This is a genomic window from Rhodococcus oxybenzonivorans (assembly GCF_003130705.1).
Taxonomy (GTDB): Bacteria; Actinomycetota; Actinomycetes; order Mycobacteriales; family Mycobacteriaceae; genus Rhodococcus_F; species Rhodococcus_F oxybenzonivorans.
Genome location: NZ_CP021354.1, coordinates 6,253,558 through 6,366,102, shown reverse-complemented (window position 1 = coordinate 6,366,102; position 112,545 = coordinate 6,253,558). Strand labels below are relative to the sequence as shown.

112 protein-coding genes and 7 pseudogenes (2 of these 119 cut by a window edge) are annotated in these 112,545 nt (G+C 64.2%); 62 read left to right on the top strand and 57 right to left on the bottom strand.

The features are described 5' to 3' along the window. Together CBI38_RS29540 and CBI38_RS29535 are read left to right on the top strand one after the other, a co-directional pair. Positions 1-213, top strand: partial view of a tyrosine-type recombinase/integrase gene (locus CBI38_RS29540; protein ID WP_230990009.1) — the 3' portion only. Its footprint begins 1,896 nt before the window's first position; only the last 213 of its 2,109 coding nucleotides appear in the window; its start codon lies off the left edge, out of view; the stop codon is at positions 211-213. A gap of 83 nt (positions 214-296) precedes the next feature. Further along, positions 297-548, top strand: a pseudogene (locus CBI38_RS29535) (helix-turn-helix domain-containing protein); the annotation flags it as partial. A gap of 109 nt (positions 549-657) precedes the next feature. Here the strand turns inward: CBI38_RS29535 and CBI38_RS29530 are convergent. Then, on the bottom strand, positions 658-1,572 hold the full coding sequence (locus tag CBI38_RS29530) for a hypothetical protein (protein ID WP_109334544.1): 915 nt from the start codon (positions 1,570-1,572) through the stop codon (positions 658-660). A gap of 173 nt (positions 1,573-1,745) precedes the next feature. Here CBI38_RS29530 and CBI38_RS39440 point away from each other — a divergent pair, with 173 nt between their 5' ends. Then, a complete protein-coding gene (locus CBI38_RS39440) occupies positions 1,746-3,041 on the top strand; it encodes a hypothetical protein (RefSeq protein WP_230990008.1) in 1,296 nt (431 codons plus the stop codon). Between the two features lie 38 nt (positions 3,042-3,079). On the opposite strand, the gene CBI38_RS39435 is transcribed toward CBI38_RS39440, so the two are convergent. Beyond that, positions 3,080-4,219: a hypothetical protein gene (locus tag CBI38_RS39435; protein ID WP_230990007.1), complete on the bottom strand. Its 1,140-nt coding sequence runs from the start codon at positions 4,217-4,219 to the stop codon at positions 3,080-3,082. A 253-nt stretch (positions 4,220-4,472) separates the two neighbouring features. On the opposite strand from CBI38_RS39435, the gene CBI38_RS29515 reads away from it, so the two are divergent. After that, entirely contained in the window at positions 4,473-4,925 is a 453-nt protein-coding gene (locus CBI38_RS29515; RefSeq protein ID WP_335743607.1) for a hypothetical protein, read from the top strand. Positions 4,926-4,984: 59 nt separating this feature from the next. Here CBI38_RS29515 and CBI38_RS29510 read toward each other — a convergent pair whose 3' ends face one another. Both CBI38_RS29510 and CBI38_RS29505 read right to left on the bottom strand, forming a co-directional pair. Continuing rightward, complete coding sequence (locus CBI38_RS29510) at positions 4,985-5,599, bottom strand: hypothetical protein (RefSeq protein ID WP_109334540.1); 615 nt, start codon at positions 5,597-5,599, stop codon at positions 4,985-4,987. A 160-nt stretch (positions 5,600-5,759) separates the two neighbouring features. Continuing rightward, on the bottom strand, positions 5,760-6,101 hold the full coding sequence (locus CBI38_RS29505) for a hypothetical protein (RefSeq protein ID WP_109334538.1): 342 nt from the start codon (positions 6,099-6,101) through the stop codon (positions 5,760-5,762). A gap of 302 nt (positions 6,102-6,403) precedes the next feature. Here CBI38_RS29505 and CBI38_RS40675 point away from each other — a divergent pair, with 302 nt between their 5' ends. Beyond that, the gene (locus CBI38_RS40675; RefSeq protein ID WP_109334537.1) at positions 6,404-7,045 is read left to right on the top strand and encodes an AMIN-like domain-containing (lipo)protein; all 642 of its coding nucleotides are present in this window, start codon (positions 6,404-6,406) and stop codon (positions 7,043-7,045) included. A gap of 35 nt (positions 7,046-7,080) precedes the next feature. On the opposite strand, the gene CBI38_RS29495 is transcribed toward CBI38_RS40675, so the two are convergent. The 6 genes from CBI38_RS29495 to CBI38_RS29470 form a co-directional block, all read right to left on the bottom strand. After that, the gene (locus CBI38_RS29495) at positions 7,081-7,431 is read right to left on the bottom strand and encodes a hypothetical protein (protein WP_109334536.1); all 351 of its coding nucleotides are present in this window, start codon (positions 7,429-7,431) and stop codon (positions 7,081-7,083) included. 302 nt (positions 7,432-7,733) lie between these two features. After that, positions 7,734-8,126, bottom strand: coding sequence for a barstar family protein (locus tag CBI38_RS29490; protein ID WP_109334534.1), 393 nt, complete (start codon positions 8,124-8,126; stop codon positions 7,734-7,736). 179 nt (positions 8,127-8,305) lie between these two features. Further along, positions 8,306-8,782, bottom strand: coding sequence for an MTB12 C-terminal domain-containing protein (locus CBI38_RS29485; protein WP_109334532.1), 477 nt, complete (start codon positions 8,780-8,782; stop codon positions 8,306-8,308). A 127-nt stretch (positions 8,783-8,909) separates the two neighbouring features. Continuing rightward, the gene (locus CBI38_RS29480) at positions 8,910-9,170 is read right to left on the bottom strand and encodes a hypothetical protein (protein ID WP_109334530.1); all 261 of its coding nucleotides are present in this window, start codon (positions 9,168-9,170) and stop codon (positions 8,910-8,912) included. Positions 9,171-9,403: 233 nt separating this feature from the next. Further along, positions 9,404-9,874, bottom strand: a complete 471-nt coding sequence (locus CBI38_RS29475; RefSeq protein WP_230990005.1) for a hypothetical protein — start codon at positions 9,872-9,874, stop codon at positions 9,404-9,406. Between the two features lie 204 nt (positions 9,875-10,078). Continuing rightward, positions 10,079-10,786 carry a class I SAM-dependent methyltransferase gene (locus CBI38_RS29470; protein ID WP_109334526.1) on the bottom strand — a complete coding sequence of 236 codons (708 nt, stop codon included), beginning with the start codon at positions 10,784-10,786 and terminating at the stop codon, positions 10,079-10,081. 117 nt (positions 10,787-10,903) lie between these two features. Between CBI38_RS29470 and CBI38_RS29465 the strand changes: the two genes are divergently transcribed. Then, on the top strand, positions 10,904-11,509 hold the full coding sequence (locus CBI38_RS29465; RefSeq protein ID WP_204164846.1) for a hypothetical protein: 606 nt from the start codon (positions 10,904-10,906) through the stop codon (positions 11,507-11,509). Positions 11,510-11,580: 71 nt separating this feature from the next. Here the strand turns inward: CBI38_RS29465 and CBI38_RS29460 are convergent, their stop codons facing one another. The 3 genes from CBI38_RS29460 to CBI38_RS29450 all read right to left on the bottom strand — a co-directional run bounded on the left by CBI38_RS29460 (position 11,581) and on the right by CBI38_RS29450 (position 13,557). After that, positions 11,581-11,940, bottom strand: a complete 360-nt coding sequence (locus CBI38_RS29460; protein WP_109334522.1) for an inorganic pyrophosphatase — start codon at positions 11,938-11,940, stop codon at positions 11,581-11,583. 59 nt (positions 11,941-11,999) lie between these two features. After that, on the bottom strand, positions 12,000-12,554 hold the full coding sequence (locus CBI38_RS29455) for a hypothetical protein (RefSeq protein WP_109334520.1): 555 nt from the start codon (positions 12,552-12,554) through the stop codon (positions 12,000-12,002). 601 nt (positions 12,555-13,155) lie between these two features. After that, positions 13,156-13,557 (bottom strand): hypothetical protein, encoded by a 402-nt coding sequence (locus tag CBI38_RS29450; protein WP_109334518.1) that lies wholly within the window; start codon positions 13,555-13,557, stop codon positions 13,156-13,158. A 170-nt stretch (positions 13,558-13,727) separates the two neighbouring features. Between CBI38_RS29450 and CBI38_RS29445 the strand changes: the two genes are divergently transcribed. From CBI38_RS29445 to CBI38_RS29410, 8 genes and pseudogenes are all read left to right on the top strand, one after another. Then, complete coding sequence (locus tag CBI38_RS29445; RefSeq protein ID WP_230990004.1) at positions 13,728-14,924, top strand: sensor histidine kinase; 1,197 nt, start codon at positions 13,728-13,730, stop codon at positions 14,922-14,924. After that, a complete protein-coding gene (locus CBI38_RS29440; protein WP_230990003.1) occupies positions 14,921-15,595 on the top strand; it encodes a response regulator transcription factor in 675 nt (224 codons plus the stop codon). Before CBI38_RS29445 ends, CBI38_RS29440 begins: the two co-directional genes overlap by 4 nt. Positions 15,596-15,786: 191 nt before the next feature. Continuing rightward, positions 15,787-15,981 (top strand): hypothetical protein, encoded by a 195-nt coding sequence (locus CBI38_RS29435; protein WP_109334516.1) that lies wholly within the window; start codon positions 15,787-15,789, stop codon positions 15,979-15,981. Between the two features lie 215 nt (positions 15,982-16,196). Continuing rightward, complete coding sequence (locus CBI38_RS40160) at positions 16,197-16,325, top strand: hypothetical protein (RefSeq protein ID WP_257792463.1); 129 nt, start codon at positions 16,197-16,199, stop codon at positions 16,323-16,325. 302 nt (positions 16,326-16,627) lie between these two features. Next, entirely contained in the window at positions 16,628-16,849 is a 222-nt protein-coding gene (gene vapB, locus CBI38_RS29425; RefSeq protein WP_109334514.1) for a type II toxin-antitoxin system VapB family antitoxin, read from the top strand. After that, a pseudogene (locus CBI38_RS39425) lies at positions 16,846-17,256 on the top strand (PIN domain-containing protein). Before vapB ends, CBI38_RS39425 begins: the two are co-directional and overlap by 4 nt. Before the next feature lie 232 nt (positions 17,257-17,488). Further along, positions 17,489-17,965 carry an Lrp/AsnC family transcriptional regulator gene (locus tag CBI38_RS29415; protein WP_109335459.1) on the top strand — a complete coding sequence of 159 codons (477 nt, stop codon included), beginning with the start codon at positions 17,489-17,491 and terminating at the stop codon, positions 17,963-17,965. Positions 17,966-18,198: 233 nt separating this feature from the next. Next, a complete protein-coding gene (locus CBI38_RS29410) occupies positions 18,199-19,314 on the top strand; it encodes a GAF domain-containing protein (RefSeq protein ID WP_109335458.1) in 1,116 nt (371 codons plus the stop codon). Here the strand turns inward: CBI38_RS29410 and CBI38_RS29405 are convergent. The 8 genes from CBI38_RS29405 to CBI38_RS29370 all read right to left on the bottom strand — a co-directional run bounded on the left by CBI38_RS29405 (position 19,293) and on the right by CBI38_RS29370 (position 27,819). After that, on the bottom strand, positions 19,293-19,553 hold the full coding sequence (locus CBI38_RS29405) for a DUF3263 domain-containing protein (RefSeq protein WP_109334512.1): 261 nt from the start codon (positions 19,551-19,553) through the stop codon (positions 19,293-19,295). The two genes, CBI38_RS29410 and CBI38_RS29405, sit on opposite strands and share 22 nt — an antisense overlap. After that, complete coding sequence (lipA, locus tag CBI38_RS29400; RefSeq protein ID WP_109334510.1) at positions 19,550-20,569, bottom strand: lipoyl synthase; 1,020 nt, start codon at positions 20,567-20,569, stop codon at positions 19,550-19,552. Before lipA ends, CBI38_RS29405 begins: the two co-directional genes overlap by 4 nt. A gap of 62 nt (positions 20,570-20,631) precedes the next feature. Continuing rightward, positions 20,632-22,041, bottom strand: coding sequence for a dihydrolipoyl dehydrogenase (gene lpdA, locus CBI38_RS29395; protein WP_109334508.1), 1,410 nt, complete (start codon positions 22,039-22,041; stop codon positions 20,632-20,634). A 9-nt stretch (positions 22,042-22,050) separates the two neighbouring features. Next, a complete protein-coding gene (locus tag CBI38_RS29390) occupies positions 22,051-23,610 on the bottom strand; it encodes a 2-oxo acid dehydrogenase subunit E2 (RefSeq protein ID WP_109334506.1) in 1,560 nt (519 codons plus the stop codon). Between the two features lies 1 nt (position 23,611). Next, positions 23,612-24,643: an alpha-ketoacid dehydrogenase subunit beta gene (locus CBI38_RS29385; protein ID WP_109334504.1), complete on the bottom strand. Its 1,032-nt coding sequence runs from the start codon at positions 24,641-24,643 to the stop codon at positions 23,612-23,614. Positions 24,644-24,657: 14 nt separating this feature from the next. Continuing rightward, positions 24,658-25,623 (bottom strand): thiamine pyrophosphate-dependent dehydrogenase E1 component subunit alpha, encoded by a 966-nt coding sequence (locus tag CBI38_RS29380; RefSeq protein WP_109334502.1) that lies wholly within the window; start codon positions 25,621-25,623, stop codon positions 24,658-24,660. Positions 25,624-25,894: 271 nt separating this feature from the next. Then, a complete protein-coding gene (locus CBI38_RS29375) occupies positions 25,895-27,286 on the bottom strand; it encodes a cytochrome P450 (RefSeq protein WP_109334500.1) in 1,392 nt (463 codons plus the stop codon). 89 nt (positions 27,287-27,375) lie between these two features. Then, on the bottom strand, positions 27,376-27,819 hold the full coding sequence (locus CBI38_RS29370; RefSeq protein WP_109335457.1) for a hypothetical protein: 444 nt from the start codon (positions 27,817-27,819) through the stop codon (positions 27,376-27,378). 209 nt (positions 27,820-28,028) lie between these two features. Between CBI38_RS29370 and CBI38_RS29365 the strand changes: the two genes are divergently transcribed. From CBI38_RS29365 to nuoN, 15 genes are all read left to right on the top strand, one after another. After that, positions 28,029-28,451, top strand: a complete 423-nt coding sequence (locus tag CBI38_RS29365) for an Rv3143 family two-component system response regulator (protein ID WP_109334499.1) — start codon at positions 28,029-28,031, stop codon at positions 28,449-28,451. Between the two features lie 288 nt (positions 28,452-28,739). Continuing rightward, positions 28,740-29,099, top strand: coding sequence for an NADH-quinone oxidoreductase subunit A (locus CBI38_RS29360; RefSeq protein ID WP_109335456.1), 360 nt, complete (start codon positions 28,740-28,742; stop codon positions 29,097-29,099). An 85-nt stretch (positions 29,100-29,184) separates the two neighbouring features. Next, positions 29,185-29,739 (top strand): NuoB/complex I 20 kDa subunit family protein, encoded by a 555-nt coding sequence (locus CBI38_RS29355; protein WP_109334497.1) that lies wholly within the window; start codon positions 29,185-29,187, stop codon positions 29,737-29,739. Between the two features lie 81 nt (positions 29,740-29,820). Beyond that, positions 29,821-30,537: an NADH-quinone oxidoreductase subunit C gene (locus tag CBI38_RS29350; RefSeq protein ID WP_109334495.1), complete on the top strand. Its 717-nt coding sequence runs from the start codon at positions 29,821-29,823 to the stop codon at positions 30,535-30,537. Next, on the top strand, positions 30,537-31,877 hold the full coding sequence (nuoD, locus tag CBI38_RS29345; protein ID WP_109334493.1) for an NADH dehydrogenase (quinone) subunit D: 1,341 nt from the start codon (positions 30,537-30,539) through the stop codon (positions 31,875-31,877). The genes CBI38_RS29350 and nuoD overlap by 1 nt, the downstream gene beginning before the upstream one ends. Then, positions 31,874-32,848, top strand: coding sequence for an NADH-quinone oxidoreductase subunit NuoE (nuoE, locus tag CBI38_RS29340; RefSeq protein ID WP_109334491.1), 975 nt, complete (start codon positions 31,874-31,876; stop codon positions 32,846-32,848). The genes nuoD and nuoE overlap by 4 nt, the downstream gene beginning before the upstream one ends. Position 32,849: 1 nt before the next feature. Further along, positions 32,850-34,148 (top strand): NADH-quinone oxidoreductase subunit NuoF, encoded by a 1,299-nt coding sequence (gene nuoF, locus CBI38_RS29335; protein WP_109334489.1) that lies wholly within the window; start codon positions 32,850-32,852, stop codon positions 34,146-34,148. An 8-nt stretch (positions 34,149-34,156) separates the two neighbouring features. Further along, a complete protein-coding gene (locus tag CBI38_RS29330; protein ID WP_109335455.1) occupies positions 34,157-36,643 on the top strand; it encodes an NADH-quinone oxidoreductase subunit G in 2,487 nt (828 codons plus the stop codon). A gap of 5 nt (positions 36,644-36,648) precedes the next feature. Further along, entirely contained in the window at positions 36,649-37,992 is a 1,344-nt protein-coding gene (gene nuoH / locus CBI38_RS29325; protein ID WP_109335454.1) for an NADH-quinone oxidoreductase subunit NuoH, read from the top strand. Continuing rightward, the gene (gene nuoI / locus CBI38_RS29320; RefSeq protein WP_109334487.1) at positions 37,985-38,581 is read left to right on the top strand and encodes an NADH-quinone oxidoreductase subunit NuoI; all 597 of its coding nucleotides are present in this window, start codon (positions 37,985-37,987) and stop codon (positions 38,579-38,581) included. Before nuoH ends, nuoI begins: the two co-directional genes overlap by 8 nt. Then, on the top strand, positions 38,575-39,459 hold the full coding sequence (locus CBI38_RS29315; RefSeq protein WP_109334485.1) for an NADH-quinone oxidoreductase subunit J: 885 nt from the start codon (positions 38,575-38,577) through the stop codon (positions 39,457-39,459). Before nuoI ends, CBI38_RS29315 begins: the two co-directional genes overlap by 7 nt. Then, complete coding sequence (nuoK, locus tag CBI38_RS29310) at positions 39,456-39,755, top strand: NADH-quinone oxidoreductase subunit NuoK (protein WP_109334483.1); 300 nt, start codon at positions 39,456-39,458, stop codon at positions 39,753-39,755. Before CBI38_RS29315 ends, nuoK begins: the two co-directional genes overlap by 4 nt. A 1-nt stretch (position 39,756) precedes the next feature. Beyond that, a complete protein-coding gene (gene nuoL / locus CBI38_RS29305) occupies positions 39,757-41,850 on the top strand; it encodes an NADH-quinone oxidoreductase subunit L (protein ID WP_109334481.1) in 2,094 nt (697 codons plus the stop codon). Continuing rightward, a complete protein-coding gene (locus CBI38_RS29300; protein WP_204164845.1) occupies positions 41,847-43,448 on the top strand; it encodes an NADH-quinone oxidoreductase subunit M in 1,602 nt (533 codons plus the stop codon). The genes nuoL and CBI38_RS29300 overlap by 4 nt, the downstream gene beginning before the upstream one ends. Next, positions 43,445-45,091, top strand: coding sequence for an NADH-quinone oxidoreductase subunit NuoN (gene nuoN / locus CBI38_RS29295; RefSeq protein ID WP_109334477.1), 1,647 nt, complete (start codon positions 43,445-43,447; stop codon positions 45,089-45,091). Before CBI38_RS29300 ends, nuoN begins: the two co-directional genes overlap by 4 nt. 331 nt (positions 45,092-45,422) lie before the next feature. On the opposite strand, the gene CBI38_RS29290 is transcribed toward nuoN, so the two are convergent. The 6 genes from CBI38_RS29290 to CBI38_RS29265 all read right to left on the bottom strand — a co-directional run bounded on the left by CBI38_RS29290 (position 45,423) and on the right by CBI38_RS29265 (position 51,505). Further along, the gene (locus CBI38_RS29290) at positions 45,423-45,626 is read right to left on the bottom strand and encodes a cold-shock protein (protein ID WP_109334475.1); all 204 of its coding nucleotides are present in this window, start codon (positions 45,624-45,626) and stop codon (positions 45,423-45,425) included. Positions 45,627-45,774: 148 nt separating this feature from the next. Beyond that, complete coding sequence (locus CBI38_RS29285) at positions 45,775-46,185, bottom strand: VOC family protein (RefSeq protein WP_109334474.1); 411 nt, start codon at positions 46,183-46,185, stop codon at positions 45,775-45,777. Positions 46,186-46,304: 119 nt separating this feature from the next. Next, complete coding sequence (locus tag CBI38_RS29280; RefSeq protein WP_109335453.1) at positions 46,305-47,585, bottom strand: CHAT domain-containing protein; 1,281 nt, start codon at positions 47,583-47,585, stop codon at positions 46,305-46,307. After that, positions 47,585-49,102, bottom strand: a complete 1,518-nt coding sequence (locus CBI38_RS29275) for a tetratricopeptide repeat protein (protein WP_109334472.1) — start codon at positions 49,100-49,102, stop codon at positions 47,585-47,587. The genes CBI38_RS29280 and CBI38_RS29275 overlap by 1 nt, the downstream gene beginning before the upstream one ends. A 1-nt stretch (position 49,103) precedes the next feature. Then, entirely contained in the window at positions 49,104-50,174 is a 1,071-nt protein-coding gene (locus CBI38_RS29270) for a hypothetical protein (protein WP_109334470.1), read from the bottom strand. Beyond that, on the bottom strand, positions 50,174-51,505 hold the full coding sequence (locus CBI38_RS29265; RefSeq protein WP_109334469.1) for a hypothetical protein: 1,332 nt from the start codon (positions 51,503-51,505) through the stop codon (positions 50,174-50,176). The genes CBI38_RS29270 and CBI38_RS29265 overlap by 1 nt, the downstream gene beginning before the upstream one ends. A 208-nt stretch (positions 51,506-51,713) precedes the next feature. Here CBI38_RS29265 and CBI38_RS29260 point away from each other — a divergent pair, with 208 nt between their 5' ends. The 3 genes and pseudogenes from CBI38_RS29260 to CBI38_RS29250 all read left to right on the top strand — a co-directional run. Next, entirely contained in the window at positions 51,714-52,268 is a 555-nt protein-coding gene (locus CBI38_RS29260; RefSeq protein ID WP_109334467.1) for a lipoprotein LpqH, read from the top strand. 115 nt (positions 52,269-52,383) lie between these two features. Beyond that, positions 52,384-53,187 (top strand): hypothetical protein, encoded by an 804-nt coding sequence (locus CBI38_RS29255; RefSeq protein WP_109334465.1) that lies wholly within the window; start codon positions 52,384-52,386, stop codon positions 53,185-53,187. 23 nt (positions 53,188-53,210) lie between these two features. Next, positions 53,211-53,465: pseudogene (locus CBI38_RS29250) on the top strand (Fic family protein); the annotation flags it as partial. A 127-nt stretch (positions 53,466-53,592) separates the two neighbouring features. Here the strand turns inward: CBI38_RS29250 and CBI38_RS29245 are convergent. Together CBI38_RS29245 and CBI38_RS29240 are read right to left on the bottom strand one after the other, a co-directional pair. After that, complete coding sequence (locus CBI38_RS29245; protein WP_109334463.1) at positions 53,593-53,793, bottom strand: DUF4177 domain-containing protein; 201 nt, start codon at positions 53,791-53,793, stop codon at positions 53,593-53,595. Positions 53,794-53,939: 146 nt separating this feature from the next. Beyond that, positions 53,940-54,413, bottom strand: a complete 474-nt coding sequence (locus CBI38_RS29240; protein ID WP_418328297.1) for a DUF7144 family membrane protein — start codon at positions 54,411-54,413, stop codon at positions 53,940-53,942. 476 nt (positions 54,414-54,889) lie between these two features. Here CBI38_RS29240 and CBI38_RS29235 point away from each other — a divergent pair, with 476 nt between their 5' ends. The 4 genes and pseudogenes from CBI38_RS29235 (at position 54,890) to CBI38_RS29225 (ending at position 58,895) form a co-directional block, all read left to right on the top strand. Beyond that, entirely contained in the window at positions 54,890-55,798 is a 909-nt protein-coding gene (locus CBI38_RS29235; RefSeq protein ID WP_109334461.1) for a hypothetical protein, read from the top strand. 762 nt (positions 55,799-56,560) lie between these two features. Then, positions 56,561-57,757 (top strand): annotated as a pseudogene (locus CBI38_RS29230) (Lsr2 family DNA-binding protein); the annotation flags it as partial. Positions 57,758-57,892: 135 nt separating this feature from the next. Further along, positions 57,893-58,072, top strand: coding sequence for an Lsr2 family DNA-binding protein (locus CBI38_RS40970; protein WP_472515507.1), 180 nt, complete (start codon positions 57,893-57,895; stop codon positions 58,070-58,072). Positions 58,073-58,388: 316 nt separating this feature from the next. Beyond that, complete coding sequence (locus CBI38_RS29225) at positions 58,389-58,895, top strand: mycothiol transferase (RefSeq protein WP_109334459.1); 507 nt, start codon at positions 58,389-58,391, stop codon at positions 58,893-58,895. Here the strand turns inward: CBI38_RS29225 and CBI38_RS29220 are convergent. Beyond that, complete coding sequence (locus CBI38_RS29220) at positions 58,880-60,106, bottom strand: oxygenase MpaB family protein (RefSeq protein ID WP_109334457.1); 1,227 nt, start codon at positions 60,104-60,106, stop codon at positions 58,880-58,882. The two genes, CBI38_RS29225 and CBI38_RS29220, sit on opposite strands and share 16 nt — an antisense overlap. A gap of 178 nt (positions 60,107-60,284) precedes the next feature. Between CBI38_RS29220 and CBI38_RS29215 the strand changes: the two genes are divergently transcribed. Further along, a complete protein-coding gene (locus tag CBI38_RS29215) occupies positions 60,285-60,857 on the top strand; it encodes a TetR/AcrR family transcriptional regulator (protein WP_230990001.1) in 573 nt (190 codons plus the stop codon). A gap of 125 nt (positions 60,858-60,982) precedes the next feature. Here the strand turns inward: CBI38_RS29215 and CBI38_RS29210 are convergent, their stop codons facing one another. Continuing rightward, complete coding sequence (locus tag CBI38_RS29210; RefSeq protein WP_109334453.1) at positions 60,983-63,286, bottom strand: serine/threonine-protein kinase; 2,304 nt, start codon at positions 63,284-63,286, stop codon at positions 60,983-60,985. Between the two features lie 91 nt (positions 63,287-63,377). Next, a complete protein-coding gene (locus CBI38_RS29205) occupies positions 63,378-64,673 on the bottom strand; it encodes a glycosyltransferase 87 family protein (protein ID WP_109334451.1) in 1,296 nt (431 codons plus the stop codon). Positions 64,674-64,857: 184 nt separating this feature from the next. Between CBI38_RS29205 and CBI38_RS29200 the strand changes: the two genes are divergently transcribed. Further along, positions 64,858-65,190: an ArsR/SmtB family transcription factor gene (locus tag CBI38_RS29200; protein ID WP_109334449.1), complete on the top strand. Its 333-nt coding sequence runs from the start codon at positions 64,858-64,860 to the stop codon at positions 65,188-65,190. Beyond that, positions 65,187-65,675, top strand: coding sequence for an SRPBCC family protein (locus CBI38_RS29195; protein WP_109334447.1), 489 nt, complete (start codon positions 65,187-65,189; stop codon positions 65,673-65,675). The genes CBI38_RS29200 and CBI38_RS29195 overlap by 4 nt, the downstream gene beginning before the upstream one ends. 50 nt (positions 65,676-65,725) lie before the next feature. Here CBI38_RS29195 and CBI38_RS29190 read toward each other — a convergent pair whose 3' ends face one another. The 3 genes and pseudogenes from CBI38_RS29190 to CBI38_RS29180 form a co-directional block, all read right to left on the bottom strand. Continuing rightward, positions 65,726-67,171, bottom strand: coding sequence for an amino acid permease (locus tag CBI38_RS29190; RefSeq protein WP_418328296.1), 1,446 nt, complete (start codon positions 67,169-67,171; stop codon positions 65,726-65,728). A gap of 16 nt (positions 67,172-67,187) precedes the next feature. Continuing rightward, positions 67,188-68,413, bottom strand: a pseudogene (locus tag CBI38_RS40355) (Glu/Leu/Phe/Val dehydrogenase dimerization domain-containing protein). Positions 68,414-68,603: 190 nt separating this feature from the next. Then, positions 68,604-69,134, bottom strand: coding sequence for an Lrp/AsnC family transcriptional regulator (locus CBI38_RS29180; protein ID WP_109334445.1), 531 nt, complete (start codon positions 69,132-69,134; stop codon positions 68,604-68,606). Positions 69,135-69,316: 182 nt separating this feature from the next. On the opposite strand from CBI38_RS29180, the gene hppD reads away from it, so the two are divergent. Both hppD and CBI38_RS29170 read left to right on the top strand, forming a co-directional pair. Beyond that, positions 69,317-70,522, top strand: coding sequence for a 4-hydroxyphenylpyruvate dioxygenase (hppD, locus tag CBI38_RS29175; protein ID WP_109334443.1), 1,206 nt, complete (start codon positions 69,317-69,319; stop codon positions 70,520-70,522). Between the two features lie 92 nt (positions 70,523-70,614). Next, positions 70,615-70,827: a helix-hairpin-helix domain-containing protein gene (locus tag CBI38_RS29170; protein ID WP_109334441.1), complete on the top strand. Its 213-nt coding sequence runs from the start codon at positions 70,615-70,617 to the stop codon at positions 70,825-70,827. A 53-nt stretch (positions 70,828-70,880) separates the two neighbouring features. Here CBI38_RS29170 and CBI38_RS29165 read toward each other — a convergent pair whose 3' ends face one another. Continuing rightward, entirely contained in the window at positions 70,881-71,579 is a 699-nt protein-coding gene (locus tag CBI38_RS29165; RefSeq protein ID WP_109334439.1) for a Clp protease N-terminal domain-containing protein, read from the bottom strand. Then, positions 71,576-71,776 (bottom strand): hypothetical protein, encoded by a 201-nt coding sequence (locus CBI38_RS38025; RefSeq protein ID WP_162603157.1) that lies wholly within the window; start codon positions 71,774-71,776, stop codon positions 71,576-71,578. The genes CBI38_RS29165 and CBI38_RS38025 overlap by 4 nt, the downstream gene beginning before the upstream one ends. On the opposite strand from CBI38_RS38025, the gene CBI38_RS29160 reads away from it, so the two are divergent. Continuing rightward, complete coding sequence (locus tag CBI38_RS29160; protein ID WP_109334437.1) at positions 71,708-74,077, top strand: FdhF/YdeP family oxidoreductase; 2,370 nt, start codon at positions 71,708-71,710, stop codon at positions 74,075-74,077. The two genes, CBI38_RS38025 and CBI38_RS29160, sit on opposite strands and share 69 nt — an antisense overlap. A 166-nt stretch (positions 74,078-74,243) precedes the next feature. Next, positions 74,244-74,480, top strand: a complete 237-nt coding sequence (locus tag CBI38_RS29155; RefSeq protein ID WP_109335449.1) for a sigma factor-like helix-turn-helix DNA-binding protein — start codon at positions 74,244-74,246, stop codon at positions 74,478-74,480. A 46-nt stretch (positions 74,481-74,526) separates the two neighbouring features. On the opposite strand, the gene CBI38_RS29150 is transcribed toward CBI38_RS29155, so the two are convergent. Then, entirely contained in the window at positions 74,527-75,309 is a 783-nt protein-coding gene (locus CBI38_RS29150; RefSeq protein WP_109334435.1) for a winged helix-turn-helix transcriptional regulator, read from the bottom strand. A 446-nt stretch (positions 75,310-75,755) separates the two neighbouring features. Here CBI38_RS29150 and CBI38_RS39405 point away from each other — a divergent pair, with 446 nt between their 5' ends. Then, positions 75,756-76,067 carry a sortase domain-containing protein gene (locus CBI38_RS39405; RefSeq protein ID WP_230989998.1) on the top strand — a complete coding sequence of 104 codons (312 nt, stop codon included), beginning with the start codon at positions 75,756-75,758 and terminating at the stop codon, positions 76,065-76,067. Positions 76,068-76,404: 337 nt separating this feature from the next. Here the strand turns inward: CBI38_RS39405 and CBI38_RS29140 are convergent, their stop codons facing one another. After that, entirely contained in the window at positions 76,405-76,854 is a 450-nt protein-coding gene (locus CBI38_RS29140; protein WP_109334433.1) for an ANTAR domain-containing protein, read from the bottom strand. Positions 76,855-77,261: 407 nt separating this feature from the next. On the opposite strand from CBI38_RS29140, the gene CBI38_RS29135 reads away from it, so the two are divergent. Next, positions 77,262-77,906, top strand: a complete 645-nt coding sequence (locus CBI38_RS29135; RefSeq protein ID WP_204164844.1) for a PAS and ANTAR domain-containing protein — start codon at positions 77,262-77,264, stop codon at positions 77,904-77,906. 152 nt (positions 77,907-78,058) lie between these two features. On the opposite strand, the pseudogene CBI38_RS29130 reads toward CBI38_RS29135, so the two are convergent. Next, a pseudogene (locus CBI38_RS29130) lies at positions 78,059-78,416 on the bottom strand (AMP-binding protein); the annotation flags it as partial. Positions 78,417-79,193: 777 nt separating this feature from the next. Beyond that, positions 79,194-79,808 carry a TetR/AcrR family transcriptional regulator gene (locus CBI38_RS29125; RefSeq protein ID WP_109334431.1) on the bottom strand — a complete coding sequence of 205 codons (615 nt, stop codon included), beginning with the start codon at positions 79,806-79,808 and terminating at the stop codon, positions 79,194-79,196. Positions 79,809-80,105: 297 nt separating this feature from the next. Here CBI38_RS29125 and CBI38_RS29120 point away from each other — a divergent pair, with 297 nt between their 5' ends. Further along, complete coding sequence (locus CBI38_RS29120) at positions 80,106-80,930, top strand: SDR family NAD(P)-dependent oxidoreductase (RefSeq protein ID WP_109334429.1); 825 nt, start codon at positions 80,106-80,108, stop codon at positions 80,928-80,930. Positions 80,931-81,016: 86 nt separating this feature from the next. Here CBI38_RS29120 and CBI38_RS38570 read toward each other — a convergent pair whose 3' ends face one another. The 6 genes from CBI38_RS38570 to CBI38_RS38015 all read right to left on the bottom strand — a co-directional run bounded on the left by CBI38_RS38570 (position 81,017) and on the right by CBI38_RS38015 (position 86,192). After that, positions 81,017-81,322, bottom strand: a complete 306-nt coding sequence (locus CBI38_RS38570; protein ID WP_109334427.1) for a hypothetical protein — start codon at positions 81,320-81,322, stop codon at positions 81,017-81,019. Positions 81,323-81,725: 403 nt separating this feature from the next. Next, positions 81,726-81,905 carry a hypothetical protein gene (locus CBI38_RS29105; protein WP_109334423.1) on the bottom strand — a complete coding sequence of 60 codons (180 nt, stop codon included), beginning with the start codon at positions 81,903-81,905 and terminating at the stop codon, positions 81,726-81,728. A 324-nt stretch (positions 81,906-82,229) separates the two neighbouring features. Then, positions 82,230-83,000 (bottom strand): SDR family NAD(P)-dependent oxidoreductase, encoded by a 771-nt coding sequence (locus tag CBI38_RS29100; protein WP_109334421.1) that lies wholly within the window; start codon positions 82,998-83,000, stop codon positions 82,230-82,232. A 37-nt stretch (positions 83,001-83,037) separates the two neighbouring features. Beyond that, positions 83,038-84,489, bottom strand: a complete 1,452-nt coding sequence (locus CBI38_RS29095; protein WP_109334419.1) for an APC family permease — start codon at positions 84,487-84,489, stop codon at positions 83,038-83,040. Positions 84,490-84,561: 72 nt separating this feature from the next. Then, positions 84,562-85,404: a MoaF C-terminal domain-containing protein gene (locus CBI38_RS29090; RefSeq protein ID WP_109334418.1), complete on the bottom strand. Its 843-nt coding sequence runs from the start codon at positions 85,402-85,404 to the stop codon at positions 84,562-84,564. Positions 85,405-85,823: 419 nt separating this feature from the next. Beyond that, the gene (locus CBI38_RS38015) at positions 85,824-86,192 is read right to left on the bottom strand and encodes a hypothetical protein (RefSeq protein WP_204164843.1); all 369 of its coding nucleotides are present in this window, start codon (positions 86,190-86,192) and stop codon (positions 85,824-85,826) included. Here CBI38_RS38015 and CBI38_RS40965 point away from each other — a divergent pair. Then, entirely contained in the window at positions 86,157-86,309 is a 153-nt protein-coding gene (locus tag CBI38_RS40965) for a VapC50 family PIN domain-containing toxin (protein ID WP_472515501.1), read from the top strand. The two genes, CBI38_RS38015 and CBI38_RS40965, sit on opposite strands and share 36 nt — an antisense overlap. An 814-nt stretch (positions 86,310-87,123) precedes the next feature. On the opposite strand, the gene CBI38_RS29075 is transcribed toward CBI38_RS40965, so the two are convergent. The 6 genes from CBI38_RS29075 to CBI38_RS29050 all read right to left on the bottom strand — a co-directional run bounded on the left by CBI38_RS29075 (position 87,124) and on the right by CBI38_RS29050 (position 95,706). After that, positions 87,124-87,870, bottom strand: coding sequence for a DUF6182 family protein (locus CBI38_RS29075; RefSeq protein ID WP_162603301.1), 747 nt, complete (start codon positions 87,868-87,870; stop codon positions 87,124-87,126). After that, positions 87,842-88,687, bottom strand: a complete 846-nt coding sequence (locus tag CBI38_RS29070) for a nucleoside/nucleotide kinase family protein (protein ID WP_109334412.1) — start codon at positions 88,685-88,687, stop codon at positions 87,842-87,844. The genes CBI38_RS29075 and CBI38_RS29070 overlap by 29 nt, the downstream gene beginning before the upstream one ends. Then, positions 88,684-91,050, bottom strand: a complete 2,367-nt coding sequence (locus CBI38_RS29065; protein ID WP_109334410.1) for a phosphotransferase — start codon at positions 91,048-91,050, stop codon at positions 88,684-88,686. The genes CBI38_RS29070 and CBI38_RS29065 overlap by 4 nt, the downstream gene beginning before the upstream one ends. Beyond that, on the bottom strand, positions 91,047-92,702 hold the full coding sequence (locus CBI38_RS29060) for a GH3 family acyl-acid amido synthetase (protein WP_109334408.1): 1,656 nt from the start codon (positions 92,700-92,702) through the stop codon (positions 91,047-91,049). Before CBI38_RS29060 ends, CBI38_RS29065 begins: the two co-directional genes overlap by 4 nt. A 30-nt stretch (positions 92,703-92,732) precedes the next feature. After that, on the bottom strand, positions 92,733-93,725 hold the full coding sequence (locus CBI38_RS29055; protein WP_162603300.1) for a hypothetical protein: 993 nt from the start codon (positions 93,723-93,725) through the stop codon (positions 92,733-92,735). 502 nt (positions 93,726-94,227) lie between these two features. Next, positions 94,228-95,706, bottom strand: a complete 1,479-nt coding sequence (locus CBI38_RS29050; RefSeq protein ID WP_109334405.1) for a DHA2 family efflux MFS transporter permease subunit — start codon at positions 95,704-95,706, stop codon at positions 94,228-94,230. Positions 95,707-96,399: 693 nt separating this feature from the next. Between CBI38_RS29050 and CBI38_RS29045 the strand changes: the two genes are divergently transcribed. From CBI38_RS29045 to CBI38_RS29035, 3 genes are all read left to right on the top strand, one after another. Continuing rightward, entirely contained in the window at positions 96,400-97,716 is a 1,317-nt protein-coding gene (locus CBI38_RS29045; protein ID WP_204164842.1) for an aromatic ring-hydroxylating oxygenase subunit alpha, read from the top strand. Then, positions 97,716-98,228, top strand: coding sequence for an aromatic-ring-hydroxylating dioxygenase subunit beta (locus CBI38_RS29040; RefSeq protein WP_109334403.1), 513 nt, complete (start codon positions 97,716-97,718; stop codon positions 98,226-98,228). Before CBI38_RS29045 ends, CBI38_RS29040 begins: the two co-directional genes overlap by 1 nt. A gap of 101 nt (positions 98,229-98,329) precedes the next feature. Further along, positions 98,330-99,138, top strand: a protein-coding gene (locus tag CBI38_RS29035) for an IS5 family transposase (RefSeq protein WP_230989911.1) whose coding sequence is annotated in 2 segments (ribosomal slippage) — positions 98,330-98,687 and positions 98,687-99,138 — 810 coding nt in all. Because the reading frame shifts where the segments join, the coding sequence is not laid out codon by codon here. 36 nt (positions 99,139-99,174) lie between these two features. On the opposite strand, the gene CBI38_RS29030 is transcribed toward CBI38_RS29035, so the two are convergent. Then, positions 99,175-99,954: an acetoin reductase gene (locus tag CBI38_RS29030; protein WP_109334401.1), complete on the bottom strand. Its 780-nt coding sequence runs from the start codon at positions 99,952-99,954 to the stop codon at positions 99,175-99,177. 106 nt (positions 99,955-100,060) lie between these two features. After that, positions 100,061-100,360: a hypothetical protein gene (locus CBI38_RS29025; RefSeq protein WP_109334399.1), complete on the bottom strand. Its 300-nt coding sequence runs from the start codon at positions 100,358-100,360 to the stop codon at positions 100,061-100,063. 160 nt (positions 100,361-100,520) lie between these two features. Here CBI38_RS29025 and CBI38_RS29020 point away from each other — a divergent pair, with 160 nt between their 5' ends. The 3 genes and pseudogenes from CBI38_RS29020 to CBI38_RS38565 all read left to right on the top strand — a co-directional run bounded on the left by CBI38_RS29020 (position 100,521) and on the right by CBI38_RS38565 (position 102,173). Next, the gene (locus CBI38_RS29020) at positions 100,521-100,973 is read left to right on the top strand and encodes a nitroreductase family deazaflavin-dependent oxidoreductase (RefSeq protein WP_109334397.1); all 453 of its coding nucleotides are present in this window, start codon (positions 100,521-100,523) and stop codon (positions 100,971-100,973) included. A 99-nt stretch (positions 100,974-101,072) separates the two neighbouring features. Next, positions 101,073-101,383: pseudogene (locus tag CBI38_RS29015) on the top strand (DNA-binding protein); the annotation flags it as partial. Positions 101,384-101,744: 361 nt separating this feature from the next. Then, entirely contained in the window at positions 101,745-102,173 is a 429-nt protein-coding gene (locus CBI38_RS38565) for a hypothetical protein (protein WP_204164841.1), read from the top strand. On the opposite strand, the gene CBI38_RS29005 is transcribed toward CBI38_RS38565, so the two are convergent. Next, positions 102,143-103,366, bottom strand: coding sequence for a L,D-transpeptidase (locus CBI38_RS29005; RefSeq protein ID WP_109334395.1), 1,224 nt, complete (start codon positions 103,364-103,366; stop codon positions 102,143-102,145). The two genes, CBI38_RS38565 and CBI38_RS29005, sit on opposite strands and share 31 nt — an antisense overlap. 111 nt (positions 103,367-103,477) lie before the next feature. Here CBI38_RS29005 and CBI38_RS29000 point away from each other — a divergent pair, with 111 nt between their 5' ends. The 6 genes from CBI38_RS29000 to hadA all read left to right on the top strand — a co-directional run bounded on the left by CBI38_RS29000 (position 103,478) and on the right by hadA (position 109,521). Next, positions 103,478-104,233: an IclR family transcriptional regulator gene (locus CBI38_RS29000; RefSeq protein ID WP_109334393.1), complete on the top strand. Its 756-nt coding sequence runs from the start codon at positions 103,478-103,480 to the stop codon at positions 104,231-104,233. Between the two features lie 101 nt (positions 104,234-104,334). Beyond that, positions 104,335-105,309 (top strand): PDR/VanB family oxidoreductase, encoded by a 975-nt coding sequence (locus CBI38_RS28995; protein ID WP_109334391.1) that lies wholly within the window; start codon positions 104,335-104,337, stop codon positions 105,307-105,309. Positions 105,310-105,337: 28 nt separating this feature from the next. Continuing rightward, positions 105,338-106,543 (top strand): cytochrome P450, encoded by a 1,206-nt coding sequence (locus tag CBI38_RS28990; RefSeq protein WP_109335446.1) that lies wholly within the window; start codon positions 105,338-105,340, stop codon positions 106,541-106,543. Between the two features lie 25 nt (positions 106,544-106,568). Then, positions 106,569-107,921 (top strand): MFS transporter, encoded by a 1,353-nt coding sequence (locus CBI38_RS28985; RefSeq protein WP_109334389.1) that lies wholly within the window; start codon positions 106,569-106,571, stop codon positions 107,919-107,921. 206 nt (positions 107,922-108,127) lie between these two features. Next, entirely contained in the window at positions 108,128-108,991 is an 864-nt protein-coding gene (locus CBI38_RS28980) for a cyclopropane mycolic acid synthase family methyltransferase (RefSeq protein WP_109334387.1), read from the top strand. 14 nt (positions 108,992-109,005) lie between these two features. Then, positions 109,006-109,521, top strand: a complete 516-nt coding sequence (gene hadA / locus CBI38_RS28975) for a (3R)-hydroxyacyl-ACP dehydratase subunit HadA (protein ID WP_230989997.1) — start codon at positions 109,006-109,008, stop codon at positions 109,519-109,521. Between the two features lie 32 nt (positions 109,522-109,553). Here the strand turns inward: hadA and CBI38_RS28970 are convergent, their stop codons facing one another. Further along, positions 109,554-110,501 carry a helix-turn-helix transcriptional regulator gene (locus CBI38_RS28970; protein ID WP_109334384.1) on the bottom strand — a complete coding sequence of 316 codons (948 nt, stop codon included), beginning with the start codon at positions 110,499-110,501 and terminating at the stop codon, positions 109,554-109,556. Positions 110,502-110,590: 89 nt separating this feature from the next. Between CBI38_RS28970 and CBI38_RS28965 the strand changes: the two genes are divergently transcribed. From CBI38_RS28965 to CBI38_RS28955, 3 genes are all read left to right on the top strand, one after another. After that, positions 110,591-111,007 (top strand): VOC family protein, encoded by a 417-nt coding sequence (locus CBI38_RS28965; protein WP_109334382.1) that lies wholly within the window; start codon positions 110,591-110,593, stop codon positions 111,005-111,007. Position 111,008: 1 nt separating this feature from the next. After that, a complete protein-coding gene (locus CBI38_RS28960; RefSeq protein WP_109334380.1) occupies positions 111,009-111,575 on the top strand; it encodes a YdeI/OmpD-associated family protein in 567 nt (188 codons plus the stop codon). A gap of 108 nt (positions 111,576-111,683) precedes the next feature. Then, on the top strand, positions 111,684-112,545 hold the 5' portion of the coding sequence (locus CBI38_RS28955) for a YihY/virulence factor BrkB family protein (protein WP_109334378.1). Its footprint extends 110 nt past the window's final position; only the first 862 of its 972 coding nucleotides appear in the window; the start codon lies at positions 111,684-111,686; its stop codon lies off the right edge, out of view.

Genomic DNA, 112,545 nt, shown 5'->3' with positions numbered 1-112,545 from the left:
GGACCGTGCGAATGCGATCTCGTGTTGACTTGCTCAAAATTCCTGACAACCAGCGACTACGCGCCCCGGCTTCGCCAGCGGCTGACCACCGAACAAACCCTAATCGGCGACGCCGTCGAACGGGGATGGGACCACGAGGTCGAACGGCACCAACGCACCGCCGACCGCATCAAGGCACTCCTGTCCGACCTCGGCGAGGAACGGCAGCACTGAAAACGCATCGGTGAGGATCCTCCACTGAAGGGGTACTGGCATTCCTTCGAGGCGCTTGACTTCCGGAAGTTGTCCACATAATCGAGGGCGACCTGATTCGGGCACGAACGAGGGAGGGGATGCGGATCGCGAAGGCGAAGGGACACCTGAAGGGTAAGAAGCCGAAGCTCAACCCACGCCAGGAACGGCACCTGGTCGAGCTTCACGCGTCAGGCGAGTACTCGACCGCTGAACTGGCCGACTTGTTCTCGGTGGGCCGGTCGACGGTATACCGAGCGATCAAACGCGCCCACCGATCTCACCACGACGGTTACTCAGATTCCAGTACCCAGTGATTTCCGCACTCTCGAACGTCCGCCGGCGCCGGCCGCACCGGCGGACGTTCGGCTTTCGGTCGGCGATGTGAGTCAGCCCGCACACCCTGAACGTTGACCCATCAATCCGTCATCCCTGGATGGAGTTACGAATCTGCTCCAGGTCACCTTGTGTAATGGGCGTCGCGGTCATGAGACGCCACTGCCAGTGGTCGTCCGACCACTCGACGCTGTGGCGGTACCGGCGGGCTAATTCAGGAGCGATCAGGGTGGGCTGAGCCTGCCGGGGCCACCGAGCCAGGGTCGGGTGACCTTCGACGGTGAGCGAGGCGACGACTTCACCGGTGTGTGGATCACCGACAACGGGTTGGACGTCGACCCCGGTGGGCCAGTACCTGGGTGCGATCTCCTGTGCCAGAAAATGCACTTTTCGCAGGTGATCAGGGTGCCGGTGTCGTTCGTTCTCTGACTGTGGAGCGATCTCACCGTCCCAGTCGAACGTGGTGTCCGGCAGGTGCTCATAGATCTCAACGTCAATGACCTCTGCGGTGAGCTTGCCATTGCTGGACCTGACGCGCAGCAGGAGACCGGTCACGTCGTCGATCGCGAATTCCATCGTGTCAGCGGTCGACGGATCACTCATGCGCAGCGACCACGCACGGCGGCCGCCGACTGCGGTTTCGGTGACCGGTCCTGTGGGGGCAACCTTCTTACTGAGGGTGTTCGGCGACAAGAATGAGTCGGGGCCGACAAACAGGGTCGGGCTGATGGGCTTGAGGATGTGCAGGTGAATCTGCGCTTTTTGGCGGTGCATCTCGTCGTCGCGCCAACTGAACGCTACGTCGCCTTTGCGGATCAGTATGGGCTGGCCGGCCTTCTCGATTCGCCAGCGATCGCCCGGTCCATGCAGGAATTCCCAGGCGCCGTCTTCAACGGTCCCCGTACGGGACACGTACCGGTAGGTCAGTGAACCCGACAGGTAGAGCAGCGTGCTCGCCGCGTGTCGACCCATCAGTTCGATCCACGACGGAGGCGCAGTAGTCATGTCAGCAACCGTACGGCGTCATTTCGAAGCACCGGCAGAAGCTGTTCAAACGGATGTCGGAGTTTGCGTTTCGCATGCGCTGCCGGTGCGTTTTACAAGTGGATCGCTGATCGGAACGGCGCCACCATTCCGACGTTCCGGGTTCTGACGATGTCGCGGGTTACGGTCGGCCGGTGAATCTCGTTGACCGGTATGGCCCAGTCCTTGCCGCCATGATCGGCGGCGTGCTTGCTGCCTTCGCTCTCCGCGAATCGGAGGTACTCGACCACACCATCGCCACGAAGGACGGCCTGAGCGGGGTGCTGGTCACACCGCAGTGGGCCGGAACCGTCGCAGCAGTCGTTGCCGTCGTCGTGCTGACGGTGCTGCTGCGGTTGCGTTCCGGGATCGGGGCAGCGGCAACCGCGCTCGTGGGCGCCGCAGCGATCGGCCTGCCCGCTGTTGTGGCGGTGGCGACCGAACCGGCCCTGACCCTGAACGCGGTAGGTGCCGGCCTGATGCTCAGTGCGGCGGCATACTCGGCTGCGGGGCGGCGGGCACCACTGATTGCGCTGGCTATCGGGGTGCTGGCGGCGACCGTGTTCTTCACCGTGGCCCGCTTGTGGCGGGTTCCGGCGCAACGCTGGTCGGTCACCTTGCCCGGCGATCCGTTCTACGTTCCGGCGACCGTGCCGTTGCGCATCCTGGCCGTCGCCGTGATCGTTCTCGGCGGGATTGCGCTCATCACCCATCCCCCCGAGTCTGGTGCCGGGATTCGGCCGGCGATCGTAGGTGTTGTTCTGCCAGTGGCGTTCCTGCCGCTCTATGCCGTGCTGGGAACGACCGAGTCCGGTCCGCTGTCGTGGACTGTCGCGGTCGGGCTCGCCGTCGCGGCGACCCTTGCAGGGACATGGTTGCTGCCCGCCCTCGAGGGGCGCGTGCTGTTGGTGGGGTTGGCCGCGGCCGCCGTATCGGTCGGATACGTGCACTACGCCGCAGACGCGTGGTGGTGGGTCCTGGCCGGTGCCATCGCGTTGGTCGCCGGGGTGATGCTCGGGTGGGAGTATCCGATGGCGGCGGTGGGGATGGTTCTCCTCGTCCTGGTCACGGCCACCGGGCTGCTTCCGGACGGTGGCATCTTCGGCGCCGTGACGATCACGGCGTACACGCTGGTGTTACCCGGTGCGCTGGGGTTGTCCGTCGCGTCCGTCCTGTCGACCACCCCCGCGGATCCACCGATTCTGGTCAGCGCCGCGATGTTGCCGTTGACCATGACGTTCTTCGCGGTCTCGGCGCCACTGGCCGTCGCCGACTACGGGTGGTCGAACGGCTACCCGACCTCCGAGTCGGGACCAGTGGTCACCGTCGACTCGCCGCTGCCCCTCGGTATCGTCGTCGCGACCGTCACCGCCATCCTCGCCACGCTCGCCCTTGCCCGGCGCTCGGATCCCGGCCGCGTCCGCGTACTCGCGCGGCGCGGACGCCGATAAGTTTCGGGCGATGACCTGGATTTTCCGGCCCTCGGTGTCTATCCGGGGATGCCGAACTCGGTGCGGGTCGCGCCAAGCAGTGTGTCCACATGCTCGGCGTAGGTGGCGCAGGCGTGCGACAACGCCTGAAAGGCGGCGACGATCGGCCGTGGGTCTGCCGCGCTGAACAGCGCCGGCATCGCGTAATACGGGCGGTGAATCGGCCCGTGGTCGAACATCTTCCCTGTCGGTGACTTCTCCCCACCCGGCGCCGCACTCGAGCGGTAGGGGCCGCCCTTACCCTGGGGCGGTAGATTTTCCGCCGCGAGGCGGGTGGACGCGGACTGCGGATCGTCGAACGGTGCCGGGAGTGGATCACCGTTACGCAAGGACTCCAGTGCCGGTGTGACCCAGGGGCAGTCGGCGAGTCCGGCGAACTCAAATGCGCGGATCGCGGCCCATTGCGCCAGTCGCCGTTGTGTCTGCGGGTTCATCGCCACAATCGCGGCTGCGACGTCCGGTGCACAGTCGTCGAAATCGCGTAAAGCCAGGACCTTTTGCAGTTCGGGATGAGCCGCGAAGTCGATCGCCGTGGTCCGGGTTGTCGCGGTGGCGGTCGTCGTGCCCGTGGCCGACGAGCTGCCGTGAGCTGGCTCCTCCTCGCCTGCGGGTACCGGGGCTGGCATGTTCTCCGGTACGCCGAAACCGGGCATGTCCCACATCTGAGCCGCGGACTTCGTGATCCCGTCGTACGGCCACAGCCGGATCCGCCACACGTCGCCGGGTGTCGTCGATCCCGGCCACCCGTAGTTGACGAATCCTCGGCCGGAGATTTCCACGGTGTACCGGCCGGCTGGAACCGTGACGTCCACCGGGTCGGTCGTCGGTGATGACAAGGTCAGCACCCCGCGGTCGTCGACTTCCAGTCGCCCTTCGCTGACCTGTTGCCATTGATCCCGGTCCGCGGGTGGTCGTGACTGCCACACCTGCACGGTTACCGACATCTGGAAGTTGTTCTGGTGGGGGCACAGCACCAGCAGCATGGCCCCGTTGCCGGCGCTGGGTTGATCGGCCTGGGCTCGCTCCAGGAGTGCGAGTTCGACGTCCGGATCTCCGAGGCCGCCGTCGAGACAGAACTGGCCGTAGTCCATCGCCACGGTCATCTGTGTTTCGCTGACCGGCAGGGTGCGCTCCTCCATGCCCGTGATCCTGTCACGACGGCCGGACACAGCAGTCTCAACTCAAGCGAGAAGGTCGCTGGTGATCCCGGCTACGGATCCCTGTCCGACCAGCGGTCGGTAATGCAGAGCTGGATGGTGCGCACGACACCCCGCTTCATCACCGAGGTAACAGCGTTGAGACGGGCAATCAGGCTAATGACACGGGCGGGGAGCTCGGACGCGCGAAGATGGCGTTATGCCGATCCAGGACTTGTGGAATCAGGACAGTTTGGTGTGGCACTTCGGCTTGTTCGACGGAGGCCCGGCGATCGGGTCTGATCACGACGTCGAGGCGCCGCAGGTATGGGTGCGTGCACTCGAAGCCGTCGCCCGCGATCTGCGGTGCCTGCGGTACGGGCGCGACGTGCGGTTGGGCGGATTGGTGTGGGAGCTTGCCGTTAACGGCAACTACGCCGTCACCATCGGCTGGCAGGGCGTACACGGCATCAGTGGATTCAGCCGCTGCGACGGCTTGTCGATGGATGCTCCGTTCACTGAGGCCGCGGTCTGGGTGGCAGATACCGTTCAGTCAGACCTCGCTGGCTACGACTTCGTGCAGTGGCCCTCACAGGGACAACGCATGCTGCAGCCGCGCAAGCGCGACGATGGTCCGGTTTGGATCGATACCCATACCGACGCCACGGTTGCCGCCATTGGCGAGCTATGTCAGCACATCGAGCGGTAGGGCAAGACCCTGGTCCGTGAGTCTCTGAGGGATCCCGCCACGGAGTATCGGGCGGCGGCTCATCCCGCGCACGTTAGATCGACAACGAGGAGCTCTTCGCGGTAATCCCCGTCGTAACCTTCAGCCGTTGGATAGGTGTACACGCCCGTTGGACTGCGGCGGAGTTCGTACTCGCGCGCAGTTCCCGGTAGATACTGGCTCGCAATCCACCCGTCGGGAGCGTCGGCAGGAATTCCAGTCGCGACGGAAATCATCCGGATGCGGTCCACCCTGCCAATGGTCGGAAGCACGCGAGCCTGGATACGTCGGCCGTCGGTCCGATCCTCAGGTTCCAATACATTGAGAGCTCCGGAAAGCTCGATACGACGCGAGGCTGGCAGCGGCAGATCAACATTCGTCGCAACGTTAACGCCCGCCAGCTCCGCCACCACGTCAACGGCAACAGGTGTCCCGCCCTGCGTGATGTACGTATCGCGGGCACCGGCTGAGATTTCCGAGTGCAACCGAATCGGCATGGTGAGGTGCCATCCCTCCGCAAGATTGCGCCACCACCGTCCCAGCGTGGGTGTCCAGGACAGGTGGACCCCGATCTGGCTATCCAGGTGGAACGGCGCGGTGTAAGGCAGCACGTCGGACTTGAGCACAATCGGCACCGTCAGCGGACGTTGTGTCATAACTCCATCACACGATTGAGCACGGGTTGATCATATCGCCAGGTTCCGAGACTCCGATTGAGGAACCACCAGCGGGACGAGAACGGCGCCGAGCGCATGTCCGGCTGCCGGCGACGCTCGTCCCGGAACGGGATCCATGACCGGACACCGCTAGAGCGGGTCACGGCAGAGGGCGCTGGCCGCTCTCAATTCGTTGCTTCCGCACCCTGAACTCGTCCTCCGAAATCTCTGCCAACCCCGGCACCGTAGGGCCGGCCCATCCACCGTCGACGGTGGTCGGGCAGAATCCGACGGCGAAGCTCGCTGGCTCATCCTCAAGACCCACCCAATCCACCTGGACGTGTTGCAGCGTCGGGTCGGTGATTCGTCCTGGATGTCCATGAAATAGCAGGGCAGGTTGCGACGCCGGATTGAGAATGTCGCGGTCGGTGTCCTGCCCCCTATAGGCCACCGGAGTACCGCGCTGTATCCGATTCGTCGCGATCGCCTCGTCCCGCTCCACTCAGTCAGTATCCGTGCCACTTGAGCGACCGGGCGAAGGAATCGCCCACGGAATGGACGGGGGTGGCCGACCGCCCGGACTGGAGCGATAGACGGTCACCGATAGTGGATCCCCCTGCGGGACGAGGGTCGTCCGCTGCCAAACATGCGCCGCGGCGCACATCTCGTGCCGGTGAACGTTCCGCTAACGGCAACAGGCCTCACCCATGGGGATAAGGGTCCTGGTGGAACGGAACGAAATTCTCTGACGATAGACCTGGTGAGCGATATCCCTTGCGAACGCCGACCACGAAGGATTGCAACATGCTTGCAGCCAGGCGAAACAACGTAAGCGTGGCAGCCCTCGCCCTTTGTCTTCCGGTTCTGACCCTATCGACCGCATGTGGCGGAGGGCCGGCCGAGAACCCCCCGAGCACCGCCGCCGTTGAGACGACACGGGATGGGCAGTGTCAGCAGTTCGAGTCGTTCTCCGGGCAACTCCTCGTCGGCAATCCTCCGCCGGTTCGTACCGGGTTGGTGCCGGTGCAACCTGGCGAACTTTTGCCCGGTCCGGCTCGACCCAGGCTGGATTCGGTCGATCTCGAACCGACCTTGGACGGTGAGACCGTTACCTTCAGCCTCGGGGGCGACGGGTCGATGGGCTGGTCAGTCCGCTTCGTCCAGACGCCGTTTCTTCGAGGAACGGATGGCGCCGTGCCGATTTTGGGTTCGTGCATTCTGCAGATCGATCTGACCTCCGTGGACTCCAATAAAGCCGGAGACGGCCCCGGACTGCCGATGCGCCTCACCCCCGACGGCGACGCAGCGGCAGTGGTCGAGGTTCTCACTTACTCGAGCAGCGGCACTGTGACGCAATCCTTCGTCGGAACCCGAAGCAGCACACCCGAGGTCACAGTCGACACATCAACCGACAACCGCGCGATCACGGTCGCAGTTGCTCACTGAGCGATCCATCACCGGTTACCCGTCGATGTGCGCAATCAGAACGACGACTTGATGCGCTCGAGATCCTCAGCGGTGAGGGCCTCGCGCGTGAGAAGCATCCACCGCCACTCGCCGTCTGACCATTCGTGCTGGTAGTGCCCGCGTTGTATTTCTGCCAGGGTGGCGGCAACACCCTCCGGCGGGTCCTGATCTCTTGGCAAGCGCGCAAGATACGTATGACCTGAAACGGGAAGGTGGCTGATAACAGCCCCGCATTCGAGGTCACCACCAACTACATCGACGATCATCTCGCCCGGCCACCAGTGTGGTGTTGCGGCCCCAAGCGCCCGCAACTGCCGCTTGTACTGACTATTCGCGGGCTGATCCAACCAACTCGGCATCGGCATCTCTCAAGGCTGTCACACAGCGCGCACGGTAGCGCCAGATCGCCAACCGGTGAGGGATCCACAGCCGGGACGAGCGCCAACCGCTGCGGGCACGTGCTGGGCGCCGATCTCGTCCCGGTGAGGGGAGCGCTATCGCTGTTTCCGGACTCTCACTCGCACTGATATGCGCTCTGGGTACTTGGACTTGGATCTGGGAGGTCGGCGAGAACGGTCAAAATGCCGCAGACGTAGGCGCGGGACAGCTTCCATTCGTTGTTCACTCTCCCATCCGACATCTGTCAAGCTGCACTGAGTTGGGTGCCCTACTGAAGTTCGAGTTCGACCTCGCGGACTTGGAATATGTCAACGAGCCAGTCGAAGACCGTCGGACCCTCCGCGGCAATCGCACGTTCCAGTTGTTCGTGCATCTTCGACTTGTGATCGGGATGGCAGTGTTCGAGCTGGTCCTCCAGCTGGCGCACAGTTTCTGCGTACCCGAGTGCGGAGCGTGACTCACCGCTGTATTGCCAGACGAAGCGGAATCTTCCATCCGCGGGTGTGCCGTATCCACCGATTAAGCAGTCGGAGAACGCATCTAGACTGCGACCAAAGTATCCCCCGGGCCCCGATACTGCTTCACCCACGATCGTGTAGAAGTCCGTAAGTGAATGAACGAGGCGGCCATCTATGACGTACACGGCATCTGTCTTCGACATCCCAGCTCCATCAATTGGGAATCACGACTGGTGGTCCAACTTAGTAAACGGCATCCTGTCGGCATCCCGGCAGCGTTGTCGTCTAGCAGCCCGAGTTGGTGGGACGCGATCACCCTTCCCGCCTACCGGCCGGCGCCTTTCAGCACACACAGAAATCTCAGACGAGAGCAACTTGACGGCTAGAGTGGGCTGCGAGTTTCGACACCGTTGTCGGGCAGTGAAGCGGCGTTGGAACGCACGAAAGGGATTGGTCCCACTGGGTACGGCTCCATGCCTTCGACGCGGCCCTGCCCAGTCGTGTTGATCATGTCTGGGCCGACGGGTTCCACGGTGGTGAACTGGATGTATTGGGATGAGGGTTGCGCACCCCAGGCCCGCGCGATTCGCAAGGTCGTCTGGTCGCTGGGGCCCTCCAAGAGTCGCGCACGGTCCTCCTCGCGTATGGAGTAGTTGGTGGTGGCGTTGTACAGGGCGGTCAGTTGCTCGGCGGTGGGGACGAGATCGGTGATCGGCGCCGGCGGCGGTGCGAACTGGGTGGATTGGACGATGATGGCCGGTTCGCGCGGTTCGGTGTCATCGCCGGGCGAGCAGGCGCAGGTCGCGGTTGCGATCGCGACAAGAGCGCTGGCACCTATCGCGGCTTTTCTCACCCTCATGGTCTACGTATCGCCCCAAGTTGACGCAGCGTGACAAGCCCGTGTCACCCCAGCTTCCTGGATGCATCTCCATCAGCGATCGACTCCTGGTGACGTAATGGAACTGTCACAGCAAGATGGAGTCTCCCTAGTCGCGCAGGTCTTTCAGCGCTTCTTCGCGCTCCGCCGCGATCTTGTTCCGATACTGCTGAGTCAGAACTCTGGCAGACGAGGTGACGACGAAGCCACACTGTTCGTCAGTGAAACCATGGAGGCGCTGTAGTTCAGCGACTAGCTCCGCCTCGTTCGCTGATGCAAGAGCGAGGTCATCCAGCTCGTGACGGTTGTCTATCGCCCACAGAACTGCGTCCAATGCGGCGAGACGGCTCGTGACCTCTGGGTTTTGCACGTCAACTCCTTCGTGTCGCCAAGTCCTCAGGCGGTTTCGATCGAGCACTGCGATCGTCGCATGCCTTGGGACTCCCGGTTGGGGAACCTGCACCGGGACGAGATCGACGCCCAGCGCGCACCGGAAGGGTCAGGCGCTCGTCCCGAAAGCGGATCCTCAAACGGTGGCGGGCCCGAAACCACGCAGCGCGGGTTACCAACATCTCGCCGTAGCGCAGCGCCGCGGTGCCGTGACTAGCCCCAGTACGGTGGCTCCTGCTCTGGGTCGTCGAGCATGGCGTCGATTCGTTGGTCGGCCACGATCTGATCTATTGCTTCCACGTCGGCGCCGATGGTTGCGAAGTGCGGATCGACATCGTTGGTCACGCACCAGGCGCGATCTGCTGGCCAAATGAATGCGGGGTCAGGTGAGGAACCGTACGGCCACCGCGCAGGGTCACTGCTGTTCCAGTCTGCATAGTCCGCGAGTGTGCCGCGGAACAGCCAATAGTCGCGGTTAGGGATCACGAAGTTGGGCGCGACGTGGATGGCAGTATCTTCCCATCCGTCCCACATGCAGAAGTAGCACTCATTCGGTGTAGTTGTGTATTGCGACAGGAGGTCCAGTGCGACGCCGACCTGCTCTTTCTCGGTCAGTTCCTTCTGGTCGAACTCGACCTCGTTCGTCTTCTGGCCGGGGAAACTCGGATCGGGTATGAACCTCACCCGCGCATACTTCGGAAATCCGAGCGGACCTCGCCCCGCTAGTCGATACCACGGAAGACCCTGCTTGATTAGCCAATCCGCGGCAGAGGACTCTTTGCACAGTTCAAAGCTCACCTGACCATTGTCTACCGCGACCCCCGATTCGACGTTCCAACAGGGGATCCCTTTCCGGGACGAGCACGGACCGACACCGACTCAGCCAGGTCAGCCCACCTCAGACAACCGGAGAAGATCGAGCATTAAGAATCCGGGACGCTGCATCAGCTGGACGTAATCCTCCGGCCACGCCTGACGCATACTCTCCGCGGGGCGAGGCTCGATGACCTGGCGGATCACGAAGCCGGCATCAGTGGCTGCCGCGCATAGTTCGCTGAGCGGTTCGCGCCAATACTGAACTTCCTGCTCGCGCCCACCGACGCGCCAGATGTCTGCTTCTAGCACCACATCGAAATACGAACCGCCCTTACGCAGCCAATCCGTCGTGGCGTGCTGCGTCGAGATCACACACCGACCACCCGGCCGCAGCACTCGAAAGAACTCGCGGAATGTTGCGCGACGATCAGCGGCGTAGTGAATCGCCAGGGCACACAGGACGCTGTCGAATGATCCGTCGTCATACGGCAACGGCTGGTCGAGGCTGGCCTGCCGGATCTCCACACCCTCGCCCACGCGTTGCCGGGCGAGCCGGATCATTTCCTCGCTGCCATCGAATCCCCGCACCCGAGCTCCACCCTCGATCAACTCCTGGAGGTAGAGACCTGGGCCGCACGCCGCATCCAGAACGTCTTGGTCTGCGACGTTCCCTAGAGCGGCGAGCATCGCGGGCCGGTCATAGTGCGCGTTGGCCGCCCCACCAGCTGCATGATCTGCGAAGTCCTGCCCCATCGCGTCGTACGCCGCCCAAGAATCCATGCCGAGGAACGATACTTTGTCCGCGGAGTTGCTTAGTCACGGGAAGCTTCATCGGGGCGTGCACTTGGACGGTGCAGCTCAATGATCGCGAGGCCCTGGAATGTGTAGGGTTTGCAGGTGATTGTCGTCGTCGAAGGGCCCAGTGCCGCCGGTAAAACGACGTGGTGCCGGGCCACCGGTGGCCCGTTCGTCGCCGAATACAGCCCGACAGGCCAGGAACCGGATGGGTCCGATCCGGTCGAGCAGGCGACCTATTGGGCGCAGGTCAACGCACAGCGGTGGACACAGGCGCTGGCATTGGAGAACGCCACCGGGATGGCGGTGTGCGACAGCGATCCGCTGAAACTGCATTACAGCTGGTGCCTGGCTGCAGTGGGTGCGGCACCGGTCACGCGATTCGAGCACGAACTCGCCGCGGTCCGGCGCATGTTCGCTCAGCGTCGGGTCGGATTCGCCGATGTGGTGCTGTTGTCGATCCCCGGTCCGCAGCAGCTAGTGCGGCAACGAGCTGCGGACCCCACTCGACGGCGCCGTCATTTCGACCTACACGCCGCTCTCGCCGAACCGCTGGCCGAATGGTACGGCGCCCTGGATCGACTCGCCCCGGGCCGCGTCCTCCGCGGTTTCCCGACTGGGGTCGAGGTCGCGATGCGGCCGCCGCGCCCGGCCCGCCACGACACAGAACTGCTGGATAGGTTGATCGACGAGCTGCCCGCAATCTGATGCACTCACGCATCGACGGACACCGATTCGAGCCGCTCAGGGGTGCTTGGTTGAGCCCTGATCGGCGGGAACTACCGGTGGACGATCGTGGCACCGAGACGAAGACTGCCGGTGAGGAACTCGGCGACTCGGTCGATCTCGGTGGGCGTGCAGTTCACCAGTATTTTGACCTCAACGTCGCGTTTCATCGTGTCAACTGTGAGCGCGACCGCGGTGATGCCGGTGGTCGAGTTGGTACCACGGAACAGGTCGACGCCTTCGCCGTCGACTGCTGTGGTGTCAATCAGATAGCCATAGTCCAGCGGGTAAATCACGGAGGGATACCTCGGGTGGGCAGTTCCTTTCGGTCGATCTATCCGCATCTCGGCCGAGGAGACGAGCCTATCGAGGGCATCGAAGAAGGACATCTGCATCAACACAGTCTGTGACATCTACGAAGCTCCGATATGTCCGGTCGGGCATCGTCCACCGGTGCGGCCGGCCCGTGGAGTCATTTTTGGTGGCGAAGTTTCCACCCGCTGAGGGCAACCAGTCCAGCTACTCCAGCCCCTATCGCTGCACTCACGAGCGGTAGAAGCCACCAGATCACATCTGCTGTTCGGAACTGGACGGAGGAGATTTCGGTCAGACTCTCGGGAAGGAAGCTCGCCGGAAATCCAAAGGGCAGGGCAAGTATCGCGACGGCAGCAAGCAAGCCGAGCACCAATCCGAGAACAGCAAACAGCACCATGAGTGCGCCAGGACCCGTGTCCTTGTCGCGAGAGATGCTCCATCCCCACCATGCGAGAACAGCTCCGACCAATGCCCCTAGCACGGCGCCGACAACACAGAAGAAGCCGCCCACAGTAGTGAGGGACGGTACCCAGGGATCCTGTAGACGCCCGGTGGAATAGATCGCGATCCCTGCATCGAACGTACTGAAACTAGGCGGATCCATCCACCTCCACGCGACGGTAGACATAAGCCCCGCTAGTACACCGAAGCCGCTCGTGAGCACGATCACTGACCAGCGCGACAGGAGTTTGTCCGGCTTGATTGTTGCCATCTCCGAAAGTTTGTCAGACGCGCTGCAGACTTCTGGCCTTCGCGCCGTAAAGCTGCCGCGGCTCAGCCGACGATCATCGACGTCCGGTAGCGGAGCGCTGGGCGGCACGGATCGTCCGAATATTGAGTGCCCAGCCCATCCCACAAGCGGAACGTTGATCGGCACATCTCCGGAAGCGGGGCGTTGACCGAGACTCCCTGAGCTGCGCGTTCCCGTTCGACCCGTCCGGTGAGGATTTTGCTTCCGGGGCGTCAATCGGGACACCCCGAACGATCTAGAGCCGGGCATTCGAGGCGTTCATTGGCGGTCCGTTGACCCCTGAATTCCTGGGCGCGTCTCACAACGAACGCAACTCCTTGACGGCACCGATTCCCGGACTCGACACCGTCCCGGCGGAGGACCGCTTGCCGGTTCGGTAATTGATCCCGACGATTCGGCAGGGTTCTTGACTGCTCACGCCCTTGTTTACGAGATCAAAATAGGCGCGCCGTTCCCGATGCAGGGTCTCGCCACGCAGGGACCCGGTTGCTTCCGTATCTCGAATTCCATCCTCACCCTGAACTGTCGGGTGTTGCGACGACCGATAGAACCCAAGCGATGGCTAGCAGGGCGCAGGCACCCGGTGTCGAGTTGTGGCCGGACCGGCGAGACGGCCCGTCGAGTGGGCGTCGATCATCCGCTGTTCGCCTCGTTGAGCGAAACGCAGTGACGGGGACACGGCGGCACCCGCGTCGAGGAGCGCGCGAAGCGCCGGTTGTTCGGCGGCCAAGTGGAACCACTCGTCCTCCAGCGGAGTGCCGTCCTCGAGGGCCTGATCGAGTTTCGCGGCGAGGTGATTGCTCCATCGATGCTGCAATGCAAGGAGAAGGTTGTCAGCGCGTCCGAAAAGCCTTAACACGTCGGTACTTTCGCTGGCCTCAAGGGCTGCGTGCACGTCGAACTCTGCTACCGACAGCACATCCTCCAGCACAGCCCGCCGTTCGTGGAAATTCCTCCAGGACATTTCGCCACCTCCGTCGAATCTTGTGATGCGGGAAACGCTACGGGGATGTGGAGGCGATTTCGCCGTGCCAGGGTCGCGATTACTTCTCCTACTACGGGCGGAGAAACGACTCCGCTCTCGGAACGATGTTCCGGGGAACCTCATCCGGCTACGCTGGTGAGGTGCAGGTCATGGAGTACTTCCGCCGTCGCATGACGATGAGCGAGTACGACTACCCGCCCGGTGTCCCGATCTTCGGGCACGTCGCCATCGTTGCCGTGGCCGGTGTCGCCGTCGCGCAGCGAGATGCGTTCGTGCCCCCCGGATGGGCGTTGCCGGTCGCGCTGGTGGCCGCGGGAACATCCTTGGCAGGAGATCTGGTGAGACCTGGATCCATGATTCCCCGGCCTCTCCTGGCGGTCGTGGTCACCGCAGCGACGGCACTGCTGTTGGTGCAACAAGTGATCGGTCAGTTCGACGTGGCCCCGTTCATTCTCGTGTTCATGGTCGGCGAAGTCGCGGCGACGGCGAAGCTGGCCGTGAGCCTTACCACCGCGGCGGGTGCCGTCGCGGTGCTGTCCGGATTCGCCGTCGCCGACCGGCTGGGTGACGTGCCCTGGTACATCGCCGGTGTCGCGGTGGGGTGGATCATCGGACATCTGCTGCAGACCCAGCTCCGCCTCCTTCACCAGGAGCGCGCATCCCATGTCATCCAGACCGAGCAGGCCGCCACTCGCGAACGCCAACGCATCGCCCGGGAAATCCACGACGTGGTTGCCCACTCGTTGAGCATCACCATGCTCCATCTCACCGGCGCCCGCCGCGCCCTCGAAGAGGATCGCGACGTCGACGACGCCGTGGAGGCCCTCGCCGACGCCGAGCGCCTGGGCCGTCAGGCAATGGCAGACATCCGGCGCACGGTCGGGCTGCTCGAGGTGAAACCGGCCGGAACCCGGCCCGAACCCGCCATCGGTGACATACCGAATCTGATCGACGACTTCCGCCGCGCAGGACTCGAGGTGTCTTTCGAGATGCGCGGAGACCCGAGCGCGGTGAGCAGCGCGACCGGTCTCGGTCTCTATCGGATATCGCAGGAGTCACTGGCCAACATCATCAAACATGCGCCGGGCGCCGGCGCCGAGGTGACCCTCTCGATCGCGCCGGAGTCGATCACGCTGGTGGTGCGCAATCCGACCGCTGCTCCCGCAGCGCTACCCATGGACTCGAGTGGTTCGGGGATGCGTGGAATGCGCGAGCGCGCCGAACTCCTCGGTGGCACGTTGCAGGCCGGCCCGGATGAACAGGGGTGGTCGGTGCGCGCCGAGATTCCCCTCCCCACCGACTCCTGCCCGCTGTCGCTCCGGCGTCGTGCCCCGGAGCAGTCGTGACCGCCCCCGAGATCAAAGTGTTGCTCGTCGACGACCAAGAATTGGTGCGCTCGGGGCTCCGGCGGATTCTGCGACGCAAGGACGGTTTCGTCATCGTTGCCGAATGCGCCGACGGCTCGGAAGTGCCCGACGCCGTGGCTCGCCACGCACCCGACGTCGTGCTGATGGACCTACGCATGAAGGGGGTAGACGGGATTACGGCCACCCGTGAGCTGCAGGCCGGTGATCGACCCCCGCCGGTATTGGTTCTCACCACCTTCGACGACGACGAACTGCTGTCCGGCTCACTGCGCGCAGGCGCCGCCGGTTTCCTTCTCAAGGATTCACCCGCCGAGGAATTGATTCGTGCCGTGCGAACGGTCGCAGAGGGAGGAGCCTGCCTCGATCCGGCGGTGACCGGCCGAGTGCTGACCACCTATCGCACCGCCGCCGGGCCCACCAACGGCGCGGGTCGCAGCGTCGACGAGCTGACGGCGCGGGAACTCGATGTGCTCGCGCTCATCGGCCGGGGATACAGCAACAGTGAGATCGGCCGCGCGCTGGGTATCTCGGGAGTAACCGTGAAGAGCCACATCGGGCACATCTTCGTCAAACTCGATCTTCGTGACCGCGCCGCCGCCATCGTCTACGCATTCGACCACGGCATCGTCACGCCCGGCCACGCAACTTGAACCGATGTCCAGTTGTGCCAGCCGAGGGGCGCACGGCTCTGTTGGGCTCGATCACAAGTGGCATTCGTCTTTTTGATGATGTACAACTAACGCCATGACCGAATGTGATCCAGCGCACACTTAACCGTGACCGCGGAAAACGTCTACCTCCACGTCATTGCAGTCGACCCTGATCCGGAAAGGACCCCGGCGTGCACACCACCCACCACACCCCGCTTCCTGACGAGTCGACGACCTCGGTGGTGCGGTCGGGCGCTTCGATAGCGCTCGGTGCCGCGGCAGCAGTAGCGGCACCCGCCGTGGTAGTGACCGGGTCCGCGCTTCTGGCCGGCGTCGCAGCGGTCGCGACCCTTGCCTGCGTCGCCGCCGCATCGGTAATGATCTGACCTTTCTTCCACCATCAACATCGCATCGACAGGACACCTACATTCGTGAGCCTTCCCGTTTCAGGATCATCAACGACCCATGCACGCTCCTCCCGCCGGGCGGGGTCGATCAGTACCGAGGAAATCAAGATGCGTATCGAGGCGATGTTCGCCGGTGAACGCTCCGATCCCCGACCGCTCCGGGGTGATCACACCGCACCGGAGAGGATGGCGGTATGACCAACGTGGCACTGCTACTGGGCCTGTTGGCCAGCGCAATCGGCGGCCGCACGGTACTCCAGCGCGTCCTCACCAAGCCCAGCGCACGCCGGGCGCCCGGTGCACTGTACTACCCGAACGGGTGACGTCGGCCGCGGCGTTGTAAGCGTCCAGCGGGTGTTGCGATCGTCGTGCAATCCCCGCGGGCGGCCGTGGCTAGATTCCCTCGCACGAATTCCGCGTTCCAATCGACCCGCTCGAGGTTGCTCGACACGACGTACTACTTTGCCGCGTTAATCGTTCGGGCGAAGGGTTCCATCCAGTCGGGTCCTGTTCGTGGGAGGTGTCACGATTCCCGCTTCGGCGAGTCGGCTACGCCGCTGACAGGCGGTTGCTCCCACGCTCGTCGAGAAGCGGTGTGATATCTCTGATATCGAGGGAGGCTGTCATGCCCGATGTTTTGATCCGCAACTTTCCCGCCGAGGATTTGGCGCTGCTCGACGAGCACGCTGCCCGTCTCGGTATCTCGCGAACTGAATTCCTGCGCCGTCAGCTGCAGCAGGAGGCGCGTCGCACCGCCACCTCGGTGTCGACCGCCGACCTGATGCGGTTCTCGCAGGACTTCCCCGACCTGAACGACGATGAGGTCATGCGCGGCGCCTGGTCATGAGTGGCTCCACGTGGCTCATCGACAAGTCCGCGATGGTGCGCCCGGGCACCAGTCCGGACGCCGAATAGTGGGCCAATCGAAGCCAGCGCGGTCTCGTCCACATCTGCACCGTGACGCTGCTCGAGGTCGGCTGCTCGGCCCGTACCGCCCACGACCTGTCGCGGGGTCGACGCACCCCACCGCTATCGGCCATGCCCCTGGAGTATTCGACACCCGCGGTCGAAGACCGCGCCCTTGATGTGCAACGGTAACTGGCTGAACGTGGCCAACATCGCGCACCATCGATTCCGGATCTGCTCATCGCGGCGACCGCGGAAATCAAAAACCGAGTCGTTCTGCATCTGGACAAAGACTTCGATCTGATCGCGGCGATAACCAGCCAACCACTCGAACGACTGGTGGCATAGCGGTCTGGCCACGCGTCCCGCGCGGTCTCCACCACACGTGGACGCCGACGGGTCAGGTCGCGTCGCTGTGGTCGGTGCCGATCACGGTCCGGGCGATGGTGGCAACGACGAGATCCAGTGCCGTTGTATCGGTGCACCACCGCGGCGCGATGAGCCGTATGCGCAAGATTGCTGACAAAAATCAGGCAAAATGCGCAGCATGGTTGAGTCGCCCGGTGGCATACTCCGCGACATGACGAGACTCGATCGGACCGACGCCCGCCTGCTTCTCGCGCTTTGCGACGTCCCGCGCGCGACCGGCGTGCAGTTGGCGTCTCTGTTGGGAATGGCGCGTAATACTGTGCAGGCGCGGATGTCTCGGTGGGACGAACAGAAGGTACTGGCGCCGGTCGACCGATGCGTGTCGCCCCGGGATCTCGGCTATCCCTTGCAGGCCTTCGTCACTGCGGTGGTCGATCAGCATCGTCTCGAGGAGGTCATCGACCACCTCAGAGACATAGCGGAGGTCACCGAGGTCGTCGGCATCTCCGGGGCTGCGGACCTCCACATCGGCGTAGTCGCCGTCGATGCCGACGATCTGTACCGGGTGGCCGGGCTCATTCTTGCCGTTCCGGGGGTCGAACGCACGACGGTGTCTGTCGCAATGCGCGACGCCATTCCCTACCGAACCCGTCCGCTGCTCGAACGTATCGCCGGGGAGGCCGGGTAAGCGCCGACGAGGGAGGCCCGATCCTCACCGGCCTGGAATCGGCGGGTGCGAAGCCGCTTTCAAGGAATGGCCTCCCCGAATCGTGCCATTGGTGTGAGCTCCGACCGCCCGTGTCCCGGCTCACAACACGACGGTAAGCTCGGTGTGTGAGTGCAACCAGTTCGACGCCTGAGAGGCTCCTGGCTGTCGGTTCCGGTGTGAATCTCTCCCGGCACGCACAAGTGTTGAGCGAGGTGCACGACGCGGTACTGTCCGGGCAGAAGCCGCCCATGCCGCCGCGTGACGTCGTCGCCCGGTCGTGGTCGCGACTTCAGGCCGAGGGTGTCAGCCCCGCCCGGTGCGAAGATGTCGTATTCGCGGACTGCTCCGAACTCGAGTCTCGCCGTACCCGAACTGCCCTCCGTTCGGTTCTTCCGGAGCTCCGGAGCACGTTGACCGAGGTGGCCGACGATGCGAAGTTCATCGTGGTGATCGCAGACACCGATGGGGTGGTGCTGTGGCGAGACGGTTCCCGCGCCGTGCGCAAGGCTGCTGATGCGCTCGGTTTCATGGAGGGTGCACGCTGGTCCGAGGACTTGGTCGGTACCAATTCCGTCGGCACCGCACTGGTCGAAGGCGCTCCGGTGCAGTTATTTTCGGCCGAGCACTATGCGCGGTCGCATTCCGGTTGGTCGTGTACCGGGTCGCCGGTCCGCGATCCGCGGACGGGCGAGGTGCTCGGCGTGGTCGATATCAGCGGGTCGGCGATGTCGGTCCATCCGGCCACCATGGCGCTCGTGCGGACTGCGGTGCGCTTGGCCGAGTCGACGTTGTGGCGGGAGCGCACCGTCCAACTCGACAAGCTCCGTGCGCAAGCGGCGCCGGTGCTCGCCGCCGCCGGTGGACCCGCACTCGTCGTGGACCGGCACGGCTGGGTTGTGGAAGCCGGCGGAATCGCTGTACCTGAACGGTTGGCGCCTCCGTGCGCCGAAAAGCCGCTACTCGTACCGGGTCTGGGTTGGTGCGTGCCTGAGCCGCTCGGTGCGGGGTGGTTGGTACGTCGCCGAGCGGATCGGGCAGACATCGACCTCGAGCTCGACCTCGGTGCGTCGCCCCGCGCGACGGTGCGCGGAGATGTGAATTGGACCCGGGCCTTGTCACCGAGACACGCTCAGATTCTGCGTGTCCTCGCGGACGCAGGGCCCGGCGGTACTGACGCCGCCGCGATGAGCGAGGCGCTGTTCGGCGACCGTGACCACGTCGTCGCCGTCCGCGCCGAGATCTCCCGTCTCCGAAAAAGTCTGGGCCCGATATTGATTGCTCAGCCGTACCGGTTCGCAGACAATGTTCAGGTTCGGATGTTCGGCTGAGCTGTGGTGCGCACGGCCTGGATACGTGTGTCGACGAAGCTGCGTAGGTCCGCGCGGAGTTGGGGGTCGAGGTGCCAGCCGGCGGGACCGTCGAGAATCTCTCCCAGCCTGGCGATGTAGCCGGCGGGTGTCATACCGAATTCGACGAGGAGGTCACCGGTATTCCCACCCCCGTAAGGCAGCCAGCGGCGGGCGAACTCGAGGATCCGCGAGTCTTCGATAATGGAACGGTTACTCATGGGTGAGGCTCCTGACGGGTGGTGCGGTTGGCTGCGAGATGAAGGAGTCGGTCCGCAATTTCGCGGCGGTGGTGGGCCATTGCCTGCGCGTACAGTCGGCCGGCCCGGTAGGAGGAGCGGACCAGTGGTCCGGCCATCACGCCGGCGAAGCCGATCTCTTCGGCGGTGGTGGAGTGCGCCACGAATTCCTCGGGCTTGACCCACCGCTCGACGGGGTGATGCCGCGGCGAGGGACGCAGGTACTGGGTGATGGTGATGATGTCGCAGCCGGCGTCGTGCAGGTCGTGCAGGGCCTGGGTGACCTCGTCGGGGGTTTCGCCCATTCCCAGGATCAGGTTGGACTTGGTGACGAGTCCGTCCTCGCGGGCGGCGGTGATCACGTCGAGGCTGCGCTGGTAGCGGAAGGCGGGGCGGATGCGCTTGAAGATGCGGGGGACGGTCTCGACGTTGTGGGCGAGGACCTCGGGGCGGGTGGCGAATACCTCGGCGAGTTGCTCGGGTTTGGCGTTGAAATCCGGGATCAGCAGTTCGACGCCGGTGCCGGGGTTGAGCTGGTGGATCAGGCGCACGGTTTCGGCGTAGAGCCAGGCGCCGCCGTCGGGGAGGTCGTCGCGGGCGACGCCGGTGATGGTCGAGTAGCGCAGGCCCATGGCCTGGACGGACTCGGCGACGCGGCGTGGTTCGTCGCGGTCGAGGTCGTCGGGTTTGCCGGTGTCGATCTGGCAGAAGTCGCAGCGGCGGGTGCATTGCTCGCCGCCGATGAGGAAGGTGGCCTCGCGGTCTTCCCAGCATTCGTAGATGTTGGGGCAGCCGGCTTCTTCGCAGACGGTGTGCAGGCCCTCGCGTTTGACGAGGCTTTTGAGCTCGGAATATTCCGGGCCCATCTTCGCTCTCGTCTTGATCCAGTTCGGCTTACGTTCGATCGGAGTCTCCGCATTTCGGGTTTCCAGTCGAAGGAGTTTGCGGCCGGGCGGGCCCTGCGCGGCGTCGGTCGGAGTTCGTGGTGTCGCAGTCACGTGTCGATTCCTGGGTGGTGGTTCCCGCCGAACCGCGGGGCAATCGCGGTTCGGCGGGTTTGCTACATGTTGATCGGGCGACCCAGCGCAGCCAGCACCGATTCGTGCATGGCCTCGGACAGCGTCGGGTGCGCGAAGATCACTTCCGCGAGGTCGTCACCGGTGGCCTCCAGCGATCGGGCGATGCCGAAGCCCTGGATCTGTTCGGTGACATCAGGACCGACCATGTGCGCGCCGATGAGCTCGCCGCTGTCGGCATCGAAAATCGTCTTGACGAACCCGTCGGCCTCGCCGATCGCGAGCGCCTTACCGGACGCCTGCAGATCGAACTGCCCGATCTGCAGGCGACGACCGGTGCCGCGCGCCTGGTCCTCGGTGAGTCCGAGGCTGGCCACCTGCGGCCGCGCGTACGTGCAGCCCGGCACGTAGTCCTTGTCCAACGGGACCACGTGCTCGGCACCCGCCAGCTTGTCGACACACAGCACACCTTCGTGGCTGGCCTTGTGCGCCAGACACGGACCGCCCGCGACGTCACCGATCGCGTAGACCCCGAAAGCGGTGGTGCGGCACCACTGGTCGGTGGTGACGAAGCTCCGGTCGACCTCGACTCCGATGTCCTCCAGCCCGAGGTCCTCGACGTTCCCCTGGATTCCGGCGGCGACGAGAACCCGGTCGACGGTAACTTCTTCCACCGTGCCGTCTGTCGACGTCACAGTTACCGCGACCGAATCCGTGCCGACCGTCAGGTCGGACACCGAGGCGCCGGTGCGAATCGTGATACCTCGCTTCTCGAACTGCCGTCGCACGTGTGCGGCGACGGCGGCGTCTTCGACGGGCATGATCTGCGGTGCCACTTCGACAATTGTCACCTCGCTGCCGAGGTCCCGGTAGAGGCTCGCGAACTCGACACCGATGGCACCGGATCCGATGACCAGCAACGACTTCGGGAGTTCGGTCGGGACAAGGGCATCGAAGTAGGTCCAGACCCGTTCGCCGTCTGGGGTCACTCCGGGAATCGACCGCGGGCGCGCACCGGTCGCCAGGATGATGTGATCGGCCCGGTACTCGGTGGCCGGCACCGACTCGTCCTTCCCGGACCTGACGCCGACGACGCCCTTGTCGATCAGCTTGGCGGTGCCGGTGATCACGTCGACGCCGTTCTTCTTCATCAGGTAGCCGATGCCATCGGACAACCGGCCTGATACCCCACGGCTGAACTCGACGAGCTGCGTGATATCGAATTCAATTCCACTAGCGGTGAATCCGAGCGGTCGCAGGTTCGCCAGGGTGTGTGCAACGTCGGCGCCGTGAAGCAGGGCCTTGGTGGGAATACACCCCCAGTTGAGGCAGATGCCGCCGAGTCGGTCCCGTTCGATCACCGCGGTGCGGAGTCCGTGTTGAGCGGCGCGGATGGCGGCGACGTAGCCGCCGGGACCGCTACCGATTACCAGGACGTCGTATTTGTCAGTCATCGTTGCTCCCTAGACCAGCATCAATGCCGGCGACTCGACAAAGCGCTGCAACTCCTGCAGGAACGTAGCGCCGAGAGCGCCGTCGATCACCCGGTGGTCACAGGACAGGGTGACGGTGAGCATTGTGCGGGTCACCACCTGACCGTCGACGATGACCGGGCGCTGCTGCCCGGCACCGACCGCGAGAATGGCGCCCTGCGGAGGGTTGATGATCGCGTCGAATTCGCGCACACCGAACATCCCGAGGTTCGAGACGGTGAACGTTCCGCCCTGGAACTCGTCGGGGCTCAGCTTCCCGGCCTTGGCCTTCGTCACCAAAGAGTGCACTTCCCCGGAGATTTCCGCGAGTGTCTTGCTCTCTGCGCCCCGGACGATCGGCGTGATCAGGCCCGACGGGAGTGCGACGGCCACCGAGATATCCGCACTCGCGTACCGCAGCACCGACTGCGCCGCTTCATCGAACTGCACGTTGACATCGGGCACCTTGCGCAGCGCGGCCGCGCACGCTTTGACGATGAAATCGTTGACCGACAACTTGACCGCGGGCTCGGTCGCGTTGATCTGCTTGCGCAGTGCGAGGAGGTTGTCGATCTGCAGGTCGGCGGTGAGCCGGAAGTGCGGGGCGTTGCGCTTCGATTCCTGCAGTCGCCGACCGATCGCCTTGCGCATCGCGGTGAACGGAATCGTCTCGTATCCGGGTGCAACCTGCGCGGTGTCCTCGCCGGCGGGGGGTGTGGTTACCGGGTCCGGCAGCAACCGGAACTTCCGCTCAGCTTCCCGGATGTCCGCTTCACAGACCCGGCCGCGGGATCCGGTTGCCCGGCAATCGTGCAGATTGATGCCGAGGGTTCTCGCCAGGCGCCGAGCCACCGGTGTGGCGTCGATCGTGCTGTCGTCCTGGGTGGTGCGGCCGGGCACACCCGAACGCGCCGGAGTGGGTGCTTGCGCGACGGTTCCGCCCGCCGCACGGATCGCGTCCTGAACGTCCTGGACGGAGATCCGGCCTTCTCGACCACTACCTGCGACGAGTCCCAGGTTTATCGTCAGCTCGTCTGCCAACCTGTGCGCGTGCGGGGTGGCGAACACGTCATCCTCGGTCCGACCTCGCAGCGATTGCGGAACGGTCGTCGTCCCGCCTGCAGTCGCTCCGATGGTGCCGGCAGCCGGCGCTGATTCCTGTGCCGCGGGTGCAGACGGGGTGCGCTTGACATCCGGCTCGGCGGGTGTGGGCTGCCCGCCCGGGGACCGCTCGGACTCGGCGGGCACCGGTACCTGATCGGCCCCGATACTGGTCAGGACCTTTTCGATCTCCGCATCGGACACGGCGGCCTCTGCCGATACCGCCAGCACCGCACCGACCGGCAACGTCTCACCCGGCTTGGCGACCACCCGCCTCAGCACGCCGTCGAAGGGCGCCTCCAATTCGTTGGTGATCTTGCTGGTCTCGATCTCGCAGAGCAGGTCGCCCTTCGCGAAGGAGGTTCCCTCCTCGATCAGCCACTCCGTCACGGTGCCCTCGTCCATGGACAGGCCCCATTTGGGAACTTCGATCAGTTTGATGTCACTCATGTCAGGCACTCACGACCTTGCGGATGGCTGCCTCGATACGGGCGGCGTTCGGCAGCCACGCCTGCTCGAGCACGGGAGAGAACGGCACCGGCGTGTGCGGCGGGGTGACCAACTCGATGGGGGCCTTCAACGAGCCGAACGCCTGCGTGGCGATCAGTGCGGCGACGTCGTGCCCGAATCCGCATCGGGCCGCGGATTCGTCGACGATGACCACCCGGCCGGTTGAAGCGACCGATTCGAGGATGCCCTCCTCGTCCAGCGGTGAGACGGTGCGGGGGTCGACGACCTCGACGGAGATGCCTTCGGTGGCGAGTTTGTCGGCGGCGGTATTGGCGGCATTGACCATGGCCGAGAGCGCGACGACCGTGACGTCCGTGCCTTCACGGGTGTAGTTGGCGACGCCGAACGGGATCGTGTACGGGGCGTCCGGCACCTCACCTTTGAGGTCGTACAGGGTCTTGTGTTCGCAGAACACGACCGGGTCGTCGTCGCGGATCGACTGGATGAGAAGACCTTTCGCGTCGTACGCGTTGGACGGTGCGACGACCTTCAGACCCGGGACGGCGGCGAACACGTTGTACGGGGACTGCGAGTGCTGGGCGGCTGCGGAGAATCCGGCACCGATCATGCCGCGCACCACCATTGGGGTGCGGGCCTTGCCGCCGAACATGTACCGGAATTTGGCGGCCTGGTTATAGAGGGCGTCGTAGCAGACTCCGAAGAAGTCCATGAACATCAATTCCGCGACCGGACGAAGGCCGGTGAGCGCAGCACCCGCGGCCATACCGATGATCGCGGACTCGGTGATCGGGGTGTCGATGACACGCTCGGAACCGAATTCCGTCCACAAACCCTTCGTCACACCGAGCACACCACCGAACGCTTCAACCTTCCCGGATTCGAGTTCCGGGTTGGTGCCCGCCTGGCCACCGCGCAGATCCTCACCGATCTGCACTACAGTCGCGTCGCGCTCCATCTCCTGGGCGAGTGCGGCCTTGATTGCTTCGCGATACGTCGTTTTCGACGTGGTCATCTCTGTTCTCACTCTCAGTACGACACGTAGACGTCGGTCAGAAGGTTTTCCACCGGGGGGTAGCTCGCGGCGCGCGCTTTCGCGACGGCGTCGTCGACCCGCGCTCGGGCATCGGCCTCGATCGCGTCGAGTTCCTTCGCGGAGACCTTCTTGCTGTCGTCGTGGTTGCGGAAATTGAGCAGCGGGTCCTTGGTCTGCCGGATCTCGGCCACCTGGTCCGCCGTGCGGTAAAGCTGCGCATCGCCCTCGAAATGACCGTGCCAGCGGTGCGCGACGGCCTCGATCGTGGATGGTCCCCCACCACTGCGAGCTCGCTCCACGGCCTCCCGCGTTGCCTCGTACACGGCGAAGAAGTCGGTGCCGTCGACCGTGGCCGCCGGCATGCCGAACGACGACGCCCGGTCCGCGATACTCGGCGCGCCCACGGCGTAGTCGCGTCCGGTGGCCTCGCCGAATCCGTTGTTCTCGATCACGAACACGATCGGGAGGTCGAGAACCACGGCCATGTTCATGGCCTCGAACACGGTGCCCTGATTGGAACCGCCGTCTCCGGTGAACGATGCTGCGACGCCACCATTGCCGAGGGTCTTGGCGCTCAGCGCGGCTCCGATCGCAAGAGACGGGGCGCCGCCGACGATGGCGTTAGCTCCGAGCATGCCCACCGACAGGTCGGCGATGTGCATCGACCCGCCCTTGCCGTGGCAGAGCCCGTCGTCCTTACCGAAAATCTCTGCCATCATCCCGTGGAGGTCACAGCCCTTGGCGATGCAATGACCGTGCCCGCGGTGGGTCGACCCGATGTAATCGGTGTCCTCGAGGTTCTCGCATACACCGACCGCAATGGCTTCCTGCCCCGAGTACAGGTGGATGAACCCCGGGATGTCGCCCGTGGCGTTCTCTTCGTGCAAACGGTCTTCGAACGCCCGGATCTCGGCCATCTTCCGATACGCGCTCAATAGTGCACTTTTGGTCAGCGCCATTGCTCTCCTCTGTTTCTGCATTGGGGCCGCTGTTGCTGGGCCCGCCTCCGATTACGACGACGCTGCAACTTCGTTGTCGCCCGTGCCTCGTGTAACCCGGGTCATGAATGTAGGGCGATATGACGCACGCAATAAAGGTTGCAGCGGATTGCAATCAGGACGCCGCCCAGTCGAAGGAGGCCTCGGGCTGATTCGCACGGCGGCCGCCCAGGAGATCAGAACGAGACGGCGGCAGAACGCAGGGACTCCGCGGAAAGGAGCCGTCGACCCCTTACGTCGAGGTGACGCGGAAGCGGAGCCCGAAGTTGTTCAGGGTCGGGGGCAGGGGCTGCCCCGGCGCCAATGTGGGGGTGGAGGTGAGCTGGAAGTCGGCGGCCTCCAGCATCAACGCCAGCACGGTGCTCGTGACGAACAACACGAGGTTGCGGCCCGGGCATTCGGCGGGGCCGGCGCTGAAAGGCACCAGTTCGGGGCGGGATTGCGCAGTCCCGTCGAGCCAGACCTCCGGCGCGAAGCCGTTGGCGAACGGAAACGTTCGGTCGTCGCGGTGGAAGGCGGGGGCGAGGATCATGAATGCGGTTCCAGCCGGAATGGTGAACTCGCCGTCGCCGGAACCCCATGTGGTGTCGCGGGTGGAGTCCCGCAGAATGGTCGGCGTCGTCGGCCACAACCGCACCGACTCGAGCACGCACGCGCGAAGATACGGGTACTGCTGGGGCACTGTCGTATCCCAGGCGGCAACCTCCTCGCGGGCGAGTCGATGCTGCTCCGGGTGTGTGGACAGCAGTGCCAGAGCGCGACTGGCGGCGATGCCGGCCGCATCGAAAGCGAAGAGCCAGTGCGGTATCTGGCCGACCGGGTCGATGGCCCCTCCGGCCGGTAGGGCGGCCAGGGAACTGACCACGGATCCAGGCTCGGCCTTGTCGACGTAGGAGTACAGGCTTTCGATGAACCGATCACGGAGCTTGCGTGGCGGTGGAAGGAAGTACGACCAATTACCGTTGGCCCGAAGCTTGTGTAGCTGATCGGTGACCGCGTGGTCGTCGCGAGCCGACTTTCCCAGGACGATCTGGCGGACCATCCGCCACCACGTGCGGGTGAATTCGTCGTTGTCGAGTGTTCCCTTCGACTGCGCGGACGCCAGCAGGGCAGCAACCTCGTGCCGGATCACCTCGACCATCGGATCGGCCAGGTGATGCATCGCGTGTGAGGTGTCGAGAGCCTCCTCGTTGATGCGCCTTCGTTGCTGTCGAAGGTGTCCCTCCGAGATCAGCACGCCGTGCGGTTGGAAGGGCGACAGTGCACCCTTCTTCTCCCGGTTGGCGGGGTTGAACGGTTCGGGTGTGCCGCAGAGGACTCGGCCCGCATCGTCGCCGGTCAACACTACTGCCAGCCGCCGCTTCGGAAGCTGTAGTTGCAGCGGTCCCGGCCCATAGCGCTCCCGCAGCCGGCGCACGAAGGGCACGGTGGGCGCATCGGCGCCGAGTCGCTCCAGGACGGCCGTCATCGACGGACGCCGCGCGATGACACCGGCAGCGATCGGGGTGAATCCGAGTACTGCCGCGATGCGGAGTGCCTCGAGTCCCGACACTGCCGGACCGCCGCCGGGGGTGGCGGTCTCGGAGGCACGGTGCTCAACGTCTCGCGCGGTGTGGGGCGCCATGGAGGTCGTGGTACCCGCAGCCGTCGTGGGTAAACAGAAGGGCTCCTCGCTCAGGGTCCGTCCGGGCAGGAACTGGCCACCGCGCCGAGTCACACCCCGGGGCAGAGGAACTGACGTGCGCGGTTCCAGACGGGGAAGACCTGGGGGCTGTCGGCCTCCGGATGGTCACGTCGAGCGAGTTCGACGAACTCGAGGATCGTCTTTCCCGACGTCTCCGAGAGTCGGCAGGCTTGGAGGCTCAGCTTCGCCGACGCCGCGAACCCGATGTCCCGCGCGTAGGGCCCGAGGTCGCTGGTATCGACGAAACTCTCGAGCCGTTCTCCCCACCGGTTGTACGAATACTGCAGGTCGAAGTCGCAACCCGGCGGAAAGAGCTCACGGCAGGTCATCGGTCTACCGTCGATCATGAACGCCTTGTCCTCCATCGGCCGCGCGGCGGTGTCCTGCGGCGTCCGGGACGTGAAATAGAACAGGGCAACCGCCACTGCGCACAGTGCAAGCACCACCAGCAATGTCGACGCGAAACGCCTCATGGCCGTACCGTCCGTTCGATCGTCGTAGTTCGAGATCGTGTATCCATCCTGACGGATGTGAAGCGGCGCCGGTAGCGGTGCCCGACGCCGGTGCGGGTGCTCTGCTGGGCGGCCCCGGGTGGCGCGCTCCACCACCACCACCTCGTCCGTGCCGGATCATCGGCGAAAGCAACGCGATCCGGCCGTAGCCGGCCGGTAGCATCGGGTCCGTGACCGACGCGACCGCCCGTCCCAGCCGCCCCACCTCGCTGCGCGTCCTCGTCTACAGCGACGACCCGAACACACGTCGGCAGGTCGTGTCGGCTCTGGGTAAGCGTCCGCATCCCGATCTGCCGGACCTCGAGTACGTGGAAGTGGCGACCGGACCGGTGGTGATCCAGCACTTGGATGCGGGCGAAATCGACTTGGCCATCCTGGACGGTGAGGCATCCCCGGCCGGCGGAATGGGGATCGCCAAGCAGTTGAAGGACGAGATCGACCCGTGCCCGCCCGTGCTCGTGCTGACCGGGCGAGCTGACGACGCGTGGCTGGCCAACTGGTCGCGGGCCGAGGCTGCGGTTCCTCACCCGATCGACCCGATCAGGCTCGGCGAGGCGGTCGTCGCGCTGCTCCGCACGCGTATCTCGTCTTAGGGTCGGCTCTCCGAACCTCGCTTCTCGGGGACGGGTGCCAGCAGCGCGTAAATCCTTTTGACCTGCATCTTTGCCCTGTGACCTGCCCTGCGTGAGCTGTCGTGTGACCGCTGCGACCCTGGGGAATTACACCCGCGTAAATCTCTGGGGAACTGCGGGCGCTGAAACCGAGACAAGATCGCCGAAACCGGTAGTCTGTGTCTCAACTCACATATCTACGCGCTGAGGGATTCTCGGCTCGAGGAGATGGGGTATCGCGGCCAGGCTTCGCAGGGAGGTGCTCAGCGCATGAACGTCTACGTGCCGATTCTCGTGCTCGGAGCAATTGCTGTCGCATTCGCGGTCGTATCGGTGATCTTGGCGTCGGTTGTCGGTCCGAAGCGCTACAACCGGGCCAAACTCGACGCCTACGAATGTGGAATCGACCCCACCCCGCAGCCGGTGGGTGGTGGCCGTTTTCCCGTGAAGTATTACCTGACCGCCATGTTGTTCATCATTTTCGATATCGAGATCGTGTTCCTTTATCCGTGGGCGATCCATTTCGATGCCCTGGGCTTCTTCGGTCTCGTTGCTATGGCTCTCTTCATTTTCAGCGCTGCGGTGGCCTACGTGTACGAGTGGCGGCGGGGCGGTCTCAGTTGGGATTAGGTGTCTTTTCGATCGCTCGCAGCGCTCGCATCTGACGGGCCGCGAAGCGGATGAATAGCGAAACCGGAAGTAGGAAGAGTCGGATATGGGTATCGAGGAGAAGGTGCCGAGCGGCTTTCTGCTGAGCACGGTGGAAGGTCTGGCCGGTTACGTACGGAAGGGCTCCCTGTGGCCCGCGACTTTCGGCCTCGCGTGCTGCGCGATCGAGATGATGGCCACCAGTGCCGGCCGGTTCGATATCGCCCGATTCGGGATGGAAGCATTCCGGGCGTCTCCGCGGCAGGCCGACCTGATGATCGTCGCCGGCCGGGTCAGCCAGAAGATGGCGCCGGTGCTTCGCCAGATCTACGACCAGATGGCGGAGCCGAAGTGGGTGCTGGCAATGGGTGTCTGCGCCTCCTCGGGGGGCATGTTCAACAACTACGCCATCGTCCAGGGAGTCGACCACGTGGTCCCTGTGGACATTTATCTGCCGGGCTGCCCTCCGCGGCCGGAGATGTTGCTGCACGCCATCTTGAAGTTGCACGAGAAGATCCAGGAAATGCCGCTGGGCGTGAACCGTGAAGAGGCGGTACGTGCGGCGGAGGAGGCCGCCCTGGCCGTCACTCCGACGATCGAGATGAAGGGCCTCCTCCGATGACCGCCGCTGTGGTCACACGCGCGAGCGACGCCGAGCACCCGCGAGCGAAGCGAGCCATGTCTCAGCGAGGGAGCGAAGCGAGTGAGTGACGAGGGAAGGGTCCGTGAGGGAGGCCGAGCACCCGCGAGCGAAGCGAGCCATGACTCAGAGGTAATCAGCGTTCGCCGCGGGATGTTCGGTGTGCGGGGCAGTGGGGATACGTCGGGGTATGGGGGGTTGGTGAGTCCGGTGGCGTTGCCGGGCAGTTCTCCTCGCCCGTTTGGTGGGTATTTCGATGAGGTGGCGGATGCCCTCGGGGCGGCGTTGGCGGAGCGGGGTGTGGGGGAGGCGATCGAGCGGGTTGTCGTTTTCCGTGATGAGTTGACGTTCCATGTTCGCCGGGAGTTTTTGCCGGAGGTGGCGCGGGCGTTGCGGGATGATCCGTCGTTGCGTTTCGAGTTGTGTTTGGGGGTCAGTGGGGTGCATTACCCGCAGGAGGTGGGTCGGGAGCTGCATGCGGTGTATCCGTTGATGTCGATTACGCATAATCGCCGGGTCCGTGTGGAGGTGGCGATGCCGGATGCGGATCCGCATGTGCCGTCGTTGTATGGGGTGTATCCGACGAATGATTGGCATGAGCGGGAGGCGTTCGACTTCTTCGGCATCGTGTTCGATGGTCATCCGTCCTTGACTCGGATCGAGATGCCTGATGACTGGTCGGGTCATCCGCAGCGGAAGGACTATCCGCTGGGCGGTATTCCGGTGGAGTTCAAGGGTGCGGAGATAGCGCCGCCCGATGAGCGGAGGGGGTACAACTGATGGGCGAGGGTGCGGCGCGGACGGAGCGACCGGAGGTGATGGTCACTGTCGCCGGGCAGGATTGGGACGAGATTCTTGCGGCGGCGAGGGTGCCTGCGGAGGGTACCGCGCAGGGGACGGGCGAGGAGCGGATCGTCGTCAACATGGGGCCTCAGCATCCCTCTACGCATGGTGTTTTGAGGCTCATCCTGGAGATCGAGGGTGAGACGGTCACCGAGGCGCGCTGTGGAATCGGCTACTTGCACACGGGGATCGAGAAGAACCTGGAGTACCGGAACTGGACTCAGGGTGTCACGTTCGTGACGCGGATGGATTATTTGTCTCCGTTTTTCAATGAGGCGGCGTACTGCCTGGGTGTGGAGAAGTTGCTGGGGGTCACCGACGAGATCCCGGAGCGGGCCACGGTTGTCCGGGTGATGCTGATGGAACTCAACCGCATTTCGTCGCATTTGGTGGCGTTGGCGACGGGTGGCATGGAATTGGGTGCCGTCACCGCGATGTTGTTCGGTTTTCGTGAGCGTGAGCTGATCCTCGATGTTTTCGAGACCATCACCGGTCTTCGGATGAATCATGCTTTCATTCGGCCGGGTGGGCTGGCTCAGGATCTTCCGGCCGGCGCTGTCGAGAAGGTTCGTGAGTTGCTGACGGTGCTGCCGTCACGGATTCGGGACATGGAGAACCTGCTCAACGAGAACCGGATCTGGAAGGCCCGCACCGAGGGGATCGGCTATTTGGATCTCACGGGTTGTATGGCGCTGGGGATCACCGGTCCGATGCTTCGTGCCACCGGCTTGCCGCACGACCTGCGGAAGTCGGAACCTTACTGTGGGTACGAGAATTATGAGTTCGACGTCTGTACCCATACCGGTTGTGATGCGTACGGCCGGTATCTGATTCGGGTGGACGAGATGAAGGAGTCGCTGAAGATCGTCGAGCAGTGCCTCGACCGGTTACGCCCCGGCCCCATCATGATCGAGGACAGGAAGATCGCCTGGCCGGCGGATCTCGCGTTGGATCGTGACGGATTGGGAAACTCCACCAAGCACGTGCGCAAGATCATGGACACCTCGATGGAGGGGTTGATCCACCATTTCAAGTTGGTGACCGAGGGTTTCCGGGTGCCGCCCGGCCAGGTCTATGTGGCGGTGGAATCGCCGCGAGGAGAACTGGGCGTGCACATGGTCAGCGATGGTGGCACCCGCCCGTATCGGGTGCACTACCGCGACCCCTCGTTTACCAACCTGCAGGCGGTGGCCGCCATGTGTGAGGGCGGCATGGTGTCGGACGTGATCGCCGCGGTCGCCAGCATCGATCCCGTCATGGGCGGAGTGGACCGATGAGCTCCCTGCCGAGAAGTCAGAGTCCGGCGCCCGCGACCGCAGCAAGCAAGAGCACACCGGTGTTCGTCGAGTTCGGACCACGGCCCGAGGAGAACAACCAACTCGTGTGGCCGGGTGCGCGGGAGAGTTATCCGCCGGAGGTGCGGGCCAGGTTGGACGGAGAGGCCGCGGAGATCATCGGCCGCTACCCGAAGCCCGGGGCGGGGCCAGGAGAGCGACCGCAGAACACTGCCCGGTCCGCGTTGCTGCCCCTGCTGCATTTGGTGCAGGCGGAGGACGGGTACATCAGTCCGGCGGGTGTGGACTTCTGCGCCGATCAGCTCGGTCTCACCGGGGCCGAGGTTGCGGCGGTGGCCACCTTCTATTCGATGTACCGGCGCTCTCCGACCGGTGACTACTTCGTCGGAGTCTGTACCAACACTTTGTGCGCGATCATGGGCGGTGACGCGATCCTTGCGGCGCTCGAGGATCACCTCGGTGTGCGACCGGGTGAGACGACGCCGGACGGCAAGGTCACGGTGGAGCACATCGAATGCAACGCGGCCTGCGACTTTGCTCCTGTCGTGATGGTCAACTGGGAATTCTTCGACAACCAGACCCCGGAGTCGGCCCGCACACTGGTGGATTCGCTGCGATCCGGTGAGAAGGTGACACCCAGCCGGGGAGCGCCGCTGTGCACGTTCCGCGAGACAGCTCGCGTGCTCGCCGGATTCCCCGACGAGCGACCGGGAGCGTTGGAAGCCGGCGGCGGCGCCGGCCCTGCCACCCTGGCCGGGTTGCACGTCGCCCGAGAGCTCGACATGGATGCGCCTTCCCCGCCGGCCGGGCCATCGGGGTCGGGGCCGCACGCCGAGATCGGCAAGCCGTTGGCGACGGAGTCGACGAAGGACAAGCCGGCTCCCGCACCGTCCGAGCCGACGCCGCCGCACCAATCCACCTCCGGGACCGACCCGACACGCAAGGGAGACTGAGGTGCCGCTGACTCCTGTCCTCAGCCGGTACTGGGACGACCCCCAGTCCTGGACTCTCGACACTTACCACCGCCACGACGGGTACGAGGCGCTGCGCAAGGCGCTGAAGATGCAGCCGGACGAGGTCATCGACACGATCAAGGACTCGGGACTGCGGGGTCGTGGTGGTGCCGGATTCCCGACCGGGGTGAAGTGGGGTTTCATTCCGCAGGACGACGCCAAACCGCACTATCTGGTGGTCAATGCGGATGAGTCCGAGCCCGGCACCTGCAAGGACATTCCGTTGATGCTGGCCACCCCACACGCACTGGTCGAGGGCGTCATCATCGCCGCGTACGCTATTCGCGCCAGTCACGCCTTCATCTATCTGCGCGGTGAAGTGGTGCCTGTGCTGCGTCGCCTGCAGGCCGCGGTATCCGAGGCGTACGCCGCCGGGTACCTGGGCCGTAACATCCTCGGCAGCGGGTACGACCTCGACCTCGTCGTCCACGCGGGCGCCGGCGCGTACATTTGCGGTGAGGAAACTGCTCAGCTCGATTCCCTGGAAGGCCGTCGCGGACAACCCCGTTTGCGTCCCCCATTCCCCGCGGTGGCCGGGTTGTACGCCTGCCCGACGGTCGTCAACAACGTCGAATCGATCGCGAGCGTGCCGCCGATTCTGCAGAACGGGGTCGAGTGGTTCCGTTCGATGGGCACCGAAAAGTCACCCGGTTTCACTCTTTATTCGCTGTCCGGACACGTCAGCCGGCCCGGGCAGTACGAGGCGCCGCTCGGCATCACGTTGCGGGAGCTCTTGGAATATGCGGGGGGAATACGCGCCGGGCATCAGCTGAAATTCTGGACCCCCGGTGGTTCGTCGACCCCGATGTTCACCGACGAGCACCTCGACGTTCCGCTCGACTACGAAGGTGTGGGTGCTGCAGGATCGATGCTCGGCACCAAGGCTTTACAGCTGTTCGACGAAACCACCTGTGTGGTGCGCGCGGTGCTGCGCTGGACCGAATTCTATGCCCACGAATCATGCGGCAAGTGCACGCCCTGCCGGGAAGGTACGTACTGGCTGGTGCAGATTTTGCAGCGACTCGAAAGTGGGGGAGGTTCCGAGACCGACCTCGAGAAGTTGCTCGACATTTCCGACAACATCCTCGGAAAGTCGTTCTGTGCCCTCGGTGACGGGGCGGCAAGCCCGATCATGTCTTCCCTGAAGTACTTCCGGGACGAGTATCTCGCGCACTTCGAACAGGGCGGCTGCCCGTTCGATCCGCACCAGTCAACTCTCATGGCAGGAGTTCCCGCGTGACAGCCCAGGTGCCTGCGAGCGCAGCGAGCAAAGATGCACCCCCAGTGCCCACGAACGAGGTGAGCCTTGTCATCGACGGCGTCGATCTCAGAGTTCCCAAGGGCACGTTGGTAATTCGTGCCGCCGAGCTGGCCGGTATCCAGATTCCGCGATTCTGTGATCACCCGCTGCTCGATCCCGTGGGCGCCTGCCGACAGTGTCTGGTCGACGTGGAGGGGCAGCGGAAGCCGTTGGCCTCCTGCACGACCACCGTCACCGACGGCATGGTGGTTCGCACTCAGCTCACCTCGGCTGCCGCCGACAAGGCGCAGAAGGGTGTGATGGAGTTGTTGCTGATCAACCATCCGCTCGACTGCCCGGTCTGCGACAAGGGCGGCGAGTGTCCTCTGCAGAATCAGGCCATGTCGAACGGGCGTACGGAGTCTCGTTTCGAAGAAGTCAAACGCACGTTCCCCAAGCCGATCCCACTGTCCTCGCAGGTGTTGCTGGACCGCGAGCGGTGCGTGCTCTGTGCCCGGTGCACGCGTTTCTCCCAGCAGGTGGCCGGCGATCCGTTCATCGAACTTCAGGAGCGGGGTGCGCTGCAGCAGGTCGGCATCTATGCCAAGGAACCGTTCGAGTCGTATTTTTCCGGCAACACCGTACAGATCTGTCCGGTCGGTGCGCTGACCGGTGCCGCGTACCGGTTCCGGGCGCGTCCGTTCGACCTCGTCTCCAGCCCGAGTGTCTGCGAGCACTGCTCGAGCGGTTGCGCGCAGCGCACCGACCATCGACGCGGCAAAGTGCTACGACGGTTGGCCGGTGACGATCCGCAGGTCAACGAGGAATGGAACTGTGACAAGGGGCGGTGGGCCTTCACCTACGCCACCGAGAGCGACCGTCTCACTACCCCGTTGATCCGCGACGACACGGGTGCTCTGGTGCCGGCTTCGTGGCCGGAAGCCCTCGCCGTCGCGGCCCGCGGGTTGGCGGCCGCACGCGGAAATGCAGGAGTTCTCGTCGGCGGGCGGGCCACGGTAGAAGACGCATACGCCTACGCCAAATTCGCCCGGGTTGCACTCGATTCCAACGACATCGACTTCAGGATCCGCGCACATTCGGTAGAAGAGGCCGAGTTCCTGGCGGCACGGGTCGCGGGCCGCGGACTGGAAGTGACTTACGACGATCTGGAGAAAGCACCGGCCGTCCTGCTCGTCGCGTTCGAGCCCGAAGAGGAGTCGCCCATTATTTTCTTGCGGCTCCGCAAGGCCGTACGCAAGAGCGGGCACAGCGTGTACTCGATGGCGCCCTTCACCACCCGCAGCCTGACGAAGATGTCGGGCCGGTTGCTGCGCGCGGTGCCGGGAGAGGAGGCGGCGTTGCTCGACGCGCTCGCCTCCCACCCGGAGACGAGACTCGACGAACAGGGCGCGGCACTCGCGGAGGCGTTGCGCCAACCCGGTGCGGTCATCCTGGTCGGTGAGCGCCTGGCGACCGTTCCCGGTGGGCTTTCCGCCGCAGCGCGCCTCGCCGACACCACGGGAGCCCGTCTGGCGTGGGTGCCGCGGCGGGCCGGTGAACGGGGTGCGGTCGACGCAGGCGCCCTGCCCACACTCCTACCCGGGGGTCGGCCTCTCGACGATCCGGAGTCCCGTCGACAGGTGGCGGAAATGTGGAACGTGCCCGAACTGCCGTCGACTCCCGGTCGTGGAACAGCAGAAATTCTGGCCGCGGCGGCAGCAGGCACGCTCGGTGCACTGGTGATTGCCGGGGTAGAGGTCAGCGATCTGCCCGATCCGCGGGCCGCCCTGTCGGCAGTCGAGGCGGCGGACTTCGTCGTCAGTCTGGAATTGCGCAGCAGCGAGGTGACCGAACGGGCGGACGTGGTCTTCCCCGTGGCACCAGTGGTGGAGAAACCGGGCACCTTCCTCGACTGGGAGGGCAGGCCGCGCGTGTTCGAGGCGGCCCTGCGTGGGACAGGGGCCATGCCCGACCAACGGGTCCTCGACGCCCTCGCTTCGGAGATGAACATCCGGCTCGGACTGCCGGATGCTGCGGCGGCACGCGCGGAACTGGGGCGGCTCGACCGCTGGGACGGGGAGCGACCGGCCGGGCCCGCGTATTCTCCGCTTGCGGTGTCCCAACCCGGACCCGGTGAAGCGGTTCTGGCGAGTTGGCGGATGCTCCTCGATTCCGGACGTCTGCAGGACGGGGAACCCCATCTGGCCGGGACCGCTCGAACACCGGTTGTCCGGTTGTCGGCCGCGTCGGCCGCCGAAATCGGTGCCGCCGAGGGTTCCTCGGTAACCGTGAGCACCGACCGGGGATCGGTCACCCTCCCGCTGGTTGTCACGGATCTGCCCGATCGAGTGGTGTGGCTTCCCCTCAACTCGCCGGAATCCGCAGTCTTCCGGCAACTCGCAGCCCCGATGGGAAGCGTCGTCCGCGTCGCGAACGCCGTCGGTGCCGAGGCGACGCGGTCGTCGCCGACGAATGCGCCCGAGGAGGTCTCGTGACCGTTCTGTCGCTCGAATATCCCGACCCGACGTTGTTCGGCCACGACCCGTGGTGGCTGACCCTCGGGAAGGCCCTCGCCGTCTTCGTGTTCCTCATCCTGACTCCGCTGATCGCGATCCTTGCCGAGCGCAAGGTCATGGCCCGGATGCAGATGCGGATCGGCCCCAATCGGGTGGGCCCCGGGGGCATGCTGCAGAGCCTCGCCGACGGGGTCAAGCTGGCGCTGAAGGAGGGCATCACCCCGAAAGGCGTCGACAAGCCTGTTTATCTGCTTGCGCCGATCATCGCCGCGGTGCCCGCGTTCATGGCCTTCGCCGTCATCCCGTTCGGCCCGGAAGTCTCGATCCTCGGCCACCGCACGGCACTTCAGCTGACCGACCTCCCCGTGGCGGTCCTCTACGTCCTGGCGGTCACGTCGGTCGGCGTCTACGGGATCGTCTTGGCCGGGTGGGCGTCGGGCTCCACGTACCCACTGCTCGGTGGGCTGCGCTCGACCGCGCAAGTGATCTCGTACGAGATCGCGATGGCGCTGTCGTTCGCCGCGGTGTTCCTGCATGCGGGCACGATGTCCACGTCGGGGATCGTGGCGGCGCAAGACCGCATCTGGTACGTATTTCTCTTGCTCCCTTCGTTTCTCATTTATGTCACCTCGATGGTGGGTGAGACGAACCGCGCCCCGTTCGATCTGCCCGAGGCCGAGGGCGAACTCGTCGGCGGTTTCCACACCGAGTACTCCTCGCTTAAATTTGCCATGTTCATGCTCGCCGAATACGTGAACATGGTGACGGTGTCAGCGCTCGCCACCACCTTGTTCCTCGGTGGCTGGCATGCGCCGTGGCCCCTCAACATGTGGGACGGCGCCAATTCGGGCTGGCTGCCCGTGCTGTGGTTCACCCTGAAAGTCTGGGGATTCCTGTTCGTGTTCATCTGGTTGCGGGGCACGCTTCCGCGACTGCGCTACGACCAGTTCATGAACATGGGCTGGAAGATACTGATACCGGTGTCGCTGGTATGGATCATGATCGTCGCGACGGAGCGGGCCTTCCGCAACGAAGGGTACGACTTCTGGCCGGTCGCCCTCGTCACCGCCGGCGTGATCCTCGGGCTGGTGGTGCTCGCCATGTTGTGGAACCGGCTCCGACGCAGGCAAACCCGTGTACCCGAGCACGAGGCGTCCCGCCGAGCCGGAGAAGACGTTCCTGCGGCCAGCACGTTCGACCCCATGGCCGGAGGTTTTCCGGTGCCGCCGTTGCCCGGCCAGCGCTCACCGGTGCCCCCACGCACCCCCGTCACCGTGGGTCGTTCCGCAGGCTCCGCTCGAATGAACAGGGAGGACAGCGATGTCTAAGTTCCTCGACCCCATTGCCGGTTTCGGAGTGACGTTCTCGACGATGTTCAAGAAACCGAATACCGAGTACTACCCGGAGGAGAAGACCCCGACCGCTCCCCGCTACCACGGCCGGCACCAGCTCAACCGTCACCCGGACGGGTTGGAGAAGTGCATCGGGTGCGAACTGTGCGCCTGGGCGTGCCCCGCCGACGCCATCTATGTGGAGGGTGCCGACAACACGGCGTCGGAGCGCTATTCACCGGGTGAGCGGTACGGCCGGGTATATCAGATCAACTACCTGCGCTGCATCGGTTGTGGGCTCTGCATCGAAGCGTGCCCCACACGGGCGCTGACGATGACCAACGAATACGAGATGGCCGACGACAACCGGGCCGATCTCATCTACGACAAGGACCGGCTACTCGCGCCTCTCGAGCCGGACATGACGGCCCCACCGCACCCGATGGCTCCGGGCACCACCGCGGAGGACTACTACCGCGGCACGGTGACGGCGGCGTCCGCAGACACGCCTGCCGCGGAAGCCGAAGACGACGAACGCCAGGTCGAGGTGAGCGAGACGATCAGGAAAGAAGAGGCGCGGTGGTGACTTCCCTGTCTTCCGCCATCCTGGCCGCGGAGCCCCTAACCCGGACGTCGACGGGGGAGGCCGTCCAATTCTGGATCCTCGGCGCGGTGGTGGTCATCGGTGCTGTGGGAATGGTCATTGCGCCGAAGGCGGTGTACTCGGCCATCTTTCTCGCCATGACGATGATCATCCTGGCCATCTTCTACATCGCCCAGGGCGCATTGTTTCTCGGTGTCGTGCAGGTCGTGGTCTACACCGGCGCCGTCATGATGCTGTTCCTGTTCGTGCTCATGCTCGTGGGCGTCGACTCGTCCGACTCGCTGGTCGAAACGATACGAGGCCAGCGGACCGCCGCGATAGCAGCGGCAATCGGGTTCGGACTCCTCCTGATCGGCGGCCTCGGCAATGCGTCGACGCAGTGGGCGCGCTCGGCCGAAGGGCCCGGCTTCACCGATCTGGAGCAGGCCAACGCCGGCGGAAATGTCGAGGGCCTCGCCGAGCTGATCTTCTTGCAATACGTCTGGGCCTTCGAACTGACCGGTGCGTTGCTGATCACCGCAACCATCGGCGCCATGGTGCTGGCGCATCGCGAGCGGTTCGACACCCGCAAGGGGCAGCGTGAGTTGTCGCAGGACCGCTTCCGTCGATGGGCGGAACGGACCGTCGGCGACACCCCCGACGCCCACGTCACCCCACTGCCGAGTCCTGGTGTCTATGCCCGGCACAACGCCGTCGACATGCCGGCCCTGCTGCCGGACGGTTCGTATTCACGGCTGTCGGTCAGCCGGGTGCTTCACCAGCGCGGACGTCACCCCATCGGAGCCGTGCCCGATGAGAACAACGGCGAGAGTATCCCGCCGGCACAGTCCACAGCGTTCGGTGAGGAGGGCACACGATGAACCCGGAAAACTACCTGTATCTGTCCGCCCTGCTGTTCACGATCGGCGCGGCGGGGGTGCTTCTCCGACGCAACGCCATCGTCGTGTTCATGTGCATCGAGCTGATGCTCAACGCCACCAACCTGGCCTTCGTCACCTTCTCCCGGATGCACGGCAACCTCGACGGGCAAGTCTTCGCGTTCTTCACCATGGTCGTCGCAGCGGCCGAAGTGGTGGTCGGACTGGCGATCATCATGACCATCTTCCGCTCGCGCCGATCGGCCTCGGTCGACGACGCCAACCTGCTGAGGTACTGACATGAGTGGGGGGATTGCGTCGCTGGTCTGGCTGCTGCCCGCACTACCGCTCTTCGGTGCTGCCGTGCTGCTCCTGACAGGCCGCCGCAGCAACAAGTGGGGACACCTGCTCGGGTGCGGGACCGCGCTGGCCGCCTTCGTGCTGGGACTTGCGCTCTTCGCCGACATGCTGGGCACGGACGAAGCCGATCGTGCGGTACACCAAAACCTGTTCAGCTGGGTTCCGGTGGCCGGCCTACAAGTCGACTTCGGACTCCAACTCGACCAGCTGTCCATCTGCTTCGTGTTGCTGATCACCGGCGTCGGTTCGCTGATTCATATCTATTCCATCGGATACATGGCACACGGCCCCGACCCCGCCGGCCGCACCACCGGCCCCGCGCCTGATCACCTCGGGCGCACCACCGGCCCCGCGCCTGATCACCTCGGGCACTCCGCCGGCTCCGCGCCTGATCACCTCGGGCACTCCGCCGGCTCCGCGCCTGATCACCTCGGGCACTCCGCCGGCTCCGCGCCTGATCACCTCGGGCACTCCGCCGGCTCCGCGCCTGGTCGACGCCTGTTCTTCGCCTACCTCAACCTGTTCCTCGCCGCGATGCTCCTGCTCGTGCTCGCCGACAATTACCTCGGCCTGTATGTGGGCTGGGAGGGCGTCGGTCTCGCCTCCTATCTGCTCATCGGCTTCTGGCAGTACAAGCCGACGGCAGCGACCGCCGCGAAGAAGGCTTTCGTGGTCAACCGGGTGGGCGACATGGGGTTGGCCGTCGCGATGATGATCATGTTCGCGACCTTCGGCACGATCTCCTTCGCCGGGGTCTTCGGCGGCGCGGAGGCTGCGGGTCAGAACATCAGCACAGCAATCGGATTGACGCTTCTACTCGCCGCCTGCGGCAAGTCGGCGCAGCTGCCGCTGCAATCGTGGCTCGGCGACGCCATGGAGGGCCCCACACCCGTGTCGGCCCTCATCCACGCTGCCACCATGGTCACCGCCGGTGTCTACCTCATCGTCCGGTCCGGGCCGATCTTCGACCTGGCACCCACCGCTCAATTGGCCGTCGTCACCGTCGGAGCCGCCACCCTGCTGTTCGGGGCGATCATCGGCTGCGCCAAGGATGACATCAAGAAGGCGCTGGCCGCCTCCACCATGAGTCAAATCGGATACATGGTGCTGGCCGCCGGACTCGGTCCGGCCGGATACGCATTCGCGATCATGCTGCTGCTGGCCCACGGCTTCTTCAAGGCCGGACTGTTTCTCGGAGCCGGATCGGTGATGCACGCCATGAACGACGAGACCGATATGCGCCGCTTCGGCGGACTCCGCACCGTCATGCCGATCACCTTCGCAACGTTCGGTCTCGGATACCTGGCGATCATCGGAATTCCGCCTTTCGCCGGATTTTTCGCCAAGGACCCGATCATCGAGGTGGCCTTCGCTGCCGGGGGTGTCAAGGGCGTGATCCTCGGGACCGCCGCACTGCTCGGCGCCGGAATCACTGCCTTCTACATGACCCGAGTCATGCTGCTGACCTTCTTCGGGGATCGGCGCTGGGCGGCCGACGCACATCCGCACGAGTCACCCCGGGTCATGACGATTCCGATGATCGTCCTGGCGGTCGGTTCGGTCGGTTCCGGTGCGGCGCTGGCCATCGGGTCGTCGTTGGTGAATTGGCTGGAGCCGGTCGTCGGCGCTCACCACGAGGAAGCAGCGATCCCGGTGTGGATGATGACCGTCCTCATCCTGGTGGTCGTACTCGCCGGTGTTGCCGCGGCCTATCGGCAATATGCCGCAAGAGAAGTGCCCGACACCGCGCCGGTGGCGGTGTCCCCGCTGACCGTCGCCGCACGCAACGACCTCTACGGTGACACGGTCAACGAGGCGATGGTGATGCGCCCCGGCCAGCACCTGACCCGGCTACTGCTGTACTTCGACAACAAGGGCGTCGACGGGGTGGTCAACGGCTTCGCCGCCGCAGTGAGTGGGGGGTCGGGGTTGATCAGGCGTCTGCAGACCGGGTTCGTCCGGTCGTACGCACTGTCCATGTTCACAGGTGCGGCACTCGTGGTCGCCACGATGATGCTGGTGAGGCTGTGGTGAACAACTTTCCCTGGCTGACGGTCCTGTGGCTGCTGCCGATGGTCGGCGCCGGTGTGGTTCTGGCAATGCCTGCGCCCAGACGGCACCTCGCGAAGTCGATTGCACTGGGTGTTTCGGTGGCCGTTCTCGTCCTCGCGTGCGGGCTCGCGGTCGGATTCGATGCGGGCGGCGAGCAGTACCAGTTCGTCGAGTCCCATTCGTGGATACCGGCATTCGGTACCGGATACACGCTGGGCCTGGACGGCATCGCGCTTGTGTTGGTGCTGTTGACCGCGGTGCTGGTACCGCTGCTGCTCCTAGCGGGCTGGAACGACGGCCACGACGCCCCCGACTACACGCAGCGGCGGGTGGCCCATACGTATGTGGCGCTGATCCTGATGGTCGAGGCGATGGTGCTGGTGTCGTTCACCGCCCTCGACATCCTGCTCTTCTACGTGTTCTTCGAGGCGATGCTCATCCCGATGTACTTCCTCATCGGGGGTTTCGGCGGGGCACGCCGCTCGTATGCCGCGGTGAAGTTCCTGTTGTACAACCTGTTCGGTGGCCTGATCATGCTCGCCGCAGTGATCGGCCTCTATGTCGTGACCGCCGACGGGGGCACCGGAACCTTCGACTTCAGAGAGGTCGTGGCAGCCGCATCCGCGGGGGAACTCGGTGCCGACCCCGCCGTGCTCAATGCCCTGTTCCTCGGGTTCATGTTCGCCTTCGCCGTCAAGGCGCCGCTGTGGCCGTTCCACTCCTGGCTCCCCGACGCGGCCGTGGAGGCGACACCGGCGAGCGCGGTGCTGATGATGGCCGTCGTCGACAAGGTGGGCACCTTCGCGATGCTGCGGTACTGCCTCCAACTCTTCCCCGAGGCGTCCGCGACGTTCGCGCCACTGATCGCCACGCTGGCGGTCATCGGCATCCTCTACGGTGCGGTGCTCGCCATCGGCCAGACCGACATGATGCGGCTGATCGCGTACACGTCGATCTCGCATTTCGGGTTCATCATCCTCGGCATCTTCGCCATGACCAGTCAGGGTCAGGCCGGCTCGACGCTCTACATGGTCAACCACGGAATCTCGACTGCCGCATTGTTCCTCATCGCCGGATTCCTGATCTCCCGCCGCGGCACGCGCCTCATCGACGCCTACGGCGGCGTACAGAAGGTGGCACCCGTTCTGGCCGGTACCTTCCTCGTCGCCGGCCTCGCGACGCTGTCTCTGCCCGGGCTGGCACCGTTCGTCAGTGAGTTCCTCGTCCTCGTCGGCACGTACCCGCGATACCAGGTTGCCGCCGTATTCGCGGCCGGTGCACTCGTCCTCTCCGCCGTCTACGTGCTGTGGCTGTACCAGCGGATGATGACCGGGCCGATCACCGAGGACAATGAGAAGGTTCGGGACCTCGTGCCCCGTGAACTCGCTGTGGTCGCACCCCTCATCGCTCTCCTGATCATCCTCGGTGTGTATCCCAAGCCCGCCCTGGACGTGATCACCCCCGCCGTCGGTCAGATCCTCACGACGATCGACCGGCAGGACCCGGCGCCCACTGTTCCCACCGACCCCCGCAGCGGCTCTGTAGCCGAGCAGGCACCGGACGGAGGTACTCACCCATGAGTGCTCGTACATCTTGGGTCGGGCGTTCCGACGCCTTCCTCGCCCAGAGTCCGGCGCTGCCCACCCCGGACATCGAGTACGGCCAGCTTTCCCCGATGCTCATCGTGTTCGGCGTCGCCGTGGCCGCCGTGCTCGTCGAGGCCTTCCTGCCGCGCCGGGCCCGGTACACGAGTCATCTCGTTCTCAGCCTCGGTGGTCTCGCGGCGGCATTCGTTGCTGTCGTCCTGCTCGCGGGAACACGTAGCTCCGCGGTCATGGGCGCCGTGATCATCGACGGACCCACCCTGTTCCTGCAAGGAACCATTCTGCTGGTCTCGATTCCGGCAATACTGCTGATTGCCGAGCGAGGGCTCGACCGGATGCGGATGTCGGCCGGTGTGGCGGTGAGTGCCGGCCGGTCTACTGCCGACGACGACGTGGTGGCGGATGCCTTCGCCCCTCAAGCGGCGGCCCTTCCCGGGAGCGCAGCCGAACGGGAGGCCGAGGAGGCGGGTGCCGCCCAGACCGAGGTCTTCCCCCTCACGCTGCTCGCGATCGGCGGGATGCTGCTCTTTCCCGCTGCGGGCGACCTTCTCACCATGTTCGTCGCGCTGGAGGTGCTGTCGCTGCCGCTGTACCTGCTGTGCGGACTGGCCCGCCGCCGTCGCCTGCTGTCCCAGGAGGCTGCGCTCAAGTACTTCCTCCTCGGCGCCTTCTCCTCGGCGTTCTTTCTCTACGGGGTGGCACTGCTCTACGGCTACGCCGGGACCGTCCAGCTGGCGGGAATCGCCGATGCCGTCGCCGACCGTTCCGGAAACGAGGGGCTGGCCCTGATCGGCACCGGACTGCTCGCGGTCGGCTTGTTGTTCAAAGTCGGTGCGGTGCCGTTTCATTCGTGGATACCGGACGTTTACCAGGGTGCTCCTACCTCGATCACCGCGTTCATGGCGGCTGCTACCAAGATTGCGGCCTTCGGCGCGATGCTCCGCATCGTCTATGTCGCACTCCCCGGTCTCCGCGACGACTGGCGGCCCATGCTGTGGGTGGTCGCGATCCTCACCATGGTCGTCGGTGCCGTCCTGGCGGTGTCTCAGACCGACGTGAAACGCATGCTCGCGTACTCGTCGATTACGCACGCCGGCTTCATCCTCACGGGTCTCATCGCCGCCAATGACGCCGGGTTGTCGTCGACGATGTTCTACCTCCTCGCCTACGGTTTCAGCACCCTGGGCGCCTTCGCGGTGGTCACCCTCGTCCGGGACGCCGACGGAGAGGTCACAGAGATGTCGCGTTGGGCGGGATTGGGTAGACGTTCACCCCTCGTCGGGGTGGTGTTTGCGATGTTCCTGCTCGCTTTCGCCGGTATCCCCTTGACCAGTGGGTTCGTCGGCAAGTTCGCGGTCTTTCAGGCCGCGATCGAGGGCGGCGCCACCCCGCTGGTCCTCGTCGGCGTGGTGAGCAGCGCCATTGCGGCATTCTTCTACGTGCGCGTCATCGTGCTGATGTTCTTCTCGGAGCCAGGGGACGACGCGCCCACCGTGGTGATCCCCAGCGTGCTGACCACCGCCGCCGTCACCGTCTCCGTGGTGGTCACCATCGTGCTGGGCATTCTTCCGCAGACGGCGCTCGATATCGCAGACAAGGCGGCAGTGTTCGTGCGCTGAGCCGGGCCACTGATCCGCCTCGGGAACGACGGATGTGTCGCGCTCAGAAAATGGTCCCGAGATTGCCCTGCAACAGGGCCGACACTACATACAGCACAATGACCAGCGGATAGTACAAGTTCACGGCTGTCACCTCCATGGGAGCCCGGTCGTTCGTGATCGTGCGACGACCACCGGATGAGTACCCACTTGCCGCCCGGCATACGAGTGCACTGCATCACGATTCGGTACCCCACCCCGCACCGGGAAGGAGGCGTCTCGAGGCCTCGCCGTAACGTGCGAAGGCCGCACCCGAAACGATCGGATGCGGCCTTGCGTTACGTCTGGATCCTTAGACGGGATGCACGTTCTGGGCTTGCGGGCCCTTCTGTCCCTGGCCGACCTCGAACTCCACACGCTGGTTCTCGTCGAGCGACTTGTAGCCGCTGCCCGAGATCTCCGAGTAGTGAACGAAAAGGTCGGCGCTGCCGTCATCCGGTGCGATGAACCCGAATCCCTTTTCGCTGTTGAACCACTTCACAACACCCTGCGCCATACCGTTAACTCCCTGCAACTGTCCGCCGAACGCTCATATCGAGGTCCGGTCGTACCACCCATACTGCCATCCTCCGACGCGGAACGAGTGCATTTGCGGACGTTCGGCTTCCTGGCGGGGAAAAAATCCACGGTTGCGCACCTCCGCATCACTGCGGCTGCGTGATGTTCACCATCCAGGAGATGCCGAATCGGTCTACGCATGCGCCGAACTCGTCGCCCCACATCTGCTTCTCGAGGGGGACGGATACCGTGCCGTTCTCCGACAGCTTTGTCCAGTATCCGCGCAGTTCGTCGGCGTCGTCGCCGGAAAGACTCACCGCGATGTTGTCACCGGGATTGTGCGGCATCCCGGGAGGGGTGTCGGCGCCCATCAGCACGAATCCGTTGTCGGCTTCGAGCAGCGAGTGCATGATCTTGTCGCTGCTTTCGGTGTCGGGGGCACCGAATTCTCCGAAGGTGTTGATCGACAGCGAACCGCCGAACACCTCCTTGTAGAATTCCATCGCCTCTCGTGCGTTGCCGCCGAAGCTGATGTACGGGTTGAGACGTGAGGCCATGGCGAAGCTCCTTCTTTGTGCAGAAATTGTTTCTCGTGGCGATCCGACACACCGACGGTACAGCGAAGAGCAGTCCCTCGACCCCGGATCCGTGCAGCACCGGATCACGGCACTACCGATCAGGGCAGCAGTGGGTCGGTTTCGGTGGACACCGTCGCGAACGCTCCCCACAGCACCGGTGAGTCGACGATGGCCCGCTCTTCTCGCCACGCCGCCGACCGCTCCCGTTGCCAGTCGCAGAGCGCGCTCACCGCGTCCGGTTTCTCGTGCGCGGAATCGACGGAACACATGGCCGACTGTAGGGGACGCTCTCGCGGATCTGCGCCGGCCAGGCGTTCGAAGGCGAGGTCGGTGGGCAGAGCCCATCGAGTGGCGGTGACCAGTTCGGCACCACCGCTGATCATCGCCGAGACCAGCCCCAGCGCCTCGCCGAAGCGGAGGTCACCGCCGCTCTCGCAGGCGATCAGGGCGACCCTGCTCGGGATGGGCCACAACTCGGGTCCCGCCACGGGATCGTCGGTCAGGGTGTGCGTTCCCAGCAGTAGATCCTTCGCCGACAGCGGTCGGTGTGCCCGCATCGCCTCCGCGAACCCGATGGTTTCCGCCCGGCACGCCAGATGCAGTTCGGCGTGCTCGCTCTGGCCCGACTCGGGCGCCGCTGCGGTCACATGGCCGACGTAGATCAGGCGGCTGGCACCGCCCCGGAGCGCGTCGCCCAGCCAATCCCGGTCTACGTCCTCTCGGCGGAACAGGTCGGCGGGGCCGGTCACGTTCGGTAGGAGCCTGTTCTGCTCGGCATAGGCGCCGACCTGACGGGACAGGGGAGCGTCACCGGACATCCGGCCCAGCACCGAGCCGAGCACGGAATCCGCGCGATATCCCGGCACCCGTGGATCGAGGACGGCGACGACGGGCAGCTGGCGCGTGTCGAGCCAAGAGCGCGGGACGCGCCCGGGGGCGTGGACGATACTCAGTGGTGCGAGCAGGCTGACGTCGGCAATATCGATCAGGCGCAGGTGGGCGTCCGGCGCGATCAGTTCCCACGGAACCTGCGCGACGCGAGGTGACGGCTGGATCCGGATGTGAGGCCGAACCCCGCGGGTGTACAACTCGTACAGTTGGGCAGCGAGACCGAATGGGAGAAATGTTCGCGAAAGCTGCTGCGCCAGTGCATGCTCCGCGTCGTATGTGGCCAGGGCGCCGGCCGTCAGAACGTGTTCGAGACTCTTCGGATCAGCGGCATCGGGCAACGCGGGTGTCAGTGCGGCGAGAGTCTCGTCCACTTGTGTCGCGGTGACGACCGAGACTCCACCGGGATAGGTGTCGTTCGACCACCGCCACGACGTATACAGGTCTCCCGCGTCGGCCATCCGCACGAAGACGGTGGGACGCCCCGACATCACCACGCCGGAACCGATCGGCTGTCGCGAATCGGCCGCCCGTACCGCTTCTCGGCCTCCGCGATGTACGGCTCGAGCGCAACACGGCCACCGACTGACATCGTGAGGTGCGGTGGCAGCGAAACAGGAAGGCCGGCACCCGCGGCGACCCCGGCCAGCGCGGCACCGAGGTGGAGTGCGGTCGACACGTCGGGAGTGCGGTCGGGAAGGTCGGGCATCACGAGTGGCAACGTCGGCGCCGCGCTGCCGGTGGAGCGGCCGATGTCGAGTGCTGTTCCCGCGCAGTGCACCTCGATGAGATCACTGACGAGAAGGGCGTCACCGCAACCGTAGGAGAGGCGGAAGGCCAACGCCATGGCCGGGTCCGCGACGTGCCGGTTCCACTGCTCGCGCTGAAACCCGTTGGGAAGGGAGTAGCGGACGGCGTCGATGGTGAGGGCCGCGGGCACCGCGAGGTCGACGGCTCGTTTGTGCAGCGCCCCGTCGGGGTCGACGTTCAGCGCCGCTTCCAACAGCGTCGCGTGCCAGACGTCGACCTGTGCGCAGTGCAATCCGAGGCCCAGTTCGGCATAGGTTTCGACAGCGGAAGCCAGCAGGGCCTCACCCTCGTCTCGGCGGCCGGTGCTGAAAGCCAGTGTCGCCAGGCGAGTGTTGACGTCCGCGACATCGAGTACGGCCCCGGACTCCGCGAAGTGTTCGACGCTGCGCCGGTAGAGCGCGCTCGCACGTTCTGTCTGGTCGCGTCCCTCCGCCACAAACGCCAGCACCTTCAGCCCGATCCCCACCCGATGTCCGACACCGGCCTGCTCGAAGTACCTCTGGCTTTCCAGCAGCAGTGGCTCGGCATCCTCGTGACGCCCCGACCGGGCGCGCATGATCCCCAGATTCTGCTGTGTTTCGGCGAAGGCGTTGCTGTCACCGGCCTCGTCGAAGGCGGCAAGCGCCTGGCCGGCGAAGTCGTCGGCGAGGTCGAAGCGTCCGGTCTCGAAATGGACGGCCGCCAGATTCATCAACGGGTGACCAGCGAGATTCGGCGCGGAACGTACTGCGGCTTCCAGTGACTCGTGGGCCAGGTCGGCTGCGTAGGCCCATTGCTGACGGTGGATGGCAACGGCCGTCAACGACAACAGGCACGGGACGCGGAGGTCCTCGAAGTCGTCGGCGGCGTCCGTGAGCAGGGAGCGCGCTTGCTCGAGGGCCGTCTGCGCACCGTCGAGGTCGCCCACGTGCTGGAGGGCCTGGGACAGATTGATCAACGCGGCGGGCCGAATCCTGCGGGCGTCGGCCGGCATGGCAGCGAGGGCCTCGTGATAGCGGTCGACGGCCGAAGCGTGGTCACCCAACTCGTCTGACATGCTCGCGGCGTTGATCATTGCGCTGATCCGTAGATCACCGGTGGTGCTGCGCGCAACCTGCTCGAAGGTCGCCAGCGCTGCCGTGAGATCACCGCGACCGTAGGCGGCGCCGCCTACGGCGAGCAGTTCACGGGCTTCGTCCGGTGACAAGGAATCCGTCATGTCAGAAATCCGATTCCGAGGCAGCGGCGTCGATCTCGGCGAGCAGGGGCACGTCGCTGTCGTCGTCCGAATCCGGTGCCGCGGCGCGCTGGAGTCGCTGTCGCGCGAGGTCGCGGATTCGATCGCGGACGTCGCGCCCGCCGAGTGCCGGGTGGAGGTTTCCGCCGAAGCCAGGCAGGTAGACGTTCACGGTGACCCCTTGTTCCGATCCTGGTGGGGCGTCGGTGTCGCCGACCCAGGTGTCGCCGATCAGGTGTAGTTCGACGTCGGCGGTGTGGACTGGATCGGCGCCGGCCACGGTCGCGCGTGGCCGTAGGTGTGTGGCCACGGCCCCGGCCAGATTCGGCGCTCCCACCACTGCCACGCGCACGCTGGTGGTGCCGGCGACCCGCTGCACCTCCCAGGACACTGCCCGTTCGGATGCGTCGATCAGGCCGGGAGGGCAACGGCGCCAATCGGTTCCGCCCGTCCCCCGCGCCAGCACGAGGGTGCCGGCCCGGACCGCCGTCGCAGTGCCGGCCGCGAGTGCGTAATCCTCCGCGCGCGCGGAGTTTCCTGCCGACCGCGGTGGCACGGCCATGAGGACTGCGTCGGCGCCGGCGACCACCGACTCGCAGTCGTCGACAAGTCCGGCGATGTCACGGTCCAGCAGGGCGTCGTCGAGGGCTGGTATGGCATCGATCGTCGAGGCCGGCCACCAGCGTGCGGCCCACAGCGCGAAGGCGAGTCGCCGAACATTCGCGGCCAGACGCGGGCGTGCCGGCCTGTATTCGACCTCGTGCACAGACCCACCGGGCTCGGCCGGCGCCAGGGCGACTGCGGGCTCGGCCAGCGCCAGGGCGACTGCCTCGCCGTACAGCGCCCACACCCAGTCCTGCGCGGAGGTGACGTCGTCGATCACGGCGGTGGGCGGGGCGGGCTCGGTGAGCACACTCCAGCTGAGATGACCACCGGCGACCTCCAGGACGGCAACGTCGATACCCGGGTCGTCGTCCAGAACACTGGGGGCGTCGCCAGGAGTGATTACCCAGAGGTCTCCCGCTACCGCCCGTACCGTCACCGAGTCGGGCATCAGCTTGCCCGCGATCGGGACGAATCGGTGGAGTCGGCGAGCGGCAGCACGCTCAGTGCCTGCTTGACCCGCATCCGGTGGTCGAGGATGACCGATCGGGCGACGCCGTCGAGGAGGTCCCACACCTCGTCGAGTGTGTGCACCGACAACTCCCGGGCATCGCGGCCGTGCAAGCGCACCCACAGGCGCCGCAGGTACGGCTGCCACGGCTTCCGGAGTTCGGCGGCGATGGCGGCAAGCGGATTGGTGTCGGGCAGAGACTGGTCGTCGGTGCTCAGCGCGAGCCGGCGGGCCTGCAGCACATACGCCTCGCGCTGCCAGCGGCCGTTGATCACCCGGCTCGAGGCCGTGTCTGCCGCAGGACCACGATCACCGGCCCCGATCGGCCGTAAATCTACGGCCAGCGTGGCCCCCGCGGTCGCAATCACCCGCAACGACTCGTCGAGCAGAGCCCACGGCGAGCAACTCCGCGCGATCTCGGTCGTGACCAACTCGGCGACGGGCGGAAGTTCGGCTCGCTCACTCGAGGCGCGCAGCACTGTGAAAACACGTTCGTGGACGGTGCGGTCGAAGGGAAGCCCCAGTGCCGCGGTGGATGCAGACATTCCCAGGACGGGCGCCCCAGGCACCGGATGTGTGGTCAATCCCAGCTCGTGAGCCGTGTACGCATGGGCGGGTGTCCACAGCGCAATTCCGAAGTGGGTTCCGGCGGAACCGGAGACCAACCCGTCGAACACGCACTGACCGGAGTCGTCCGATTCATCGAGCCGTGCGCCGGGGCAGGCGTCGAGAAGTGCCTTGATCTTCCAGGTGTCGTCCTCGAGAGCGACGCGCGAGAGCGGTCGCCGGCCCCAGGCGAGATCGATGAGTGCCGTGAGTTGCCGGGCCCGCGATGGGTCGGTGATATGGGCTTTCAACGCCTGGGTGGTGCGTCCGGCCGAGTATTCGTGCACGTCGCGCAGGGTGTCTGCCGCGATCGACTCGCCGCGGTCAGGATCCGGCGGACCGGCCGTGGTGGCCAGCTCGAAACAGCGCTGAAAGTACAGGTCCTGCGGATTGCCCTCGGTGACCCGTAGTGCACGGCGGACCCGCTTGAGCAGAGTGAACCATGCTGCCGTGGCACGCAGCAGATCAGCGGAGGCATGCAGGCGTGTGGCCAGAAGCTCCGCGCCGTCGGAGGAGACGACCGGACCGGCGCACGCCGGGTTCTGCACGGGGCGAATCACCAGCGGATCGAGGATGAGTTTGACTGTGCGGCTGAGCGGCCCGCCGTCCGGGCCGCTGAGCGGTTCGACGCCGTCCAGTTCCCGCCACACCTCGTCCAGGACCATGGCGCGGGGTCGCCGAGTAGCCGTCGCCCCCCTCGCTCCCGTCCGCATTCGAGCAGGCTACCGCAGGTGCGCTCGGCGGAGGTCGGCAGAAATCTGGGATCGGTAGGGCGCGGGCCGTCCATACCTTTTAGCCATCGGCCCCACACCGCGGGCCGAAGAGATCGGAGACGGGCGCCGAGCGCCCCTCACGACATGTGAAGGACGGATCATGAACAAGATCGTTCGGACTCAGCCGAAGCGCGCATACACCGCGGGCGTCGTCGCGGTTGCGGCTGCAGCCCTGCTGCTCTCGGGTTGCAGTGACAGCGAAGGGTCCAATGACAGCTCCGACGCCCCCACGGTCGCCTCGGAGACGTCGAACGCCGCGAGTCCGGCCGGGGCGTCCGCGGCCGTCATCGACGGGAAGGCGTTGGACGCCAAGTTCGACGCCACCTGCGCCAAGCAGGGTGACACCCTGGCGCTGGCTCTCGCCGACACCGGCAATGCCACGTACGGGGACCTGGCCGTGAGCGCGACCATCACCGGCACCGACACCGTGCAGGCCGTCGGAATCGCCGGCAGCAAGGGCGGGTCCAACGGGCTGCCCTACGCCCTCGGATTCGGACAGGGAATGCCCGGCGGCACCGCGACGGTTGTGAAGGACGGTGACGTGTACAAGGTGACGGGGGAAGGCGTCGGCGCTCCCGACATGAGCAATCCGACCGCGCCGACCACGGCGAAGTTCGACCTCACCTTCGCGTGCTCCACCATCGTCGGCGGCTGAGCCGCACACCGCAATCACCACGGCGCGCGCGAGTCTCGGACAGATTCTGCAACAGCGGGATTCGCGCGCGCCGGGGCACTGCCCTCACCAACCACACGTATCGAATGGGAACATCATGAACAAGATCCTGCGCATCACAGCACTCTCGTTCTTCGTCGGTTCCGTCGGCTACTACCTCTGGTACGGCCTCGGTAACCGGGGGGCAACGGACTACGGGATCGAAGGTCTCGCCTGGGTCGGGCCGCAGATGATCTGGCCGATCCTCGCGACGACCCTCCTCATCATGGTTTTCGCCTTCACCGGCGACAGCGTGATGGCGGCACTGACCGGCACGAACAGCGCAGCGTTCCGCAACGGGTCGGTTGGGATCGGTACCGTGCGCGCAGTGCGGCAGACCGGGATGACCCTCAACGATCAGCCGGAGGTCCGAATCGATCTCGGTGTCGAGGATGCCGACGGCAAGACATTCGAGTCGCACGCGAAAATGATTGTGCCGCTTACTGAACTGGCGCTGCTCCGGCCTGGTGTCGTGTTACCCGTGCGGTACGTGCCGGGGCGCACGGACAAGGTCGAGATCGACCGCTCCGGCGACACCGCCGCGGCCACCGAAGCGTGGAATCACACCATGATCCGGCAGGGCATCACCTCTGTGGACAAGCTCGACATCGCCGCGCGGGGAGTCGCGGCCCAGGCGGTGGTGCAGTCGCTCAGCGTTCCGGGGGAAATTCGCAACGGGCATCCCAAGGTGCACCTCGGCCTGGTAGTCAGCCGACCCGACGGATCGACGTTCACCACCCGCGTCGAGAAGTTCCTGCCCTCACGCAGCGTCGCGCACGTGCAGGTGGGACGGGTGCTCGACGTCCACTACCTTCCCGCGAACGAGCAGGAGGTCGTGCTGGCGCTGCCGGTAAATGCGTGACCGGACACGTTGCCGTGCCCTGTCGCGGCCTGACCCACCGGGTCACCGTCCCGTTGGCGTCGGTGATGCTCGCCGACACCCGCCGCTACTTCGACCACCTGACCCGCTACCGAGCGGGGGATGCCGACGGGTTCGTCGAGTACGTCGCCCGCGCCGCGATCGTCTCCAGCGAGGCTGCGCAGGACTCTGCCCGCGCACTGGCCGAACTTCCGGTCTACTGGCGGGACATCGCCCGGCCGCGCAGCAACTCCGCCGACGAGAAGATCATCGACGCCCTGACACCTCGATCGGTAAGCGCACCATCGAGCACCTGTAACCGCTCCGAGTTGGGCGAGCTAGGCGTCGATGTCGGCCTCGATGGCACCGAGGATCTCGAACACGTCGGCTGATCGTGTCCGGAGCTGCTCAGCTTTCGCGTTCGAAGGTGATCAGCAGTCCCTCCACGCTGCCAGGGCCGATTCTGCCCTTGACATCGGACGAGGTTATCGCTTTGAGACGCCATCCTTGCTGGGCGTACTGGTTGAGCAGGTCTTCGAGTTTGCCGCCGGACATTTTGCCGCCGATCATTTTCTCGCGGACCTCGACGACCTTGTATGTGTATGTCACTGTTGTCGCTCCCGTTCGTTTCACTGTGCTCTCGGGGATAGTCGCGGATGTTCACCAGAACGGGTGAACGTCGAGATGAGGTGCTTCCCGGGTCGTCACCCGTTCTCCGCTCGTTTTGTCCCCGGTGCCCGCGATTTTCGGCCGAGTTACCGAGCGGGAGTGCCGGTACCGCGAAGGTTCGCGTTTCTGACATTTGGTTCCGGATTCCACGTCGAGACAGCCCAGATGACGACGACGTCGAGGGCGATGATCAGCAGTGACCAACCCGGGTAATAGGGCAGCCAGAGGAAGTTCGCCAAGATCGAGATGGCGGCGACGACGATGGCCGACACGCGGGCCCACCCGGCGCCGGTGAACAGGGCCAGGCCGACGATCGCGACGAGGACGCCGAGGATGACGTGGATCCAGCCCCAGGTGGTGAGGTCGAATTTGTAGACGTAATTGATGCCGCTGACGAATACTTCGTTTTCGGCGACCGCCGCGATGCCTTGGAAGAGCTGGATGATGCCGACGGTGACCATGATGACGGCGGCCCCCATCGACGTGCCGGCCGCGAAAGCCTGTTTGCCGGAGGGATACTCGGAACTCGCTGGATTCACTCCCGAGCTACGATCGGACATGGCTGACCCTTCCCGAGCTTCGGTTCTTGCCGGTACCACAATTATCTGCCGCCGTGTGGTGTGTTCGCGGCGAAATTAGGATTGCGGTTCGAATGAACCCGGGATGTTGTCGTGCCTGGGTGGGGATTGCCCCGGGCCGGTGAAGTCGGCATCGGCACCAAACCACGGCTGTACGTGGCGTCGAGGGTGCGGGTGGCGAGCCTCGACCGGCGGAGCCGTCAGCATTGCGCGATGCGTCATGTCGCGGCTACTGCAATAAAAACTACAGGCTGTCCACACCCCTATACGGATGCGATTCCGCCGCAACGTCGTCGATGGCTTGAAACCCCCTTGTCCACGGGGGACACTCGACGAACTTCACCCCGGGCACTCGCAGGAGGTACATGCCGCGAGTCTTGACGCACCACTGTCACGGCGTTTGACTTGGGATTGAAGCTTGTTCCGGCTCGCCCGACGGTGTTCTGGGAGGTTGACGTATGCGCGGCATGAGAATATCGGGTCCGGGTCATCGACGCGGAGCAACCCTCCGCCGCAGGACACTCTCGGTACTGGCACTGCTGGGTGCATGCCTTTTCCCACTGGCAACGACGCAGGAAGCCTACGGCCAACCAGCGGCAGAAACTGTCGACACCGGATTCTCGATCCCCTTCGCCGGAGCGCCTGGCTATGAACGCCTCGCACCGACGCAGGTGACCAGTCCGGGTCAGCTCAACGAGCCACTCGGCCAGCAAGCGGCCGACGAGATCGCCGATCAGATAGGGCTCGGCAGGGCTGATGCTCTATCGGAGCAGCAGTATCGCGACCTCGTTACCGGCGGCGGAGTCGGCGGCAGCCGCGACGCTGCCGAGGTGATCGAGGCATGCGCCCGAATCCTCACCAATACGAACGGTCGTCCCCTCTATTCCGACATCGACGGTCACCCCACACCGTCGGTCCTGGCCAGCTACGGCCTCTACGTGAACACCAGCGGATTGCTGGAGAGTCCGGCCAACGCGGATGCGCCGACGAGGCAAGTGAATTCTTTGATCGCCCCCGGTGGTTACGTGGGCACATGGTTGAGGAACAACGGTGCGACACACACCCTGATAGCGCTCCATCGGTCGGCATACACGGTGCAAGCGATCTACGGCTTCGCATCGCAACAGATGTCGGGCGCAGCTCAATTGGTGACCAACACCAAGGGGGGTGTGCGGTCGGAAGTTGGCATGTCGATGGCACCGCCACTCTGGATAGTGAACTTCGCCCTGCTCTACATACTGAATCCGTCCCTGGCCGCCGCGATGCCTGCCCACTGGGCGCCCATTCCGTCGGCAGTTGCCGACGCCATACAGTCGAGCCCCACCGGCCAGGTTCCTTTCAGGGACTATGCGTCCTACTTCCAATAATCCGATCGAGGAGTCCGGCGAAGTCTGGCCCGATGGCATGAGTAGTGACAATGTGGGGGTGATGTTCAGTTGTGTGTCGGCGATCCGTTCCACGCACGGACGAGGTCGTCGCAGAGGGACGTCTTGAGAATCCTCAGGCGCGCGAGGTCCGGTGGTCGCGGAGTCATCGCGGCTTGGAGGAGAACGAGGACGCTAGCGAACACAGCCGGGGTTTGATGACATTCGTCGGGGTGGGCGTGGCGCACCGGGATGTCTGCCAGTCACACGACCGGCTCGGCGAGGCGAGTGGGAAGTGAAGGACGCACACCTTCGACGAATTGTGTGATTGGGCGGTGCGAGACCTTCGCATAGTGCTGGGCGTGCGATCCACTGCACGGAACCGCACCGCGACGGGCGAGCTGATGGCCAGTCCGCCTGCCGATCGGCCGGCGGACGCTGGTCGGTCTGGTAATTTTCTATGCGCAATGGGGTCGCGTGCCCGGCATTTTGAATCCCGTCGGTGCTAATTCGGATGAACGTGAAGCAGTCATCGAAGTATGCTCGTGGATGAATTCGGGAATCAGGTTGTCGGCGTGCGCTATTCGAATGTGTGAAGTTCATCGCGCGGTTAGTGTGGAGCTCGAACGATGTCGTGTTTGATCTGCCCAGATGGGCGACGTCGTAAACGTCACAAGGTCCGTTTGGGTGAGCTTCCTGATCACCGGGAGACGCCTGCGGTTATTGTGTGCGTTGGACGATTGCCCGGCGAAGAAAGAGAGCACGATGGCGGTATCACCGAGAAGCTCCGAAGGATCGGCGAAGAACAGGACGAAGGCGATTCGTGAGTGGGCGATCGGGGAGGGTCTCGAAGTTTCCTCTCGTGGCCGTATTTCGGCCGAGGTCGAGCGAGCCTTTCATGACGCTGCGGCAAAGAAGGTTCGGATAGAAGCGGCGCCGGTGAAGAAGGTTGTTTCGAAGAAGTCGCCAGTGAAGAGGGCCACGGCGAACAAGGTGCCGGCGAAGAAGACGGCGGATGTGGAGAAGGCAGTCGCGGAGGCGACGCCAGCGAAGAAGATGACCAAGGAGATTCGTGAGTGGGCGATCGGGGAGGGTCTCGATGTGTCCTCTCGTGGCCGGATTTCGGCCGAGGTCGAGCGAGCGTTTTATGACGCTGCGGCAAAGAAGGTTCAGGTAAAACCGGCGCGGGTGAGAAAGTCAGCGGCGAAGACGACGGCCGTGAAAACGACGGTCGCGAAGACGACGGTGAGCAAGGTGCCGGCGAAGAAGACGGCGAATGTGGAGAAGGCAGTCGCGGAGGCGACGCCAGCGAAGAAGATGACCAAGGAGATTCGTGAGTGGGCGATCGGGCAGGGTCTCGATGTGTCCTCTCGTGGCCGGATTTCGGCCGAGGTCGAGCGAGCGTTTCATGACGCTGCGGCAAAGAAGGTTCAGGTAAAAGCGGCGCGGGTGAATAAGGCAGCTGCGAAGAAGGCGGCCGCGAAGAAGACGGCTCCGGAAACAGCGGGCGTGAAGACGGCTCCGGCAAAGGCTCCAGCGAAGAAGACGGCGGCGAAAGCGGCCGCTGCGAAAACGACGGCGACGGAGACGACGCCAGCGAAGAAGATGACCAAGGAGATTCGTGAGTGGGCGATCGGGCAGGGTCTCGATGTGTCCTCCCGTGGCCGCATTTCGGCCGAGATCGAGCGAGCGTTTCATGACGCTGCGGCAAAGAAGGTTCAGGTAAAAGCGGCGCGGGTGAATAAGGCAGCTGCGAAGAAGGCTCCCGCAAAAACAACGGCCGTGAAAACGACGGTAGCGAAAACCACGGCCACGAAAACAGCGGCCACGGAGAAGGTAGCTCCCGCGAAAAAGATGACCAAGGAGATTCGTGAGTGGGCGATCGGGGAGGGTCTTGAAGTGTCCTCTCGTGGCCGGATTTCGGCCGAGGTCGAGCGAGCGTTTCATGACGCTGCGGCAAAGAAGGTTCAGGTAAAAGCGGCGCCTGCGAGGAAGCCGGCCGCGAGGAAGGTTCCCTCGAGGACGACGGCCGCCAAGACCAAGGGTCCGCGAACGACGGCTGTGAAGAAGTCTCCCGCGAAGACGACGCCCACCAAGATGATGGTCGCGAAGACGACGGCTACGGGGAAGGTGGCGCCGGCGAAGAACATGATCAAGGAGATTCGTGAGTGGGCGATCGGGCAGGGCAAAGACGTGTCTTCCCGTGGCCGGATTTCGGCCGAGATCAAGCAAGCCTTCCATGACGCTCAGGCGCAGGTGCCAGTTGCGGTCGGCTGAAACGGGTGGTGTCCGCCATTGAGCGGACTTATCGGCGCCTGTTGGTGGGATCGATGTGGGCACCGCTCGACTGACGGGTAATTGTTGTGCGCCGTCGCGGGTGACACGTCGTCGGTCCGGTTCGTCGTCGTGGGTAATCCACGATGCGTCGAGCGGACCGCGGCGTGGCGCCGGCGCGGCCGGTGTGGCAAGGAACGCGGCACAGGGTGGTCGGTGACGTAGGCGATATGCCCGTCCGGTGTCACATCTCTGCCCACCCGGGTACGCGAACGGTCATAGTGGACAGGGAAAACGAATACGCGACGAGGGGAGCATTGTGGATCACAGTGCGCTGTTGACCGACGCTTTCGACCGTATCCAGGAGACCGTGCACGAGGCGCTGTCCGAATTACCGTCTGACGCACTGACCTATCGGGTGGACGAGGACGCGAACACCATCGCCTGGTTGGTCTGGCATCTCACCCGGGTGCAGGACGACCACGTTGCCGGGGTCGCGGGCACCGAGCAGGTGTGGACGTCGGGCGGGTGGTGTGAACGATTCGACCTGCCTTTCCCGGTGGCCGCGATCGGGTACGGGCAGTCGTCCGCCGAGGTGGCGAGGGTGACGACCGCAGCCGGACTTCTGCTCGGATACCACGATGCGGTCCACGACCGAACCGTCGACTACGTCCAGTCGATCGGTACGGACGACCTCGATCGCATCGTCGACGAGAACTGGGATCCGCCGGTCACTCTCGGCGTGCGGCTGATCAGCGTGATCTCCGACGATCTGCAGCACGCCGGGCAGGCCGCGTACATCCGCGGACTCTACGAACGGCGCTGACCCGGCCCACGCTTCGGTTCGTTGTCGGCGAGCCAATTCTCCACTCGCCGCCGTGAGCGCCGGCTCACCCGCTGCCGGACCGCCGGGCTCAGTCTCGCCGCACCGTGCAGCGCACCGTTTCCGACGAGAGCCAACGGTACATACCAGGCCAGTGTGGCTGGCAGTCCCAGCTCCCGCATCCCGGCCTTGCCGGAGAACAGGCGCTGGATGCTGAGGAGGCGCTGCCGGTTGATTCGGCGTCGCAACGATTGCGCACGGTCGTAGGAGAATTTGGCCCAGGACCTCTGTAGTGCGTCTGCCAGAATCCGCGAGTTGTCGTCCGGCCCGGGCGCGAACATCCCGATCTGGCACATGTTCCGCCGCCCGCTGTTTTCGTCGTCGACCAGCCAGTGGTCGTCGATGCCCATCAGCCACCCGATGTACCGCCACAGGTGCATGACGTCGCGGCCCTCGTCTGCGGAGACCCACACGCCGAGCGACCGCAGGCCGATGAGGAAGGTCGTCGAGAAGAGCGCGAGGGTGCCGGCCTGATCCGACTGATTGATCGGCATGCCCAATTCGGCGACATCCCAGTCCTCGTCCCGCAGCAAGCTGTGGTTGACGAACGCATGCATCAACCGGACGTGCACTGACAGCTGCCAGCCCTGCCGGTCGCGGTCCATCCCGCCGGGGAGGACGCACTCGTACCACCACCGGACCGTTTCGGCGACACGCGCACCCGCTTGATCGCCGACGAGCCTGCCTGTGGACACGAGCTGTCGGGTGGTCGCCGAACTCCGGTACCCGTTCATCAACGAGCCCGTGGCGAGAAGATCGAGCCCTGTCATGCCGCTACGGAGGCAGACGGCGGCTCCTCGCTCGAGTCGTGCGTCGTCCACCCAAGAGGGCCGGTGATCCACCGAGTCGAAGAAGGCGGTGAGGGGCGCCGCGGGGTCCTCCACGTTGGTGATTCCGCGGGACAGAGCGGTGGTGAACTGCGCCATCGTCACCGTCTTGTCGACGAGGATGGCCTGCGCGAGCGCCGCACCGAGCTCGTCCTGACTTGCCACCGCCCGGGCGTGACGGTCCACCTCGACGGGAGTCGGTGTCGTATCTCCGTGGGTGAGCAGTGACAGTGCCCGCATCGACCGGCGACCCCACTCGACATCACGGGCGAATCGGCGGGGCGGGACGAACTCGGACACGGATTCCCGGGTCTGCATTCCTGTCATGTCGATGAACTCGATTCGGGGCGCGTAGTACTTCCGACCAGCCCTGACGGCTGCTGAGTTACAGTGCACACCACCAAATTGGACGGGTACAAGTCGCATTGAGGCGCAGAAGGGACCGGTTTAGGCAATGGGCACTGGCCAGCGGAAAGGTCCTTCCCAGCAGCGTTCACAGGCGACGGTGGCACGCATCTTGTCGGCCACTGGTCAGGTTTTGGAAGCCAAGGGTTACGCCGGGTGCAGCACCGGCGCCATCGCAGAGGCGGCCGGTATCTCGAAGGGCTCGGTATACCAATACTTCGCCAACAAGGACGAGATCATCGAGGTTCTCCTCGACGGAATTCTCGACGAGACGACGCGCACCTTCGGGGAGCACCTCGACCGATCCGTCGGGCAGGGCACCTTCCTGCGAGATCCCGCTCTCCAAGGGCAACTCCTGGCCGTGCTGGACCGCTATCGCGGGATACTCGCGCCTCTGCTCAACGACGCTCCGCACCTCGGACTGACGCACCGTTCGGCACGCCTCGAGGAGCGCTGCCGGGACCTGCTGCGCACGTACGTCACGCTCAATCCGTCGGCGATTGCTCCCGGCGTGGATCTCGAATCGCTGCTGCTGGTTCTCACGGTCAGCTACCGAGCGGTGAGCGTCGAGTACCTGCGCCGAGACCTCCGGGAGCGCCGCAACGAGCTGGCGGCGGTGTTGTACGACATGACGATGGGCGGCCTGGCAGGCGGAAAACTCGGCGGGCTGTAACACAAAGGGGCCCTCGAGAGAAATACCAGTTGAGCCCCGTGGCGCTGTCGGACCCCGACCCGGCAGCGCCAGGGGCTTTCTCCTTGCCGCAGCCGCAGCCGCAACCGCAGCCGCACGTCGAACGACTACCGACGCCGCCCGGCAGGTGCACCGGGCACCTCTATCCGAACGACTCGCTCCAGCGCCCGCAGATCGCTCTCGATCCGGCGGAACAGCTGGTACACGCCGATGAACGCGAAGATTCCGCCCAAGCACAATGCTCGAACCGTCGCATTGACGGCGTCGCTGGGATCGCCGCCGACGAAACTGAGTCCGGCGACTCCGATCAACGGCACCGCCGCCGCGACCGCGAGGTAGCGCGGCATGCTGCGGGCGAGGCTTCGGATGCCGCGGCAGTCGGAGCTGCGCAACTCGCCGTGCGACAGGAGGATCGGCAACAAGCATCGGACGGCGTAGAACGTGAGGATGAAGAACGGGTACGCCACCGCCACTGCGCCGCACACCGCAAGTGAGGCCAACACTTGCGTGTAGGCGCGGAGCGGTATGCCGCCGGCGGTGATCTGCAGGGCGATCGGGTAGGCGACCCCGGCCACCAGCCACAACGCGAAGCTGACTACGACGGCACGATGGCCGAGGGTCAGCGTGGCGGCGCGGGCTTTGCCGAGAATGCCGGAACTGTAGGTGCGGCCCTGGCTGAGACCACGCGGCACCGTGATCGACAGCCGACACCAGTAGAGGATGAGAACCGCGCCGAGCGGAAAGGCGACACCGCCGATGATCAGGTGGACCTGCTCGAGATTCTCCTGTGCCTCCGCGGGAAGCGCGGAGATGATCAGGACCTTGTTGTAGTAGTAGTTGTACCCCGCCGCCAGCAGGTTCGGGATTCCGATCGCCGCGAGCCCGATGGCCGGGGCATAGCGCCACATCGTCGCGCGCCGGCTTCCCGGCGTCGGGTCGACGAGATCGCGTGCGTGCGGGTCGAGGCACAGCGCGAACTGGCGGGCGAGCTTGCGTCCACTCGACCACCGATCCTCCCGGTCGGGTGCCAGTGACTTCACCAGGACGCGGCGCAGCGCCGCCGGACAACCGTCGGGCAACGGGTTCTGTTCGAGGTCCACACCACGGCGTCGCGATTCGAGGAGCACGTGCGGTGACGGCGTCGCCTCTCCCGCCTCGCCGTCGGAGAACGGCCTGCTTCCGGTCAGTAGTTCCCACAGCAGGACGCCCAGTGCGTAGATGTCGCTCCGGGTGTCGAGATCACCAGCGGTTCGTGCCGCATCGGGGTCGCAGGCCTCTAGCTGTTCGGGTGACATGTATGCCACCGAACCGCCGACGAATCCGGCAGCGCCGGGCGTTGCCACATTGTCGCTGGAACTTACATTGAAGTCGGCCAGTTTGGGCACGCCCTCGACACCGAGCAGGACATTTGCCGGTTTGATGTCTCGGTGCAGCACTCCGTGTTTGCACGCGTATTCGAGGGCGTCGGCGAGGCGTAATCCGATCCAGGCGACGGTCTCAGGCCAGGACAGGGCGGCGATCTCGCTGCGCACGCTGGAATCTTCGGGCCGCATCTCTCCTTTCTCGTCGAGGACACGGTCGATCGAATCGAGGAGAAGTTGCCCTGAGCGTTTGTCGGGGGGTGTGGCGCGCACCAACCGGACGACGTCCAGCAAGGTGCCGCCCGGGACGTACTCCATGAAGAGCAACCGGAGTTGGCGCTCTTCCAAGAGTCGCTGATCGAAAACGCGCACGATGTACGGATGGTCGAGTTGGGCCATCGTCTGCGGCTCGGTGCCGACGTTGCGCGAGATCTTGAGTGCTACCCATCGTTGCATCGAGTGTTGCCGGGCGAGGAATACCCGCGCGAACGCTCCCCGGCCCAGCTCCCGGACGAGTTCGAAATCCTCGAGCCGGGCTCCGACATCGAATGCGTCGCCCACCGTCGGCTCCGACGTGCGCGGCTGCCGATGCGAATCCAGTGTGAGTAGGCCCTCGAAGCGGTTCGCCTGAGTGGGGTACGTCTTCAAATAGTCGTCGGCCTCCACCTTGTCGCCGCTGTCGCGTCGGACCCGGAATTCCTCGTAGAGGAGACCTGCCGGCAGCGGTTCGGCCAGGAGTTCGGGAAATTCGAGGCAATAGTCGGCGAGCCGTTTCGGCTGCCCCGAGCGCAGCCAGCGGTATTCGAGATCCACCTTGATCAGTTCGACCAGTGCTGCCCGTCGAATGGCTGCCGTATCGGGAAGATATTCGCTGAGGGCAGCCGGGGAACCGGACGACTCCCAGTCGGCGACCAGTTGTTCGACGCCACTGTCCACGACGAATCCGCTGTCCGACGCAGTGACGGGCGAAGACGCGACGGCCGTGTCCGGTCCCAGTTCGGTGGGTGGGCCGGTCGCGACCGTCACGTCACTCGGCGGGCGATCGTTCATGGTGTTCGATTCGGGACACGGGGCGGGGAGCCACGGCAACGTGACTACTCTCAGGATATTCCGGTCGAGTCCGGCCGGTGGCGAAAGCCGGTCAGGCGCTCCGCAACGGCAGGTGCGGGGGATCCTCGAGCACCGGATCGACGGGCTCGGACGGCACCGTGGCCAGGGCGGGGGGTCGCGTTCTGCCGGCGAAAACGGCCGACGCGACAAGGACCGGGACGTAGACGACGAGGTAGATGTTCTGCAATACCGGGGCGACGGGCCACGAGGGCGGGTACAGGAACAGGCCGATCACGATGAAGTCCGTGCTCCACCAGTACGGCCACGCCGCGGTCGCGGCGAACAATCCAGCCACGGCGCACCACCAGAGCCGGCTCACGGTCAGCGCGCGGTGCACCAACCAGACGAGCAGGGGAATCAACCACACCCAGTGATGACTCCAGGAATACGGCGACACCACGGCCATGGTGAGGCCGCTGAGGGCAACCGCGAGGAGGTGCTCGCCGCGCTCGTACAACCGCACCGACACCAGAATGCTGACAACGGTGACGGTCGCGGCCAGGACGAACCACACCCACAGCGGCGCCTGTCCGTCGGTCAGCCGGGCCAGGGTGCCACGCAGAGACTGGTTCGACGGATGTCTGTTGTCGGCGATGCGGGTCGAGTCGAAGAACGTGCCGGTCCAATACTGCCGCGAATCACCGGGGATTACCGCCCAGGCCACACCCACCGTCGCGAGGAAGGCCGATATGGCGACGGCAGCCGTACGCCACTGGCGCAAGGCCAGGAACACCAGCACGAAATACGCAGGAGTCAGCTTGATTCCGGCGCCGATCCCCGTCCCCATTCCCCGCAGCCGGCTGGAATTCGGCCGGGAGAAATCCCACAGCACTAGCAGCATCAGCACCAGATTGATCTGGCCGTAGAACAGGGTTGTCCGTACCGGCTCGAGGAAAGTGCACGTGAGGGTCCCCAGAGCCGTGACGAGCAGCAGGTAGGGGGTGATCCGGTAGCCGAGGATGCGGCAGCACAGCACGATGCACGCGGCGAGCACGAACAGATTCAGTGCCATCCACAGGTTGTCGACGTAGGCGCCGGGGATCCGCTCGAGCGGGACGAAGGCGAGTGCCGAGAACGGGGTGTAGGTGTACAGCAATCCGAGTACGACGGGGCCACCGTAGAGCGGCAGGTCGTGCTGCACCCGCCACCCACCGTCCCGGTACACGTGGAGGTCGGCGCCCCCGGCGAACAACCCGATGTCCGGGGTCCACGGATCGATGGGGCCGAGCACCAAGGCGGCGGCCACAGTTGCGCTCACCACCAACCCGATCACGAGTGTCAGGCTGCGAGGTAAGGGAACACGGTCGCCTGCCTCCGACCCGGCCATGCGCGTCCCCTTTTCTTCTCCCGCCCCGAGGTACACGCTAACCGGCGAGGGTCGGCGGCTTCGGTAGGGCGGGCGGGGCAACCGGATTCGTTATCCATCCGTATCGGCTCCGAGACGCCGTGACCCGAGCTGCGCGCAGGCCGGGGGGTTGACGGCACCCCCAGCGAGTGAAACACTGAACTAGATGGTTCAGCATTCAGCTCTCGACACTTCGTTCGCCGCACTGGCCGACCCCACGCGACGCGGAATTCTGCAGAGGCTCGGCAGGGGCGCCAGCACGATCAGCGATTTGGCAGAGCACTTCGAGATGACCCTTACCGGCATCAAGAAGCACGTGCACCTGCTCGAGGTTGCGGGAATGGTCGTGACGGAAAAGCGCGGGCGGGTGCGGTACTGCATGCTCGGCGCAAATCCCCTCGAGCGCGAGGTGGCCTGGATACGGGACTACCAAACGTCCCTCCAGAGCCGACTGGACCGTCTGGATGAATTCCTCACACGAACGGAAGGCACCTCATGAGCACCTCCACTCCCCCCACGGCTGCGACGCTCACCACCCCGGAGGACCGCGAAATCCGCGTCGAGCGCATTTTCAATGCCCCGCGCGAACGGGTGTGGGCAGCTTTCACCACCCCCGACCTGCTGGCACAGTGGTGGGGCCGCGGAAATCGGCTCGACATCGAGCGCTGGGAATTCGAGCGCGGTGGCCACTGGCGTTTCGTCGAACACTCCGAGGGAGACACCCATGGATTCGAGGGCCGGTTCCGTGAAATCATTCCCATGGAGCGCCTCGTGTACACCTTCGAATGGGACGGTATGCCCGGGCACGTTACGGTCGACCACAACACCTACACCGATCTGGGCGACGGTCGCACAAAACTGACGGTGGTCAGCCAGTTCCACACGCCCGAAGAGCGCGATGGCATGCTGCAATCCGGTATGGAAGGTGGCATGAACGAGAGTTACGCCGCCCTCGACGCGGTTCTGGCGCAGTCGACGTGGTGATCTCGCCGGTCGCTTGACCGGCCTCGGTCCTCCGGCCGCAGGTCGACCTCTCAATGGGCGTGCTCGATGGTCGACCGAGTGTCGCTGCTCGTCCTCCGCTGCCGACGTCCGAGGACCCAGCAAGCCAGGGTGATCGCGCACGTGAAGGTGAGGGTCGCGATGAGCTGGTTCCGCGCTGCGTCGTCGAACAGGGCCAGAACCGCCACGGCGGCGAGCAGGGCGAGAGCGACGTAGGACAGATACGGGAAACCCCACATCTTCAGCGGCAGATCGTTGCGGCCTTCTTTCTCGGCGCGGCGGCGTAACACGATCTGCGACACCGTGACGAATGTCCACAACACCAGAATCGTCGACCCGACTGCGTTGAGCAGCAGAGGAAGTACCCGATCGGGTGCGAGGTAGTTGAGAACCACCGTCAAAAAGCCGAAGGCCACGGACGCGAGCACCGCGAGGCGGGGTACGCCGTTGCTCGATACCCGCCCGAAAATCCTGGCCGCGGCGCCGCGCTCGGACAGCGAGTAGATCATCCGTGAACCACTGAACAGCATGGCGTTGAGCGAGGACAGTAGAGCGATCACCACGACGACGGTCATCACCGCGCCGGCCCCGGGCACGTGCGCGGCGTTCAGCACCGCGACGAAGGGGCCCGAGGAGAGTTCCTCGGCAGTCCACGGCAGTACCGTCACCATGATGAGGACGGAACCGATGTAGAACACCAGGATTCGCCACACGATGGAGCGCACCGCCCGGCTCACGTTGCGGCGCGGCTCGGACGTCTCTGCGGCCGCGATGGCCATTACTTCGGTTCCGCCGAACGCGAACACCACGATGAGTAGTCCGGCAGCGATGCCGGTGACCCCGTTGGGGGCGAATCCACCGTGACCCGTGAGGTTGGCCAGCGCGGGAGCATCGAAGCTCGGAATCCAACCGAAGATCATCGCGGAGCCGATGCCCAGGAACCCGACGATCGCCGCGATTTTCAGTGCAGCGAACCAGAATTCGAACTCACCGAATCGGGAGACACCCGCCAGGTTCACGGCGGTCAGCACACTCATGTAGAAGAGCGCCGCCGCCCATTGCGGCACCGCCGGTATCGACGCCGCGGTGATGGCCGCCGCAGCGGTCGCCTCGGCGGCCACCACGATGACCACCTGCACCCAGTAGAGCCAGCCGATCGTGCGCCCCGCGATCGGCCCCATCGCCTTCTCGGCGTGGACCGAGAAGGCGCCGCTGTCGGGGTCGGCTGCCACCATTTCGCCCATCATGCGCATCACCAACACGACGAGAAAGCCGGCGATCAGGAAGGACACGAGCACTGCCGGACCGGCGACGGCGATCCCGGCGCCGGAACCGACGAACAACCCGGCCCCGATCGCGCCGCCCAAGCTCATCATCACCAGCTGTCGTGGCTTCATCGCCTGCTGAAGTCCGCGGGTGACAATGTCTTTCGTGGGTGCAGGCGGTGTCTTCACCACTGTGTCGTGAACTGTGTTCATGGGGTCTCCCAGGACGTCAGACGAGCTGATCGAGAGCGATCTCGAAGGCGGTACCGGCAATCCCGGTCGGCTGCTGTGATCGCGCGTGGCACCGCTCGAGGGCAGTCGCCACGGTGGTGGACACATCACCGAAGATGGCGTCGTCGGACACCTCGATGTCGCCCTCCATCAGCAAAGCGAACGCTCGGGCCATGCCGCAGTTGGCGATGAAGTCGGGCACCACCGCCACACTCTTGTCGGCGTACTCGTAGGTGGGGCCGTAGAAGATCTCGTCGTCGGCGAAGGGCACGTTGGCCCCGCTCGCCACCACTTCGAGGCCGCCGTCGATCAACCGGTCCACCTGGTGGCGTGTCACCAGGCGGGACGCCGCGCAAGGAAGGAACACCTCCGCACCGACGCTCCAGATCGTCTCGTTGATGTCCGCGAAAGGCACTGCGCCGGGAGCGTTCAGCTCGTTGCCCGACCTGGTGAGGAACAGATCGCGGATCTGGTCGAAGTCGTAGCCGTCGGTGTTCGACACCCCGCCGTTGCGGTCGATGATTCCGACGATGCGGGCGCCGGACTGGGCCAGGTAGTAGGCGGCGGTGGCCCCGACGTTGCCCCAGCCCTGCATGATCACCCGCTTGCCGGTGAGTTCACCGCCGTAGACGCGGTAGTAGTGGCGCACCGACTCCGCGACGCCCCAGCCGGTGATCAGTCGGACACCGTGTACTTGGCCTGCGGATCGGGGGTGAAGCGCGGATCCTCGACCACCTTCGCGACACCGAGCCGGAGTTGCCCCACCCGCTGCACCCGTTCCCGGTCGCTGGCCGCGAAGTGTCCGTTGACGACGCCTTCCTGCGGGTGCCAGAGCCCGTAGCTCTCGGTGATCGGGACGACCTCGGCCATCTCGTCCACGTTCAGGTCGCCGCCGGTGCCGTAGTACGCCTTCAGCAGCGGGGTGACGGCCCTGAACCAGCGTCGCAACACCTCGTCCTTGCGGGGGTCCGTCGGATCGAAGTCGATGCCCGACTTGGCGCCGCCGATGGCGGGCCCGGAGACGGTGAATTTCACTTCCATGGTCTTGGCCAGGGACTCCACTTCCCGGCGGTCCAGGCCGCGCCGCATCCGTGTTCCACCGCCGGCAGCGCCCCCACGCAGCGAGTTGATCACTGTCCATCCGCGGGCGGACGTCTCGGTGTCGTGCCACTCGAAGACGATCTCGGGGGCCTTTTCTTCGAATCGGGTGAGCAGGTTCTTCATGGCTTCTTTCGGGAGTCGGGCGGCCGGGCAGCAGTGCGATCGAACCGTTCCCTCGATCAGCACCCGCTGTTACGGCGATCACTGTGGCGGGCGCCACTCCCATGCCGCAAGCAGCCCTGCAGCACGTAGCCAGGATGAACATCACCACGACAGGTTTTCGGTGTTTTTCTAGGCAACGTGCCCAGCAAACTCAGCGATCGACGTGCTGATCGGTGGCCCGGTACGCGGGAGCCTTCGCCGAACCGCGACGGTCGAGGGTGCGCAACAGCGGCATCGACCGATACGGAACGATCACGGAGAGCACCATCACGCTCGTGGACCGCGCGACGACGCTCGATTTGTTCAGATCGATCAACGTCTGCTGCAAGCCGAGATGTGATTGGGCCGCGACCCGGCAGAGGATGTCGCCCGAACCGGTGGTCGCGAAGGCTTCGAGCACACCGGGAATCGACTCGAGCTCCGACGTCACCGAGTCGAGTGCGCCCTGCGCCGTCTCGAGGGTGACGAATGCCTGCACGTCGAAACCGGCAGCCGAAATGTCGATATGCGGCTCGTAACCGGCGATGATGCCCGATTCCTCGAGCTTGCGTACCCGCGCCTGAACGGTGGCTCGGGCCACCTTGATTCGACGCGACAACTCCAGCACTCCCGCCTTCGGGTCGGCGTGCATGGCGTCGAGCAGCGCGAAATCGAGCTCGTCCAGCTGCACGGCATCCTTCATGCGAACACCACCTCCGAGGTCGAACAGCTAGTCCGACTGTATAACAAATCGCGTGATTTGCTCCTCGAAAGTGGCACTGCGGCTAGGAACTCCTGGCTCGGTTGCCTATGACGGCGGAGTGGGTTTTCGTGGTGACGCAGGCGACAGTCCGGCTTACCGGCCCATGAAAGAGGAAGACTCCGATGACGATCGAACAGACACTTACCGACAAGGAACGTTTGGCGGATCTCGATCTCGATCAGCTCAGGCAGTTGGTGGGTCTGGTGGAGTATGACTCGGCTGCGGATCCGTTTCCGGTCAGTGGTTGGGATGCGGTCGTGTGGGTGGTGGGCAATGCCACCCAGAGCGCGCATTATTTCCAGTCGGCGTTCGGAATGACTCTGGTCGCCTACTCCGGCCCTACCACCGGTAACCGTGACCATCACAGTTTCGTTCTCGAGTCCGGGGCGGTCCGGTTCGTGATCAAGGGTGCCGTGGACCCGGACAGCTCGTTGATCGAGCATCATCGCGTCCACGGTGACGGTGTCGTGGACATCGCGCTGGCGGTGCCCGATGTCGACAAGTGCATTGCGCATGCCCGGGCGCAGGGTGCGACCGTTCTGGACGAACCCCATGACGTGACCGATGAGCACGGCACCGTTCGTCTGGCGGCGATCGCGACCTACGGCGATACCCGGCACACCCTCGTCGACCGCAGCCGCTATACCGGGCCGTATCTGCCGGGGTATGTCGAACGCACGTCGACGCACCGCAAACGGGACGGTGCCCCGAAACGGTTGTTCCAGGCCCTCGATCATGTGGTCGGCAACGTCGAACTGGGCAAGATGGACGAGTGGGTCGGCTTCTACAACCGGGTGATGGGCTTTACGAACATGGCGGAGTTCGTGGGCGAGGACATTGCCACCGATTACTCCGCGCTGATGAGTAAGGTCGTCTCGAACGGCAATCATCGGGTGAAGTTCCCGCTCAACGAGCCGGCGATCGCGAAGAAGCGGTCGCAGATCGATGAGTACCTCGATTTCTACCGTGGTCCCGGTGCCCAGCATCTGGCATTGGCCACCAATGACATTCTCACCGCCGTCGATCAGCTGACCGCCGAGGGTGTCGAGTTCTTGGCCACCCCAGATTCGTATTACGAGGATCCGGAACTGCGGGCCCGGATCGGGAACGTGCGTGCTCCGATCGAGGAGCTGCAGAAGCGGGGGATTCTCGTCGACCGTGACGAGGACGGGTATCTGCTGCAGATCTTCACCAAACCGCTCGTCGACCGTCCAACCGTGTTCTTCGAGCTCATCGAACGGCACGGTTCCCTCGGTTTCGGTATCGGCAATTTCAAGGCCCTCTTCGAAGCCATCGAGCGAGAACAAGCCGCACGCGGGAACTTCTGACACGCGGCCCACAGCCGGGATGCTTCGAGTCAGGCGCGCACTCGTCGATGCGATGCCCGTGTCGGACGGAATGGCTTCGGTACCGTGTCGGAATGAGCACCCGCGATGTTCCGGCACAGATTGGCGACCTTCCTCCGATCGGGCGTCCGGCGAACAGCGCCCTGCTCGAGGCGGGCATCACCACCCTGGCGCAGGTGGCTGCTCGCAGTCGTCGAGAACTGCTCGCCATGCATGGCGTGGGTCCCAAAGCTGTTCGAATCCTTGAAGGCGCTCTCGAGGAAAGCGGACTCGCCTTCGTCGAGTGAGCACCGGCGGTGGGTGGAATCCCCGGCCGACTGACTGCTGACCGGAAGCGGCACTATTCCTTCGTTTCCGCTGCGCCGAGCGCCGTCAGCAGGAATCTTTCGGCGGCATCGGTGTCGGCGCCGAGGCGGCGGAGGGGACCCGGGTTGTCTGTTTCGTCGGCCATCAACGCGAGCAGCATGTGTTCCGTTCCGATGTAGTTGTGCCCCAATCGCAGAGCCTCGCGGGTGGATAATTCGAGCACCTTCTTCGCGCCTGCCGCATAGGGGATCAGAGCGGGGGATTCGGCGTCGGCCGGCCCGGCAGCGAGGTTTGCCTCCGCGGCTTCCCGGATTGCCTGCGGTGTAAAGCCCTGGTCGGCGAGCGCCCGCATCGCGAGGCTGTCGGGCGCGCACAGCATGCCGAGCAGCAGATGGGCCGACTGAATCTCGGACAGTCGCTGCGCCCGCGCTTCCTCCTGCGATTGGACCACCGCCTGCCGGGCCTTCTCGGTGAAACGCGCGAACATGTTGGCACTGCCCTTGGGTGTGAACCGCTGCTGGGCGGCCTGCTTCGTGACACCGATACAGCCACCGATCTCCGTCCACGACGCACCGCTACGCCGCGCTTGATCGACGAAGTGGCCGATCAGGTGGTCGGAAATTTCGTTGAGGTGCTCGGCGGTCAAGACCGCAGCCGTCAACTGTTCGAGGGGTTGATCGGGATATCCGGAGCGGATTCCGTCGATGAGGTCGTCGAGTCGTATTTTCATCATGCGTCAACGGTAGATTGACGCATGATGGCCGTCAAGGCCGGATTGACGATGCGCATTTTTCTCCAGCCGACGCCGCGCCGCGCGAATACGATGTCAGGAAGAACGTCGAGCCGGACGGGAGACTGATCATGCGTCACCACGATGAGGGCCGCGATCACGACGAGGCCGACCTCGAGATCCGACCCCAAGAAGATCATGCCGCCGGCCCCACTGCAGTCGCAGTGTCGATGAAACGTTCTCTCGAGCATATGGGCATGAGGCGGACGGCCGAGACTCTGCTGCGCCTCAATCAGGCCGAGGGATTCGACTGCATGAGCTGCGCCTGGCCGGACCCCGACCCGGGTCATCGGCACAAAGCCGAATTCTGTGAGAACGGCGCGAAGGCGGTTGCGGAGGAAGCGACCCGGTCCCGCGCCACTCCGGAGTTCTTCGCCCGGCACAGTATCGCCGACCTCGACAGTCACAGCGAACACTGGCTGGGGCAGCAGGGGCGGATCACCCACCCCATGGTGAAGCGGCCCGGGGCGACGCATTACGAACCGATCGACTGGGACGACGCGTTTGCCCTGATCGGCGGCCAGTTGAAGGCGCTCGACAGCCCGGACGAGGCCATTTTCTATACGTCCGGTCGGGCGTCCAATGAGGCGGCGTTCGCGTACCAGCTCTTCGTTCGCGCTTTCGGTACGAACAATCTGCCCGACTGTTCCAACATGTGCCACGAATCCACCAGCATCGCCCTTCAGGAGTCGATCGGCATCGGCAAGGCAAGTGTCGTGATGGAGGACGTGTACGACGCGAAACTGATTGTGCTACAGGGCCAGAACCCGGGCACGAATCATCCGAGGATGCTGTCGGCGCTGGAGAAGGCCAAGCAGAACGGTGCGACGATCCTGTCGATCAATCCGCTCTGTGAGGCCGGTCTGGTCAACTTCAAGAATCCGCAGACCCCACGCGGCATGGTGGGATCGGGTACCGACCTGTCCGACATGCACCTGCCGATCGCGCTGAACGGGGACCTCGCCCTGCTTCAGGCATTCGGTTCGCTGCTCGTCGAATGGGATGCTCTCGATCACGCTTTCATCGACCAGTACACGATCGGCTTCGAGTCGTGGAAACAGCATGTCGCCGCAGTCGACTGGGACGTCGTCACCGAGACGACGGGGCTGTCCCGGGAGCAGATCACCGACGCCGCCACGTTGCTTCGGGACTCCGACGCCACCGTGTTCTGCTGGGCGATGGGACTCACCCAGCATCGAAACTCCGTGGCCATCATCAAGGAGATCGCCAATCTCGCACTGGCCCAGGGCAATATCGGGAAGCGTGGTGCAGGGTTGTTTCCGGTTCGCGGGCACTCCAACGTGCAGGGTGACCGGACGATGGGTATCTGGGAGCGTCCGCCCGGGCATTTTCTCGATGCCCTGCAGAAGGAATTCCGTTTCGATCCGCCGCGCGCGAACGGGTACGACACCGTCGACTCGATCCGTGCCATGCGCGACGGCAAGGCGCACTTCTTCCTCGGGCTGGGCGGCAACTTCGTTCAGGCCGCCCCGGACACCGAGGTGACCGCGGCGGCGCTCCGCGAGACGCGCATGACCGTGCACATCTCCACCAAGATCAATCGTTCGCACCTGGTGTGCGGGGAGACGGCGCTCATTCTGCCGACGAAGGGACGCACCGAGAAGGACGTTCAAGCGTCCGGTCCGCAATTCGTATCGGTCGAGGATTCGACGTGCGCGGTTCACGCGTCGCGGGGTCCGCTGGACCCGGCCAGTCCACACCTGGAGTCGGAAGTGGGCATCGTGACGCGCATTGCCGAAGCCACCATCGGTGACCGCTACGGAATCGACTGGAAGGGGATGCGGGACGATTACGCGAACATCCGGCTGCACATCTCCCGCGTCGTGCCTGGATGCGAGGGGTACGAGGTGAACGTCCGCCGTCCGGGCGGTTTCATCCTTCCGCACCCGCCGCGTGACTCCCGAACCTTCGAAACTCGTTCAGGTCGTGCAGAGTTCGCGGTGTCCCCGATCGAGGTCCTGCAGGTGCCGCCGGGGCATCTGATCTTGCAGACCCTGCGAAGTCACGACCAATTCAACACCACGATCTACGGGTACAGCGACCGCTACCGGGGCATCGAGGGTGGCCGCCGCGTCATCTTCATGCACCGCGACGACATCGCGGCGCTCGGATTTGATAACGGCGACATGGTCGATCTCTTCACACGCTGGGACGCCGACGAGCGGGTCCGGTGCGCGCAGAACTTCCGCATCGTCGACTACGACACCCCGCGCGGCTCCGCCGCCGCCTACTATCCGGAAACCAATCCGCTGGTGCCGCTGGATTCGACGGCGCTGGGCAGCAATTGCCCTACCTCCAAGTCTGTCGTCATCTCGCTCGCCCGAGCGAAGGGGCGGGACGGCAATCAGACCGGCGACCAAGACGAGGTGGGCGCTGACTGGACACACAAGGCCGACCCGGAACCCCACCACCTGTCCTGAGTTCGTCCGCAGTTCGCCACTGTGGCCCCTTACCGTGCTCTGTTCGACGGGTGTCACCCATGCTCGCCCGCGCAACATCCCGGCTGATCGGGACGCCGGTCCCTTCCTCACGGGACATCGGGCCCGGCACAGTGAAGCGACTTCGACGAGCGAAAGGCGAGCCGTGGTGACCATCGATGACAAGAGCGCAACGCGGCCGTCGACGCTCCTCGACGCGCTACCCGAGCGGTATCGGACGGTGCTGCGCCTGCGGCTCGCTCATCGGTTGCCGGTCGAGCAGGTGGCCCGGGTTCTCGGCACCTCGACCGAGACTGTGCTGCTCACCCAGCACGCCGCGATGAACCTTCTCCGGCGAGAACTCGCGGACGGACGCCGCAATAAGATCGAACGCTGGATGCCGTGAGTCAGGTGGCCCGCACCGAATACTCAACGCACGACGGCGCCGCAACTCACACCGCATCCGACAAGGTGTATCCCGCGTCAGCACAGGTGTTTCGGCTGCTTCGGGCAAGGAGTGCCGAAACCGGGTGCTCGTCGGTCTCGGATTTCAGTCTGAAACCGACGCCGCGCACCGTATCGATGATGTCCGGTGCCCCGTGAGATTCGAATTTGCGGCGTAGTAGATAGACACACGTGTTGAGGACGTTCGACTTGGTTCCCGCCGGCAGCCCCCACACTTCCTGCAACAGTTGTCCCCGGCGGACTACGCGGCCGGCATTGCCCGCGAGAGCGACGAGCACGTCGAGTTCGGTTCTACTCAGCGCGATGCGGGCAGTGCCGACGTTGAGCACTGCGTTGTCGGTGTCCACGGAGACGCCGGACGAGGTGGACGAATTCGACGACGAGCGAGCTGGCCCCAGTCGTCGGAGGAGAGCGCGAAGCCTCGCGATAACCTCGTCGACGTTGACGGGAACACACATCACGTCGTCTGCGCCCGCCTCGAAGTAGGAACACCGGGTTTCCTCGTTCGCGAACTCGTCGACGACGAGGATGCCCGTTCTCGCTCCGAAAACACGCAAGACTCGGATGGTGTCCAGCGCCTCGAGGTTTCGTGAACGGGCGTCGACGATCACCACGTCGGCACGCCGCACGACATCTGCTCCATCGAGCGTGGCGGAACCGGGCTGCACGTGCATTCCCGCCGAGCGTAGGTACCCGAGGAGCCATGGTTCGGCGCTCGGAAGGAGGACAACCGTTCCCGGAACGGCGCCGTGATCGGCAAAGGAGTACATCGGTGGGCCCCTCCCTCCTGCGGCTTCGCCGCCCGTGAGTACTTCTCAACCACGGGTTGTTAATAAGTACTCACGGGTCAGTGGCAAGATCGGGAGAATCGACGGGAGTGTTACTGCGATCATTCTGAGTTGCCGACGCTGAGGGTGCAGAGGATGCACCCACTCATTCCGCTCCGGTGACGCGGGGCAGCCGGACCCGAACGCCGACTGGTCGGAGTCCGGCCCGGGCCCCGAGTGGCCAGGCACCGAGGGGACGATGGGCAGGGCGAAACGCTGGTGGGTATTGGCGGCAGTCCTGTTGCTGGTCGCGACGGCTTTCTTCGCCCTGCGCAGTTACCAGAATTCGACTGATCCGCAGCTGACACCGCCCACGGCGACCGATACCGTGCCGGCACAAGCCGGGTTGGTACAAGTTCGGTCCGGCTCCGGGGCAACTGGGTTCGGCCGTGATCCTGGGGCATGTCGACTCACACGAGGGGCCGGCGGTGTTCCACCGAGTCAAAAACCTGAAGGCGGGAGACTCGGTCGAGGTGAGCTTGACAGACGGCAACGTCGCCCATTTCTCCGTTACCAAGGTGGAGACATATCCGAAGAAAGAGCTCCCCGCCGAGCAGGTCTACGGCACACACGGCGACCACACTCTCCAACTCGTCACCTGTGGAGGGGAATTCGACCCGCACGCCTGTAGCTACCTATCCAACGTGGTGGCCTACACCTCCTTGGTCGATATCACTCCGGCGGCCACCAACCAGAAATGACCGGACCCCCCGGGCCCGAGCAAATTTCACGGAAGGAGGCGAAGGCAGCCACGGCCCCCGTCGTACAGCGAAGAGAGTGCTTGCATAGGGCGGGGTTCGCCCCGTTGCGAATCCGTAGGGCCGCGGCAACAGCAACGGATCGGTCAACCCTGTCGGTCATCTACCGCCCCGGCTAACGCACATCTCATCTGCACGTCATCTCGGTTGCATAACCTATGGGCTGTACCGGACGTTGCGGATTTACTCTTGGCAGGCTCCAGGATTTCGATCGAGAACCGCGCGTCCGATCACAACTCGGCAAGGGTCGCTCAGGATCTGCAAATGCTGTCGGTGAAGATCAGGTGCTGTCGGAATCCTCGGGCCGGAATCTGAGTCGGGCGGCGATGATGTCCTGGGCGATCACCGTGATCCTGCGGTGTTGCGCGAACGCCACAGCCCGTAGTCGGGTGAGGGCGTCGGCGGGAGAGACCCGAAGCTGGGCGGCCATCATTCCGGCGGCTACGTGCACTGTGCCGCGCGGAGACAGGGCGGGGTCGACCATCGTCGGGTTGCGCGAGGGATCGAGTTCCTCGACCACGATCGGGCGGAGCGCGGCGGCGTAGCCGGCCGCGGCCCGACAGCGCTGGGTATCGAGCCGGCCGGGCTGGGTGCGGTAGAGCTCGAGGACCCCGATGCGGGCGCCGTGGAACAGGCAGAGGGGGAAGGCGAAGACGGCGCGAACACCGAGGTCGGCTATTTCGGGGACGAGCATCGGCCACCGGGTTCGCTGCGGCGGGATCCGCCACATCTGGGTGTAGTTCGGGCACCGAGGAGCGATACGCGGTAAGGCCGGGGCCCTCGCCCAGGGTGAATTCGAGCTCGCCGATCCGTTCGGCGGTGATGTCGGTTGCGTACACCAGGTCCCGACTGGTGTCGCTGGCGAATACCGCGATGGCTATGCCGTCGACACCGACGTCGTTCGAGCATTGCCCGCACAGGGTGCGAGTGCGGGCGAGAAGGGACACCGTGTGATCGCCGTCGGGCTGAGCTGGGTTTTGTTCGTCGCTCATTTCCCCTACTGTCCCCGGCAGCGCGACCGCAAACAGCCCGCGGCTCACGCCACGAACCTCCGTATGGGTGCACTCGCTACCTCGGCCGGCGACACCCGGCGGGGACTCCCGCAACCCTCCCGCAACCGATGCGCTAGAAATAGGCGTGAATTCCGAGCAGGTGGTCGGTGGCGGTGAGCCGCAGCGGGTGGGCAGTTTCCGGTTCCTTCTCGCCGGCCAGCGGTGGGAGTGGTCCGACATCGTCGCCCGCATGCACGGATACCAGCCGGGTGAAGTCGACCCGACCACCGAGTTGTTGCTCGCGCACAAGCATCCCGAGGACCACCCGCAGGTCGCCCGGGTTCTCGATCGGATGGTCACCGATGCCGAACCGTTCAGCAGTAAACACCGCATTGTCGATACCGCCGGCAAGGTCCGCCACGTCGTCGTCGTCGGTGACCGTCTGCACGACGACACCGGCCAGGTGATCGGCACGACCGGGTTCTACATCGACATCACCGATTCGCACACCAGTGATGTGAAGGACTCCGTCGACGAAGTGGTCGCCGAACTCGCGCAGTCACGGGCGGTGATCGAGCAGGCCAAGGGGGCGCTGATGCTGGTCTACGGCATTTCCGCGGATCGGGCGTTCGATATCCTCGCCTGGCGATCCCAGGACACCAACACCCGGCTGCGCGCGATCGCCGAATCGTTCGTCGCCGGTCTTGCCGACCTCGACCCTGACGAGGCCGGGCTCCGCCGCCGCGTCGATCACCTGCTGCTGACCGTGCACAGCCGCCGGGACGCCTAGTCTCTACAGCAGGCCCCGGATAATCAATCGTGACGTTGGCCGATCAGCGTTCCTCGCACCCTGATGACGTGAGCCTGCCCGGTCGGCCCCGATGAACTTCAACCATTGATGCACTAGACGGATCGATCTGACCCCCCAAGATCGACCGGTGGGTCGACCTCGGCGCAGTAGATGTTCTCTCCACAGGAGATGATCATGTCCTTCTTGCGGTCGACGATGTGAAAGAAGCCATCCTCGGCTTGTCGTCCAAGGTCGCCGGAGTGGAGCCACCCCCGGCGAACACCTCCGCGCGGAGGCATCGGGGCGCTGCCAGTAACCGGCCATCACGGTCGGACCTCTGAAAACGATCTCTCCGACCTCTCCGGTAGCGACCTCGTGCATCTGGTCGTCGACGATCTTCACCTCGACCGATGAGGTCGGGATGCCTACCGATCCGAGCTTGCTCAGACTGTGGGCACCGTCGAGGTAGCAGGCGAATCCCGTGCTTTCGGTCTGCCCGAACACGGCCACTGTCTCGGGCCAGCTCTCCCGGTCATGACGCTACGTGTGACGGGGCGTACAAGAAAGGGGTCGATGCACATGAGGGATCAGAATTGGGCAGTTGCCCAATCGCGTGAAGCGAGTCCCATACTGAACTCAATGGACTGTGTGTTAGAGAAACGGACTATGTACCACGGCTTTGACCAGGTGCTTGCCGCTTCAGCGATCGATCAGTCCCCCAGAACGTCTGGAGGCACGTACATGACAAGCACGGAGGTGGACGCCCCGCAGCATTGGGGAGTGGCCGCGCAGACATCGACATCATCGCGCTGCGCCAAATTGGCCTGCGCTACCCGGACACTGCACTTGCTACTGGTAACCCTGTATATCAAGATTGGTCGTATTCCCCGATCCTCGGCGACTACCCTGGCGGGCGCCATGCCGTCAGGGTTACCTGACGGTTCGTGGCTTGACGGGTAAGACCGAGTTACCGGCAGCCTGCGCCGTCTGGATGAATTCGTGACGGTGCGGTACCCGACCGAAGCGCCCTTTGAATGGCGGGTCTGGCCCAGCGTCGAAACCCTTTGGTCTTGTTCCGCACTGGCTCGATCCGACGGCAGCTGAAGACACCCCACGGCCGTCTACGGCGCGGTCGCGGATGCTTTCGGAATGGATTTTCGCCATAGCGACAGGGTTGACGTGCAGATCGCCTCTTACGGGTTCAATCCTGCCGATGTTACCCACGTCGTGGTCTCACACGCGCCTCGATCTCACCGGTGGCCCGAAGCTGTTTCCTCATGCGGTGCCTCACAACCCCTGCAGTCTCATACATTCGGTGTCAGTACCTTCAGTGGGACGGGCAGTTCGCCGCAGTAGTCCTCGGAGATGGTTCAGTGCAGCGTCGGTCGGTTCCCGATCGTCGCCGGTGATCTGTTCGAGTATCAGACCTTCGGCTGCTGAGTAGATGAGGTGGCTCAAGGCCGGGTCAGGCTCGAGGCCGGCCAGCGTCAGTTCCGTGCCGATGGCATCGACGTAGGCATCGCGCACTCGCCGCACGTGGGGCCTGAGTCCGGGACGTCGCCGCGACTCCAGCATCAGCTCGAATTGAAAAGCCTGATCTACCGCGTCTACTTCTGCGAATGTCGACAGACCTGCGAACAGGGCGTTCAGATCACCGCTACCGGGCCGGGTACTGATCGTTGCCACACTTCGCGCGAAAGAACGTTGCAGCGCCTGCTCTACGAGTGTGTCGATCGAGCCGAAGTGGTGTGCAACCAACGTGTGGCCGACACCGGCCTCGGACGCGACCCGCCGATAGGTGAGGCGACGAAGTCCGTCATCAGCGACCGCGCGAATGGCTGCGTCGAGGAGGGCATCGCGGCCCTTACCGTACCGCGACTCGGTTACGCCGTAATCGACCATATCGACATCGCCTCTACTGGTTGGAATCGGGCTAGCAACCGCACACAGCTCCAAGTCCGACTTACGATCAAAGCATTGATTATTGCGTGGGAGTAGTGCATTCTCGTACAAATGGTCACATTAGACCAAACGTTCAAGTTGGCGCGACTGGAACACGAGCTACGTCAGCGCCGAGACGAAGCGGTTACGACTCCGGTGCACACGGATTCTTCCCTCCGGCACTCCCGGCACTCCCGGCGCAGCCGAACCGCGCTGTAGGCCGACATTGGTTCGAGAATCCACAAGAAGAGACGCGAGATGACATTTTCTGACACTCGGCACACTAGCCCGGTCGTCCTGATCACGGGCGGTGGCAGCGGCATTGGTGCAGCGACCTGTGAGGCTCTTCGTGCGCTCGGGTGGACGGTAGTGATCTGCGGCCGCCGCCGCGAGCAGTTGGATCAGGTTGCACATGCGACCGGCGCGCATCCGGCAATCGTCGACATCACCGACCCCGATGCGACACGGCGGCTGGTCGAGGGCACTGCCAACCAGTTCGGCCGCTTTGACGCCGTGGTCCTCAACGCCGGTATCGTGCGGCCCGGCCCGGTTGCGGAATTGTCGGAGCAGGATTGGGCGTCGGTGGTGGACACCAACCTCACTGCCCCCTACCGATTGCTGCACCACGCCCTGCCCCACCTGATCCGCAGCCGCGGATCAGTTGTCGGTGTCTCGTCGGTGAGCGCGCTACGTGCGTCGGCCGGGACCGCAGGCTACAACGCCACCAAAGCAGCTTTGACGATGCTCGTGCAGTCGGTGGCGGTCGACTACGGCCCGCAAGGGGTCCGGGCCAACGTTGTCTGCCCAGGCTGGACGCGCACCGAAATGGCGGACGCGGAGATGGCCGAATATGCCGAGGCCAGAAAGATCGACCCCGAACAGGCCTACCGAATCGCTACTGCGCTTGTGCCGTTGTACCGTCCGGCGCACGCGTCCGAGGTCGCGGCCACCATCGCCTGGCTTGTGTCCCCGGCAGCGTCTTATGTAAACGCAGCGGTCATTCCAATCGACGGCGGACTACAGGCCGTCGATCCAGGCACTGCCCCATTCGTCGACACCCTGCAGTCCGTCGATCCGTCCTGATTGGTATCGCAGGTTTCGAAAACTGTTGTGCGGTGACAGCCGGTGTCGGCTGCCACCGCCACTGGGCGTGGGTTCTTCGCGTGGCTCTACAGAACTTGTCGTCGTCCGGAGGTCGCTGCTGCGATGAAGGCGAACGAGGCAATCAAGCAGACGGCGGAGAAGATCAGTATTCCGCCGAACCCGGATGAATCGATGAATACACCGGCGATGAAAGGTCCCAGTGCGAATCCGCCTCCGATCATGAGGTTCACGGTGTTCATGACCTGGCCGCCGCTTCCTACCCTGGACAGGGTCGAGAGAAGATAAGGCTGGATTAACGTCCAGGCGAAATTGAATACGATTGCAGCGGTGACGAACTGGACTAGTGACGGGCCACCCAGGAGAAGGAGCACGCTCGTCGCTCGTTGCCATCACTACGTAGCCGGCGGCGAGAATTGCCCGTCGGCGTGGTGTCTCGCCGATCCAGGTGGCGATCAGCGCCGACGCGATACCCGCGACTGTGGCGACGGACACCGCGGATTCCGAAACTCTGCAGGGTCTCGATGGCGTGGGTGCAGCTTGCCGCGTGGAGATCGGTCGAGTCCGCATGTGGTGCGGCATAGGCGCGTTCGACGGGGATAAGAGCGGCCTCGACCAGGATAAGAGCGGCCTCGACCAGTACGCCCACCGGCTATGAGGTTGCCACGTCTCGCGCGATGCGGCCACCGTCGGGATCGTCTGTGCCCATGCCGAGTCCCGCCAGGGACATGGCTCGTGTGCTGAGCCACCGGTTGTGACAACTGTCGTCTCTGAGCATCACCGCTCGACCGCCGGCTGCAACGCCCAGCCAGTGCTTGCGTCGAGGGATGCCACCTCGTCGAGCAGATGGCTTCCCCATCTGCCGCCCACCACCCAGGCGTCCTCGTCGAGTTGTTCGGACCAGGCGGCAATGGATGCGAGCACCGCGTCGAGATCGGCGTTGCCGTCGAGTTGCAATTCGCCAAGCCGGAACGGCCAGTAGGTGGTGATTGTGCACGTCCCCGAAGCCCCGACATCAGGAAAGCACCGCCGTGGTCCACGACCTACTCGTCACCGGTCAGTTGCTCGGTTGTCGGGTCGATAGAGGCGAATCACGCCACCGCGGACCAGCATGCTCGTGGCGGTAGGTCGATCTGCGTCGGCCGTCCAGATCGTGGCATTGGTGTGTAGATATCCAATCGAGTCGCCGTATTCGTCGTGAGAGATGATGTTCTCGAGTGGAGTTCGATGGGAGTGATTCTGGGTACGAGCAGTGATCCGCCGACGCGGCGAGTCGGCCGGTCACGACGATCCGAAATCGAGGGTTCCGATCGCGGCTCTGCAGTGCATTCCGAAATCGACGATCGGGCTGGTTCCATTGGCAGGTTCGCTGATCGGAGACGCGAGAAACAAAACGTGACGAGCAATCTGATCGGCGGACACCACCGGGAACGATGCGATGTCGAAACCCTCCGCGGCATCGAGGTCGGCGCGCGACATCGGAGTGTCGACGATGCCCGGACATACGGCGTTGACCCGCATGCGCGGGTGGTCGACCGACAGAGATCTTGCGAGCATCACCAGCGCGGCTTTGGACACGCTGTACGGTGTCATTCCCTCGAACGCAATGAACGCCGAGTCCGAGGCCACGAACACCAGTGTGCCGATGTCGCTGGCGGACAGTGCTGCCACGGTGTGATTGGCCAGTAAAAAATTTCCCCGGACGTTCACCGACTGGACCTGATCCCAGTCTGCGGCGTCGATTTCGTCGACCCTGCGGCCCACCGGGCCCGATATTCCTGCGCATCCGCACACGGTGTCGAGACTGCCGTAGGTCTCGAGGGTGTAGCGAACAACAGATGCCACGTCTGTCTCGTCCGTGATGTCAGCCCGGACGAATACCGCTTCGTGCCCCGCAGCGCGTAACTCGTCCGCTACCTGTTGCCCTGCCGCATCTCGGTCGACGATGACAACTCGGGCCCCCTCCCGCGTGAGCGCTTCGGTGACAGCGCGGCCGATCCCGGACGCGCCTCCCGTGATCAGCGCGACTCGGTCATTCAGGCCCAGATTCATGTTCTGATCCGATCATTCAGGGTTGACGCGATGAAGATCAGACCAATTCCGCTTCGTAGTTGACTGCGGGGCGCAGCGTGGCCCAAGCGAACCCAGCTATCGAAACCGCGGGGATCAACAACAGCAGCCATTGAGCTACCCCGCCTTGGCCACCGAGCAGGACGTCGTAGTTGGTGATCGCGATGTATGCCACGGAGCCGAAGCCGGCGACCGACAGTACTGGTGCGATCTTCGTCGTCCACAGGTTCGTTTCGAGCTTGTTCCGGAGGAAGAACGCGATGATCGCTATGGACGTGAGGATCAGGATCACGATCAGAGCCACGGTGCCCAGCGAGAGGAGCCAGCTGAAGGTGACCGTGATCGGATCTGCACCGGCCATTCCGAAGCCGGCGACGACGACGGCAATGAACACACCTACGCAGAGCGCAGCGGTAGCGGGTGTTCCGGACTTGGCGGTGACGGTACCCAATCGAGCGGGCAGGACTCCCGCTCGGCTCAGCGCGTACAGGTAGCGAGCGAACATGTTCTGAAATCCGATGAGCATCGCAACGAAACTGGTGACGACGAGAACTTCGAGGGAGGTCGCGAGCCAGGGGCCGACTTCCTTCTCGGCAATGGCGAAGACGAATCCGGCAGGGTCGTCGGTGGCCGCAGCCTGTACCGAATCCGATCCGACCGAATTGCCGAGCGCCCAGACGGTCAGGGCGTAGAACAGGCCGATGAAGGCGATGGATCCGTAGACGGCCCGAGGAATAGTGCGACGGGGGTTCTTGGCCTCCTCGGAGAACACCACTGTCGCCTCGAAACCGGTGAAGCACGCGAACGCGAACAGGAAAGCTACTCCGAGACCTGGGCCGACCAGCGCTGAAGGATCGAAGGCAGCCAGTGAGTTGCCCGACGATCCGCCTCCGCCGAAGATGATCGTAGCGTCGAGGACGACGAGCACCGCGATTTCGAGGGCGACCAGAACGCCGAGAACTTTGAGGCTGAGGTCGACACCGAGAACGGTCAGAGTAGTTACGACCGCCAGCACCACGAAGACGATGACCAGCGGTGGAATGTCGACTCCGAGCTTGTCTGCAATCAGTGCGTTGGCGAATACCGAGAACTGCGACCACAGTGCCGATTGCAGGCTGCCGTAGAACAGGATGGCCAATCCTGCACCTGTTGTGGCCACGCGCGGGCCCAATCCGTGTGCGATGTAGGCCACGAATCCACCGGCGTTACGTATGTGCCGACTCATGGCGACGTACCCGGAGGAGAAGATTACGAACAGGGCAGCGGCAAGCAGATAAACCAGTGGGGCCGTTGCTCCGTTGGCGGAGAACACGACCGGCGAGGCCCCGATGATCGCGGCCATGGGCGCCACGGCCGCGACCACGAAGAAGATGATGGCCCCGACGCCCAACGTGCCCGGACGCAATCCGGATCGTTCGGTGAAACCGGGCTGGGGTGCTGCGCTCGAAGATATGGGTGGCGTGGTGGACATGGGGCGTCTCCGGGGTGGGCGGGTGGTGCAGGATCGAGTAGGTGGTGTTCGGCAGAATGCGTACGGCTCGAGCTACTTGGTCGAGGGGCCGGGCCGTGCAGCGTCGATCGCCGGCGTGCGCTCGAATTCCTGCGCGTACGAGCCCATCGTGAGGTTGACCAGTTCTCCGCTGTATTGATCGAGGGCGAATTGGATGCCGACGGTGCGGTGCGCAGCCAGGTCGATGAGCACCATGCCTTCGACACCGAGGTTCTTCTCGAGCCAAGAGAACAGGTACGTGTTCTCACGCAGCTTGTAGTAGGTGCAATGTTCGGTGTCACCGACACCGAGCTCGGTACCGCCGACGCACAGCCACGTAAAGATGTTCTCGTTCAGATAGACGTGGTCGTAGACGTCCTCGCTGCTGTATGCGTAACGAACGCGGCGTCCGATCAGTTCGTCTGTGGCGATATGCGCCGCTTCCGGGACGGCACCGGATCCCGCAATTTGGCCCTGGAACCAGCTCTGCCGAGCGGCTGCCGGGTTCGGGTCGAGTCCGAGCTCCCCGACCGCTCCGGTGACCTGCCCGCTGACGGTATCGATTGCGGCGCTGAGCGCGACGGGGTGATCCTCTCCGGCACGCAGGTAGTGAAGGTAAAACAGTCCGGGCTGCATCTCGAACAGCTCGTAGCTGTCGCTGCCGTGCGCGGTTTCGGTGCCGTTCTCGATCACAGCCCACTCGACTGCAGAATTGGAGAACTTCTGGGAGAGGGTGAACGAGTTACCGCTGTCGACGTATCGAGCGTCGAGCACGATCTCCCGGCCGTCGAGCGCCCTGCTGAGGTCAGGTAGGTACTCGTCGAAGCCGTCGGCCATTTCGGTGAGAGGGGCCCAGTTTTCCTTGTTCCAGCTGAATGGTGTTGTTGCACTCAACATTTGATGCCCTTCGATGGTTGATGACACGTGGCGCAGGGTACCGGCGTGCGGAAACGGACCAAACTGAACAGATGGTCGAATGTGACCCGAAGCACAACTATGCCAGACCATTTTCATTTAATCAAGGGGTTGATCGAATTGTTTACGCGTTGATCGTGATGGCAACAGGAAGGCGGCATGTCCGTCCGAGATGCCCCGATACCTCACATCGCGATGTGTGCACACATAAGCGAAACGCATCCTGCGCCGGAACGTGTTTTGTTCCGATGACGACGTGCACCGAGCGATGGGGACAGCGGTTCGGGAGCAGATTTTCCGCTCGTAGGCGGTCAGCGTCGTTTGATCTCGTCCTGATCTTTTGCGGTGGCCAGCTTCTGCAGCAGGCCGGTGAGAATGTGTTACGAGACGTGCTGATTCGGCTAGCGCAGACCGGCCTGGTGCATGCCCGGTGGACGGATCGCATCCTCCGGCGAGACGTTCGAGAACTTGGCCGAGGATCGCCCGGACATCCCGACAGCGACGTTGACGAAGCTGCGGGAGCTGATGAACGCCGGCGGTTCGGGACTCCCCTGGTCACCGGCTACGAGACACTCATCCCCGCGCTCACGCTGCCGGATGAGGACGACCGCCATGTGCTGGCCGCGGCGATCCGCGCCGGGTCGTAGGTGATCGTCTCTGCGAACCTGCGGGACTTCCCCGATGCGGAGCTGGCGTAGTTCGGCATCGAGGCCAAGTATCCGGACGAGTTCGTGATGGATCTGTTCCACCTCGACGGGGTGCGGGACCATCAAGCGGTCAGCGCGACGGCCGCGGCCTGGCGTCATCCACCCGGGACCCCGGCTGATGTGTGTGACCGCCTTGCGGCGGCGGGCCTTCCGATTTCCGCGGCCGCGCTGCGCCGCTGAGCGGCGCGAACGACCAGTCCGGTGGCGGCTGCTGTTGCCGCTCGGCGGGTGTGGGCACGGACCGTTGGGTGGTCGGCCCGGTTGCGGCGCCCGTCGGCCAGTTGCTTCGGCTTTGGAAGTACTGGGTGGCGTCGAGTTCCTGCTCGACCTTGCGTTCTTCCCGCAGCCGTTCGCGTCTGAGAACACCAACACGAGGAGGTCTCATGCTGTGGGAATTGCTCAGTCCATGCGGGTTGGCCGTCGTCGACGGGAGCGGCCGGAAGATCATGACCGCCTTCGTCGACGGATGGCTCGACGCGAAGCTCGCCCAGTGAGGCCGGTAAGGCCGATGCCAGCTGGTGATGCTGTTGGCGCCGGTGTGCGGCTGAGTGTGTCGGAGGGTGCGGTCACGATGGCCACCATGACCGCACCCGAGTCACCAGCGCCGAGCCCGCGAGTGGGGCAGGTGCCGCATGCGCTCAGTCCCCGCCAGTGGGCGCAGGCGATGCTGCGGCCCGGCCGGGCGGTGGTCTGCGATGTCGAATCCACCGACTTCGACGGCGCGATCCTCGAGATCGCCGTGACCGCGCAGCCCCGACACGGAAAGAACCCAGTAAATCGCGTAGTGCAGTCCCGCTGTACTACGCAATTGACGTTATTGAGAAGGGAGACAACCCGATGCATGACATGTGGAACACAGGGGGAAACGACGACACCGGTACCATCGAGCCCGGCGTAAATTTCAGCGGAGCGACTACGTACGGCTGCACTTAACGCGACCATAGCGCCGTCGGTTGGCCTCGCTATAGGATGTCGCCGCTTGGCGCCTCCACCCCTATCGCCCCTCCCGTGCGGCGACCGCAGATGACCTCAACTCCGCAGATCCGATATCGACCGTGATGGAATTTGCGAACACCCGATGCTGCGGACTCAGCTTCAGAGCAGCGTAGCAACGAAGAAGTTCGGGCCGATCGTAATCCGCTGCGATTCTAAGGTAATCGTACGGACCCTCCTCGGAATCGATCCTGTCGACGAGCCTGAGTTTGATAGAATCCGTGCCATCCAAAAGCCCCATTGTCAGCGCCTCTGAGACGATATGATTCGAATGGATTAAGTATCGCTCGGCGGTTGTCTCATTCATCTCGACGGCCAGTACTGCGGCGGAAGGGGACAACGTTTCATTGTTGTCCGATCGAACTACTTCGACGGTGTTTACTATCTCGGATGTGCCTACTAGTGGTCGCAATAGCTTCCGCAGGTTCGTTGTCGCCGCGATGATGTCCGGGCCATACCACGCGACGGACCCGTCGGTGGAAATATAGGCTGGCGGGAAGCGGGCGGAAATATTGCCCGGATCCCCGGCAAGGTAAAAGGTTCGCGTATAGTTGGCGCACCACTTCGTACGTATCTCCGGCGGTATGCCGGCGGTAAAGCCGTAACTCGATTCCACAAATTCGGTAGGATTAAACCTTGATACGACGGCTACAGCGCAGAAGTCGTTGCTGGGAGCAATTTCCCCGCACTTCTGGGTCCATTGAGCTCGGCGCTCGGCTTCACTCTGCAGAAACTCCTGCGAGTACATGGCTCTGCCTCTCTGTTACGGCGGTCATAATCGAGTCGGCAACTTGGTCTGGGGAGCGCTCGTCGACGGCGATCGGGAAAACCTGCACCTCTGGCGGCAGGGTATTCAGTACATATTGATACCTGGCGCGGATCCTGGTCAGGTGGTTGCGACTCTCGTGAATCTCGCGTAGACCGGATCGGCCGGCCAGTCGGTCCGTGGCAACGTCAATATCGATGTCGAGCCATATGATGAGTTGAGGCAGGGGTGTCTGCAGCATGACCGCCAGGTTTTCCAGGAGCACACTGTCCGGAATGCTGGTCAGAGAAAGCAAATACTCGCAGAGGTCGTCGATACTCCATGCCTCACCGAGCCGTCTTCCTTGCGCTTCCAACCAGCGGACTACCAGCTTCGCGTCTTTAGGTCCGAGAACGGTGCGAAGATCAGGAGTCGAATTGTGCGCCTCATCGCTGTCGATGATCTTCTTAAATGTGGGTAGATGGACTGCGGCATCGACTACTGGGTGGCGATCCGCCAGTACGAAGGCGGGCGAGGTCGCTCCAGAGAAAAACCGTTCGGTAGGGCCGAACATGCACATCTGAAGAAACATGGTCGCGAGGACAAGTCTAGAGCTGTTCAGCGAATGAGCCTTCGTACGTAACCTATCCAGAGCTTCGGATAAGTCACGCAACGGCGCATCCGCAACGTCGTGGTTGCGCATCGATGACAAGGTCACGCACGTGGGGACTCGGTCGCCGATGAGACTCAGGACGGTGGACTTGCCTGAGCCATCAATACCCACGAGTGCTACGACCGGCGGTTCGAGACGCGGCATCACGACTGGGCCTCCAGGGCGAGAAGATGCATGGAGGTCCGAACAACTTCGTCCAGGAACGGCAGTTCCTGATGTGTGTTTGCCATCATGTACAGCTGCAGTCTCGTGGTCGTGAAGTCCCAGAGCGCCAGTCGGTAACCCTCGAACCATGAGTCGACCCCAGTGTCGACGTCGTATCCGACTGCATGCCGATGTCGCTCGACCAGCTCGACTACTTCGTCGGCCGTAGCCTCTGGTGTCAGGACAAAAGCCATGAGTTCCACAAGGTCGCGCTGGGGCAAATGCAGCGTCGCCAACTCCCAGTCGTAGGCGACAAGGGACAGATCTGCGGCGCGCAGGGCGATGTTTCGCGGATTGAAGTCCCCGTGCACGAGAGTCCGTGGCGCCTGTTCGATCTGTGGCCACCAGTGCGGAATCGTGTCGACAATCTCGGTGAGCCGCCTCGAATCATCCGCGGCGATCCACGCCGGGTACACCTCGCTGTTGTGCTCGATCAGGGCCTTCCATAGGGGCCGCATGAGTCCTGCCCGGTGTGCCGTTTGAATCTCTCCCAGCCAGCCGGCTGAAATCAACTCTTCTTCGCGTCCCAGCCACGCTGCGTGGACGGACGCGATCCCCTCGATAGCCGAGTGCAGGTGGTGTGGTTTCCAGTCTTCGGACGGACGCCTGCTGTCGGCCAAGATCACGTCGGTTCCCAGGCGTTCCAACAGAACCGCATAGATTTCGCGGGATGGGTCCTCCGCTAGGCCGTAGAGCTCGGGCATCACCTGCAGCATTGCTTTGTTCGCGTTTCGATACACAGCGAGTTCGCGAGTGTGCGTGTCCTTGAAACCAGTGCTCTGGCGCCACTGCGAATACTGCTCGGCCACATCACCACCGAGGAGTGAAGCGATCTTCCCTACTTCGATGATCACCTCGCTGTCGAGCGGCTTGACCTTCAACATCAGGTCCACCACGGTCATGTCTGCGCCGGGGACCGAGTAGGCGATACGAAGCGGCACGAGGCCGGTGAGTTTCCGATTCTCGGCGGCACCGACAGCCTCGGTGAGCAGGCTCGATCTGACCTCGTCGCCGAGAACGACGAGCTCATCGATAACCAACGTGGGTTGTTCGAACCGCTCGGCGAGGAGAGGTGTCAGCAGTTCAGCGTTGATGGAATCCGGGCGAAGCCAGTCGACACGATTGGGCCGACCCAGACGTTCGTGAGCGTCAGCAAAATGACCGGCCGCGATTGCGGCCGCGGTCGACACGTCGAGGGCGAGCGCGAACCCGCAGATGATCTCCGCCAGCCGACGCGAGCTTCCCTCACCGACACAGCCCATCGCGGCCAGATAGTCATTCTGCTGCGGTAGGCGGGTGCCTCCGCCTACCGTGCCGACGACCAGATTCGGCATAACCAGGGTGGTCAGCAGGCCCTCTTCGCGTTCTTCGGTGGTAAACATCGCGGCGCTGGATTCGTGGACGCAGGCGACATCTTGACCGGTCGTCAGGAACATCGCGGCGACGACGTTTGCGACGTCGACATCCGCGAGGGACATCCCGCCGAATTGTGCGGCGTGCTCGGCCGCACGCCACGTCTTGTCGATTGACCGCGCCGTCGTCTTCAGAACGTGTCGGAGAGTGTCATGGTCGATTAGGCATTCCGCAACCACCCGCGATCCACGCCCGCCGATCCTGTTCAAGACCGATAGCTTCTTGTCTCCGCTGAGATTGCCTTCGATTGCGAACCACACCGGCGCAGGCAGACCCGGTTCGGACAGGCGATCCTGCAGCCACTGACATGCCCGCCAGGTCGCGATCGTGGTCATGTTCTGCCCAGCCGCATCGCCGGTCTCGTAAACAAGCCGCACGTGTACGACTCGCCCCAACTGCACCGGATCCACGTCGACCAGATTCGAGTGCTGTGACACAGCAAGCACTTCGGCGGCCAGCGGTACCCGTTGAGCGGATACCCATAGCGCGAATTCCGCGGCCTGCGAGATTCCGTTGAACTCGAACACGGGAGCGCGCACCATTCGCTGCCATATGACGTGGGTGGAGACCCCGCCGGCGCGGGTGATCGCCCGGGCGCCGCGGGTCACTGAGGCGACCAGCGCGCCTTCAGTCGTCGCGAGCGGGGCCGCGACCATGCCTTGGACAGCTCCTCCTCGGAAGAGCATCGGCCCTGCGAGTCCAACCGGTACCTCGATGGAGGCGACAAAATTCTCGAGGTTGCCTCTCAGCGTCTTGGCCTCGATTCGGGACTCCTGCAGCGAAAGCAACGGGGCGCCGGACTGTTGACGAAGCCAGGCGAGCCTTCGATGCCGAGCGTCCTCGGTGTAGTCACCACGGCAGGGGACCTCATCCTCGTTGGTATACGCGGTCATGCCAACGCCGACCAGATAGACGGGTTGTCGTCGAAGACCCTGTCCTTCACTCGTGGTGGACGTTGACCCGCGCGGACCCTGTCGGTCCATCTGTCGAAGAAGAGGGAGGCAGGTGCGGATCGGAGCCGGATGCTGTCGAGTTCGTCGTTGCGCCGCGCAGCAGCGTAGGAGCTACATTCGGTGCTGAGATGGATGTCGAGCAGACGCTCGAACCGGTGAGTGTCGGGCTGGTCAATGGAGGACCGAAACGCCACGGCGATTTCGTAACCCGCAGTCGGGGCGGCGCCGCCGTCGTTGAGCCTGAGGCAGAGATTGTGGATCGGCATTCCGGCTTCGATAGCGGTCCGGCGGACAGCGCGGACCACCTGGTCTTCGCGGAGCCTCGATGTGCCTGCCACGAGATCGCCCTGCCGCCCACCGTATTCGAGCCGCGGGGTAGTACCGATGTAGTCGACCACCCGCATGATGTCGCGGGTAGCACACCGGTGAATTCCTCCCAGCCTGGTGAGGACGACGTGGTAGTCATTGCCGACTTCCAGTTCGTGGGCCAGCAGCGTAGGGCTGTCTGGGGAGATGGCGTCATCCGCGGGGATGAATTCGTAGAAGGCGGAGGGTGTCACAAGAGGCGCAGCTGTCGGGTGACGGTCGATCGGCGTCGTCAAGGGTCCCTCGCAGGATCCGAGCGGGGCAGACAGGACCTCTACGTCCGGACCGAAGTCCTGTGCCAGACCTGGTAGGTACAGGCTGCCGATGTAGCTCGTCCAGACGACAAGGCTGCGCAGGTTCGGCCAGAGGTGAGTAGGCCGGACCGTCCCGAACCATCGAGCTAAGGCTTCGATCTGGTTCGCTCGCTCCGGATTCGGTGAACTGTACGGTTGGCCGCCCAGGGTGCCGTCGTGAATTTCCTTCGCGATTTCTGGCCACCACTGTGCCAGTTCTTCGGGGAGGGCATGGGCAATGGCTGGATTTATCGCGAACACGCAGCGGATATCATGCTCTGCCGCTATCCGCAAACGAAGGTAGGTCCGGCGTAGCGGATTTTCATCGGCGAAAATATCTGGCAGATTGCTCCACGCGGCGCGATTGCCCAGGCCGACAGCGATATCCTCGCCGAGGCTCTTGTAGTCGATCTGACTTGGTCCTATATGCGGATGGCCGCCAGAGGTGCGGTCGATCGGGGAAAACGGGTCCTGCCACAGGTTGAGAACGGAATTGTCGTCACGCAAGGCGCCCGGGGCTCTCTTCAGGATCGTTGAGAGTCCGGCGAAGTAGAAAGGGAGGAAGCTTTCCTTCAAATACGACTTCGTGACCGGGATGCGCTTTTCGACGCCTGTGGTTCCGCTGCTTGAAAAATACGCAAACGGATCCTCATCGGCCAGCACGCCAGGCTCTCCGGCTATCGCCGCCTCCAGCCACGGTCTGAAGTCTTCGTGAACGCGCACCGGAACTGCGGCTCGAAAATCGTCTATTCCTCGGAGTGACGGAAAACGATGAGAGTGGCCGAAGCTGGAATCCGCATTGCGGCGAAGTATTTCGAGAAGAAGGTTCGCCTGCACTTGGGGCGCCTTTCCCATGACCGATAGCAGCACTGACTTTTCATGCTCGGCGCGCGCAATGATGTGCGCTCGGCGCTGCGAAACCTCTGTCTTCATACTTCCACTCCAAATGAACTCATAACAAATCTACAGATAAACTGCGTCCAGTAGCCGCGTAGACGGGGCATTCCGCCCCAACAGTGACGATGTCAGTCGGTAAGGATCGACCCACCCGTAGACTGACGTATGACCTGCCACGTAACACGCCGCGTCGATCGCATCCGCATTCGACGACCTGAGGAGTCTGCGGGCGCGCGACATTGTTCTATAAAGAACTGCCCGATCCAGAGACGCGCCGACACCACGCCCCAACACGGCCGTGAAGTAAAGTCGCATCCCGAGCCTGTACTCGTCGAGCGGCACGGATCCGAGCACTTCCGCCGACAGTTCACCGAGCGTCGACCCCGTCCAGCCGCCGCGCCGACTCGATTGAACCTGACCACCCACTGGAACTCGGCCGAGTGGCAACCTGGACACAGTCACACCAAAGTGTGTGATCACCTTTTGCAGGAGTACAAAATCTGGCGTGATTTCATCGTCGTGCACAAGGACTACATGGTCATATTTGCGGACAATCGGAATAATATCGCGCAACGCAGTGATCACATAATTGGGATGCCCGTCGGTGCCGACCACGATCCTCAATGGAACACCCCATCGTGTGCCATCCAGATAGACCGGACCGCCGATGGATCGATGATCTAGACACAGCTTTTCCGATTGCAGAATTCCGACGATCTCGTTGACAGATGAAAGATGCCGCTGATCCCACCGGAGACCGGGGTTCTTGATGCCGAGAGTGTCGAGCTGTCGACACCATAACTCGACCATCCGAGCAGTGGCTGGGTGAATCCAGCCGTCTTCTTCGATTGCACTTCGATAGCGGTCCTGTGCTGCTACCGGCGTATTGATACCCGACGCATGGTAATCCACATACAAGGACCCGATTTCTATCTCGTCCAGTTGTGAGAAATTCTTGGCGGCGTGGCTCTGGTCGAGGAAGTTCCAGAATCCAATCGTTTGACCGCTGAGGTTCGGCGTTCGGGGATTCCATATGCAGTCCACCTCCGCGTGTAACAAGCTGGTTGCCTTCCGTAGGACGTCAACCCAGAGAAACCCCTTTATATGCGTCGGAGTCAGCGGCTTCGTCGGAGTGATCGTAACGGGAGCTATGAGGATCCTCATCGGTACGTTAACTCTCTGTATATGACGGCGCGAGCAGCAGTTGTCCTGTCTCGTCCGTGACAGGGCCCCACAATTCCTGGATTGCTGTCCGCGGAGTGGGGCCCGGCATCCGTCGTAATCGGTTGCTGAACTGGCCGTTTAACGCTCTCGAGACGAGTCTAATCACCACATGTGAAAGGTGGTTTCCGCGAAGCCCTCATCGAGTAATTTGGCCAGTCGGAGCAGGACTTCGCGGACCTGTTGGTGCCCTTAGGTCGGTGCCGACCTTTCCGAGTGAAGGTTCAGTGAAATCCTTCAGCGAGCCCAGCGCTTCAACAGTCGTTACCAAGCCGACCGATTTCGACGAGCTGGAACGTGGCATGTTGAACCGCTTTTTCAAAGGCCAGCCTCAGTTGGATTACACCGCGATATCTGCCTTCTCGGGCGGCAGCGTTTTGGACTCTGCCGCACTTCGATCTCCAATCAGCAGGGCGGATGCGATGAGGCCGATCAGCAGGATGACGGCGGGCAAATACATGGCTTCGCCGAGTGCTGTGCTGAGCTTGTCGAGTAGCGGTTCTGACATCTTCGCCGAATCTGCCATGCCCTCACCGATTGGGCTGTCGGTGGGCAGATGCTGGGCCGCGATTCGCGCCGACAGCAATGCGCCAACGGTAGCGGATCCGAGCACTGCGGCGACCTGGCGAGTGGCGTAATAGACACCGGAACCGGCACCGGCCAGCTGCATCGGCAGGTTGGTAGTGGCGCTGGTGGCTAGCGGAGCCCAGATGCAGGCATTGGCGACACCGGCGATCCCGCCGATTACCAGGAAAAGGACGATCGGAGTATCCGGCCGCATCAGTGTTGCGAACCCGAACATCGTCGCAGCGAACACAGCGAAGCCGATGGTGGGCAGGGTACGCGGCGCCATCCTGTCCGACAGCTTGCCGACTACCGGGGCGAGGATCCCCGCCAGGATGGCCATGGGAGCGAGCACGAGTGCCGATCCGGTAGACGACATGTCTTGTACCTGTTGGAGGTAGAAGTAGAATGGCACGAACAGGGCTGTCACGGCGGCATTTACGGCCCCGAGCGCGATGTTGGACATCGCGAAGTTGCGATCCTTGAACAGACTCAGCGGCACCAGCGGTTCCTCGGAGTTTCGGGACTGGTTATACATAAACAGGCCCATCACCACGACCCCGGCAATGATCAACGCCCAGATGAGGCCGTCCCAGTCGCGGGAATTGCCCTCCTGGATACCGAACACCAGTAGAAACATCCCGGCCGCGGACAGCGCCATGCCGACCAGATCGAACTTGTGCTCATGGGTTTCCAGGGCCGGCACCAGCCACACGGCAAGGGCGAATGCGATGACGCCGATCGGCACATTGATGTAGAAGATCCACTCCCAGCCCTCGGAGTCGACCAGAAAGCCGCCCAGGATCGGGCCGACGAGCGTGGCGAGACCTGAGACGCCACCCCAAAGACCCATGGCCGCGCCCCGCCTATTCGACGGGAAGGTGCGGGTGATGATGGCCATAGTCTGCGGTGTCATCAGCGCCGCACCGAGACCTTGGACGGCGCGCGCTGCAATCAGAATCTCGATGCTGCTAGACATCGCGCACCACAGCGAGGATGCGGTGAAGACGGCGAGACCGAGCAGATAGATGTTCTTGGGGCCGAACCGGTCTCCGAGCCGTCCGGTGATCAGCAGTGGCACAGCGTAGCTGAGCAGGTAAGCGCTGGTGACCCAGATTACATTGGAAATATCGGCGTGGAGGTCGTCCATGATCGCCGGATTGGCCACTGCGACAATGGTCATATCCAGCAGGATCATGAAGGACCCGACGACCAGCGCGTACAGCGCAAACCACGGACTACGTTGACTTGACATGGATTACGGGTCCTGTCTGGTAGGTGGCAGACGTGGTGATGGTTACTCGAAACCTGAAGGTTAAATCACCGCGACCTAGGTCGGTACCACTGTGCGCGTCACCTTTGACCCAGGATTGAGTCCACGCTGCGTGGTTACAGTGAATGTCCATCCGCACGTGGTCAAGATCACGGCGCGCTTCTCATCGCCATATTTCGTCGGTCGGGTGCGGAGATTCCGCACCCGACCGAGTTGGTTGGTACCCAGCATCACTGCCACCTGGATCCGTTCGTATCCATTGCAGCGGGCCTTAGCCGGCGAGGCGATGGTTCGCCCCGAATATGCATTTGCACGCGATAGCCACCTCGCCTTCCTCGGTGTCTTGTCCGTCGATAGCCACCGCCGACAGTGGCGGTCCGACTCGTCATCTGAGTTGGAATGTTCAATCGGGCAATCGTTGGATAGCGATTGACCACAACGGCTGAGGTATCGCGGTCGAGGTCGCGTGGATCAGGGTTGCGAAACAACAACACCTAATCATAGCCTCTCGACTATCACCATCGGTTCAGGGGAATTTCATGAAAGACAATTGGTTCAGGGGAGTTTCATGAATGCAATTAATCGAGTTCCGTCGTTGGCCGGTGTGAAACCCTCAAATACATTGAAGGTGTCAACGGAAGCGGGAACGCTCCAAGAGAAAGAAAAGAGGGAGCAGTGACGATCGAACTGCAGCGGCCGGTGGATGACCCAATCGTATTCGATGATTTCGACCGCCTCTCGTTCCGGGTGGATCACCGCGCCTACACCGACGACGACCTGGCCGCCCGGGAGATGGCCAGGATCTTCGATCGCTGCTGGTTGTACGTCGGGCACGAATCGGAGGTACCCGAGCCGGGTTCCTACGTGTCACGCGACGTCGGCGGGCGCCCGGTGGTCATGGCGCGCGGGTCCGATGGGGTGATCCGGGTGTTTGCCAACGCCTGCACTCACCGCGGGGCTCTGGTCTGTTCGCAGCCGGCCGGGCAGGCCAAATCGTTCCGGTGCCCTTATCACGACTGGACGTTCTCCAACCAGGGCGACCTGGTCGGGGTCCCGATGCCGGATGGGTACGGGCCGGACTTTCGGAAGGCGGACTTCGGCCTGGCGCAGCACCGTAGTGGCAGTTACCGCGGTTTTGTCTTCCTCACCTTCGATCCGGAGCAGCCGCGCACCTTGACCGAGTACCTGGCGGGAGCCACGGAGTACCTCGATCTGATCGATGACCAGTCCGAGGTCGGAATGGAGGTGATCCAAGGCGCGCAACTGCACGGGGCTCGAGCTAACTGGAAGCTTATGATGGAGAACAGCGTCGACATCTACCACTTCCGTGCACTGCACAAGCGCTACGTCGGCTACATGCAGTCGCTCGGGGGGGAGGCACCACGACGACGAGGTGGCTTCGGCCGCGCCCTCGGCCTGGGTCATGGAGCCAACGAGCTGCCGCCGGCCGCAGCCCGCCCGCTCGCCTACTGGACGCCGATGTTCGGTCCCGAGGTCCGGCCGAAAATCGAGGCGACCGCCGCACGTTTCGTCGACCGGTTCGGCGCCGAACACGCCGAACGGATCACCAGCACCAATCGCGCGTTGCTGATCTTCCCCAACTTGATGATTATCGATGGGCAGGCGATCACGATTCGCAAGATTGACCCGATCGGCGCCGACCGGATGTCGATCACCTCGGTTGCGCTGGCCCCCAAGGACGAAGATCCGGAGATCCGGGAACTCCGCAAGAGTTTCTACCTCACGTTTCTCGGTCCCGCTGGCTTCGCGACTCCCGACGACATCGAGATCGTCGAGTCGTGCCAGCGAGGTTATCTCAACCGCACGGTGCGCTACTCGGATCTGTCACGCGGTATGAACAAGGAGATCCCCGAGACGACCGACGAGCTTCCTGCCCGCGAATTCTGGCGGCAGTGGGACCGGATGATGCACGGCGGCGACGGTCACTTTGAGGTCGCTCACCAGGCCGAGTTGCAAGGGGCAGAAAAATAATGACCAGCGTACTGACAGTCGACGATGCAGCCCAGGTGGGGCTGTGGCACCGGGTGAGCCAGTTCATTTTCCGTGAGGCTCGGCTGCTCGACGAGTGGCGTCTGATCGAGTGGTACGACGAGATGCTGACCGACGACATCCGCTACATGGTGCCGGCTACCGACGTCCGCGACGAGTCGGCCGGCGCGCTCGGGCTCATCGACGACGATGCTGCCCGGCTTCGCCAGCGGATCGAGCAAATCCTCAATGGTGAGGTGTGGTGCGAGAACCCTCGGTCGCGAACGAATCGCATGATCAGCAACGTGGAAATCCTGGCTGATCAGGGCAGCTACCTTGAGGTGGCGGCACATGTCATCGCATACCGCTTCGGGCACGGGCGCTCTGACGCCTACGTCGGAAAATATCGGTTCGAACTCGTCCCTCAGGGCGAGTCGTTCCGAATCCGGAGACGGGTCGTGGTGCTCGACCACGAGACGTTGTACGAGCACGGCAAGCTCAGCATCATCCTGTGATGGGGCCGATGGCAGCGGCCAATCTTGGCGGCTTCCCAACCGTAGCTAACTTAGAGCGTGTCTCATGTGGATGAAGTGGCGTGTGGGGCATAATGTGACGCGTGTTAGATGGGTTGTCACTGCGGTTGGTGCCGGATGCGTTGTGGGAGATCGTCGAACCGTTGATTCCGCGATTCGCCGCACGGCCGCAGGGAGGTGGCAGTGCGCCGGTGGATGATCGGGCGGTGTTCACCGCGATCGTGTACGTGCTGACCAGTGGATGTGCGTGGCGGCATCTGCCGCCCTCGTTCGGGGTCACAGTTCCTACCGCGCACCGAAGATTTACCGTCTGGGCGGCGGCAGGGGTGTTCGAGAGACTGCACCGTGAGGTGCTCGACCGGCTCGGTAGCGCCGGTGAACTCGACTGGACGGCAGCGATCCTGGACGCCGCGAGCGTGCGGGCGAAAAAAGGGGATCGCTGACCGGGCCGAGTCCGGTCGATCGCGGCAAGAAGGGGTCGAAGATCCACGTCCTGTCCGAGTCGAATGGAATCCCGCTGGTCGTCGATGTGTCCGCGGCGAACACCCACGACAGCACCTTGCTGCAACCGATGGTCAGCGCGATCCCGGCGGTGAAGTCCCGACGTGGGCCGCGCCGTCGCAAACCCGGAAAGCTTCGCGCCGATAAGGGCTACGACTACGACAAGCACCGCCGGTGGCTGCGCGAAGAGGGCATTGTCCCGCGCATCGCTCGTCGCGGAATCGAGAGGAACGACCGGCTGGGCCGGTACCGGTGGAAGATCGAACGCACCATCGCCTGGCTCACCGGCTACCGACGCCTGACCATCCGCTATGAACGCCGCGCCGAGCACTTTGCCGGATTCCTCCATCTCGCGGCCGCGCTCACTTGCTTCAAGAAACTCCCCACATGAGACAACCTCTTAATAAGTACTCACAGGGGTGGTGGTCTAGCGGTACACCAGCCCGCCGTCGATCAGGCCCGCCTGCCCGGTCATGTAGTCCGAATCAGGCCCCGCCAGATAGGAGACGTAGGCCGCGACGTCCTCAGGCGTCTGGGCACGCCCGAGAGCGATACCGCCGACGAACTTCTCGAACGTCGCACCCTTCGGAGCGCCGGTGAGGGCCGCGAACCGCTCGTCGATGGTGACCCACATGTCGGTACCGACGACACCGGGACAGTACGCGTTGACGGTGATGCCGTCGGCCGCATACTCCTTGGCCGCCGCCTGCGTCAGCCCGCGGACCGCGAACTTCGTCGCCGAGTAGACGCCGAGCATCGCGAAGCCCTCATGACCGGCGATCGACGATGCGTTGATGATCTTGCCGCCATGCCCCCGCGCCCGAAACTTGGCTGCCGCGACCTGAATACCCCACAACACGCCCTCGACGTTGACCGCCAGAATTCGCGACACTTCCTCGGGCTGCACGTCTGCGAGGGGATTCACCTGCGCGATTCCCGCATTGTTGACGATGATGTCGAAGCCGTCCAATTCGTGCTCGGCCTGATCGACAGCGGACTGGACTTGGCTTCGGTCGGTCACATCGGCAACTACGGATATCGCCTTCGAACCCACGGCGCGGATCTCATCGGCCACCGCGTGCAGACGGTCGCCGTTGACATCGACGAGTGCGATGTCTGCGCCGTCCGCTGCTAAACGCAACGCGATTGCCCGCCCGATACCCTGCCCTGCTCCTGTGACCAGAGCGACTTTGCCTTCGATACTCATCCCTGAGCTCCTCTCGATAGTGATCGTCCTCACAGAGAAGGCAAGCACTGTCGATTGTGGGCACTCAAGGGTTGCACGCCGTAGCGCGCGAAGGAGTGACGACGAGTCAGCTGTCTCGCCGAACGGAGAGGGCGCGTGCCGGTCGGTTCTCGCGGTAGGCGCCGCCTCGGAGGACGAGTGGAGCGGGGCCGATGTCCGATGCGCTGTGCAAACGTGCACTGCCGTCGGCCGACCGATCGGCCGGGGCGGGGGTGATGTCACCGCGGACGGCCCGCGCCATGGTGGTGGCCTCGCCGATGGCGAACGCGATGGGAATGGCAACGACAACGGATGCGACGGCAGCGGCTGCGTCGAATGCGAGGCGCGTTACTGCGAGTGCACCATTGACTGTGTCGCGCACGCCCATGAAAGCTTCCTTCGCTATTGGTCGCTGTGGAGCACACGACCTCGCCGGGAATTGCATTGCGCCGTGCAGGTTACGATTGATCTTGCACTACTTGCGAGTACCAAACCGTCCAGTTTTCTTTTCTGCCCACGCGATACACCATCAGTGGAGGCCGAACGACATGGAACACTCGCCCGACACCGTGAAGCCCCCGTGGTACCTGCCGTGGGTCAACAAGGTGATCATCGGTCTGCATCACCTGGGGATCGCCATGCCGATGCCGACGCTCACCGTTCCCGGGCGAAAGAGCGGTAAGCCGCGGTCGACGCCGGTGTCACCGTACGAGGTAGACGGCTCGAGGTACGTGGTCGCCGGATATGCCCGATCGGATTGGGCAAGAAATGCGGAGGCGGCAGGCCGTGGAACGTTGACCCGCGGCCGTCACAGCGAGCAGGTGCGGCTCGTGGCCCTGCCGGTGTCCGAGCGGGGACCGATCCTGCGAGAATTTCCGGCCAGAATGCCTCATGGCGTCTCGATGTTCTTGAAGGCCGGAACGGTCGAGAATGCGTCGCCGGAAGCGTTCGAAGCCGCCGCGCCCCAGTGCGCCGTCTTCCGGATCGAGCCACTCGGCTAAAAGAGCAGCGACAACGCACGAAGCCGCCGGGACGCCGTTTATTGCCCTATGTCGCGTCTCCGCCGCCGAAACCGTGTGCCGAGGACGAACGCTTCGGCAGTGTCCAAAGCTGTACACGCGGCCCGTCGGCTGGTCCTCGGCCGTGCGCTGCGCAGCGAACGCCTCGGCGAGCAGTCGCTGTCCAAGCGCTAGCGCTGCCGATCTTCGCGTCCGACCCACTGTCGTCCGTGGCGTATGCGACCCAGGAAATTCTGCTGATCCTGTCGCTCGGTGGGCTTGCGTACCTCTACCTCACGCCGTACCTGGGTGCAGCGGTGGTGGTGCTCCTCGCGGTGTTTGTGCTCTCCTACCGGCAGGTGGTCTTCGCGTACCCCAGCGGCGGCGGATCCTACGACGTCGCCAACCGCAACCCCCGGAAGGTGATCACCATTTACATTCCCGAATACGTCGGGCACTGGTGGGAAAACCTTCTGCACAATCAGAGCGCACTACGCCTCGAGGGCCGATTGCTATATACGCCCGGTGTGATGGTGACCAGCATCCCTTGGTTGCTGGACTCCGCCCAACGCATCCGCGACCCGGCACCGCTTCCCGCGCCTGGCGACATCCGCCGCGGCGCTCTCCCCGCGAAGTCATCACCGCCTGACATCCGGAAGTGAGTCATCTTTCTGCCGGTCAGCATGTTCACCGAAACAGGAGCGGGGTACTCAGGGGACGTCCCATTCGGATCGATCAGCGACATGAGGATTGTCGCGAAACTTGGTGAATGTCATGAATATCGTTCACAGCACCGTTCGGGTGGTCTCCGGAGCCGGTGACGCTGCAACGGCCACTCTCGGTGCGATCGGTGGTGCCGCGATCGGTAGCGTCGTCGGCACTGTCAAGGGGGTCGGGGAGGGGGCAGTCGAGGGCGCTCGTCGAGGCAGCCATTCCACTCCAGCAGCCGTCGTGACGATGGGGGCGGTCGCGCTGACCGGCGTGGTGGAGTGGCCTCTCGTTGCCGCGGCCGGCGGTACCGCCCTGTTATTGCACCAACTCAAGCCCGGCCAAGGAAAAACTGAGGCACCGGCGGAGCCCGGCACGGCAGGCGACACGACTCCGGAAAGCACGAAAACGGCGACTGAGGCGCCGGCGGCCGGCGGCGCTGCACGAACTGCCACGTCGAAGCGTCAGCGCAGCGCGCTGCCCGCCAGCCACTGATCCCAGGGCACGCTCCAGTCACCGTTCTGCCATTGCTCCAGGGGGGCGCCGCCGGTGTTGCGCACCTCGACGATGTCGCCGGGGCGGGAGAAGTCGTAGAACCAGCGGGCGTTCTCGGGGCTGAGGTTCAGGCATCCGTGCGAGACGTTGGTGTTGCCCTGAGCCCAGATGGTGTCCGCGAGTTCGTGGAGGTAGATGCCGTCGGTGCTGATCCGGGTTGCGAAGTTGATCGACTCCTTGTAGCCGAGGCGGGAGTTCACCGGCAGCCCATAGGTGGAGGAATCCATCACCACGGGGTTGGCCTTGTCGATCACGGTGTAGATGCCCGGCTGGGTCCAGAACGTCAGGGTCTGGCCGCCGACGACTTCACTTCCGCCCATGCCCATCGACGTCGGCATGGTGCGGACCACCTCGCCGTTATCGCTGACGGTGATCTGTTTGGTGGTGTCGTCGGCCACGGAAATGTGGGCGTCTCCGATGGTGAAGGAGGTGGTCGCGTCCTCCTGACCGAACAGACCCTCGCCGAGAGGTTTTCCGTAGACATTCGCGCGGACGGTGACTTTCGTGCCGGGTTCGTAATAGTTCTGCGGGCGCCAGTGCACATTCTGATCGTCGGCCCAATACCAGGAGCCCGACACCGGCGGCGTCGTTTCGACGCTCAGTGCCCGTTCGGCGGCTGCGCGGTCGGTGATCGGCTCGTCGAAATGGGTGACGATCACGATGCCGACGCCGAAGGTGCCGCCGTCGGTGAGGAGGTTGCCACCGGTCGTCAGGAACGAGGGTTTGGTCTGGTTGCCGGGCCGCACGGTGGTGAATGTGCTCGTTCGATCGCTACGGGCGCCGTCATCGCCGACCGCGGTGATCACCAGGGTGTAGGTCTTGCCGTAGCCGAGGGGTACGCCCGGCTTCCATGACACGCGGTCCGGGGTGAAGATGCCGTCGATGACCCGGCCCTCGTCGTTGGTCATCCTGACCGACTCGAGAGTGCCACCCGTGGCGTCTACCGACACCGGATCGAGCGGTTTCACCGCCGCCACCCCGTCGGCCGGGACCACGGTGATCTGCGGCCCTGCCGACGGTTGCGCACTGGTGGGCGCGGACGGTGCGGAGGTGGAGCCACAGGCGGTGAGAAACGCGGTGCACAGCACCAGAGTCAGAAGTGCGGCCAGACAGTGGGAACGGTGATTGCGCATGACGGCGGCCCCCTCGATCCGTGTGGGTTGTGCAGACTAAACCTATCTCGCCGCTCTGCCGGGCGTGGTGCAGTTTCCTCCGCGGGATTCTTCTCGGTGCACACTGGTGACATGGCGCGTGTGCACACCGGTGAGTCGGTTCTGGCCCGGGCGGTGCGGATCGTGGAATCGTTCCACTCGGATGATTCCCTGCTGACGGTGTCGGAGATAGCTCGCAGATCGGGCTTGCACCTGTCCACCACCTCGCGGTTGATCGACGAGCTGGTCGGGTGCGGCTGGCTCGAGCGGGAGAATCGCCGGGTGCGGATCGGGGTGCGGCTGTGGGAGGTGGCCTCCCGGGCATCGCCGACTCTCGGACTGAGGGAGGCGGCGATGCCTTTCATGGAAGACCTGCACTCGGTGGTCGGACAACACACACAGCTGGGAGTGCTCGAGGGCGACGAGGTGCTGTTCATCGAGCGACTCAGTGCGCCCGGTGCCGTGGTCAACTACACACGCATCGCCGGTCGCATGCCCCTGCACGCGTCGTCGTCGGGCCTGGTTCTGCTCGCGCACGGGCCGGCCGAACTACAGGAGCGGATTCTGCGCGAGCCGTTGAAGGTGTTCACCGACAAGACGATCCACACCGAGCGTCAGTTGCGAACCGCGCTGGCCGATGTGCGCAAGCACGGCTACATCCTGTGTGCGGGTTACATCTACCCCAACACGACTGGTGTCGCGGTTCCTATCCGAGACCCGTCCGGTCGGGTTCTTGCCGCGCTGTCGGTCGTGGTGCCCAATGAGCAGGCCTACGCGCAGATCCCGGCCCTCAAGGCGGCGGCACGGGGAATCTCGCGAGTGATGGCAGACACCGTTCACGCACCGTAGTGACCCGGCTGACAGATTTACTTTCAACTATTGAAAGTGGTGTGGTGCCGATATCCGGCTGTCGATGATCCTCGACGGACAGCCAGATCGAGGAGTGCCAGATGCCGGAAAATGTGATCGCCCCCAGTGCCGCGGTGGACGCGACCCTGCAAGTCGTCGCGAAAGCGGACGTAGCGCAAGACGTTGTCGCGCTGACGCTGCGGCACCCGGCGGGCCGACGGTTGCCGGACTGGGCACCGGGCGCCCATATCGATGTCATGCTGCCCTCGGGTGCGACCCGCCAGTACTCGTTGTGCGGCGACCGATGGGACGCCTACACCTATCGGGTGGGGGTATTGCGCGAGCAGGACGGACGAGGAGGGTCTGCCTTCATCCACGATCGGCTCGCAGTGGGTGATCTCGTCGGTACCGGCGGTCCCCGCAACAACTTCCGGCTGGTTCCTGCGCCGAGGTACCTGTTCGTCGCCGGCGGCATCGGTATCACGCCGCTCATCCCGATGATCCACCAGGCGGACCTTCTGGGGATCGACTGGCAACTGCTCTACGGTGGACGTACCCGTGGATCGATGGCGTTCCTCGAGGAACTCGAGTCCTACGGTGAGCGCGTCGTCGTCGCACCCCACGACGAGGTTGGTCGTCTCGACCTTCCGTCCTGGATCGGCGCGCTGTCCGGCACCGATGCGAAAGTTTACGTCTGCGGGCCGTCGTCTCTCCTCGCAGCCGCCGAATTACTCTGCGCCGGTTGGCCTGCCGGGAAGTTGCGCACGGAACGGTTCGTGCCCGAGCAACATGGCGCACCGGTTCGGGACGAACCCTTCGAGGTGGAACTGGCCCGTTCCGGCTCGGTGGTCACGGTGACACCGGGTGCCAGTGTGCTCGATGCCGTGCAGGCAACCGGCGTCAACGTTCTGTCCTCCTGCCGTGAGGGCACCTGCGGAACCTGTGAGACCACCGTCCTCGCGGGCGAACCCGATCATCGCGATTCCATCCTCGACGACGAGGAGCGGTCCGCCGCCGACTGCATGTTCATCTGCGTGTCCCGGTCCTGCTCCGACCGTCTCGTGCTCGACCTCTGACTACCAGCGAAGGACTTTTACCGTGACGATGTTCGCCCCTGCCTCCACCCTGCCCGTCAGCGACGTCGACCCGTTCGCACTGGGTGTCCTGGAAGATCCGTTGCCGTATCAGGCGCATCTGCGTGATGCCGGCCCCGTCGTCTACCTGAGCCGGTACGACGTGTTCGCGATGGGGCGCTACGAACAGGTCCACACTGCTCTGACCGACTGGCAGTCGTTCCAGTCTGCCGCCGGTGTCGGGTTGACCAACTTCCGGTACGAGCAGCCGTGGCGGCCACCGAGTCTTCTGCTCGAAGCGGATCCCCCGCACCACGACGCACCACGGGCCGTGCTGAGCAAGATTCTCGGACCGCGCGCACTGCAGAAACTGCGCGCAGCGTGGTTCGCCGACGCGGAAGTGCTGGTCGACCGGCTACTCGAGTCCACAGAGTTCGATGCGGTCACCGATCTGGCCGCTGCGTTCCCGCTCCGAGTCTTTCCCGACGCGGTGGGACTTCCCGAGGAGGGCCGCGACAACTTGCTGCCCTACGGGGACCACGCGTTCAATGCGTTCGGTCCCGTCAACAGTTTGGTGGAGCGGGGTGCACCCCGAGTGGCCGAACTGTCGGACTGGGTCGCTGACCGATGCCGCCGCGAGGTACTCGCCGACGACGGGTTCGGAGCGCAGATCTGGGCGGCTGCCGATCGCGGTGACATCACGTACGAGCAGGCACCGCTCGTGGTTCGCTCCCTCTTGACGGCGGGCGTCGACACCACGGTCAACGGGCTCGCCGCCGTCCTCTACGCGTTCGCGCGTCACCCCGACCAGTGGGCGCTGCTGCGGCAGAACGCCGCTCTGGCGCGCACCGCTTTCGACGAGGCGGTGCGGTGGGAGTCGCCGGTCCAGACGTTCTTCCGCACCGCCACCGGCGACATCGACATTGCGGGCACCGTCGTCCCGGACGGCAAGAAAATCCTGATGTTCCTGGGTGCCGCCAACCGGGACCCTCGCCGATGGGACAACCCGGACGCCTTCGATCTCACCCGAAACCCCTCCGGGCACGTCGGATTCGGAATGGGCATTCATCAATGTGTCGGTCAGCACGTGGCAAGGCTCGAATCCGAGGCGCTGTTGACAGCGCTGGCGTCCCGGGTGGAGTCGATCGACATCGTGGGCCCGGTTCGGCGCCACCTCAACAACACGTTGCGTTCCTGGAAGTCCTTGCCGGTACGCGTCACGACCGTGCAGCGCTGAGCTGCCGAGAAAAGGGAGAGATCAGATGACGTTCGACTTGCGTGAGCGTATCGACCATAGTCCGATGACGCGGTACCAGTGGGGAGCGGTCGCGATCTGCGTGTTACTCAACGTCCTCGACGGCTTCGATGTGCTGGTGATGGCATTCACAGCGCAGTCGGTGTCGAAGGAATGGGCTCTGTCGGGCTCTGTCCTCGGCCTCCTGCTCAGCGCCGGGTTGTTCGGTATGGCGGCGGGATCGCTGTTCCTCGCGCCCTGGGCGGACACCATCGGCAGGCGGGCGATGATCCTGCTGTGCCTGGTGCTGGCGTCCACGGGAATGCTGCTGTCCGCGATCAGTCAGAGCGCGATGCAACTCGGGCTGCTGCGCGCACTGACCGGCATCGGCATCGGCGGAATCTTGGCCAGCAGCAACGTGATCGCAAGTGAGTACGCCTCGACGCGGTGGCGCGGTCTGGCGGTGAGCCTCAACTCGACCGGTTACGCCATCGGTGCCACCCTCGGCGGCATCATTGCGGTGGTCCTGCAGACGTCCTACGGGTGGCGGTCGGTGTTCCTGTTCGGTGGATTGTGTACTGCCGCCATCATTCCCGTCGTCTACCTGCGGTTGCCCGAATCGATCGACTTCCTCCTCGAACGCCGCCCGGCCAAGGCCCTCGAGCGCATCAACGCCTTCGCCGCGAAGGTCGGTCAGGACAGCCTGACCGTGTTGCCGGAGCCCAGGGCCAAGGAGGCCGCCGAGGGCGGATCGAAGATGCGGGCGTTGCTCGCACCGCAGCAGCGCCGCAACACCTTGCTGGTGTGGTCGGCGTTCTTCATGGCGATGTTCGGGTTCTACTTCGTCACCAGTTGGACCCCCAAGCTGCTGGTCGAGGCCGGTATGTCGGCGAATGAGGGCGTGACCGGCGGCGTGCTCCTCAACCTCGGGGGCATTTTCGGCGCCACGCTGCTCGGGGCGTTGTCGGCCAGGTTCGCACTGAAGCGGGTGCTGATCGCCTACATGCTCGTCGCAGGTGTGCTGCTCACCGTGTTCGTGCCCACCACCGCGACCATCGTGCTCGCCTTCGCCCTCGGTGCTCTCATCGGTGTGTTCGTCAACGGGTGTATCGCGGGCCTGTACGCGATCACCCCCTCGGTGTATGCCCCCGCGGTCCGAGCCACGGGCGTCGGGTGGGGTATCGGTATCGGCAGGATCGGAGCGATTGCGTCACCCATCGTTGCGGGGGCCCTCCTCGATCTGCACTGGTCCCCGGCTCAGCTCTACGTACTTGTCGCCGTGTCCTTCGGTCTCGCCGCCTTGGCGGTCTCGCGCCTGCGCGTGGAGCGCACCGAGGTGCACACCACCGCGACCACGGAGGTATCGCTGACCACACACTGAGTCAGCGGCGCGGGAGCGGAGTGCCCAACGACATTTTCATGGAGTTCCGGTCGCGGGCCGAGCACGCAGTGGGTATCTTGAGATCAGCCGGACGGTGGCGTCGTCTCCGAGGGGTCGACGTCATCGCTCCAGTGAAAAGGTTCGTGAGCTAAGCAGCCAGCTCGACGTTGGTGCATCTGCACTGATCACGAGAGGTGGGTCGCGCAGTGGACAAGTTGACCCCGTTCTACGCCGATGTGCAATCCCACTACGACCTCTCCGATGAGTTCTTCGCCCTGTTCCTCGATCCCACTCGTACCTACAGCTGTGCGTATTTCGAACGTGACGAGATGAGTCTCGAAGAGGCGCAGATCGCCAAAGTCGACCTTGCGTTGGGTAAGTGCGATCTGCGACCGGGTATGACGCTGCTGGACGTGGGGTGCGGCTGGGGGTCCACCATGCTGCGGGCGATCGACCGGTACCAGGTGAACGTCATCGGGTTGACGTTGAGCCGTAACCAGTTCGAGCACGTGAACGAGGAATTCTCGCGGCTGCCCCTCGGAGATCTCACGGCGGAGGTGCGCCTCGAGGGCTGGGAAGATTTCGACGAGCCGGTAGACCGGATCGTCAGTATCGGTGCTTTCGAACACTTCCGGCGTGAACGCTACGACACCTTCTTCCAGCGATGCCGGAAGATGCTGCCCGAAGATGGTCGAATGTTGCTGCACACCATCACTCAGATCAACCGCCACCGCATCCGAGAGCTGGGCTTGCCCATCAATCGTGAGGTTCTACTCTTCGGACAGTTCATTCAGCACGAGATCTTCCCGGGGGGTCAACTGCCGGAACCGGAGTGGGTGGTGGCAGGTGCGGAGAAGGCCGGATTTCGGGTGGAGCGGATACAGCCGCTGCAGCAGCATTACGCGCGGACGCTCGATTCGTGGGCCACCGCCCTGGCCGAGCACCGCGAGGAGGCGATCGTCGCCGCCTCGGAGCAGACCTATGACACCTACATGAAGTACCTGAGCGGCTGCGCGAATTACTTCCGCGACGGCTACATCGACGTCATGCAGTTCAGCCTCGCCTTATGACAGCCGAATTGACTGTGAGCGACCAGGTTGCGGCACTGGTCGGGCACACCTATCGAATGCCGGGTTACTACGAGGTCGGCCGCGAGAAAATCCGCGAGTTCGCCGATGCCGTGCACGACGATCACCCGGCACACCACCTCGAGGAGGATGCCGCGGAACTCGGCTATCGAACGTTGATCGCACCGATCACGTTCACGTCGATCCTGGGTTCCATTGTCCAACAGCATCTTTTTACCGAATTCGTGACGGTCTACGATTTGAGTCAGGTTCTGCACACCGACCAGCGCATCGTGGTACACAGACCTGTTCGGGTGGGAGACCAGCTCTACTGCGAGTCGACTCTCGAGTCGTTCCGGGAGTCGCACGGACAAGATGTCCTGGTGTTTCGAAACGAGATCACCGATGGTGACGGCGGCGCCGTGCAGACATCCTGGACGACGATGACCGCCCGTAGCGGCGGTGTGATCGACGAGGCACTCGCCGGCGTCGTCGCCGATGTCACTCGCCGCCGTGCGCCGCGAAGGTACTGACGTCGGCCCTGACCCAGTCGTCCGGGGAATGATCAACCCGGACCATAGCGGCCGACGAGTTCACCGCCGATCCGTGCGAGTTCGGATTGCACCGACGATGGGTCCAGAACTTCGACCATGGCACCCCACCCGGCGAGGTTGCGGGCGATGTCCAACGGGGTGGGTGCGGCGAGGCGAACGCGGACGCGGCCGTCGTCGAGCTCGGCGTCGGTGTGGCAGTGGCGGCCGAAGTGGTCACGGAGTATGGGCACGAACCGCGCTTCGATGAGGACGGTGGCCCACGTGCGTGACCGCTTCTCCTCCATTTGCCCGACGATTCGCTCCCACGCGGTGGCGAGCGCAAAGCCGTCCGGCCGCTCGGCCGGGTGGTCGGTGGGCTCGCTGGCCATGATGCGGTCGACGCGGAAGGTGCGCTGCCCCTTGTCGGTTCCGGCGAGCAGGTACCACGTGTCATCTTTGTCGACCAGCCCCCACGGGTCGACGAGCCGCTCGGATTGCTGTCGGGCGCTGTTGCTGTACGTCAGTCGTACCTTGCGTCGGCGGATCACGGCATCCTGCAGAAGGTCGACCATCTCGGGTCGGCGGCGGTCCCGCTCCCCCCACCGGGTGGGGTCGATCATCGTGGCGCTGGCAGCGGCCTCAGCGTCGGCCCGGAAGGTCTGAGGAAGGGCTCGCACGAGTTTGCGCATCGCCGCTTTCGCCTCGTCCGAGACGGCCGCGGCCGGACCGACCAGCAGAAACAGGGCCTGCGCTTCCGTTGCCGAGAGGCCGCTCAGATCGGTGCGCGCGCCACCGACGAGTGACCAACCACCTCCGCGGCCGGGTTGGGGATAGACCGGGATGCCCGCCACCGACAAGGCCTCGAGGTCGCGGCGGGCAGTGGCGACGGACACTTCGAGTTCCTCGGCGAGCTCGGCGGCGGTCGCGCGGCCACGCGACTGCATGAGTAGAAGGGTGGCGACGAGGCGGTCTGCGCGCATAGGTGAAGTCTCCTCCAGAAAGTGCTCACTTGGTGAGCACTTTGGGGCGGAAGATTGTTCTTGTCACTCACCGATGGAAGGAACCACACATGTTGCGAGGACTCACCACCGTCAACTTCTTCGCGGACGACCTTTCGGCTGCACGGGACTGGTACACCGAACTGCTGGGCATCGAGCCGTACTTCGCGCGCGAGGTGCAGGGAGCGCCCGCGTATATCGAATTCCGGATCGGCGACTACCAGCACGAGTTGGGCATCATCGATCGTCGATTCGCGGCGGAGAGCCGGACCGGTGAGGCAGGGGCGGGAATGACCTACTGGGCGGTGGACGACGTCGAGGCCGCCTTCGAACGGTTGCTGTCCCTGGGCGCCGTCGTGCATGCCAAGCCGGTCGAGCACGGACCCGGATTCGTCACCGCTTCCGTCGTCGACCCGTTCGGCAACGTCCTCGGCGTGATGTACAACCAGCACTACCTCGAGGTCCTCGGATCCCGGACGGGAGCCTGAGGTGAGCACCGTGTCCGCGAGTACGTCCGCCGAATGGCGGGACTGGCTCGCACAGAACTGTCGGTCCGAGAAGGAAGTGTGGCTCGTCCTCCACCACAAGGACAGTGGCACCGCGAGCGTGCGCTACGCGGAGGCGATCGAGCAGGCGCTGTGCTTCGGCTGGATCGACGGTGTGCACCGCAAGCACGATGCGCACAGTTCGCGGCTGCGATTCACTCCGCGCACCGAGCGGAGTTCCTGGAGCCGGGTGAATCGTGAGCGTGCGGCGAGAATGATCGAGCTCGGTCTGATGACAGAGCAGGGTCAGGCGATGATCGATCTGGCCATGGCCAAGGGAACGTGGCAGGTGCTGCCGGACGACGAGAGTGTCCCGGACGACCTGCGCACGTTGCTCGATCGAAATGAAGACGCACGCAACAACTTCGAAGCCTTTCCGCCGTCGTCGCGGCGGCTGATCCTGGAGTGGATCGCGAAGGCGAAGAGGCCGGACACCAGGCAGCGTCGGATCGAGCGAACGGTCGCGCTCGCCGAGGTGAACGTCCGCGCCAACCATCCGAGAACACGGTGATCGTGCCGCTCGGCGAGGATCGACGGAATCCCCGGAGCTGACTGGTGCCCGAGGGCAGCATGCTTCTTACCTGCGCCTTCCGCCGCCTGCCAGGGCAAAATGAGGAACATGAGCATTGCGAGGCGGTTGGACGCCCTTCAGCGTCGTCACCCGGCGCTCGGATTTCCGATCGCCGTGCTGTACAAGTTCCTCGACGATCAGGGCGTGTATCTCGCCGCATTGATCGCGTACTACGGCTTCATCTCGCTTTTCCCGTTGTTGCTCCTGCTGTCCACGGTTCTCGGTTTCGTTCTCGCCGGCAATCCGGGCCTGCAGCAGGACATCATCGACTCGGCGCTGCGCCAGTTTCCGGCGATCGGGACCGATCTCGCGACCCAGGATCGGATCGGTGGTGGGTGGGCCGGTTTGGTGATCGGCGTGGTGGGTGCACTGTACGGAGGTCTCGGCGTCGCGTTGGCGTGCCAGAACGCGATGAACACCGCGTGGTCGGTGCCGCGCCATCAACGGCCCGACCCGATCCGCGCCCGCGGTCAGGGTTTTCTGCTCCTCGGCACGATCGGTCTGGCTGTCCTCGGCACCGCCGCGATCTCCGGCATCGGTGCCGCGGCACATCTCGACGGACCCCTCAGCGTGCTTCTGATCGCCGCCACGCTGATCTTGAATTCCGGGATCTTCATCCTCGCCTTCCGGCTCACCACCGCACGGCCGTTGTCCAATGCAGATGTCGTTCCCGGGGCGGTGGCCGCGGCCGTTCTGTGGCAGATCTTGCAGACGTTCGGTGCCTTCTATGTCAGCAGCGTGGTGCGCACCACCTCGGTCACGAACGGTGTGTTCGCCATCGTTCTGGGACTGTTGGCGTTTCTGTTCCTTGCCGGGGTCACGGTCGTGCTGTGCGTCGAGATCAATGTGGTGAGGGTGGACAATCTGCATCCGCGCGCCCTGCTCGCACCGTTCACCGAGAAGGTCGATC

Bases quoted from the DNA above. Each gene is read 5' to 3' on its own strand.
- CBI38_RS29530 (WP_109334544.1), bottom strand. From the start codon at position 1,572: ATGACTACTGCGCCTCCGTCGTGGATCGAACTGATGGGTCGACACGCG.
- CBI38_RS39435 (WP_230990007.1), bottom strand. From the start codon at position 4,219: ATGGAGGAGCGCACCCTGCCGGTCAGCGAAACACAGATGACCGTGGCG.
- CBI38_RS29510 (WP_109334540.1), bottom strand. From the start codon at position 5,599: ATGACACAACGTCCGCTGACGGTGCCGATTGTGCTCAAGTCCGACGTG.
- CBI38_RS40675 (WP_109334537.1), top strand. From the start codon at position 6,404: ATGCTTGCAGCCAGGCGAAACAACGTAAGCGTGGCAGCCCTCGCCCTT.
- CBI38_RS29495 (WP_109334536.1), bottom strand. From the start codon at position 7,431: ATGCCGATGCCGAGTTGGTTGGATCAGCCCGCGAATAGTCAGTACAAG.
- CBI38_RS29490 (WP_109334534.1), bottom strand. From the start codon at position 8,126: ATGTCGAAGACAGATGCCGTGTACGTCATAGATGGCCGCCTCGTTCAT.
- CBI38_RS29485 (WP_109334532.1), bottom strand. From the start codon at position 8,782: ATGAGGGTGAGAAAAGCCGCGATAGGTGCCAGCGCTCTTGTCGCGATC.
- CBI38_RS29470 (WP_109334526.1), bottom strand. From the start codon at position 10,786: ATGGATTCTTGGGCGGCGTACGACGCGATGGGGCAGGACTTCGCAGAT.
- CBI38_RS29460 (WP_109334522.1), bottom strand. From the start codon at position 11,940: ATGTCACAGACTGTGTTGATGCAGATGTCCTTCTTCGATGCCCTCGAT.
- CBI38_RS29455 (WP_109334520.1), bottom strand. From the start codon at position 12,554: ATGGCAACAATCAAGCCGGACAAACTCCTGTCGCGCTGGTCAGTGATC.
- CBI38_RS29450 (WP_109334518.1), bottom strand. From the start codon at position 13,557: ATGTCCTGGAGGAATTTCCACGAACGGCGGGCTGTGCTGGAGGATGTG.
- CBI38_RS29445 (WP_230990004.1), top strand. From the start codon at position 13,728: ATGGAGTACTTCCGCCGTCGCATGACGATGAGCGAGTACGACTACCCG.
- CBI38_RS40160 (WP_257792463.1), top strand. From the start codon at position 16,197: ATGACCAACGTGGCACTGCTACTGGGCCTGTTGGCCAGCGCAATCGGC.
- vapB (WP_109334514.1), top strand. From the start codon at position 16,628: ATGCCCGATGTTTTGATCCGCAACTTTCCCGCCGAGGATTTGGCGCTG.
- CBI38_RS29415 (WP_109335459.1), top strand. From the start codon at position 17,489: ATGACGAGACTCGATCGGACCGACGCCCGCCTGCTTCTCGCGCTTTGC.
- CBI38_RS29405 (WP_109334512.1), bottom strand. From the start codon at position 19,553: ATGAGTAACCGTTCCATTATCGAAGACTCGCGGATCCTCGAGTTCGCC.
- lpdA (WP_109334508.1), bottom strand. From the start codon at position 22,041: ATGACTGACAAATACGACGTCCTGGTAATCGGTAGCGGTCCCGGCGGC.
- CBI38_RS29390 (WP_109334506.1), bottom strand. From the start codon at position 23,610: ATGAGTGACATCAAACTGATCGAAGTTCCCAAATGGGGCCTGTCCATG.
- CBI38_RS29385 (WP_109334504.1), bottom strand. From the start codon at position 24,643: ATGACCACGTCGAAAACGACGTATCGCGAAGCAATCAAGGCCGCACTC.
- CBI38_RS29380 (WP_109334502.1), bottom strand. From the start codon at position 25,623: ATGGCGCTGACCAAAAGTGCACTATTGAGCGCGTATCGGAAGATGGCC.
- CBI38_RS29375 (WP_109334500.1), bottom strand. From the start codon at position 27,286: ATGGCGCCCCACACCGCGCGAGACGTTGAGCACCGTGCCTCCGAGACC.
- CBI38_RS29370 (WP_109335457.1), bottom strand. From the start codon at position 27,819: ATGAGGCGTTTCGCGTCGACATTGCTGGTGGTGCTTGCACTGTGCGCA.
- CBI38_RS29360 (WP_109335456.1), top strand. From the start codon at position 28,740: ATGAACGTCTACGTGCCGATTCTCGTGCTCGGAGCAATTGCTGTCGCA.
- CBI38_RS29355 (WP_109334497.1), top strand. From the start codon at position 29,185: ATGGGTATCGAGGAGAAGGTGCCGAGCGGCTTTCTGCTGAGCACGGTG.
- nuoD (WP_109334493.1), top strand. From the start codon at position 30,537: ATGGGCGAGGGTGCGGCGCGGACGGAGCGACCGGAGGTGATGGTCACT.
- nuoE (WP_109334491.1), top strand. From the start codon at position 31,874: ATGAGCTCCCTGCCGAGAAGTCAGAGTCCGGCGCCCGCGACCGCAGCA.
- nuoI (WP_109334487.1), top strand. From the start codon at position 37,985: ATGTCTAAGTTCCTCGACCCCATTGCCGGTTTCGGAGTGACGTTCTCG.
- nuoK (WP_109334483.1), top strand. From the start codon at position 39,456: ATGAACCCGGAAAACTACCTGTATCTGTCCGCCCTGCTGTTCACGATC.
- nuoL (WP_109334481.1), top strand. From the start codon at position 39,757: ATGAGTGGGGGGATTGCGTCGCTGGTCTGGCTGCTGCCCGCACTACCG.
- nuoN (WP_109334477.1), top strand. From the start codon at position 43,445: ATGAGTGCTCGTACATCTTGGGTCGGGCGTTCCGACGCCTTCCTCGCC.
- CBI38_RS29290 (WP_109334475.1), bottom strand. From the start codon at position 45,626: ATGGCGCAGGGTGTTGTGAAGTGGTTCAACAGCGAAAAGGGATTCGGG.
- CBI38_RS29285 (WP_109334474.1), bottom strand. From the start codon at position 46,185: ATGGCCTCACGTCTCAACCCGTACATCAGCTTCGGCGGCAACGCACGA.
- CBI38_RS29280 (WP_109335453.1), bottom strand. From the start codon at position 47,585: ATGTCGGGGCGTCCCACCGTCTTCGTGCGGATGGCCGACGCGGGAGAC.
- CBI38_RS29275 (WP_109334472.1), bottom strand. From the start codon at position 49,102: ATGACGGATTCCTTGTCACCGGACGAAGCCCGTGAACTGCTCGCCGTA.
- CBI38_RS29270 (WP_109334470.1), bottom strand. From the start codon at position 50,174: ATGCCCGACTCGGTGACGGTACGGGCGGTAGCGGGAGACCTCTGGGTA.
- CBI38_RS29265 (WP_109334469.1), bottom strand. From the start codon at position 51,505: ATGGTCCTGGACGAGGTGTGGCGGGAACTGGACGGCGTCGAACCGCTC.
- CBI38_RS29260 (WP_109334467.1), top strand. From the start codon at position 51,714: ATGAACAAGATCGTTCGGACTCAGCCGAAGCGCGCATACACCGCGGGC.
- CBI38_RS29255 (WP_109334465.1), top strand. From the start codon at position 52,384: ATGAACAAGATCCTGCGCATCACAGCACTCTCGTTCTTCGTCGGTTCC.
- CBI38_RS29240 (WP_418328297.1), bottom strand. From the start codon at position 54,413: ATGTCCGATCGTAGCTCGGGAGTGAATCCAGCGAGTTCCGAGTATCCC.
- CBI38_RS29235 (WP_109334461.1), top strand. From the start codon at position 54,890: ATGCGCGGCATGAGAATATCGGGTCCGGGTCATCGACGCGGAGCAACC.
- CBI38_RS40970 (WP_472515507.1), top strand. From the start codon at position 57,893: ATGATGGTCGCGAAGACGACGGCTACGGGGAAGGTGGCGCCGGCGAAG.
- CBI38_RS29220 (WP_109334457.1), bottom strand. From the start codon at position 60,106: ATGACAGGAATGCAGACCCGGGAATCCGTGTCCGAGTTCGTCCCGCCC.
- CBI38_RS29210 (WP_109334453.1), bottom strand. From the start codon at position 63,286: ATGAACGATCGCCCGCCGAGTGACGTGACGGTCGCGACCGGCCCACCC.
- CBI38_RS29205 (WP_109334451.1), bottom strand. From the start codon at position 64,673: ATGGCCGGGTCGGAGGCAGGCGACCGTGTTCCCTTACCTCGCAGCCTG.
- CBI38_RS29200 (WP_109334449.1), top strand. From the start codon at position 64,858: ATGGTTCAGCATTCAGCTCTCGACACTTCGTTCGCCGCACTGGCCGAC.
- CBI38_RS29195 (WP_109334447.1), top strand. From the start codon at position 65,187: ATGAGCACCTCCACTCCCCCCACGGCTGCGACGCTCACCACCCCGGAG.
- CBI38_RS29190 (WP_418328296.1), bottom strand. From the start codon at position 67,171: ATGAACACAGTTCACGACACAGTGGTGAAGACACCGCCTGCACCCACG.
- CBI38_RS29180 (WP_109334445.1), bottom strand. From the start codon at position 69,134: ATGAAGGATGCCGTGCAGCTGGACGAGCTCGATTTCGCGCTGCTCGAC.
- hppD (WP_109334443.1), top strand. From the start codon at position 69,317: ATGACGATCGAACAGACACTTACCGACAAGGAACGTTTGGCGGATCTC.
- CBI38_RS29170 (WP_109334441.1), top strand. From the start codon at position 70,615: ATGAGCACCCGCGATGTTCCGGCACAGATTGGCGACCTTCCTCCGATC.
- CBI38_RS29165 (WP_109334439.1), bottom strand. From the start codon at position 71,579: ATGATGAAAATACGACTCGACGACCTCATCGACGGAATCCGCTCCGGA.
- CBI38_RS29160 (WP_109334437.1), top strand. From the start codon at position 71,708: ATGCGTCACCACGATGAGGGCCGCGATCACGACGAGGCCGACCTCGAG.
- CBI38_RS38025 (WP_162603157.1), bottom strand. From the start codon at position 71,776: ATGATCTTCTTGGGGTCGGATCTCGAGGTCGGCCTCGTCGTGATCGCG.
- CBI38_RS29150 (WP_109334435.1), bottom strand. From the start codon at position 75,309: ATGTACTCCTTTGCCGATCACGGCGCCGTTCCGGGAACGGTTGTCCTC.
- CBI38_RS29140 (WP_109334433.1), bottom strand. From the start codon at position 76,854: ATGTGGCGGATCCCGCCGCAGCGAACCCGGTGGCCGATGCTCGTCCCC.
- CBI38_RS29125 (WP_109334431.1), bottom strand. From the start codon at position 79,808: ATGGTCGATTACGGCGTAACCGAGTCGCGGTACGGTAAGGGCCGCGAT.
- CBI38_RS29120 (WP_109334429.1), top strand. From the start codon at position 80,106: ATGACATTTTCTGACACTCGGCACACTAGCCCGGTCGTCCTGATCACG.
- CBI38_RS29100 (WP_109334421.1), bottom strand. From the start codon at position 83,000: ATGAATCTGGGCCTGAATGACCGAGTCGCGCTGATCACGGGAGGCGCG.
- CBI38_RS29095 (WP_109334419.1), bottom strand. From the start codon at position 84,489: ATGTCCACCACGCCACCCATATCTTCGAGCGCAGCACCCCAGCCCGGT.
- CBI38_RS29090 (WP_109334418.1), bottom strand. From the start codon at position 85,404: ATGTTGAGTGCAACAACACCATTCAGCTGGAACAAGGAAAACTGGGCC.
- CBI38_RS40965 (WP_472515501.1), top strand. From the start codon at position 86,157: ATGGATCTGTTCCACCTCGACGGGGTGCGGGACCATCAAGCGGTCAGC.
- CBI38_RS38015 (WP_204164843.1), bottom strand. From the start codon at position 86,192: ATGGTCCCGCACCCCGTCGAGGTGGAACAGATCCATCACGAACTCGTC.
- CBI38_RS29075 (WP_162603301.1), bottom strand. From the start codon at position 87,870: ATGTACTCGCAGGAGTTTCTGCAGAGTGAAGCCGAGCGCCGAGCTCAA.
- CBI38_RS29065 (WP_109334410.1), bottom strand. From the start codon at position 91,050: ATGACCGCGTATACCAACGAGGATGAGGTCCCCTGCCGTGGTGACTAC.
- CBI38_RS29060 (WP_109334408.1), bottom strand. From the start codon at position 92,702: ATGAAGACAGAGGTTTCGCAGCGCCGAGCGCACATCATTGCGCGCGCC.
- CBI38_RS29050 (WP_109334405.1), bottom strand. From the start codon at position 95,706: ATGTCAAGTCAACGTAGTCCGTGGTTTGCGCTGTACGCGCTGGTCGTC.
- CBI38_RS29040 (WP_109334403.1), top strand. From the start codon at position 97,716: ATGACCAGCGTACTGACAGTCGACGATGCAGCCCAGGTGGGGCTGTGG.
- CBI38_RS29030 (WP_109334401.1), bottom strand. From the start codon at position 99,954: ATGAGTATCGAAGGCAAAGTCGCTCTGGTCACAGGAGCAGGGCAGGGT.
- CBI38_RS29025 (WP_109334399.1), bottom strand. From the start codon at position 100,360: ATGGGCGTGCGCGACACAGTCAATGGTGCACTCGCAGTAACGCGCCTC.
- CBI38_RS29020 (WP_109334397.1), top strand. From the start codon at position 100,521: ATGGAACACTCGCCCGACACCGTGAAGCCCCCGTGGTACCTGCCGTGG.
- CBI38_RS38565 (WP_204164841.1), top strand. From the start codon at position 101,745: ATGAATATCGTTCACAGCACCGTTCGGGTGGTCTCCGGAGCCGGTGAC.
- CBI38_RS29005 (WP_109334395.1), bottom strand. From the start codon at position 103,366: ATGCGCAATCACCGTTCCCACTGTCTGGCCGCACTTCTGACTCTGGTG.
- CBI38_RS29000 (WP_109334393.1), top strand. From the start codon at position 103,478: ATGGCGCGTGTGCACACCGGTGAGTCGGTTCTGGCCCGGGCGGTGCGG.
- CBI38_RS28995 (WP_109334391.1), top strand. From the start codon at position 104,335: ATGCCGGAAAATGTGATCGCCCCCAGTGCCGCGGTGGACGCGACCCTG.
- CBI38_RS28990 (WP_109335446.1), top strand. From the start codon at position 105,338: ATGTTCGCCCCTGCCTCCACCCTGCCCGTCAGCGACGTCGACCCGTTC.
- CBI38_RS28985 (WP_109334389.1), top strand. From the start codon at position 106,569: ATGACGTTCGACTTGCGTGAGCGTATCGACCATAGTCCGATGACGCGG.
- CBI38_RS28970 (WP_109334384.1), bottom strand. From the start codon at position 110,501: ATGCGCGCAGACCGCCTCGTCGCCACCCTTCTACTCATGCAGTCGCGT.
- CBI38_RS28965 (WP_109334382.1), top strand. From the start codon at position 110,591: ATGTTGCGAGGACTCACCACCGTCAACTTCTTCGCGGACGACCTTTCG.